This is a genomic window from Exiguobacterium sp. UBA1053 (genome assembly GCF_002316465.1).
In the GTDB taxonomy this organism is placed as follows: Bacteria; Bacillota; Bacilli; order Exiguobacteriales; family Exiguobacteriaceae; genus Exiguobacterium_A; species Exiguobacterium_A abrahamii.
The window spans coordinates 749,730-865,072 of record NZ_DCDO01000013.1 but is presented as its reverse complement, the minus strand read 5'-3'; the positions used below and the strand labels follow the sequence as shown (position 1 = coordinate 865,072).

Genomic DNA, 115,343 nt, shown 5'->3' with positions numbered 1-115,343 from the left:
GTGCTGAATGGAGTAAGCAAAAGCGTGTTGAAATGATAAGAAATCGAATGAATTTCTAATTTTTACTGAAGAAATGAGACCGAGCAGACGATAGTTAGGAGAATGACAGTCTATTAAGGAGAGGCCTCATACAATGAATGAATGGATCATCTTAACGAAACATTATGAAGTGACACTCGTCGTAGTGTCAGTGCTCGTTGCCATCATCGGATCATATGGTTCACTAGAGTTAAATCGGCGTCTAGCGAAGGCGACTTCCTTGAAGAAGCGTGCCTTGTTCCTCTCATCATTGACGATGGGATTATCAATCTGGGGAATGCATTTCGTCGGGATGGGGGCATTCGCCCTGTCGGTTACGATTCGCTATGATTGGTTTTTAATGTTCTTATCCGTCATTCCTGCCATTTTAGCTGCTTTCATTGCCTTCCATCTCTTGTACTCGTCGACGATTACGAGAAATAAGGTGATTTTAGCGGGGGCACTGATGGGGGGCGGAATCGCCACGATGCATTATCTCGGAATGATGGCGATGCAGTTCGGTGGAACCGTTCGGTATGAGACAGGATTATTCCTCTTATCGGTTCTGATTGCCGTTACCGTCGCTTATATCGCTTTGCTACTGCTCCATCGCTTAAGACATGTCGATCAGAAACAGATCTTGATTCCCATCGCGGTCGTGATGGGGTTTGCCATCTCTTCGATGCATTATGTCGGAATGCTTGGTACATCGTTTTGTATCCCAGCTTCTAATGCCGAGATCATCGGCGACGCTCCAATCACGTCGAATATCTTAAACGAAGTCGCGATCCCCGTCTTCTTGATTGTCATCTTGATTGCTGGGCTCTATATTCACTTGGAACGACGTGCTCTACAAATGATGGCGTATACGGACCATTTGACCGGACTGCATAATCGGAGATGGCTTGACCATCACATGACGAAGGTCGATGCCCATTACGGTCGAGCGAAACAAGAGATGGCGATGGCTTTACTTGATCTTGATGGATACAAGTGGGTCAATGACACATTCGGTTTTGATAAGGGCGATGCGGTCATCCGGCAGTTCGCAGAACGGATGCTAGGGACGTTGAAGGAAGATGAAGCGTGCATTCGCTATAACGGCACCCAGTTCTTCCTCATCAAACGTGTTTCACAAGAAGACATGACAGAGGTCTTCGAACAGATTTTAGAGGACGTGCGTCAACCGATTGCGCTCGAGGATCAGCCGGTTCATTTGACGGCAACGATGGGCGTCATTTTACCGAACACAAAGGAATCGCTTGAAATGCGAATCGGTCAGATGGAAAGTGCGCTACGTGCTGGTAAGAACGAGGGACGTGATCGATTCATCGTGTACGATGATGCGCTACACTCCGATCGCAGGGAGCAATTGATCGTCGGTTCCTTACGCCGGGCGATGACGGATTTCAAGGAGTTCGCTCTCGTCTACCAACCGAAGATCGCACTCGCTACAGGAAAGGTCGATCAGGCGGAAGTCTTGATTCGCTGGAATCATCCGAAGTTTGGTTTCATCTCACCGGCGGAGTTCATCCCGCTTGCTGAAAAATACAGTTTAATTCACCGTTTGACCGAGTGGGTGTTGAAGGAGACCGTCGCACAGATGGAGATTTGGAAGAAGGAAGATTATTTCATTCGTCAAGTCTCTGTCAACTTATCCGCGATGCACTTCCGGTCCGAGTCACATAACGTGATGATTAAAGAGATCGTTCACCATTCCTTAAAGAGTGGAAGCGAGTTACAACTACAGCTCGAAATCACAGAAACATCCGTCATGGAGAATCTCGACCGAGCGATGATGATGCTCGGTGAACTGAAGCAACTCAGTCTGACGATTGCACTCGATGACTTCGGAACGGGTCTATCTTCACTGACACACTTAAAGCATCTCCCGATTGATATCCTGAAGATCGACAAGTCGTTCATCGATGAAGTCCCACATGACGAACGGGGAACAGCGATCACGGAAATGATCATTCAGCTTGCGAAGAGTCTTGGAATCGAAGTCGTCGCGGAAGGTGTCGAGACACTCGAACAGCATCTTTTCTTAAAGCGTCTCGGTTGCGATTATGGTCAAGGTTACTATTACAGTAAGCCGATGCACGTGAAGGATCTAAACCAGCGGACGATCGAAGAAACGGTTCTAAATGTCGGATAAGGCAATCCAAACGTGACTTCCGTTCGTATACTAGATAAGCATGCGAGGATGATGCATGCGACGTCTGGGGGGACGCAAAGCGCTGGAGGTTTTCACCAGCTCGTGCACGATGCAGACAGACATCCAGTACATTCGACTATACTCGATCAACTCAGCTTTCGACGCAGCACCTGTCTGTTCGAACACAAACAAAGGCAACTTCCACGATGGAAGTTGCCTTTTTCATTTTCGCTTATGAACGAACCGTTAGGACGCAGCCTGTTTGATCCGTCACGAGCACATTCGTATTAAAGTATTGTCCATCACTTTTTAGGATGAGCGCTTTTTTCTCCGCGTTGTAATCGAGTGTCATTTCTTGATCGAGGAAATGACTCGACCACCGCTTGACGAGAACGGGACCGACGTTTGAATCAATCGTCATGTCTTCCGGTGTCGCTTCATCGACGATGCGAATACTGAAAATACCAGAGTTTCCGCAACCACAACCCTCTGTATCGTAATAGAGGTGCAGTTGACCGGATACTTCACCGCGTAATTGGCGGATCCGCTCCTGAGCAGACGATGTAAATGTGATATTCATGGTCATTCACTCCTTTCCTTTAGTATACGCCGTTTGAACAAGAAAGGAACGTCACTTGCTCACGCTGACTTGGCGGCGCATCCGGACGAGAAGGAAGATATAACCGGCTAACAATAAGACGACGCTACCGAGAACCGTCGTATCGACGAGACCGTTATCGGACTCGAAATTGATCGCGATATACGCCCAGACGAAGACGAGCGGATAAATCGGATCACGGTTCGCAAACATGAAGAGAAGAGCGACGACGACTCCGACGACGAGCATGATCATCGTCCAGCCTGCATCTCCAATTCCAAGCCAAGATGTCACACCTTCTGCGTTGATCGTCAGGAAGATGTCAGCGATCGTCGCGACCGATACCCAGCCGAGATAAAGCGAGAACGGTAGCTTGAAGCGTAATCCTTTCGTCTCACGATCAATTTTTGAGTAGATGACGATCAATGACAGCAAAAGACCGACGATGACGACGACGGAAACGACGAACAGTTCAAACGTGAAGGAGACGATCCAGCCAGCGTTGAACAGACAGCTGATCAAGAACCACGGTCCGATTTTCTTCGCCAGTTCGTGTTCCTTGAATTTCGGAATCGATTGCAAAATCAACCAGATGAGTAAAATTGTATAAATCAATCCCCAAATCGAAAACGCATACCCAGCCGGTTTGAACAATGTGATGATCGAATCGGAAATTCGTCCTGTCTTTCCACCATCGAGGGCGTTCACGGCAATCGTGAAGATGAAGCCGACCCAGTTGAGCCAAATCCATTTATTAGTTTTCAAACAAAAAACCTCCTTTATTCTCTAAAGAAGGTTTACCCAAAAATCATTTTCATTAGTCATCACGGTCGGCGTGTCGGGTTCAAAAAGGACATACCGATTGCTGGATTCCCTGTATGCGAACCGAGAACCGGCGTTAAGTCATCGATGCGGACACGCACATCGTATTGCGATTCGAGTCGTTGTTTCCACTCGAGTGCCAGTTCATACGCTGTCGCGTGGAATAGTGAAATATCCGTGACCTGCCCCCGTTCAATGATTGCGACAAGATGATCAAAAATCTTTGAATGCGCTTTTTTAAACGTTCGGACGGTTTGGTAAGGCACGATTTTTCCTTCTTCGAAGTGGAACAACGGGCGAAGTTGCAACAAGTTACCGACGAATGCCTTCGTCGAAGAGATGCGTCCGCCCGCTTGTAATTGATCGAGGTTCGCGACCGTGAATTCAATGTGATGGTCGAAACGACGCTCGAGAATGATCTGTTCGACGGATTCGATCGAGTGCCCGGCTTCGACGAGTTCGATCGCTTCTGCTAGAAGTTGACCAGCTGGGTAGATACCGCAACGGGAATCAATCGCAATCAGACGAAAGCCAGCAATCTCTGCCCCTTGAACGGAAGCGTTGTACGTTCCGCTCAGTTCACTCGATAAGTGAACAGCGAAGCCGACATCGTAATCCTCTTTCAACCGTTCATAGTGCTCAGTGAAACTCCCGATCGAAGGTTGGCTCGTCGTTACCTTGTGTTTTGAGTCAATCCAGCTATAGACGGTCTCTGCATCAACGTCGACACCATCGACGAAACTTTCTCCATCCTTCATGACAAGTAAAGGGACGACCGAAAGATCATCGCGCTGAGCGATCGTATCCGGTAAAATCGTTGTACTATCAGTGACCCAAGCGATCCGCATAACAAGTTCCTCCTTAAATTAGTACCTGATATTAATTGTAGGTGTAAGCGTTCTCGCTGTCAAATGAACATTAAAAAAATATTGAACGTTTTAGTTGATTAAATAATGAAATACGCTATAATCGGTACGTGATTAGTAAACTTTTAGTCATCTTATACTAAACTAAGCCGCTGAGAGGAGGACGTCGATTGTACTCAATCGGTCAAAAAATCAAGAACCTCCGTCTTCAAAAGGGATTGACGCAAGAGGAACTAGGGGAAAGAACAGACCTGAGTAAAGGGTACATCTCGCAACTCGAACGGGAACTCAGTTCACCGTCGATCGAGACGCTGTTTCATCTCCTCGAAGTCCTCGGCATCTCACCGAAGGATTTCTTTGATGAGGATACACTCAATCAAAAAGTCATCTACGGTGAAGAGGATGTCACGACGTATGCCGATGAGGAACAGGGGTATCATGTCACATGGCTTATTCCGGAATCGAACGAGAAAGAGATGGAACCAGTCCTATTGACACTCGCGCCAGGGGGAGCATTCAAGACGTATGAGCCATCGGGTGCCGAGACGTTCGTCTATGTGCTCGCAGGAAACGTCACATTGACGCTCGGACGTCAGTCTTTTGTAGCAAAACAAGGAGAGACACTTTACTATAAGGCTTCAGAAATCCATCAACTACGCAATGAGTCAACACAAGAGACGAAGGTCCTCGTGACCGCGACTGACTCATACTTATAAAGGAGGAACTAGATTGGCAGATACTACGATTATTCAATTCAAGGACGTCACGAAACGATACGACGATCAGACCGTCCTCGACCAAGTCAGCTTTGAAATCGAACGCGGAAAGTTCTATACGTTACTCGGACCATCGGGTTGTGGGAAAACGACGATCTTACGACTGATTGCCGGCTTTTCGGAAGCGACAGAAGGGGACATCATCTTCAACGGAAAACGGATCAACGATGTACCGGCGAACAAACGTCAAGTCAATACTGTTTTCCAAGACTATGCACTCTTCCCGCACTTGAACGTCTTCGAAAATATCGCCTTCGGTCTTCGCATCAAGAAGGTGAAAGAAGCAGAAATCGCAAAACGTGTGACGGATGCGTTGAAGTTCGTCAACTTGTCCGGTTATGAAAAACGAGAAATCACCGAGATGTCAGGTGGGCAGCGGCAACGTGTCGCGATTGCCCGGGCAATCGTCAATGAGCCGGAAGTCATCTTGCTCGATGAGCCATTATCAGCGCTCGACTTGAAATTGCGAACAGAGATGCAGTATGAGCTCCGCGACTTGCAACGTCGTCTTGGCATCACGTTCATCTTCGTCACGCACGACCAAGAAGAAGCACTGGCGATGTCAGATGAAATCTTCGTCCTCAATCACGGTGTTATTCAACAATCGGGCACACCGACGGATATCTATGATGAACCGATCAACCGCTTCGTCGCTGACTTCATCGGTGAGTCGAACATCATTCCAGGGCGCATGGTGGAAGACTACCGAGTCTGGTTCGCCGAGAAGGAATTCGAATGTGTCGACCGTGGTCTTGAATTGAACGAACCGGTCGAGATCGTCATCCGTCCCGAGGATCTTGAAATCACGAACGTGACACAGGGGAAACTACAAGTCACCGTCGATTCGCAACTCTTCCGTGGCGTGCACTACGAGATTGCTTGTATGGATGAAGTCGGTAACGAATGGCTCGTCCACAGTACGAAAAAGGCGACGGTTGGTGAGCAGATCGGACTGACATTTGATCCGGAAGCCATTCACGTCATGCGACTGAACGAGACGGAAGAAGAATTCGATAAGCGTCTGGAATCCTACGACGGGGTGTTATGATGCAAAAATCACGTAACTGGTATCTCATCCCGTATCTATTCTGGATTGCTTTGTTCGTCATCGCACCGATCGTACTCGTCGTCTACTATTCATTCCTTGATTTGGACGGCAACTTCTCATTTGAGAACTACCAGAACTTCTTTACGTCGACGTATTTGACGATGACACTCAGCTCGTTCTGGTATGCGTTTTTGATTACGGTGTTTTCGCTCTTGATCGGTTATCCGACCGCTTACTTGTTGACGAAAACGAAGCATAAACAGCTGTGGCTACTTTTGATCATCTTACCGACGTGGATCAACTTGTTGTTGAAAGCTTATGCCTTCATCGGGTTGTTCAGTACGTATGGTCTTGCGAACCAAACGCTTGAAGCGATCGGGATTGGACGACAACAGATTCTCTTTACCGATTTCAGTTTCGTCTTCGTCTCGGTGTACATCTTCATTCCGTTCATGATCCTGCCGATCTTCAACGCGATTGAAAAACTGAGCCCGTCACTCGTCTTCGCTGCACGTGATCTTGGGGCGTCGAACTTCACGACGTTCCGGCGTGTCGTCTTCCCGTTGACGCTCGATGGTGTGAAGTCAGGCTGTCAGCTCGTCTTCATTCCGGCATTATCGCTGTTCATGATTACGCGTCTGATTGCCGGAAACCGCGTCATCACGCTCGGTACAGCGATTGAACAGCAGTTTCTCGTGACACAAAACTGGGGCATGGGAGCGACGATCGCAGTCTTCCTCATCATCGCAATGGCGATCATCCTTGCCTTGACGAGTACGAAACGGAAGAAAGGAGCGACGACTTGATGAAACGTCTGAAACTAGCAAATCTTTATCTGATCGGAGTCTTCATCATTTTGTATGCTCCGATACTCTACTTGGCATTCTATTCGTTCAATAGCGCTGACAATATGACGAATTTCGATTCGTTCACGTGGGATTGGTACAAGGAAGTCTTCCAAGATTCACGCTTGTTGATCATCGTCTTAAACACACTCGTCATCGCCTTGTTGTCAGCTGCGATCTCGACGATCCTTGGCGTATTCGGAGCGATCGGGATTCAAGCCGTCCGCAAGAAACGGGTCGAGACGTCGTTGTTGACGCTAAATAGCATCTTGATCGTCAGTCCGGATGTCATCATCGGGGCATCGTTCTTGATTTTCTTCACGCTACTTGGCATCCAGCTCGGCTTTACGTCGGTCTTACTGTCCCACATCGCATTTTCGGTACCGATCGTCGTCATTCTCGTCTTACCGAAGTTGCAGGAGATGAGCCCAACACTTGTTGATGCAGCGCGTGACTTAGGCGCAAGTCGTTGGGATGTTTTGACGAAAGTTATCTTGCCGTACATTACACCAGGTATCTTTGCTGGATTCTTCACGGCATTGACGTACTCATTGGATGATTTTGCGGTGACGTTCTTCGTGACAGGAAATGGCTTCACAACGTTGTCCGTTGAGATCTACTCACTCGCCCGTCAAGGGATTTCGATGAAGATCAACGCCCTGTCGACTGTCATTTTCTTGTTTACGTTCTTACTCGTCATCGGCTACTACTTCTTGAACCAACGAGCTGCTACGAAGCTTTCGCGACCGGAGGTGAAATGATCGTTGAAAAAATTGATTCAATTGTTCGCCGCGATTTTCTTGATTTCAGGTGTCATCCTGTTCACCTTGAATCAGTTAAATGAGACACAGGGATATTCGGGTAAAAATGTCTTGAACATCTACAACTGGGGCGATTATATCGACCCTGCACTGATCAAACAGTTTGAAAAAGAGAGCGGTATCAAGGTCGTCTATCAAACGTTCGATTCGAACGAAGCGATGCTGACGAAAATCGAGCAGGGAGGAACGACATACGATATCGCCGTTCCGTCCGACTATGCGATTGCGAAGATGATCGATGAGAAGCTCGTCGTTCCGATTGATCATCAAAAAATTCCGAATCTCAAGAACATCGATTCACGCTTTTTAGATTTATCATTCGATCCGAACAATAAGTACTCGATTCCGTATTTCTGGGGAACGGTCGGTATCGTCTACAATAAAGACTTAATTGGTGGGAAGAAACCGACGAGCTGGAAGGATCTCTGGGATCCGAAGCTAAAGAATCAGATTCTACTCGCTGACGGTGCCCGTGAAGTCATGGGGATGAGCTTGAATAGTCTCGGTTATTCGCTGAACGAAACGGACGAGTCGAAACTACAGGAAGCAAAAGCGAACTTGATGCGCCTGACACCAAACGTCAAGGCAATCGTCGGGGACGAGATCAAGTTATTGCTTGCGAACGAAGAAGCAGGGCTCGGTGTCGTCTGGTCGGGTGATGCAAACGAGATCATGAGTGAAAACGAAAATCTCGACTACGTCATTCCAAAAGAAGGATCAAACGTCTGGTTCGATAATATCGTCATTCCAAAGACGGCTAAAAACGTCGAGGGGGCACACAAGTTCATCAACTTCATGCTGCGTCCTGATATTTCAGCGAAAAATGCGGACTACGTCGGCTATTCGACACCAAACAAAGAAGGCTTGAAATTGCTCGACAAATCGGTTCGGACCGATGAGCGATTCTATCCTGATAAACAAGTTACCGATACGCTTGAAGTCTATGAGAACCTCGGAAAAAAGATGCTCGCGCATTACAATGAGTTGTTCTTAGAGTTTAAGATGCATAAGAAATGAGGAAGAACCTAGTGTCAGGCTGAACTGAACCAAAAAAGTTAGACAATAAATAATTTGTCAGGCGACCTTGAGGACCTGAGTCCGGTATTCCACCGGGCTCAGGTTTTTTAGTTGTCTCTTGATACGACGATGGTTATAGTACTCGATGTAACGCCCAAGCTCATATTTGAAGTGATCCATGTCATCGAACTCCTTGAGATACAGGAGCTCTGACTTGAGCACGGCGAAGAAGCTTTCGATGGCTGCGTTGTCGAGACAGTTGCCCTTACGGGACATACTTTGCGTGATGCCATGTTCGTGGAGCGTACCAGTGAACGCTCTGTATTGATAATGCCACCCCTGATCGGAATGAAGGATTGGGCGTGCCTCTCCGTCGAGCTTCGCGATTGCCTGGTCCAACATTTCGCCAACGAATCGATATGTAGGGCGGTCCGATAGGGTATAGGCAATGATTTCACGGTTTCCCAAGTCCATCATCGGCGAGAGGTAGATCTTCTCCCCGAACAGGTGAAATTCAGTGACGTCAGTCACCCATTTCTGGTTCAGACCGGTGGCCTTGAAGTCACGTTTGAGAAGATTCGGTGCGACCTCTCCGACCCGTCCTTTATAGGAACGGTATCGCTTCATGCGGACGAGACATTTAAGACCGAGCTCGTTCATGAGACGGCGCACGGTCTTCGGATCGTGCCGGAAGCCCTGGCGTTCGAGAAGTGCGTGGATGCGACGATAGCCACATCGTCCCTCGTGTTCGTGGAAGAGGGTATGGATGGCCGACTTCACCTCCGCGTACTTGTCTTCGCCCGTCAGGCGCGTCCGCCAATAGTAGTAGACACTCCGAGCCATCTCGAGCACGCGGAGGAGTCCCGGGACGGGATAGACCGCCCGCAACTCATCGATTACTTGCGCCTTGATCCGGTTCGTCGCGCATTCTCTTCTTGAACCAAGGCTCTCAATTTTTTTAGCGCAGCGTTCTCCATCTCGAGATACTCGACCCGCTCCTTGAGTTTCTCGACTTCTGTCATCTCTTCAAAATCTTTCTTCTTGCGTCTCGCCATCGGGGCACGTCCTTTCGGTCTAGCGACCAGACCTGCGGTCCCTTCCCGTTCATACGTCGATCGCCAGTTCGAGATCATCCCCGGGGAGGAAATTCGATATTTTACGGCTACCTCTATGTAGGACAGTCCGTTGGTCGCCATGTCGTTTAATACCTCCAGTTTAAATGCCGGCGAGTGTGTTGTATAGGAAGGATCGAAGATCGTCTCTCCCCAACGCTTATAAAGACGCGACCACTCACGGACTCGTTCAGGTCGTATCCCGAATTCCTCCGCCATAATCTGGTATCCGTCTCGTCCCGTCAGATAACGTTCAACGACCTTGATCTTAAATGCCTTCGTATATTTGACCATAAAAAACACCCCATAAAAGTTGGATTTTTATGTCCAACTTTTATGGGGCAGTTCAAGGCGACACTAGGTTCTTTTTTTATTTCTCATCAAAAAAATAAATATAAGTTCCCAGAAAAAAACTATAAAAACTGAATAATTTTTTGAAATAGGGGAATGAGTTTATTATCAACGCCATTTATAGGCGCAGAGGAGGATATCATCATGAAACAAGTCTTAGGAATCATCTTAACTGCCGCACTCACTGTCAGCATCGTGTCAGGCACTTCATATAACCAACCGGTCGAAGCAACAAAACAGACAGACGTCAAATGGCTGCAAGAAATTCAAACACAAGCGAAACAAGCACGTTCACTCGATGGAAAAGTTGTTCTTGAAAAAACAACACTTGCCCAAGTACATAAAGCCTATAAGGGGGAAAAGAACTCGAATTGGTGTCAAAGCGGAAATGGTCTTGCCTCAGCGGATCGCGCTCTTCATTACTGCTCCACGTATGGGGTGAAGGACACAAAAGCAAAAGTTAGTGCAATCGTCTATGATCCGAAGCAGGTCAAGCGGACTGTGACGGTCAAGGAAGTCAAAAAAGCGTATCCGACAGCGAAACTCGATAAAACATTCAACGTCATGACTGTTTCCTCAAAACAGGTCAACATTTATCTAAATTTGAATTCCGACCGTACACAAGTCATGTCAATTCTAGTAAAATATAACTAATGAAAAAGGATGACCGATTCGGCCATCCTTTTTATTTAATCGTTTTATAGAGTGGTACGAGATGCGAATAGGTATTTCGAATCATATCGAGTAATTCTTCGCGTGACAGGTGATGCACTTGTTCTGCCGGAATATGACGACCAACAAGGAATTCTGCCTTTTTGACGTCGTGGAAACGTTGTAATCCTTTTTCGATATCCGTCTCATGAACGGAGACGGCGTCTTTTTTCATATGATCGTATGAGACGACGAAATCATCCGGAAGGGATGTCAGCAGTTCTGTATGCTGTAACAGTTTCGATGCGTATTGTTGTTTATTCGGTAACTCGTAGATATAGGCAAGCCAAATGAACAGATGATCATCAAACAGACCGACTTGGAAATGCGGATGTTTTTTGTATCCACGTTTATCGGGTGAGAATGCCATCCATGTATCCTTCGGAGGGTTGACCTTCCGACGTGCATGTTGCGCGATGTGAACATGGACATCTTCTGCTGTTGCGACCGTTAAGTCAGGTGCGACTTCCTGACCAATGTCTCGAAAGACCGGCTGGATGCGTTCGCGAATCGCTTCCATCCGTGGTTCTAGTCCATCGATCTGAAATGTATCAAATGCGTGTTGCGTGAATGTATTTGTCATAAAAAAATCACCTCGCGTCAATTGTATCAAAGGAGACCATCGAAGTTCGACTTTTTGCTCGAAAAGTAGAATAATGGGCATATCGATTTCCAGTAATATACAACTACATAACTTAAAGGAAGGGGAATGTTTTGTGCGTCGTTTTCAACAATATCTCCTTCGAAGCTGGGTCGTTTTTTTCGTAATCGTCATAGGCATCGATCTTTTTGCGAAGTCGAGGGATTATAGTCTCAGCGTCGATTTGTTTACGTTCTTATTGATTGCCGCCTTATCGACGATTTTCGTCGTCGATCCTGTCCGTCGTCGTCATATGAGTTTTACTTTCCATTTTGGATTCGTCCTCTTTACATTCTTGACGTATGGATTATTATCAGCGATTTGTGTCGGGCAATTGACGATGCTCATCTATCAGTTGCGAACGATTCATACACCAATCGGACGTCGGCGGATGTTACATAACTATCCCTTCAACGTCGCACTCGAATTGTTTTTAATCGTTCCAGCAGGTCTTGCCTATAATGCACTCGGCGGAACACATGGCGAAGCATTCGTGCTGACAGAAAACATCGTACCGTTACTGGCGATGGTTGCGATTCTCTGGATCGTCCTCTTATTGCAATACCAGTTATCCCGATTTCTTCTTGGAGAAAACATTCCAAGTGACGTCATGTTCCAACTGCTACGTTTCGAAGCGGTCGTCATCACAGCAGAATTGTTATACGGAATCTTCAGCACACTCGTCGTTCAAGGGAACGGGAATAGCGGACTCGTCATGGCGGCGTTTGCCTTATTCATCATCAAGCGTGCACTGGGAAGTTCCGTTGAAGCAACAGACCGGATCGAACATTGGGAGCAGATCGAGCGATTGAAAGAGGCGGCTTGGAAAGACGGTGATGCCCAGTTCATCATCGAGCGGTATTTACGACAGCTCAATCAATTCGTCAAACCGGATATCGCTTGGATTAAGTTTGATTTCAAAGAAGGAAAGCAAAGCGTGTACTATTCGTTGAAGGACGGACGAAAGTTAAAAGCCGATCATGTCGAAGGGCGAATCATTGAAGACATCATCGAAAAAGAAGAAGTCCTTCTTTACGGGATGCAACAGGAGTGGGATATTCGTCTTTACGATAGCTTGCCGGAAGAGACACAGTCGGTCCTCTTCATTCAACCGGAAGCGACGGAGACGATCAACTGCTCGTTGCTCCTTGCCTCGAACGCAAGTGGTGAATTCACGCAGGATTTTGGATATGAGCTATACCGTGCCCTTCGTGTCCTGTCGTGGGCAGTGGAACGGGCACACGAGCGAGAACGCTTGTTGACCGATAGCAGGACGGATGCGATGACGAAATTACCGAACTATCGTGCCCTTCAAGAGTGGGGCGATCGTCGTATTAAACAACGCGACCTTTATCCGTTCTCAGCCTTAATGATCGACTTAGATCACTTCAAACAAATCAATGATACGTATGGTCATGAAGTCGGAGACGTCGTCTTATTTGAAGTGGCGAAGTTATTGATGCAAGCAACACGCATCACGGATCTTGTCGCGCGTTACGGGGGAGAGGAGTTCGTCATCTTACTACCGAATACGGATCTTGATTCAGCCCAAATCGTCGCAGAACGAATCCGCGAGACGTTGCATGCGAATCCGATCTTAGTCGAAGGGCATACGCTCCGGATCACGGCTAGCATCGGCATCGATACATTAAAGGAACTTGGTGATCTCGCGAGTTTGATTCGAAATGCCGACCGTGCGATGTACGTCGGAGCGAAGTTCCAAGGGCGCGACCGTGTCGCATCGTATCAGGAGTGGAAAGAGAAGGTCATTTAAATCAAGTAGAAGAAGGTAGCAGAGACGCTATCTTCTTTTTTGATGTAAAAAATCCTCCCAGTTCGGATGAACGAGAAGGATCGAAAAAGAATAAGTTCATTGTGCTTGTTGTTTGCTGAGACGAATCTCGTTTTCGATTGCATGGATCGCGGCTGACCAAGAACCATAGCGATGAAGTAAGGCTTTCGTCGATGGTTTGTTGTTCCGTTTCGCCCATTCCCGGTATGCTTCAAAAGAGAGGGCAAAGCCAACTTCCTCGATTGCTTGACGCAGAGAAGCAGCAAGTTCAGCTTTCGAATAAGTGACGCTTGCTTCAAGTCCTGCAGCGGTACACGCATCGTGCCACGAACCGAACATCTTGACGATGTGATAGTGACTCGGTGCATGATGGACAGATTTACGCCACATCTGGTACTTCTTAAGTGTGATCGTAGAGCCGACGTCTTGTGCGTACCGTTCGAATGACTTTAAGATTTCGTCTTTCGTATATTTCGGTGCCCGCTCAAGCTCCTCTGGCTGTTGATCGACATTCCACTCGTATCCAGCGGCAGACAAGGCTTCTGGCCACGAACCAAATTGACGGATGATGTTTTCTGGCTGAGGCCAGTCATTCACTAAAGCATAACGGCGATAGACAGTACGGCGTGGACGGTCCTGGATGAGTTCACCGACCGCACGGATGGCTTCAATCATCTCAAGCTGCTCTTCTGTATAACTCTGTTGACTCGTAAGTACACGTTGCTTCATGAGTGAGTCCTCCTTCCTAGTTCGATGTAGTATTGAGGCAAAAGTCCTCTGTATTAGATATATCGGTACATTTCCATTAATTATGAATAATTCCCGCAAAATATTGTAAATAAAGTGAATCGGATTCTTTGCTTAGTATAAATGGAAGTCATGGAAATGAAAACAGAATGACACGAAATTTTAATTCTATTCAGAAAAATAGGACAAACGGCTCATATGGAAAAAAAGACCAGACACGCTCGTCAGCGAATCTGGTCTTGAGGTATGACTTATTTTCCTTCGATGTAAGCCCATTTGTACGAAGTATCGGCACCGACTTTGTGGTTAACGATTCCTTTGACGTACGGTTTACGAAGAAGCGAAACACCTTTTTGGTACATAACTGAGATCGCTTGATCCTCTTCAAGGAGTGTTTTTTCAGCATCCTTGAGAGCCTGCCAACGTTTCTCAGCATCTACTTCTTTTTGAGCTGACTTGATGAGTGAATCATATTTATCGCTTGAGTACTTACCACGGTTGTATGGTCCACCAGTTACCCACATATCGAGGAATGTCATCGGATCCTGGTAGTCAGGTCCCCATCCTGCGAACGATAGCTCGAACTCACCTTTAGACTCGAGATCCAACTTGTTCTTGAATGGTTGTTGTTTGATTGTAACTTCAAGACCTGGAAGGTTTTTCTCCCACTCGCCTTTGAGGTACTCCGAGATTTTTTTCGAGTTGTCATCATCATATGAAAGAAGTTCGAGTTTGAGAGACTTCTTGCCGACGGCTTTCAGTCCTTTTTCGAATGATGCTTTTGCAGATGATGCGTCATATGAACCGAAACCTTCGTTGCCATCACGGAAATCTTTACCGTCTGGACCTTTTGCGAAGTCTTTTGGTACGTAGTAGTAAGCAGGGATCGAACCGTTGTTCAAGAGAACTTCAGCCATCTGCTTCTTATCGTATCCTGAGTCGATCGCTTTACGGATATCCTTGTTTTTCAAGAGGTCATTCTTGAAGTTCATTTGGATATAGTACATTGCTGCATCAAGACGTGTATCAAAGTCTTCTTTGTCTTTGTATTGATCAACGAACTCACTCGTTAAGCCAGCTAGATCGATGTCACCTTTTTCGTACAAGTTGACGCCTGTCGAGACTTCTTTAACGATTTTCGTGTTGATTTCTTCAAGTTTGACATTATCTTTATCCCAGTACTGATCATTCTTTTTGTATGTCCAGCCGACATCTGTCTTCCATTCTGAGAGAACGAATGGACCGTTGTAAAGGAATGTATCCGGCTTCGATGCGAAGTTTTTGCCTTGTTCTTCGACGAATTCTTGTTTCAGTGGCATGAATGAACCGAAACCAGTTAGTGATTTGAAGTATTCAGCCGGTTGAGTCAGCTTGACTTCAAGCGTTTTGTCATCGACTGCCTTGACTGCGACATCGTCTGCTTTTCCTTTGCTTGTGTTGTATGCTTCAGCGCCATCGATGATATACATGATGTACGCATACTGCGAACCACTCTTCGGATCAAGGACGCGTTTCCATGCATATTCAAAGTCTTTTGCTGTGACATCGCTACCATCCGACCATTTCGAATCACGAAGTTTGAACGTGTATGTAAGTCCATCTTCAGAAACATCAACACTCTCCGCAACACCCGGTGTTGCTTCTTGATTCTCGTCAAGACGGAATAGTCCTTCTTGAACGTTGTTCAAGACTGTGAAGGATACAGAGTCCGTCGCGACGGTTGGGCTAAGCGCTGGAATATCCGAACCGCTGATGATGTTCAAGACTTGTTTGTCTGAAGATTTTTCTCCAGATGTCGAACCGCCTTCTTTTGAACCTTCATCTGTCGTCGAACATGCAGCAAGACTTGATCCAGCGATTGTCAGTGCTCCGACGAGTGCAAGTGCCTTTTTCTTTTCCATAAAGTAAATCCCTCCCAAAAGAAATAGATATATCTGGTGAAACGATAAGAACCGATAGGATAGCGATCCGGTGTCCGACTAAAAATAAGAGGGGTCATCGCCTTTTATTCTTAAGCTGTGGAAAGCACCGGATCAACTTGTTATCAATAATAAATACAATATTCAGAAAAATCAATAGAATATTTTCAGATTATTTCAAAATTATTAAATTTATGTGTAATACCAACGTTTTTTTACGGAAAATTATTTTTATGTAAGGATAAAATTAGGAATTTTTAGAAGAATTGAATACAAAAAGAACCAGTTGTATAAAACAACTGGTTCTTGAACTCATTTCTGCTCTTGGACGTACTGAAGTGCTTCTGCAACGTGATCTTTTACTTTTACACTGCGCCATTCTTTGACGATTTCGCCAGATTCATCAATTAAAAACGTCGAACGAACAATTCCAAAATATTCCTTACCGTAGTTCTTTTTCAGTTGCCAGACACCATATTGCTCACACACTTCGTGATCGACATCTGATAACAATTGGAACGGTAATTCATATTTTGCGATAAAGTTTTGATGCCGTTTCTGACTATCGGCAGAAACACCGAGAATGACGGTGTTGTTCTCTTCGAACGCTTGCGTCGCATCGCGGAAATCACATGCCTCGGTCGTACAGCCAGGCGTTGAATCCTTCGGATAGAAATAGAGTACGACTTTTTTTCCACGATAATCCTCGAGGGAAATCGGTTCTCCTTGTGCATTCGGAAGGGTGAATGTAGGTGCTTGCATGAAAAATTCCTCCTTATCCTAATTCCATGTTTAATTGATCCGCATATTTCTCAAGCTTCTTTTGAAGACTCTCTTTTAATGGATCGAGGGCGATCAAGTACTTCTCATAATCCGTCCCGGCTTTCGCCGTCTTCATGAGGAGTGGCTGTTCTTCTTCATACCAGTCTGCGTAGTCTTGATAGTAATCAACGAGCGTCTCAGGGTTTCCTTCGTTCTTGAGCGCCTCACCGTAAATCATCAGGATGTTACTGTTCATCTCGAGCGCCATATAATCGGTTTGCGCATTGACACGAGAGAAGACGGCATCCTGCTCTTTTTCATCGGTTTTTCCGATCTCATCAGCCGCCTTCGCATTGACACCATATTCATCAGCGTTAAATCCAGTGAACATGTCGCCAAGCGTCGAGAAGACGGACGGATCGAATGTCGTCGGTGTCAGGACGATTTTCCACTCGTCGTCTTTCTTCAATAACAGTTTCGATCCCCGGTTTGGGAGTATCGATCCTTTCGCATCCTTGAATTCGTGGATGATATAGGCAACGTCGCCCTTTTGGAACGACTTGACGACCTTACCGGGAACAACATTCAAGTTTTTCGCACCGACGGCAAGCGGTTCAAGTTGTTTTTCGTCACCCGTATATTCAATCGATGCAAGGTCTTTTGTATCTGCTCGTCCGGATTGACCGAGCGTTTTTTCGTATGTTTGATAGACGTCAAGAACGGCTTGTTCAGCCTTCTGTTGTTTTGTTTCCGTCGTCTTCGGGGATTTGGTATCTGTAGAAGACGGGGAATCGTTTCCGCAACCGACGAGTACGAGACTGGTCGCAAGCAGCACTACGAGCGATCGTTTCATTCGAATTCCTCCTAAGATGAATGTTTCATGGTGCTTCCATAGCTAATCTTGTCTCTACCATACAGGAAATTCGCTTTTTTGAGTAGGATATCGGTACACTAAACGAAAGGGGAGTGATAGATATGAAAATTCATATTACAGATGAGGCATTGCAATACTTTAAAGATGAGATGGAAGCAAAATCAGGCGATACGATTCGCTTCTTCGCAAAATATGGTGGCTCAACGGATTTAACACAAGGTTTCTCGGTTGGTGTTCATATGGAAGAAGTCGAACGGGCAGCAGTCGAAGAAGTCGTCGATGGCATTCACTTCGTCGTCTCGGATCAAGATGATTGGTTATTCCAAGGGCAAGACGTCAAAGTTTCAATTGAACACGAAGAGATCGTCTTTTCACAAGCGAAGGAATAATTGATAACGGAGGAGCGACCAAATCGGTCGCTCCTTTATTTTTTTGACTAGAATAATTGTAAGCGGACTCATGCTTCTGTACAATGGAGAATGTAAGCGATTTAAAGTAGAGATTAAAGGGGGAATAGAGATGATTCCGTACAAACACGAACCATTCACGGACTTCTCACAAGAAGCAAACAAGAAAGCGTTCGAAGAGGCACTTGCACTCGTCACGCAAGAACTCGGCAAAGATTATCCGCTCGTCATCGGTGGAAAACATGTGACGACGGAAGATAAAATCGTCTCCGTCAATCCGGCTAACAAAGAAGAAATCGTCGGACGTGTCTCGAAAGCGACACAGGAACATGCAGAAGAAGCGATGCAAGCAGCAGTCACAGCCTTCGAAACATGGAAATTCGTCAATCCGTCTGTACGTGCGGACGTCCTATTCAAAGCAGCGAACATCATCCGTAAGCGGAAGCATGAGTTCTCTGCCTACCTCGTCAAAGAAGCAGGGAAGCCTTGGAACGAAGCAGATGCCGATACAGCAGAAGCGATCGACTTCCTCGAGTACTACGCACGTCAGATGCTCGTCTTAAAAGACGGCAAAAAAGTCGAGAGTCGTCCAGGCGAATACAACCGTTACGATTACATTCCACTCGGTATTGGTGTCATCATCTCACCATGGAACTTCCCACTCGCGATCATGGCTGGAACAGCTGTTGCAGCAATCGTGGCAGGGAACCCGATCCTCTTGAAACCCGCATCAACGACACCGGTCGTCGCAGCGAAATTCGTCGAAGTGATGGAGCAGGCTGGTCTTCCGGCAGGCGTCTTGAACTTCGTACCAGGTTCAGGGGCAGAAGTCGGTGACTACCTCGTCGATCACCCGAAAACACGTTTCATCAGCTTCACGGGATCACGTGATGTTGGACTTCGCATCAACGAGCGGGCATCGAAACTAAACGAAGGTCAAATCTGGCTCAAACGCGTCATCGCGGAAATGGGCGGAAAAGATACGATGGTCATCGATGAGTCGGCCGACCTCGATTACGCAGCGGACATGATCACGAAAGCGGCATTCGGATTCTCGGGTCAAAAATGTTCAGCTTGTTCACGTGTCGTCGCACTCGACTCTGTCTATGACGAGTTGCTCGAAAAAGTCGTCGCGAACACGAACAAACTGAGCATCGGTAACCCGACAGATGTCTCAAACAATGTCGGACCGGTCATCGATGCAGCAGCATTCAAGAAAATCACGTCGTACTTCGACGTCGCAAAAGAAGAAGGACGTATCGTCGCAGGTGGTACGGCAGATGATTCAACAGGATTCTTCGTCTCACCGACAGTCGTCGCTGACGTTCAACCAACGGATCGTTTGATGCAAGAAGAGATCTTTGGACCAGTCGTCGCGTTCACGAAAGCGAAAGATTTCAAAGAAGCAATCGACATCGCGAACAACACGGAATACGGATTGACAGGTGCTGTCATCACGCAAGACCGGACGAACCAAGAGTACGCGCGTGCGAACTTCCACGTCGGTAACCTCTACTTCAACCGTGGGTGCACAGGCGCAATCGTTGGCTACCAACCATTCGGTGGATTCAACATGTCTGGAACGGATTCGAAAGCAGGCGGACCGGATTACTTGACTTTACATCTTCAAGCAAAAACAACTTCAGAAATGTTCTGAAATGGTGTTTAATAGATGAAACGGGTGTGCGACCTGCATGCCCGTTTTTCTTATATCACGAAAAAAAGGGGGAGCAAGGATGAACGGAATGTGGTTTGCGATTTTGCTGTATCTCGGACTGATGGTCGCACTAGGCGTCATTGCGTATTATCGGACGAAGAACATGAATGACTACATGCTTGGGGGACGTACGATTGGTCCCGTCGTCACGGCGCTCTCTGCTGGAGCAAGTGACATGAGTGGCTGGCTGTTGATGGGATTACCGGGTGCGATGTATGCAACTGGTCTGTCCAGTGGATGGATCGTCGTTGGTTTATTGCTTGGCGCTTATGCCAACTGGTTACTCGTCGCGCCGCGTCTGCGTGCGTATACGGCACATGCAGGGGATGCAATCACGATTCCCGATTACTTTGAAAAACGATTCCACGATAAAAGTGGCGTCTTGCGTACTGTTTCAGCTGGAGTTATCTTAATATTCTTTATAATGTACGCATCAAGTGGTTTTGTCGCGGGTGGTCGTTTGTTCGAAGCAGTCTTTGGTCTCGAGTACACGACGGGTCTTTGGATTCTAGCGGGCGTCGTCATCGCATACGTCTTCCTCGGTGGTTTCCTTGCTGTCAGTTGGACGGACGTCGTCCAAGGGATGATCATGGTCATCGCGTTGTTGATCGTACCTGCTGTTGCACTGACTTTAAGTGGTGGAATCAACGATACACTCGAGACGATCCGGTCAACGGATGGCTCGAAACTGGAACTCTTCAAAGGGACGACAACGATTGGTATCGTCTCGCTCCTCGCCTGGGGACTCGGGTATTTCGGTCAACCGCATATCATCGTTCGTTTTATGGCGATTCGGAACTTACACGAGATGAAGTCAGCACGTCGCGTCGGAATGATCTGGATGACATTCTCGATCGTTGGTGCGATGGTGACAGGTTTGATTGGTTATGCTTACTTCACGCAACAAAGTGCTGGACTAAAAAATCCAGAGAATGTCTTCATTCAATTATCACGTGATCTCTTCCCAGGATTCATTACGGGACTATTGCTGGCAGCATTACTCGCTGCGATCATGTCGACGATTTCGACGCAACTGCTCGTCTCTTCGAGTGCGGCGACGAATGATTTCTATCATCGATTCTTTAAACGCAGTGCCTCAGACCGCGAACTGATGATCATGGGTCGCGTCATGGTTCTCGTCGTAGCGGTTCTCGCGATTCTCTTATCGTTCGGCGCGCAGAAGTCGATCCTGACGCTCGTCGGATATGCGTGGGCTGGTTTTGGTTCAGCGTTCGGACCAGTCGTGCTGTTCAGCTTACTGTGGCGCCGGATGAACAAGACCGGAGCACTCGCTTCGATGATCACGGGATCCGTCGTCGTCATCGCATGGATCCTCATCAATCAGAACGTCGCCGGATTACCATCCTACATTTCAGAAATGTATGAGATGATTCCAGCATTCATCGCTTCGACGATCGCGCTCGTCATCGGTAGTCTCGTGACGAAGGAACCGAGTCAAGCCATCTATGACGAATTTGATCAGGTACAAGCGCAACTAAAAGGTGCAGAACCTGAGCGGAAGATCGTCTAATTAACAAAAAGGGATGTTTCCTGATTACAGGAGACATCCCTTTTTAATTCACTTCATACGTTGTTATTTACCATAAACATATTTGTTGTACTTGTGCAAAATGAGCGTATAATGAAAACAAAAAGTGAGGTGAACGAGATGGCGACACAGCCACTTACACAAGATTTACCGAAAAAACGGACATATATTGGACCAGCGTTCGTCGCTGCCGTCGCGTATCTTGATCCGGGAAACTTCGCGACGAATATGACGGCAGGCGCTCAGTATGGCTATTTGCTGCTTTGGGTCATCGTTGCATCGAACTTGATGGCCGTCGTCATTCAGTTCCTATCAGCCAAGCTTGGAATCGTCAGTAATCTCAGTTTAGCGGAAGTGATCCGGGAGGAGTTATCGCCGGTCTCTCGCTTCTTCTACTGGGTACAAGCGGAGCTCGTCGCGATGGCAACCGATCTCGCAGAGTTCGTCGGGGCCGCACTCGGATTTCATTTACTGTTCGCAATCGATTTACGGATGGCGACGCTGTTGACGGCAATCCTATCATTCGTCATCCTCGGCTTCGAGCAAAAAGGACTCCGGCATTTCGAAGCTGTCATCGCCGTACTCGTCTTAATCATCGCCGCTGCTTTTGCGATTGAAGTATTTGAAGTCCATCCGGTCTTTCGTGATCTATCGGCAGGGTTGTTACCGGGATTCGAAGGTACGTCGAGCATCGTCCTCGCTGCCGGGATGCTCGGAGCGACCGTCATGCCGCATGCGATCTATCTCCATTCCGATTTAACGAAACGACGGATGGGGCACGTTGCGAATAAATTGTCGATGTTACGGATTCAGCGTTTCGATATTTGGGGAGCGATGTTGATTGCCGGAGCGGTCAATGGAGCGATGCTCGTCATTGCTGCCAGTGTGTTTTACGGCACGACGTATCAAGCGGGTTCGCTTGAAGCGATCTACGAGGGACTTCATGTCACGCTCGGTGGCATTGCGCCATATCTGTTTGCGATTGCTTTACTCGTCTCGGGTCTCGCTTCTTCAAGTGTCGGGACGATGTCAGGTGACGCGATCATGCGCGGCTTTCTTCATCTTCAACTGCCATTGTTCGTTCGACGGACCGTGACGATGTTGCCTGCGATTTTGTTACTGTTCTCCGGTTTTGATCCGACACGAGCACTTGTCCTTAGTCAGGTCGCCTTATCGTTCGGGATTCCGTTCGCCTTGATTCCCTTGATTCGGGCGACTGCGAGTGAGCGGTACATGGGAGAACATCGGAACAGTCGGTTCATGAACGCGTTGGCATGGGTGATCGTCTCGATCGTCATCGTCTTCAATATCTATCTGCTCGTCGATGTATTAGTATGAATATTCAGTATTTTTGTTTCGTCTGATTTAAAGCGGGTATTTCATAACTAGAAGCTTTCCGCCCGGAAGCTTTGCTACCCCTATAGGACGATGGTGCGGACCTCCCCCCGATGCACCATCGTCTTTTTTGTCTGGACGAAAAGTGCTATGATTAGAAATAGTGTAAAATATATCGCAAAAGTTCCGGAGGTGGAATGACATGGCAAAGATTAATGAGGAGCAAGTCCGCCACGTGGCGCATTTGGCACGCCTTGCCGTGACAGATGAAGAAGTAGCACAATTCACAGGACAACTCGAGAAGATTCTTGGGTTCGCTGAACAATTAAATGAACTCGATACGACAGGCGTCGAACCGACGACTCATGTCCTCGATTTAAAGAACGTCCTACGTAAGGACAAAGTACGTCCATCACTTCCTCGTACGGAAGTAGAACGACTCGCACCGGATTGGGAAGACGGACAAGTCCGCGTCCCAGCGGTGTTCGAATAAGGAGGAAATGACCCGATGTCACTTTTTGAACATGGTGTCAAAACACTACACACACTCATTCAGGATGGCGAAGTCAAAGTTTCTGAACTCGTCCAAGAATCCTTTGATCAAATCGACCGCGTCGATGGAAAAATCGGTGCGTTTCTTTCATTGAACGAAGAAGCATTCGAGCAAGCAAAACGAATGGATGATGTCGCGAAACATGAAGCAAATCCATTGTTTGGTCTTCCAATCGGCGTCAAGGATAACATCGTCACGAAAGGGATGACGACGACATGTGGTTCGAAATTCCTCGAGAACTTCGTACCAGCGCATGACGCGACGGTCGTCGAGCGTCTGCATGAAGCAGGGACGATCACGATCGGGAAATTGAACATGGATGAGTTCGCGATGGGTTCTTCAAACGAGAACTCAGCGTACAAACCGGTTCGCAACCCATGGAATACGAAACACGTTCCAGGTGGTTCTTCAGGTGGTTCAGCAGCAGCTGTCGCAGCAGGCGAAGTCTTGTTCAGCCTTGGTTCGGATACAGGTGGTTCGATTCGTCAACCGGCTGCCTATTGTGGTGTCGTCGGGTTGAAACCGACATACGGTCTCGTCTCACGCTTCGGTCTCGTGGCGTTCGCGTCATCGCTTGACCAAATCGGTCCGTTGACACGAACAGTCGAAGACAACGCGTATCTCTTGAGCGCGATCGCAGGACACTGTGAGATGGATTCGACGTCTGCGAACGTCGCAGCAACGGATTACACACAAGCGTTGACAGGTGATATCAAAGGTCTGAAGATTGCTGTTCCGAAAGAATACTTCGGTGAAGGTGTCAGTGAAGGTGTCAAAGCTAACATCCGTGAAGCAATCAAAAAACTCGAAGCACTCGGTGCGACAGTCGATGAGGTGTCACTCCCGAACTCGAAATATGCGCTTGCGACGTACTACTTACTCGCTTCATCAGAAGCATCATCGAATCTCGCGCGCTTTGACGGTATTCGTTACGGAGTCCGTGCGGAAGCGGACGCACTTGAAGATGTCTTCAAGTATTCCCGCTCACAAGGATTCGGAGACGAAGTCAAACGCCGGATCATGCTCGGAACGTATGCGCTCAGCTCAGGTTACTACGATGCCTACTATAAAAAAGCACAACAAGCGCGAACGTTGATCAAAAAGGATTTCGACGATGTCCTCGCGAACTATGACGTCATCATCGGACCAACAGCGCCGACACCAGCATTCGAACTCGGTGCACAACTCGATGATCCCGTCACGATGTATGCGAATGACATCTTGACGATTCCAATCAACTTAGCGGGTGTCCCAGCAATCTCGGTTCCAGCTGGATTCGTCGACGGTCTTCCGGTCGGCTTACAAATCATTGGAAAACATTTCGATGAGGCGACGATCTATCGCGCTGCGCATGCGTTTGAGCTTGCGACAGGTGGATTCGCGCTTCCGAAGTTATAAGGAGCGAATGTATCATGAACTTTGAAACGATCATCGGGATAGAGGTCCACGCCGAGCTGAGCACGAACACGAAGATGTTCTGTGGTTGTGCGCGGGAATACGGCGCGGAGACGAACACGAAAACGTGCCCGATTTGTCTTGGACATCCGGGCGTCTTGCCGAAAATCAACGAAAAAGCCGTTGAACTCGCTGTTCGTGCAGCAATGGCACTTAACTGCCAAGTTGCCGATCAAACGAAATTCGACCGAAAGAACTATTTCTACCCAGATACGCCAAAAGCGTATCAAATCTCACAGTTCGATCAACCGATTGGCTTCGATGGCTACATTGATGCGGAAGTTGATGGCGAAACGAAACGCTTCCGAATCGAACGTGTCCATCTGGAAGAAGATGCTGGTAAGATGAACCACACGGGTGCGAATCACTCAGTCGTCGACTTCAACCGGACAGGTGCGCCGCTCATCGAGATCGTCAGTGAAGCGGACATGCGTTCACCGAAAGATGCAGTCGCCTACCTCGAACGTCTCAAGGAAGTCTTGCAATATGCAGGCGTCTCGGACGTCAAGATGGAAGAAGGATCACTTCGTTGTGACTGTAACATCTCCGTTCGCCCATACGGACAAGAGAAGTTCGGTACAAAAACAGAACTTAAAAACTTGAACTCATTCGGAAACGTCTTAAAAGGTCTTGAGTTCGAAGAAGATCGTCACCGTAAGTTGTTGCTTGCAGGTGGTGTGATGCGTCAAGAAACACTTCGCTTCGATGAGACGAAAAAACAAACGGTCCTCATGCGTGTCAAAGAAGGGGCGTCGGATTACCGTTACTTCCCAGAGCCTGACCTCGTCAAGCTCGTACTTGATCACGATTGGAAAGAAGCGATTCGTGCCGGTATCCCGGAACTTCCAGATGCACGTCGCGTTCGTTACCAAGAAGAACTCGGTCTTTCGGCGTATGATGCGAAGCAATTGACAGTTACACGTGAGATGGCAGAGTACTTCGAAGCGACACTGGCAGCAGGCGCAGAGCCAAAAGCAGCAGCCAACTGGACGATCGGTGAGATCCAAGGTCACTTGAATAAATCGACGGAAACGTTCGAAACAGTCAAGATGACACCAGCTCGTCTGGCAGAGATGATCGACTTGATCGCAAGTGGCACGATTTCTTCGAAAATCGCCAAACAAGTCTTCACAGCCGTCATCGAAGAAGGTGTCGAGCCACGTGCATACGTCGAAGAAAACGGTCTTGCACAAATTTCAGACGAAGGATTGCTACGTGGTCTCATCGTCGAGATGTTCGAAGCGAACCCAGCCGTCGTCGAGGAATTACTCGGTGGACGTGACCGGAAGAAAGGCTTCGTCATCGGTCAAATCATGAAGAAAACAAAAGGAATGGCGAACCCTGCCCTCCTTGATCAACTCTTCTATGAAGAGCTTGAAAAATTAAAATAAGTACCTGATCAAACAGCGTTCGTTCCTCCTTTACTTCTGCGAGGAAACGGACGCTGTCTTTTTTGGCTTTGTAATGTCTCGAGAGTTCATGTAAAATAAAACAGTTATGTATCAAATGAACGGTTGAGTCAAAAAGGAGAAAATCTTATGAGACCTAGAGCGCGCGTGATTTATAACCCGACTTCCGGGAAAGAGATGGTTAAACGAAATTTACCGTATATCCTCGACCGACTTGAAGCAGCGGGTTATGAGACATCTGTCTACTCGACGAAAGCGGTCGGCGATGCGACGTATGAAGCAGCACGAGCATGCGAAGCAGACTTTGATCTCGTCGTCGCAGCAGGCGGCGATGGTACGTTGAACGAAGTGATCAGCGGAATGGCTGCCTACAACAAACGTCCGAAGCTTGGTGTACTACCTGTTGGAACAACGAATGACTTTGGTCGGGCAATGCGTATTCCATTGACGATCGAAGGAGCGATGGATGTCATTTGCACAGGACATACGATGCCGGTCGATATCGGTAAGATTGAAGGATCGGCAGGCGTCCATTACTTCATCAATATCGCTGGTGGTGGCATCATGACAGAACTGTCGTACGAAGTGCCTTCGAAGCTGAAGACGGCACTCGGACAGCTCGCGTACTACGTCAAAGGGATGGAGAAACTTCCGCAAATCCGACCGACATATGTCGAACTGGAGCATGAAAAGGGTATATTCAAAGGAGAAGTCATGCTGTTCTTGACATCCAATACGAACTCTGTCGGCGGATTCGAGAAATTGTCACCGAACGCGTCACTCAATGACGGTCGGTTCGATCTCTTCATTCTCAAGAAATGTAACCTCGTCGAACTGATTCGTGTCATGCGTCTTGCCTTAAAAGGGGATCATTTCTCGGACCCTTGCATCGAGCATGTCACGACCTCATTCGTCCGCATGAAGAATACATCAGAGATGAGCTTGAACATCGATGGTGAGTTTGGCGGCATTTGCGAAGGCGAGATGACGAATCTTCGCTCTCATTTCGAAGTCATGACACCAAAGTTCCGGATCGAAGAGATGGAACAAATCAATACACAACTACAAGAAGCAGAAACGAACCTCGCGTGAAGCGAGGTTTTTAAGGAGGATATTCATGATTCCAGTACAAAAGAACGATGAACACGTCGTCGAGATCGTCGACCTGACGCATGAAGGATCAGGGGTCGCGCGCATCGATGGATATACGGTCTTCATCCCGGGCGCATTGCCGACGGAGCAGGTCAAGATCAAAATCACGAAAACGACGAAGTCTTACGGATTCGGTCGTATCATTCGTCAAAAGACGAAGAGTGTCGATCGTGTCGAGCCGCCTTGTCCGGTTTACAACCAGTGTGGCGGTTGCCAATTGCAACACTTGTCATACGATGCAGAACTCAAGTTCAAGCACAACCGTGTCCGTGACGCTTTCGCGCGTCTAGCAGGTCTTGAAATTCCGGTCCACGAGACGATCGGGATGGAAGATCCATGGGGTTACCGTAACAAAGCACAAGTTCCGGTCGCATTCCAATCAAACAAATTGATGGCTGGCTTCTACCAAAAACGGAGTCACCGGATCATCGATATGGACTACTGCTTAATTCAAAACAAAGAAAACGACGAAGCTGTTCAAGCGGTTCGTAAAGTCCTTGCTGACTTAAAAGTCCCAGCGTACGACGAGAAGAAAAAAGCAGGTGTCATCCGTCATATCATGGCACGTCATGGTTATCACACGAACGAGTTGATGGTCGTGCTTGTCACGAAGGTCAAACAACTTCGTGGTATCGATAAGATCGTTGAAGGAATCTTAAAGGCGTTACCAAACGTTACATCGATCCAGCACAACATCAACCCGGATGATACGAACGTCATCCTTGGGAAAAAGAACGTCGTCTTGTACGGACCGTCCGTCATCCGCGATCAAATCGCTGGATTGACGTATGAAATCTCACCGCATTCGTTCTTCCAAGTCAACCCGCTGCAAACAGAGAAACTCTACGCGAAAGCGCTCGAGTATGCTCAGTTGACAGGCGATGAGACAGTCGTTGATGCTTACTGTGGTATTGGTTCGATTTCCTTGTCACTCGCTAAACAAGCGAAGCACGTCTACGGCATCGAAATCGTACCGCAAGCAATCGATGATGCACGCCGGAACGCACAAGCGAACGGGATCGAGAACGTGACATTCGAGTACGGTGCAGCTGAGAAGGTCATGCCGGATCTCGTTAAAGCCGGTATTCAACCGGACGTCATCGTCGTCGACCCACCACGTAAAGGCTGTGACGAAGAATTCTTGCGTGCAGCAGCAGATGTCGCACCGAAGCGGATCGTTTACGTCTCATGTAACGCGTCGACACAAGCGCGCGACGCGAAGCTATTGACAGAGCTCGGGTATACACTCGTCGAAGTGACGCCAGTCGATATGTTCCCGCATACGACACACGTCGAGAGCGTTGCCTTGTTCGTCCGTAACTAAATTGTTTGAAGTGCCTCTTTCCGTTAAGGAAGGAGGCATTTTTTGATATCTTTGCTACGAGAAATTAAAAATGAGAAATGGCTTATTTAGCCATTTCTCATTTTTAATAATTATCATTCAGTTTCTGCTACTTCTTCCTCAATCATCGACTGTGATGTACTTGGGAACAACTCAGCAAGAACACGTTCACTTGCCGTACCATCGTCAAGACTGCAGAACCGCTCGAGGAAGCGATCATACTTTTCTTGGTAAGCGACGGATTTCGTATCGATCTGTTCGATATAATCGATGACTTGATCCGTTTCCTTCAAGAGTGGTCCTGGAACGACTTCTTCGAAATCGAAATAGAATCCACGTAACGTCGACGCATATTTCTCCAAGTCGTACGTAAAGAAGATCATCGGGCGTTGTAAGTGGGCGTAATCGAAGAAGACAGACGAGTAGTCAGTGATCAAGACATCACTGATCAAATACAACTCTGCGATATCGCCGTACGAAGAGACGTCATAGGCGAAGCCTTCGTGTCCACTGATATCCATGTTTTGCGCAATCAAGTAATGCATCCGGAGCAAGACGACATAATCGTCACCGAGTCGGGCCTGCATCTCATTCAAGTCAAGTTGGAGATCGAAGCGGTATTTTCCGCGCGCGATAAACTCGTCATCTCGCCATGTTGGTGCGTACAAGACGACTTTCTTGTCAGCTGGGATATCAAGACGTGCTTTGATTTCGCTGATGAGACCAGCTTGATCGTCCGCATACAAGAGATCGTTTCGCGGATAACCTGTCTCAAGCATCGTATTTTGGAACCCGAACGCACTCTTGAAGATTTCGCTCGAATAGGCATTCGGAGAAATCAAGTAATTCCATTCCTGTGCTTGATTGTAGAAGTTCCGTTTGTAGCGCGTCGCGTTCGTTCCTGCCATGTGTACTTCTTCCATATCGAGACCTAGTCGTTTTAATGGTGTGCCGTGCCATGTTTGAAGGTAGATCGTTTCTTCGCGTTTCGTTAAGCTGAGCGGTTGACGTGTATTGAAAATCCAGTACTTCGCACGTGCCATCGCTTGGTAATACGCGAAGCTGTTTTTGAGCACCCAGTTTGGGCAAGCTTCCTTGACGTCATCTGAAGGCTCATTCGCGAAAATCCAGACGAGCTCAAGTTCAGGGCGTTGTTCTTTTAATTTCAGATAAAGGGCCTTCGGATTATCGGAATAGCTTCGTCCAAGGAAACTCTCGAATAAGACAAGGTTCTCTTTAACCGGCATCTTTTGGAGCAGACGATAGAGCATGAGACCGTTCTTGATTTTTTTACGTCGTGCCGTCCGTAATGTCTGCTTTGTCTTAACAGCAGTGATATATGAACGGAACATGATATACGAACCCGTCGACCATGCCTGCAGATACTTGCTTTGTGTCTTCGCCCGTCTCAAGTCGTAAGCGACATGACGGAAGACGTCGGTTTGCTGGCTTTTTGATGTACTGCGCTCAAGCAATGCTCGACCACGTTTTGAGATGAAACGTTTGTACCACGTATTTAAGAATTTTTGAACGTCGTTATCCTTCGTATGGGCAGATAACATACCGTAGATCCGTGAGATATCGGATAATGTCGTGATATCACGCGCTTGGTAGAGCGATTGTCCTTCAAGTGGCGTACTACGTGAGTTTCGACCATAGACGACATAACTGACCGATGTCAGGTTCGTCAGTTTCGAAATGATGGTATGGGCGATAATCGTATCGGCGAACCATCGTGTCTCAAGAACAGGTAGATCATTGAGCAAGTCCTTTTTAATCATCCAGCCGTGAATCGTCGTCAAATGACGCGAATTGAACTTCGTACGAGTATAGAAGAAATAACGATCATCATCGATCGGCATGAGCCATTTTTTCTTGTTGTAGACAGGTGAGACCTTACCGATGATGACTTCACCGCGTGATTTCTCATAGGCTTTGATATACGTATAGAGTGCACGTGGTGCGAGGATATCATCACTATCGAGGAAGGTAACGTAGTCACCTGTCGCGACTTCAAGACCACGTCGACGTGCTGCATACGTCCCTTGATGCGCCTGTTCCACGATCGTACATGTCGGATAGAGAGAACGGAGCTCATCGATGTATGTGCTGGGTCCGTCAAAGACGACGACGATTTCCACCGGGATCGACACCTTCTGGTCGAGAACGGATTGAATGGCTGCCTTCGTTTGTGATTCAGTTTGATAGACAGGAATGATGACACTAATTGAGTTCATGTTGATTCTCCTTTTTGATGAAAGAATCCGTCAAAAACGGATTCACGAAAATAGTTCCTGTTGAATAGGATATCACAAAACGAAAAAAAGGCACGACTCTCTTAAAATTCACTTCGTTGCCGGTAATGTGTCGGTGTCTCGCCAGTCGTCTGTTTGAAGGCTTGACTGAAATGACTTTGGCTTGAGAAGTGCAACTTATTTGAGATCGTCAGCAACGAGTCGTCGGACGAGCGCAGGAGACGCTTCGCTTCCCGAATGCGTTCCCGGATGACATACCGGGCGAGTGGCAGACCGGTCTCATCCTTAAACAGAACGGACAAGTAATTGGACGAGACATGAATGGCTTGGCTGATTGATGAGACGGACAACGGTTCATACAGGTGTTGCTGAATATAGCGAATCGCAGCGAGTACATGAGGCGAGTGCCGCAGCGCTTGGAGTTCCTTGACGGCTTCTGCGAACGAAACTGTAATCCGGACATGACGATTCCGGAGTTCGGCAATGCTCGTCGCGGCTTCGATTGTCTCAATCATCCGGTCGCTTAGGGAGAACGCTTCGTCCGGTTCTAGTCCACCGCGAATCGCAGCGCGTGCGCTCAATAGGACGGTTCCGAGCAACAGGTTCTTTTCTGCGCGTAACGGTTGATGCCGTGCGAGTGTGCCGAATTCACCATAAGCAGGTAACGAATAAGTCGTTGCGAGTCGCTCGCTTTGACCCGTCGCGATCCAGTCGATGATTTGTTGCTCCCGTTGCCATGCTTTTCGGTACGCGGTCACCCCTGTATGGGACGGTGCATCCGCAACGAGTGGGATTTCAGCTTCCTGAATATCAGACAGTTGTTCGATTTCTCGCTTCGGCAATGGTTCCCCGTGCAACAAGCGATACATCAGGTGAGCACAGTCAATCAATCGGTTCTCCGTCGTACGCGGCAAGACCTTATAAAACTGGTGATAGGCTTCATCTTGGATATGCGCCCGAAAGAGAGCAGATTGTAATAGAACAGGACCGATTCGATACATACCTTGTTCCGGAACGTCCAAAAAGAGGTAGGCTGTACCGTCTTTCAGGGTATAGAGTAAAGGAGTCTTTTTAAGGACGGGCCATTCATTCTCAATCGGCAAGGTTCCCGGATGAGGTGGAGCTTCTGGACGTAGAGCAAGCGGAGTACCATTACGATCTCGGTACGTGACGAAAAAACCGGTCATTCCGTAAAGGTGCTCTGCGATTTGCGTCAAGTCGGATGTCGACAAGCGATTCATGACACGACTCCTTTCGAAATAAAGTGGATTGCTTCTAGTGTATGTCCTCTTTCGCGGATAGTCGAGAACGAACCAAGAAAAACCGAAGTCTTCCGAAAAAGGCTTCGCTACAAAATCAACCAGATGGAACTAAGGAGTCTTTTGAATTAAAATCGTATCGTTCAACGATCAGTTCTTTTCTCTACTTGGAATAGCGGGATATAGCATGACTAAATATGAAGGAATTATGTAGAGATTTTCATCATTTGAGAAATGAATCAACGCGGGGTTCATGATAAAATGAAAAGGGTGTCACAGAGTGGCTAGGGAGGAACAGAAATGAATATTGCTTTTTTCTTATTACCTAAAGATGAGGTGAAATATTTGGATCCTGAGTCAACGGTCAGACAAGCACTAGAAAAGATGAAACATCATCGTTTTACGTCGGTCCCACTCGTTGACAATAAAGGGAAATACGCAGGAACGCTGACAGAAGGCGATATCTTGTGGGCACTCGAAGCAAATCTCGAGCATGCCGATTACGACCATGTCTTGCAGACACGATTAACTGATATTAAACAACGTGTCCGTTATAAACCAGTTTCAATTACAGCGCAGATGGAAGAGATGATTGAAGTCATTACGGATCAAAACTTCGTGCCCGTCATTGATGATGGCAAACATTTTATCGGCATCATCCGACGGCGTGATATCATCGATTATTTTGCTAAAAAAGTAGCGCGGGAGAACGTCAGTTATTAAAAATGAATAAAACTAGTAAAAAAAGCACTGATTTTCACAGAAATGTGGGAAGAAGTGCTTTTTATTGACCCAAAACGACTTCACGAAATGGGAGGAGGCGACGATATAGAAGCATAATGACAATTTAGGGAGGACGATGTGTTGCGACGTTTATCACCAGTCTTCATCGTAGAAGCTTTTCGAAGACGCTCCTACTATAAAACGTTCTCATGGATGATTGCGATCATCGGTCTGGTAGCGTTGATCGTCGCGTGTCAGCATTTGACGAAAACGTTAGATGAAGGGTATCGCTTCAAGGCATCGGGGAAAACGATTGCCGAAGTGACACCTTTTAATCATGCCGAACAGGAAGTGACGCGCTACTATCTATCGTCTTTGAATGACGATGCCGATTTGACGCAAGCTTCAGAGCGGGCGAATCGATCGCTTGAACAATTGACGGACCGGCTTCCGGATATGAAAGCGACCGAGTCGACACGCGAAGAAGTCCTGACAGAAATCAAAAAACTACAACGCCAAGGATACGAATCGAATCATCGTTTTTTCACGACGATGACGAATTTCAAAAGTGAAATCATATTCAATCAGCTCGTGCTGAGTAAAGAAACAGGGTCTTATTATAATGTGTTCTCCAATCTGATTTTAATGGAAGAACAACTGGGTAAATCCGCTGAAATCTTGAAGAATGCTCGACAAAAAGAAGAACCTAGTTCCATTGATCAGTTACGGATTCAACAGATGCGGATTGATTTACCTTTGCGACAAGACTCGCTCATCAAATCCTTGTATGACGTGATTTCGCTTCAAAATGACGCAGGACGTCAGGATATCGCAATCATGCGGGAACAGATGGATGCCTACACACAAACGCTCGATGATCTATTACGTGCTCCGAAAGATTCGACGTACGTTGCGTTAGCGAATCAAGCCGAACAATATGAATCCAGTATGTATCGTCTATACGATCAAGAACTTAAGCAAGTCGCACAAGAAATGCAAGATCGAGGTAATCAAATCATTCGTAATGCCTGGCTTCTGTTTGGCGCAACCGGTGTCTTGATTCTTGGATTATTGATGTTGACCTTATCGTTATTACGCGCGTTTCGCCAAGATCTTTCTTTATTGAAGGGAGAAGCGAATACCTTCGCGGAAGACCGCCGACAATCCGGTTATGACGTACCGGCGCGAAATGATTTCCAGCCCGTCGTCCAAGCTTTTCGGACGATGACAGCCATCATCGCCGGGTTGCTCGATTACAATGACGCGAAGACGAAAGAAATCAAACAGAAAAAAGCGGAAATCGAATCGCTCTTTTCCCAAAATACCGATCCGATCCTTGCGATGTCATCGGATTACACGATCGTGAACGGAAATGAACGTTTTCGACAATTAACGAACGCGACAGCGGGGTGGACGATTGAAGAACTGATTCATCCGGCTGATTTGAATCGGATGCGCCGAGCGTTGAGACGATCGCTGGAAGGGCAGAGTCAGACGATTCGTTGTAAGATGCTCTTTGATGAAAAGATTTTGAACATGTTCGTCAATATCATCCATGTCGCCAATAAAGAGGACGATACAGGTGTTGCCCTTTACTTATCCTGTCATGATGAGACGGATCAGTTCCGACGGGAAGAACGAATCACACAACTAGCACTCTTCGATATGTTGACGGGCTTGTTGAACCGGAATGGTTTCGAGCAAAAGATGGCAGATGCTCTAAAAGCACCTCAACCGGGAGAACTCGTCACGATCAGCGTCCGGCAATTCCGACGAATCAATGACATCTACGGACATGGGGCGGGAGATCAGATTCTAAAAGATCTCGCAAATCGCCTCAAGCATCATTTCATCGGAACCGGACAAGCGGCGCGGATTGGTGGAGATGAATTCGCCGTGCTGGTCGCACAACAGGATATCGTCGATTACCAGAAGTTAAAGCAGGTCATCGAACATGTCTATGAGATCAACGGAGAATACGTCAATGTCAGCATCAGTATGAGCATGGTCCGCTACCCGGATGATGCGGTGGCCGTCACCTCCTTATTATCCTCAGTCGACATCGCGATGCAGCATGCGAAACAACAGACAGAGGGTGGACCGGTCTGGTTCGAGTCCTGGATGAGTGCGGAGTATCTTGAATCGGTCGCCCTCGAAGCAGAATTACGAGAAGCGATCGAGAAGAACGAGCTACAACTGTTCTATCAACCACAGATTAATCTCGCAACAGGTCAGGTCGATGGCTGTGAAGCACTCTTGCGTTGGTTCCATCCTGAACGAGGAATGATTAGTCCGGCAATCTTCATTCCGATTGCTGAACGATCGATGTTGATTGAAGAGATCGGGATGTGGGTCGTTGCCGAGACGGTCCGACAAGTCGAAGAGTGGAAGGATACGGAACTCGGAGTACTACGTGTCTCCGCGAACTTATCCGTCAAAGAACTCGTCTCTGGTCGGATCGTCGATTATCTGACCGATGTCCGAGAGATTCATCCAGGGATTGAACAACGGATGGAACTTGAAATTACGGAATCGTTTGGTGTCTTTTCAGACACACGCGTATTTGATGCGTTACAGACGTTGCACCAGATGGGATATCGTCTTGCGATCGACGACTTTGGTACGGGGTATTCTTCGTTGTCGTACTTAAGTCGATTACCGATCCAGCGGTTGAAAATTGATCGTTCGTTCATCAGTGGTCCGGATGCCTGTTCAAACGCACCGCTCATCGAGACGATCATCAAGCTTGCTCATACGTTGAAGTATGACGTCGTCGCTGAAGGAATCGAGGAACTTGAACAAGCGGATCATTTACGAGTGCTTGACTGTGAGTATGCGCAAGGATTCTATTATTCAAGACCGATTCCAGCCGACGAGTTTCGGGTCTGGTACGGGAAGTATCATGAAAAGCTTTTATCTGAATGACATGAGTCCTGTCGTCGTTTTACGAACGTTTTTGTCATCCTTGCTTTCCACAGGCGGGAGGTAAGCCGCGGCACCACGCACTTCATGCGGTGTGCCGGGTCTTACCTAACCCTGACGAAAGCGGAAGTCATGCTTTCTTTTCCTGTAGGAGTCAAGGATGAACAGATACGTTCTATAATTATGTAGCAAAAAAGAAGAGGCGTTTTCCAGATGATATTCTGGAAAATGCCTCTTCTTTTATTGATGTTGCTCGAGATGTTCTGACTTTTAGTCAGTACGACCTTGCACGCGAAGAATTAAACGCGATCGAGCACGAGATCGTCTGCTTGTTCAAGATACGCTTTGACCGGTGCGACTGCTGCCTCGACCGTACCTGGAGCGAACGGAGACTTCAATCCAGCACGTTCGACGAGCGTAAGGAAGCTTTCCGATCCACCGGCACGACAGAGATCGAGATACGACTTCCAAGCCGCTTCCCGGTCTTGTTCCATCCAAGCATAGAACTGGAAGGCACAGACTTGAGCGAGCGTGTAATCGATATAGTAGAACGGACTGCCGAAGACGTGTCCCTGCTGATGCCACCATGCGCCAGAGTCGAGATAATCATTCGCTTCGTAATCACGATGCGGCAGGTATTTCTTTTCAATCGTCCGCCATGCTTCGCGACGCTCAGCTGGTGTCAATTCCGGTTGATTGTAGATGACGTGTTGGAACTCGTCAATCGCAACGCCGTACGGAAGGAATGTGACGCTTCCTGCGAGGTGATTGAACTTGTATTTCGCTGTCTCTTCACCGAAGAACTCTTCCATCCACGGATAAGCGAAGAATTCCATCGACATCGAGTGAATCTCACACGCTTCATACGTTGGGAAAGCACTCTCTGGAGCTGTCAGGTGGCGGCTCTCATAAACCTGGAACGCATGACCGACTTCGTGAGTCAGGACATCGATGTCGCCTGCCGTTCCATTGAAGTTCGAGAAGATGAACGGGAGTTTTTCGTCTGCGATGTAGGTACAATACCCACCGCCGGCTTTCCCAGGCTTCGCCGTCAAATCGAGTGCTTCCCGGTCGAGCATGTAGTTGAAGAACTCGTTCGTCTCCGGTGACATCTCTGCGTACATCTTTTTGCCACCTTCAATGATGAACGACTCTTCGCCTTTAGGTGTCGCATTACCAGACTTGAAGGCAAATCCTTCATCGTAGTAGTACAAGTGATCGACACCGATGCGTCGTTGCTGGCGTTCTTTAAGTTGTGTCGCGAGCGGAACGATCGTCTCACGGATTTGTTCGCGGTACTGTTCGACCATCGATTGGTTATAATCGACGCGGAGCATCCGTGCGTATCCGAGCTCGACGAACGATGGAAAACCAAGTGTCTTCGCGATGTCTGTCCGGATGCGAACGAGTTTGTCGTAGATCGTATCGATTGCTTCACCATGCTCGTTTAAGTAGCCATAGCGTGCTTCAGAAGCTGCTTTACGGACATCACGATCAGGTGATTGAAGATATGGACCGAACTGCGATAAGTTAAGCGTCTTGCCATCGAACTCGATTTGAGCAGAAGACATCAGTTTCGTATATTCACTCGAGAGACGGTTCTCTTCTTGGAGTTTCGGAATGATCTCTTCCGAGAACGTCTTCAGGCTCGCTTCCGCAATCAGGAATAACTGTTTGCCTTGCGTCTGTTCGAGTTCGCTGCGGAGTGGATGCGTCGTCAACGCTTGATAATAGCTTGAGACATATCCTTGATAGATCGCACTCGCTTCATCAAAGAATCCTTGTTCCGTTTCGTAGAACGTATCGCGTGTATCGATCGTGTGACGGATCTCGACGAGCTGGCTTGCCGTTTCAAATTGATTTCTGAGGGTATTAATCTCAGTGATGGCTGCGTTTGCTTCATCTACCTGTTTGGCTTCTGTCAGTCGAGCGATCGCTTGATTCATGGATGTTTCAAGCAAGGCAAGGTCAGGACGGACATATGTAATTTCTGAAAATGGTAACATGTAAGCGCCTCCTTATGATTTCTAACTATTATCACACAAAAATACTTGCAAAACCAGAGGGACAAACGTATGCTTTTTGTGAGAACGTGAGCGAGCTGTCTGACAGCTTACTCCTATAAAAAATCGAAACTTCCATTCGGAAGAAAAACGATCGAGAAAGTAGAGGGATAGTATCATGGGATTCTTAAAAAAATTGTTTGGTGGTAACGACGCAGGAAACGCGAAAATCGCTTCTGCACTTACAGGTAAAATCGTCAACATCGAGAACGTACCCGATCAAGTTTTCTCTCAAAAAATGATGGGCGACGGTGTCGCGATCGAGCCGACAGAAGGTAAAGTTGTTTCGCCGATCAACGCAACGGTTGAAACGATCTTCCCAACAAAACACGCAATCGGTCTAAAAGGTGAAGATGGTCTTGAACTGTTGATCCACGTTGGTCTTGATACAGTTAACCTTAAAGGTGAAGGCTTCACGGCTCACGTCCAGTCAGGTGACAAAGTCAAAGCAGGAGACGTCCTCGTCGAGTTCGACCTTGACTACATCCGTGCGAACGCACCATCGACGATCACACCGATCATCGTGACGAACCACGATCAATTCACGCTTTCAGCTGTACCAGCTGAAGGAACTTCTGTTGTCGCAGGCGACACAGAGCTCTTCAAAGCAACACATAAATAAGATACGATACGCCTCCATTCCTTGCGGATGGGGGCTTTTTTTGTCGTCTCCTCCCGTGCCTTACCGTTTTGTAAGAGAAGTGAAAGCAAAGTCCATTTTGAGAAAAGCAGGGAAGGACTAGACTGAGTGTAACGAATCAAACACAGGAGGCAATACAGATGAAAGCAATCTTACAAGCAGAACAGATTTCAAAAACGTATCAAACGAAAACAGCGCGCCACGAAGCACTGCGTCCGACGACGCTCCGTGTCCACGAAGGAGAGTTCGTCAGTATCATGGGGCCATCCGGTGCCGGGAAATCGACATTACTCAATCTGCTGTCGACGATCGATCAGCCGACGGACGGCTCGATTTTAATCAACGGAGCAGACGTGACAGCGATGAAGGAAAAACAATTAGCCCGTTTCCGTCGGGAGCAACTCGGCTTTATCTTCCAGGACTTCAATCTCCTCGATACGATGACGGTTCGAGAAAATATCGCCTTACCGCTATCACTCGCGAACGTCGATAAAAAGATGATCTTAGAACGTGTCGATCGTGTGGCGCGTCAACTTGGTATCCACGACTTACTCGATAAACGTCCCGTCGAACTATCAGGTGGACAAAAACAACGGACGGCTGCCGCTCGCGCCATCATTCATGATCCGTCGCTCATTTTAGCCGACGAGCCGACCGGTGCGCTTGACTCGAAGTCGGCAACAGGATTGCTCGAAGCGATGCAAGCGCTCAACGACGAAGGCGCGACGATTTTAATGGTAACGCATGACCCGATGACAGCGTCTTATGCGGAACGGATTCTGTTCGTCAAGGATGGAGAGCTGTTCAAGGAAGTTCATCGCTTCGGTTCGCAGAAGGAATTCTTCGAACAGATCATGGAAGTTCAACGCGAACTCGGAGGTGCCGTCCGTGAGCTTGTCTAAACTGGCGTTTCAAAATTTGAAGAACATCCGTCAAAACGTGATGTACCTCGGTGCCGTCACGTTTGCGATTCTTATTTATTATACGTTCCTCGCGATTCGATCGAATGAAGCGATGCTTCAGGCGAACGAATTGTACGGAAAACTGGGAACGGTCTTTACCGGAGCAAGTGTCATTCTAGCGCTTTTCTCTGCCATCTTCATCTGGTATTCAAGTGACTTCTTCTTACGCCGCCGTAAGAAGGAAATCGGACTTTATGCATTGCTTGGTCTAGAGCGTGGGCAAATCGCCCGACTGATCTTCCTTGAGACGATGGGGTACGGAGTGATTGGTCTGATCCTCGGAATTGCGATCGGTACCGTCGCTTCGAAGTACTTCGTGCAGTTTCTGGCTTCCGTCATGGCGATGCAAGTCGATGCGACCTTTACGATCAGCGGAGCTTCCGTCATGCAGACGATCGGTGTCTTCCTGTTGATTTTCCTGATCATCGCCTTACGCTCTGCACGGACGATTTATCGTTTTACATTGATCGAATTGTTCAAGGCAGAACAACAAGCGGAATCCCTTCCGAAAGTCCACCCGATCCTAGCCGTCCTTTCCGTCGTCTTGATCGGTGTCGGTTATTATTTGACAGGACAACCGTTGATGGATCACTTTACGATCGTTGCCCCGCTCTTGATGCTCTGCGTCATTCTCGGGACATTCGGAACGATGAGTTACTTCACGATCTTCTTATTGCGCGTCTTAAGTAATCAAGCGCGACACTTCAAAGGAACGAATTTGATTCTGCACGGGCAATTGTTGTCACGAATCAAATCGAATGCCGTCATGCTGTCGACGATTACGGTCATCACTGCCGTGACATTGACGACGGTCGGTACAGCGACATCGATCTATTATTTCATCGATCAGACTGTTGAGGAGCAAGTTCCGTACAGTCTATCGATTGCGAGTAAACAAGCAGAAGCGGAACAGCTAATTGCCAAGTCCGACCAGAAAATCGACAGCCGGACGATGGTCAACGTCAAGAACGTTGACCATGAGATGACCGATCTGCCGAATCCTCTGACGTTTACACGTTACTACGCGACGTATGCGTATGAAGACCAGCCGGGACAATTCAGCTACGTCAACTATTCGGACTACGTCAAGCTCGCGAAAGCGAACGGGAAAACGGTCATCAAAGAACCGAAACAAGGTGAAGCGATCGTCCTTGAGACATTCAAAGGAAACGATTTGTTGAAGATGAAAGTCAAATCACCGGTCGGTGTTGAAATCAAGGATGTTCATGAATCCTTTCGCATCACCGCTGCGACGAATCTACCAATCGCTCAACTTTATGAGAAACAGCGGCTCGCCTTCGTCGTAAACGATGATGCGTTCGCGAAGATGCCGGAAAAAGGTTTCACGCTGACGAATTATCAGTTCTCGGATGAACGTCATGATGATGGATTGATGAAACAGTTGACACAACTATATGGAAAACAAGCAGACACGGAGATGGCGGCTTATTATCCTGTCTACGCGATGACGACGGCAACGACCGGCTTACTCGCGTTTGCTGCCGGCTTCCTGGGTCTCGTCTTCTTGCTTGCGACGGGTTCGATCATCTACTTCAAGATGCTCGCGGAAGCAGAAGAATCGAAACAACGGTTTGCAATCATCCAGAAGATCGGTGTCGATGAGAAGGAACAGACAGGCATCATTCGGCGCCTTGTCGGATTCGTCTTCTCCTTACCGTACGTGCTCGGACTCGTTCATAGTTTAGTTGCGATGCAAGTCTTGCAGAAACTGTTGAACTACAACATCGTTCGTCCGACATTACTTGCGATTGTTTGTTATACGATCGTCTATCTGATCTACTATATCGTCACGGTTCGTGCGTACCGCCGCATCGTCACGTGATGAACTAAATAGGGGTACACAGAACTGGAAACGGAATAATCGTTTCCAGTCCTTTTTGAGTTCGTTATGATAAAGGGAGAAGGAGTTGACATGAACGATGCATACGATTTTATTAGTCGAAGATGATATGAAGATTGCCACATTATTGAAAGAACTACTCGAACGCTATGATTTTAGAGTCGTCGTTGAAGATGGACGAGGAGATGTCGTCGCGGTCTATGAAGAGACGAATCCGGACGTCATTCTATTAGATGTCAATTTGCCGAAGTTTGACGGTTTTTATTGGTGCCGGCAATTGCGTATGAAGACACGGGCGCCGATCCTCTTCATCTCGGCACGGGTCGGGGAGATGGATCAAGTCATGGCGCTCGAATACGGAGCGGATGATTACATCGTCAAACCATTCCAAGGAGCGGTCGTCATCGCGAAGATTAAAAGTCAGATTCGCCGAGCATATGGCACGTTGTCGAACGAAACGGATGAGCGGACAGTGACAAAAGAAGGTGTCACGCTGTACTTGGACCGTTATATCGTCGAGTACGGGGAACAGTCGATCGAGCTGTCAAAAAAAGAGGGACTGATTCTTGAAATGCTGCTGACGGCAAGTCCACGAATCGTCAGTCGGGGCGATTTACTCGAACGGATTTGGGATGACGAAGCATTCGTCGATGAGAATACGTTGAACGTCAACATCACGCGTGTCCGCAAACGGCTTGCCGAGATCGGTGTCGCTGGACTTGAGACGGTGCGAGGCGTCGGTTATAAACTGGTCCTTGAACCATGAAGCTCTTTTTACGGCACGCGATACCAGGTATCATCTTCTTTACTGGACAAATGCTGATTTTATATGCCGTTTTATGGCTCTATGATCTTTATCGCCCAGCAGCCTTCTTTTATATCGTGCTCTTGAACAGTATCGGTCTCTTGATTTATCTCAGTTATCGTTTCTTCAGCATGCTTCCGTTGCTACGACGGATGCAACAGCCGGTTCAATCGGTCGCAGAACCGATTCGCAGTGATAGTGAAGAACCGATTTCCGTTGCCGTCGAACAATTTTTAGAGCGGCAACAGACCTTATTTCGGAACAGTTTATTCGCTGAGCGACGAAAGGAAAAGGAACGCCATCGGTATGTCGATCAATGGATTCACCAGATGAAGACACCGTTGTCCGTCATCGAGCTGATCCTCGAACATCCAGGAGAACAGTATCAGGCTGATTTACGACAAGAGGTCGATCGATTGCGCAGTGGACTCGACCAGATGCTCTATTCGTCACGTTTAGAAGCAATTGAGACAGATTTGAAGGCAGAACGATTGGCACTGAAGCCGCTCGTCACGAGCATCATCAATCAAGAAAAACGATTATTCGTCAAAAATCAGGTTTTTCCGAAACTCGATATCGCTGAAGACGTGTACGTCTACACGGATGCGAAGTGGTTTCGCTTCCTCATCCTACAGCTCGTGACGAACGCCATCAAGTACACGACGGGGCATGGTCGTGAAGTCGCTCTGACGGCAGAGGTGACAAAGGGGCAAGTCGTCCTTTCGGTTCAAGACGACGGCGTCGGGATTCCAAAACGAGACGTCCCACGTGTCTTTAATGCGTTCTTCACTGGCGAAAACGGACGACGTTACGGGGAATCGACCGGAATGGGATTGTATTTCGTCCAGCAAGTTTGCTTGAAGCTTGGGCATGAGATTGAACTCGAGAGTGAAGAAGGGGTCGGCACGACATGCCGGATTCGATTAGTAGGAGGTCGCGCACATGATTGAGGTCAAACAATTAGGGAAAGTCTATCCCGGAAAGGTGACGGAACAACCGCTGACGGATGTGAATTTCCGAGTCGAAGAGGGCGAAATGGTTGCGGTCATGGGACCGTCCGGTAGTGGGAAATCGACGCTGATTAACTTGCTTGCGACTCTCGACGAACCAAGTTGGGGATCAATTCTGATTGACAGCGTCGATACAGCGACGTTCAAACGAAAAGAGATGACACGTTTCCGACGCGAGACGCTCGGCATCATCTTTCAGGAATTCAATTTACTCGATTCGTTGACGCTCGGTGAGAACATGCTCGTGCCGTTGATGCTGTCAGGGAAAAAAGCAAAGCTCGCGCGGGAAGAGATGGAAGAGTTGGCGCGTCGTCTACAAATTGATGATCTGCTTGATAAACAGGTCGATGAGGTCAGTGGTGGACAACGGCAACGGACAGCGATCGGTCGCGCCTTGATCCATACACCACGTCTGATGCTTGCGGATGAACCGACGGGAGCACTCGACTTCCAAGCGACGAAACACGTCATGGATGTCCTAGCCGAGTTAAACGCGACGGGCATGACGATGGTCATCGTGACCCACGATCCGCAAGTCGCGTCGTATTGTAATCATGTCTTATTCCTAAAAGACGGTAGTATTCAAACGGAGTTGTTCCGCGATGAACCACGCCGTGTCTTTTTCCAACGGGTCATCGAATCGCTATCGTTGTTAGGAGGGGATGAGCATCAATTATCTGCAATACGCCCTACGTAACATCCGGCGTTATCAGCGGTTGTATTATGGCTATGCCTTGACGATCATCATCGCGATGACGATCGTGACAAGTTATTGGAACTTGTTGACGAATGGATCATTCCAAAACGTCGCTAAAATCCTCAGTCAATTGAACCAAGTCATCGAGATGACGATCTTCTTCGTCTTCATCGCGGAGCTGATCATCCTTTTCTTTAGTGTCTTGTTCATTTATTCGACGACATATACGATGCTTGAGCACCGTAAGAACGATTTACGGACGATGCGCACGCTCGGCAGTGGACTGTCACACTTCTTAAAGTATTTCTTAATTGAAGTCTTGATCGTTGGTGGTTTAGCCATCACTGCGGGAATGATTTTAGGTAATGTCTTGACGAAGATGCTGTTGCTGTCCGTTGTCAAAGTCATGTTCTTACCAGCAATCGAATTCGAATTATCCTTTTATGCGATTCTTGCTTTAATCGGTGGCGCCTTCCTTGTTTTGCTGACGGCAACGGTCCTTGCGATCTACCGATTTCGTCCCGATCGACCGACTCGTTCCCGTTCGCTATTTCGAAAACGAGTCTGGATTCTGACGCAAATCGGAGCGTTACTTCTGTTGATCTATGGTTATGCCTTAGCATTTGTTCGGACGGAAGGATTTTATATATTTTTCCCACTTGTCATCTTCATCGGATCGTTTTTTATTTGTCGATATGTCTTACCATGGTTGACCAAGTTATATCGACCATGTCGCTTGTCGCTGCGGAAACTGATCGTCTCGGAAATCGCCAATCAATTGCGAACGAATAGTACGCTCATTGCCCTCGGAACGATTCTGACATCGTGTGCGCTAACGGCAGTCGGACTCGTCTTCTTGTTTCAATTGATCGGACTCGACTTATCATCCCAAAATCAATTCGGTCTCGTCTATTACGAAGAATCCGCTCAACCGACGAAACGATTGAAGGATATCAAGCAGACGATGACGGAGGCATTCCCGGATCGCTATCAGCAGGATATCCAAGTGAAGGCAGAAGGAACACGCGTCCTCCTACCGATCTCGTCGTACAACAAGATGATGCGGCAACTGGATCTTAAGGAGCGGACAGCGACGGGACGACAAAGTTTCTTTGTACCAGCACGTCCGGTACAACTCGAAGAGAACACACCGACGATGAAAAAAGCGAAACAGGCGATGGAGAAAGCCGACTTTGAATTACTTCCCGCTGCTTCTCACGATTTAATATTTGGTTACAATTATCAAATCGAGACGATCTTCGTCGTCAGTGATGCCGTCTTTCAGACACTCAAGCAACCCGTCCGGCAAATCGTCGTCTTCGATACGCCAGCCTACCATGATTACGGAACGAAGGACTGGAAACAGTGGATGAAAATCGTCCGCAACATCCAGTCGGCAGCAAAGCTCGATGAGAAGCAACCGGTTCCCTATCAATTGATCAACGAGACGGAAGATGAGATTGACGGGATCCGAATCGTACGACTCGTCACGTTCGTCGTCGTTCTCCTGACGATCTGGTTGTTCGTCATCAATGCCAGTTTTTTGCATGTGTGGATGCAGATGACGGCGGAACAGGAACAAAAGCGGATGAAGACGTTGTTTGCACTAGGGTTCGGTTCCGGGAACATCCACTGCTACTTATTAATGAAGTATGGCGCTGTTCTGCTCATTCCGTATCTGATTTCTGTCTTTCATGCCTTTTTATTGTTCCAAGTCGTCGTCACACAAGCCGGACTACAGACGGGATCCTTTCTTAACTTAGCTGTCTTTTGGATCAGTATCGTCACGGTCGGGTACTTCTTGAGTGTCCTACCGATTTGGTTGCGTTACCCACGGCATCTGTTCCGGAATTCATCCGAAAGTTCGATGTATCCGACACCGGATTCAAGGGTATGATGATACCATAGGAATAAGGGAGGGAATCGTATGCTAGACCATTCACCATATCGGGGTTACGGTGACCGGATTCGTATTTTACGGGAGCGTGCCGGGATTACGATCGAACAGTTGGCTGAACGACTCGGCGTCGCACCATACTTCATCCGCCGGACGGAGCTCAGCGAAGTCTATCCAACCAAACCCTACATCGAAGCATTGGCGGACGTCTTGAACATCGACGCTAGTTATTTGGCACGGCATATCTGGACGGGGGAGTCATTGAAGTTCATCATGCAGCAAAACACACCGCTCGAAGAGATGAAGCTTGCTTATGAACAGACGCTCGGACAAGATGGAACGTGGGTCGAGGAACAGCTCGAAGAGCGAATGCGCCTGTTTGATTTAATGTATGATGAGGACGTTAAACGGATCGAGCAGACGATGAGTGCGACCGAGCAACGGATCTTCCATGAGCTCGTCGAAGCCGTGATGGAAGCAGGGGAATTGCAACGCGATCAAGCGGAAGAGACGTATGAGTTGTTCGAGGATAAATTACCATCGATGATGCAACTCGATGAATATCTCGATCGCATGACGGACGGTGTTTCTTTATCCAGTTCGACCTATTATGCGGATTACAGCGACCGGAAAAGTCGTTCCCGCTACCATCGTAAATAAAAAAAAGTCGCTGTCTTCTGATTGACGTTCAGAAGACAGCGACTTTTTATTAACGTTGTGGCATCGGGCGTGGACGACGCGTCTTTTGACGGATCCGACCGATGATGAAACCAATGATCGCATTTGCAATGACGAGTACCCAACCGACATAGCCGAAATTGAGAGTTAAGCTACCGAGCATCGCTTGCCATTTGAAAATCATCATCACATCACCACGCAAGACGAATCGCGCGATACAGACGAGTAAGACAGTCAATCCGGCGATGAAGACACCGACCCAGCTTCCGTATAAACGAGAAGAATGGCGGCGCACCGCAACGAAGGACCAGCAAAAGAGGCTAGAGACGAACGCCATGCCTCCATAGGCAAGGACGAGTTCCCATGTCGCACTCGCTTGCGGGAATTTCGTGAACATGACAAGTGACGAGACCATGGCAGCAGCTGTGAAAAGGATCGCTGCCCAAAAACGAGACCGCATAACGTAGTTCCTCCTAAAGGCTTTTTCTCACCTAACGATAGCGGAAACGATTCGTCTTGTAAACTGTTACCGGCGACCGCTTAAGATCCGGCGCAACTGTTTGAGTGGATTCGATCCATAGAACAGAACACCACCCCGATAGAATTTTGTTCCGACGAATAAGGCAAGCGAGATGCTGATCAGCATCAAGATGAGCGAAATTGACACTTGCCATAGCGGTACATCGGTCAACATGACGCGCAGGAACATGACCATCGGTGTGAAGAACGGCACGAATGACAGGACGACGACAGCTTGGTTCGTCGGTGCATTCAGACTAAACATCGAAATCATGAAGGCAGCAACGATCAACAAGATGACCGGTAACGTCACTTGCTGCGCATCCTCGACCCGACTGACGAGCGAACCGAGTGCCGCGAGGAGCGTCGCGTACAGGAAGTATCCGAGTAGGAAGAAGACGAACAGATAAATGATCGTCCGAGCACTCAAGGAATCGAGTGATAACTGATCGAATAAACTGCTGTTTTGAGCACTGTAGTAGCCGACACCGACGAGGATCGATAATTGTACGAGACTGACCGTCGCGATCGAGAGGATCTTCGCTAGCATATGTTGAATCGGACTCGCTGCTGAAATCAGCAATTCCATGACGCGGGATGACTTTTCGTTCGCGATTTCCGTGACGATCATCCCACCGTAAATCGCAATCGTGAAGTACATCAAGAACAGCAACACATAGACGAGCGCCGAGGCAGCAAAGAGTTCATCCTCACTTTTCCCACCTGTCGACGTCAACTCCTGTTTGACAGGAACAGGTTCAGCGAGCGAAGCAAGGACGTTCGGATCGATTTCAGCATCCGTGATGACGGCTTGATCACGGACTTGTTTGACGACCGTTGTGACCTGTGTCTGTAATTCAGACTCAGGACTAGCACTGACGAGTGTCACGTCATACGAATCCTGAACGATTGCCACAGCATCGAATGTTCCGCGGTCGACTGCCTTTCGTGCTTGTGCGACCGTATATTCCTTCGTGGTGATGTCTGAAGTGACACCAGCCTTCTTCAAGGCCGGGCGAAGATCGGTCGACAATTCACTGACGAGAGCAACTTTCGGATCGTCACCAGAAAACCAGTCGAGAATCCGTTCGATGTTGCCGAAGCCGACGAGGAACAGGACCATCAGGACCGTCGAGATCAAAAAACTTTTAGCACGCAGTTTCTGTAGTAGATTGAAGCGATATAAAGTCAGAAATTTACGGTTCATAACGTTTGCCGACCTCCTCGATGAAGATATCCTGCAGGGATAACTGATCCCAGACGAAACGATCGACATGGTGTCCTTGACTGACGATATGTTGGAGAAGTTGATCAGCCGCTTCTTTTGAAGAGACTTGGACGATATGCCCATTGTTGTCTGACTCGACTTGTAGGACACCTGGCAAGCTATCCCACAGGAGTGGTGGAGCATCTGTCGTCAAGAGGACACGTGTTTTTCCGTATCCCGCCTTGATGTCAGGGAGATAGCCAGCAACGACGGGTTTTCCGTGATCGAGGATCGCGACGTGTTCGCAGAGTTCTTCGACATGATCCATCCGGTGACTTGAGAAGACGATCGTCGTTCCGTCGACGGTTAACTTTTTGACAGCACGTTTTAATTGTTCGGCGTTGACCGGATCGAGTCCACTGAATGGTTCATCTAAAATCAGCAGTTCAGGTTTATGTAGGACGGCAGAGATCAACTGAATTTTTTGTTGATTTCCTTTTGAGAGTTGTTCGACGCGCATTTTTTCATACTGCGGAATTTGGAAATAGTCGAGCCATTCCGTCAAGGCTCGTTTCGCATCCTTCCGTTTCATATCCCGGAGTTCTGCGAGGAACAAAAGTTGTTCATCGACGCGGACTTTTGGATACAGCCCTCGTTCTTCCGGAAGGTATCCAATCTTTGAAGTCGGGATGCGCTCTCCGTTCCAAGTGATCGATCCTTCAGTCGGTTGCAGTAGACCGAGCAGCATTCGGAACGTCGTCGTCTTCCCGGCACCGTTCGCACCAAGCAAACCAAAGATTTGCCCGCGTGGCACCTCGATCGTCAAAGCATCTACGGCCGTAAAATCGCCGAAACGCTTCGTGATGTGTTTGATTTCTAACATAAGAACCTCCTTTAAAGACGTCTGTTGCACGACAAGTGTATCATTGTTACCTAGTGTCCTACGGTTTGAATTGGATAAAGGTTCCAGAAAAGAACGAGGAAAGGCTTATTAGTTTACTTTTTGTTCTTTAGTTACTATTATTGTGTTAATAGATACGACTGAAGGAGGAACGCATCATATGAAAACGCAAGGCATTCATCATATCTCAGCAATGGTCGGCGATCCACAAGAAAATCTCGATTTTTACGGTACTATTCTCGGACTACGATTCGTCAAAAAAACGGTCAACTTCGATGATCCAGGAACATACCACTTCTATTTTGGGAACGAATCCGGAGCACCGGGAACGATCATCACGTTCTTTCCGTTTAAAGGCATGGCAAAAGGACAGGTCGGTGCCGGACAAGTCGGAACGACAGCTTACGCGATTCCGGTCGGTGCAGCAGATTTTTGGAAAGCGCGGCTGACAGAAAAAAACGTCTCGTTTGTAGAGACGGTTCGATTCGGAGAGCAGCAGATCGCCTTCGAAGATCCACATGGTCTTCAAATTGAACTCGTCGAACGCGAGGCAGGACCTGACAGTCGCTATGAAATCGACGGCATCACACGTGAGGTCGCGATCAAAGGGTTCGCGGGAGCGACGTTACTATCACGGGATCCATCAGACACAGCAAAATTACTGACAGACACATTCGGACTGACACTCAGCAAACGGACTGAAACCGTTGACCGATATATCGCAGAAGGCGAGTTCGGGAATGTCGTTGACGTCGTTCATGGTCAAATGCCAGTCGGTCGTCCGGGAACTGGAACGGTTCACCATATCGCGTGGCGGGCAACGAATCAAAAGGAACAACTCGACTGGATGAACGCCATCAACGCGTTCGGTTTGCTGACGACTGAAGTGAAGGACCGCAATTACTTCACATCGATCTATTTCCATGACCGCGGTCGGATCCTCCATGAAATTGCGACCGATAATCCAGGATTCGCAATCGATGAAGCGTTCGAGATGCTCGGAGAAGACTTGAAGTTACCGGAACAATTCGAAGCACATCGTACGGCGATCACAAATCATGTAACACCTATTACTGTACCGAAGGGGAGACTCGTATGATTCATTTATACCAAGCACCAAAAACAGCAGACGCACCGATCTTTTTATTCTTACATGGCACAGGCGGAACGGAACAAGATCTCGTCGGACTCGTCTCGTTGCTCGATTCGGAAGCAGGCTACTTGTCCGTCCGCGGGGAGGTCTCGGAAAACGGGATGCCACGATTCTTCAAACGACTTGCGGAAGGCGTCTTCGATGAAGAAGACCTCGCTTTACGGACAGCGCGTTTAATTCAGTTTTTACGTGATCAGGCAGCGGAGCGTGACTTTGCGCTCGATCGTCTGATTCCAGTCGGATACTCGAACGGGGCGAACATCGCGGCGAATATGTTGTTCGAAGAAGCCTTGTTCAAACAAGCGATTCTGTTGCATCCGATGGTACCACGTCGTGGTGTGACGTTACCTGACTTATCAGACGTGCGCGTCTTCATCGGCGCTGGAAGCAATGACCCAATCTGTCCGGCTCAGGAAACGGAAGAATTATCAGCACTCTTGAAGCAAGCCGGTGCATCAGTCGACGTCACGTGGTCGAATCATGGTCACCAACTGGTCATGCCAACGATTGAAACGGCAACGGATTGGCTGAAATATTAAAAAAAGGGCTGTCCCATCTCCTTCTTTCATAGAAGATGATGGGGCAGTCCTCTTTTCGTTTCAAGCAGGATGATCACTTTTTGGTCGAGAATAGACGATGAGCACACCACGCTCGACGAGCTGGAGGGCGAGCGTCTGTTTCACTTCTTCCGATGCTTTCGTCTGCGCAAGCTGCCGGTAGAGCAGGCGAAGTTCACGGCGCATCGTCTTACGGATCAGCCACATGCTATCAATCGTGGTACACCAACCGGTCACGGTTTCGTGTCCGATGTAATACTGGGTCTGACGTTCAAGATAACGAATCCACCACTCGTCACGCGCCATTTTTAGTACGACACCTGTGAGGGCAAGTACAAGGATGGCGAGGGGAATGCTTTCATATAAAGGAAGACGACTAATAATAGTACCAACATTCGTGACGAGGGCAAGCATCCCCCATCCTATGCATCCGATGACAAGCCAATATCCAAAGTTGAGAGTACTTCGATGTCGTAACGTCACTTTCGGCGTAAGCAATGAAGTGGCCATCAGAAACACCTCCTTGTTAAATAATCGAATTTTCTGACAATTTGTAGTTGTCCTTCTACTATAGTTACTTTTTCCCGAATCGTCTAGTCATTAGACATGGAAAATGTGTTTCTTTCTTGACGAAATTCGTGTACGCTAAATGTAGAAGTGAACGGTTACATAAAGGGGGATATAAAGAAATGATGGATCAAGTGATTTGGATTGCTGTCGGTATCGTTGCCGTTGCAGTTTTCTCAGCATCGAGCGTCGCAGCGTACATGGGTGTCAAAAACCAAGAAGACTAATAATCGAAAGCGGCTCATCCCGGAAATCGGGATGAGCCGCTTTTTCGTTTAGTTATTTGCTGTCAAATCGGTTTTCAGCGCATAGGGTTTCAGCGCATCACTCCAGCGCAGGTAACCGCCACCGACGAGATGGAGTCCATCGTACGTCATCCGATTTTGCAGGTATCCCTGTTTATTCGTCAAGACAGGTCGTAGATCAACAAATGGAACATCCACCGATTGAGCAAGGTTTTGTAAATTTCGGTTCAACGCTTCGACGTCCCGATTGATTCGGACGGAATCCGAATACTTCGGTGCGACAGGAACGGTTGACTGAATGACGACGTCGATGTTATTTTTTCGAAGTGTCGTCACAATCGTCGTCATGTTCTCAGTGATTTGCGGAATCGGTGTATAGTGACGAATATCATTGATACCACCCATCAGGAAGACGCGTTTTGGTTTCATCTCGATGATCAAGTCGAGTCGGGTCAAAAAGCCTTCTGTCGTATCACCAGGAATCCCGAAATTCACGATCGTCGGGTCTTCCATCAAGATACGCCAATCAGCAAAATTCGTCATCGAGTCGCCTAACATGACAGCGTTCGCTGATTTTGGGTATTGATAAGTATGGAATAGACTATTCAGACGGACATAGTTCGGGTTCTTATCGTATTGGAAGGTCGTGACTGGAGTCGTACTCGTTGCAGGTAAGACGCTTTCGAATAGTTCGAGCGGTTTACGTCCCAGTAACAATGCAAGGAGAACGACGTTCAAGACGACAGATAGAATCAGAAGTGTCTTTTTCATAAACATTCGTTCCTTTCGAGGGAGTATAAGGGGTAGTGTAACATGAATCGGAATCCGTGGTTTGATAATATCAAAGGTTTTCTTGTCATTTTCGTCGTCATTGGTCACATGCTGACGGATTTACGGTTTGATTATGACGGAAAGTTGCTTGAGACGGTTTATCTGTTGATTTACTCGTTTCATATGCCATTATTCATTATTTTAAGCGGTTATTTCTTCCGCGAAAACAAGTATCTACGTGTCATCCAACTATTTGCCGTCTACTGTGTCTGGCAAATCTTAATTGGATCTTGGGCGACGCTTGGAGAAGGAATGCCGCTCTTTTCTGGTGAAAACATCGGTACGCATCTCCTACGTCCCTACTGGGCACTTTGGTATCTGTTCGTCATGGTCGTCTGGTATATCGTGACGCCGTATGTCGTTCACTTGCGTGGATATGTCTGGTTCGGTCTTGCCTTCGCCTTGCTGTATGGATTTGAACTCGAGAACACGGGATTCTTGGCACTTCGGAAGTTGATCATGTTCTATCCGTATTTCTTGCTCGGGAACTATCTATCGGAACACGAATTCATCCGCATCTTCGAGATGCCGAAGAACTTCAAGCGTCGAATGAACGTCCGCTTGATTGGTGGTGTGACGTTCGCAGCCGTCATGGGCTTCTTATTGTTCGAGGCGTGGCGTGACACACCGCAAGAGATCGTCGATTTCGCGAATGCCTTCAAGCATCGTTTCCCGTACGCTGAACAGTATGACAGTGACACGTGGATTGGTGTACTCAAGCATAGCGTCATCTATGTCTTGTCGATCGCGGCCTCGCTCGGTTTCATGATGTTGATCCCGATGCGTCGTCTTCCGCTCATCACACGAGCTGGGGAACTCAGCCTCTACGTCTATCTACTCCATGTCTTCTTCGTCATGGCGTGGCGTCAATATGTGACGGATGCATTCGTACCGCAACCGTGGCTCGCTTTACTGATCATGATTGGCGTCGCCTTGTTGATCGTTGGTATCATCATACACCCACTCGTCGTCCGTGTCCTCCGTCCTTTGATTGAGATTGACATTCGCCCGATCGTCGAGAAACGGGAAGACCTTTCAAAATAAGGCGGAATGCATTACACTTTAAGATAGATGGATTACTAGACGAAGGGCGTGGAAGGTATGTCATATAATTTAAATAATGCGGACGGTGTCGTGAACGTCTCGCAACAAGTCATCGAGGTCATCGCAGGGGTAGCTGTTCAAGAAACGGAAGGCATCGCCTTTACAGCAGATGATTCGAAACTGCAGGAAAAACAGATGGTCAAACTCGTAAAAGTCGAAGATGTCGGCGGCGACATCACGGTCAGTCTGTCCGTGCATATCAAATACGGCATGTCGATCATCAAGACAGCTGGAAAAGTCCAAGAACGGATTGCGCAAGACATGGAAAACATGCTTGCGTTCCAACCAAAAGCGATCAACGTCCGCGTCATCGGACTTTTAAAAGGATAAGTAAAACGTCTCGGCATCTTGTGTGCCGAGACGTTTTTTTAGGAAGAGGGAGGAAGATAACGGAGACCGAATGCAGGGACGTCTGTTGCGGTGCAGGTGAAACAGAGACGAATCGCATGTTGGCTATGAGCGGGTAAGGACAATCCAGGATGGATGACGTCTGCGAGTGGCGTCTCGTCATCCATCAATTCGAACGCCAGCGCCTCAAGCGTCAGTGTCTGATCGCTGGCATTACGGACGAGGACGGTCGCGGTCACAGTATCCGGCTCGCGCATGATTGAGACCGGTAATAACGACCAGCCATCTGCTGGAGGTGTCGGGTGCGAATAAGCGACTTGACGGATGATGCGTCGTTCCGATTCCGTGAAGTCGTCTTCGATGAACAGCTCAGTCAGTGTCTCACTTGAGAAGACAAGCTGCAATGGCTCCGTCAACTGCTCGAGGTCGACGAAACAGTCGTCTTCTTCAAACGTCAACCAGAGCGGCAACGTCGCCATCGGGAGTATGACGGGAACTTCTTCGATACTGAGGACTTTCCGAGCGACGAGTTCGTCACCGGAGAGTGCAAGGACGACGAGATCATTCAGGTGGAACGACCGAGACAACGTATTTTGGAACAAGGCGATGACTTGAAGCGGACGGCGCGATAAGACTTGAAACAGATGGATCGCCATCTGATTGACCTGTAACTCAGGTAGTTGTTTCGCGACGTGACGAAAGACGTATTCGTCTTCCTTGACGATCGGCATGTCCTCCGTGAAGTAGAGTGGGGGACGAAACACTTCATTCGACGTGTGCATGATGCAGTTCTCCTTCGCTATCGTATGTCTGTTCGGCGCGGCAGATGCCAGAAAGAACCTGCTTTTCAAAACTCGCAATGGCATATTCGAAGTAGTCCATGCCTTCTCGCTCAAAGATGCGGACCGGTTGCTCTTGTCCGTAACTCCGGAGGTGGATTCCTTCTTTTAAGCTGTTCATGGCTGTTAAGTGGCGCGTCCATTGCTCATCGAGTGCAAGGAGGATGAAGCGTTTGACGGTCTCTTTTTCAGCTGCAACATGGGCAACGAGTAAGGCTTCGGTGTCAGCAATCAGCGGTTCAAGTTGGCGTTTCATCTCGTCGATCGTTTCCAATCGTTCTAACGTGACCGGTTGATGCAACAGTTGCTCGATTTCCGTCGTGACGAGAGCCAGCGGCCATTCTTCCGGGACGAGATCGTCAGAAAGCGTTTGGTCGATGATCGACGGCAAGACACGTCCGGCAAACGGTTGGACGATGTCTTCGAGTGACGTCGCATCAACGATTCTGTTGCGGAGATGATAGATTGCTTGCCGTTGTTCGCTGATGACTTCTTCGAGCTGGACGAGTTCATCTCGAACACTCCGATTGACGGATTCACACGTCGACTGAGCGAACTGCAATAAATCCCGAACGTCACGTGAAGCCAATGGACCGGAAGCATCCCGTACTTTTTGTTGCACGCGTGCGAGACGGTCGCGCGCGAAACGACGAGGCAGTTCATCTTCGAGTGAGAGATAAAATTGCGTCAATCCGGGATCGCCTTGGCGACCTGCCCGACCACGGAGTTGGTTATCGATCCGGATCGATTCATGGCGTTCGGTTCCGATGACGAACAAACCGCCTTGTTGTTGTGCCGTTTCATCAAGTAAGATATCCGTTCCGCGACCTGCCATGTTCGTGGCGATCGTGATTCGACCGGCTTGTCCGGCTGAAGCGATGATCCGGACTTCCTGATCGACGGTTTTTGCGTTCAGGATCTCGTAGGTGAGTTCATGTGTATCAAGTGTCTTCGCGACGCGTAAGGATTGTTCAATCGACGAAGTACCGATCAGAACTGGTCGTCCCGTGACGTGTGCCGATTTCGTCGCCAGCGCGATCGCTTCTAATTTTTTGTCACGCGTCGCAAAGATGACGTCCTCCGCATCGATCCGGATTTTCGGACGGTTCGATGGAATCGTCACGACATCCATCCCGTACGTCTTTTGAAACTCCTCCCGTGACGTCGCCGCTGTACCCGTCATTCCTGCCACCTGATGATAAAGACGGAAATAATGCTGAATCGTGATTTGTGCCGTCGTCCGGTTCTCTTCCGTGACGGGAACACCTTCTTTTGCTTCAAGTGCCTGATGTAACCCGTCGGATAGACTGCGTCCTTCCATCAGACGACCCGTGAAGAGGTCGACGAGCGCGATTTTTTGATCCTTGACGATATAGTCGACATCTCGCTTGAGAACGACATGAGCACGTAAGGCTTGAATGACGTAATGGAAAAGGACGGAGTGCTCAGCAGCAAACAGATGATCGATCGCAAACGCCTCTTCAATCGTCTCGATCCCCTGGTCAGTCAAGGCGACAGCTTTGATCTCTTCGTCGAACGTATAATCCCGCTCGTCTTCGAACGTCTGGACGACATGACGGACGAGTTGTTGTAACCCTTCGTGGACACTGTCTCGTTCCGCCATAATGAGTGGCGTTTTCGCTTCATCGATTAAAATGCTATCGATTTCGTCGATCAAGGCGAAATGAAGCGGACGTTGCAGACGTTCCGTCGGCTCCATGATCAGATGATCACGCAGGTAATCGAATCCGAATTCAGTTCCGACACCGTATGTAATATCCGCTGCGTAGGCAATCCGTTTTTCCTCAAACGTAGCTTCAGCTGAATTGATTCCGACCTGCAACCCTAAAAAGCGGTGAATCTGACCGATTTGCTCAGCATCGCGCTGTGCCAGATACTCATTGACGGTAATGACGTGAACACCTTTTCCATGAAGCGCCTGAGTGAAGCTCGCGAGTGAAGCAACGAGCGTCTTTCCTTCACCGGTCGCCATCTCAGCGATTTGTCCTTCAAGTAATGCCAGACCGCCCATGAGCTGCACGTCGTAATGCCGTAAGCCAATCGTTCGTTTACTCGCTTCTCGGACAAGGGCGAATGCCATTGGTGTGATCGCATCGATTCGTTCCCCGGCTTGTAGCCGCTCACGTAATGAGGCGGTCAATTCACGTAACGCTTGGTCGGATGTTTGTTCCATTTCTCGTTCTAGGCTATTGATCGTCGTTACGATTTTCTCATAACGATGAATTCTTCGACTTTGATCATTCAACAACTGTTTAACACGTTGAAACATCTTCGTCACTCCCTCATATGCTATGAGATTCATTATAGCAGTTAAAAAATGTAAAACGAATAGTAAAGAACGAAATAAGTAAAACATTCCCTTAAAATTGAAAGCGTTATCAAAATAAACATGTTTCACGCTTAAAAATAGAAAATCAGAAATATTTGATAACGCTTGCAAAGATTCGGAAGAACCAGTAAAATTATTCATAAGGCAAGTGCAATCGTTTGCGCAAAGTCATTCGATTTCTTGCCTTTCATGGACGATGGAAGAAAGGATGGATGTCGGATGGCACCAACGATCGAAGCGGTCATTTTTGATTTAGACGGCGTAATTACCGATACAGCAGAGTATCATTACTTAGCGTGGAAACAACTTGGAGAGGATTTGGATATCCCGTTCGACCGGGAATTCAATGAGACATTAAAAGGTGTCAGCCGGATGGATTCACTCGAGCGTATCCTTGCGCTCGGTGGAAAACAGAACGCTTTTTCGGAGGAAGAGAAGCTAGCACTTGCTGCGAAGAAAAATGAACACTACGTCACATTGATCCAACATATTTCTGAACAGGATCTTCTTCCTGGAATCACTGCATTCCTCGATGAAATCCGAAACGCTGGGCTGAAGATCGGAATGGCGTCCGCCTCTAAAAATGCGCTGATGGTCGTCGAGGCACTAAAGGTCCGACACTATTTCGATGACATCGTAGACGCTGCGACCGTTGCACAATCGAAACCACACCCTGAAGTGTTTCTCCGTGCTGCAGAAGCACTCGACGTCGAACCGAGTCGTTGCATCGGTGTAGAAGATGCGACAGCTGGCATCACTGCCATCCACGCTGCCGGCATGTATGCCGTCGGAGTTGGACCGGAGTCGGCGCTCCATGAGGCAGACTATCGTGTCGATTCGACAGATTTGCTATCCCTTGAGCAAATCCTCGCTAGTCGCTCCCTTGTCTGAACCATTCCCTGATGGTGAAGGACATTCCTTGAAAGTTATGTGTATGCAAAAAGGATCGCTTCCCTGAGCGATCCTTTTTGATATGGCGTTGATTTAAAGTGAGGCAAGAATGCCGTCCGCGATTGCTTGCGCGTAACGTGACTGATACGATGCGTTCGTCAGTTTCGCCCGATCCGCGCTGTTCGAGAGGAAACCGAGTTCCGCTAGAATCGACGGTGCTTTCGTACCACGAATGACGGCATAGTTCGCATAGTGGACGCTTCGGTCGCGCATGCCAGCGTATGAGACGAGGCGTTGCTGGACGTTACGAGCGAGGTTGATCGAAGAGGCGCCTTTATAGTAGAAGGTCTCTGCTCCGTATGCTTGCGTACTCGTTGAAGCATTGATATGAACACTGACGAAAGCAGTCGTCGCATGACTGTTCGCAAGGGCACTTCGCTCTCCAAGTGACGGATAGTAGTCGTTCGTATAGCGTGACATCGTCACATCGACTTTTCCGGCAAGACGCTCGGCGACTTGTTTCGTGACAGCAAGGACGATGTCGCGTTCAGCAACGCCGTAACGAACTGCACCTGCGTCGTGTCCGCCGTGACCCGGATCAAGGACGAGAAGTGGACGGTTCGATGGTGCCGGTTGGAACAACGTCAGATATGTCGCATCGACATAACCGCTTTGACCACTTGCTGTCCTGACAGCAACGAACCCTTTCGTTTGATGACGCGCATTCGTGACGACGACAGGAGTACCGCGTCCAAGACGAGCGATTTGACCACTGAGCGTCGACGCGCTCGCACGAAGCGCGACACTATTGCCTGACGGGATCAACACATACATCTTTGATCCACTATAATCAACGTTTCCAGTCGTCGAGGCAGGAACGGAAGTCCCTTTTTTCAGGTACGTTCCCATGACATACCCCGTTTTCCCTTGGTACTGGACCGTGTGCCAGTTTGCTTTAACGGCGAGGGAATTGACGGCAGTCCCGCTCGGAATCGTCGTCAGGACTTTTCCGGATGTCGAAGGAGACGAACGGAAATTCAAGCGATCCGTCGTCGTATAGACCGTCGTTTTGGCTGGTGTAGTCACTTTCTTTAAATAAGAACCAGAAACATAACCCGTCTTATTTGCATAGGTCACTTTGTACCAATTCCCGCTTTTGAAACTCGATTGTACACCGGCTCCTTTAGGGATTGTCAGTAATCGAGTGGAAGATGTCGTTGCCGCACTGCGTAAGGATAGCGCATCCGTCGTCTTATAAGACGTCTTTGAAAAAGAAGTGCCACTCTCGATTTTTTTCAGATAAGATCCGGTCACATATCCCGTCTTTCCTTTATATGACAACTTATACCAAGAGCCTTTTCGATAGCTCGACGTGACTTTCGTCGTCTTCGGGATCGTCAGCAATTTTTTAGAAGACGTCGAGTTCGAACTACGTAGATTCAAAGCATCCGTCGTCTGATACGAAGTTTTCGTAAAGGTTGTACCAGAAGCAGCCGATACAGTAGAAGTAGAGGCGAAGCAACCGGATACCAACGAAAGTACTAGAGCGGTCCGAAGTGTTTTAGGTAATTTGCCCATTAAATTTCCAGTCTCCTTTTCGGTAAAATAAGAAAGATATATATTGAATTAGTAGAACTTAAGTATTATTAAAATAGTTAAATGTCGAAATTATATGTTCCGTTTTCATTCCTTTCTGTTAATATGAGGTGTAGCCAATTTATCGGTAAGGATATGAAAATATTACAGGATAATTAAATAATTAAAGAAATTATATATTATCAAGACAAATTATAGTTTAAGATATTTCAAAATACATACAAATGAAACACGATTGAAACATTAATGTATAAAAAAGGAAAGAGGGGCAAGGAATGGGTAACAGTGAACATATCTACCGCGAACTAATGGAAATCGAAGAGGAATACCGTCGTTTACAGCGGCGTGCCGAGTATTTGATCTCGGAATTAAGCCGTGGAATGGGAGAACATTCGCAAGAAGTCGCCGTCACACATGAGCGTCCGTTAAAGCAACGTCGCGTCAATCAGCGTTATCCACTAGAAGTCTATGTGCACCAAATCAGCGATTTGATGCGCGAGCGTGAATCGATGACAGCACGTGACATCCAAATGGAGCTTGAATTGCGTTACCGTCACCAAATTAGTAACATCTACCAATTGATGGCGAAAGTCGAACAGGCAAACCCTGCCATTAAAAAAGTCGGGCGCGGTATCTATACATATGATCCAGCTGCTGAAGTACCGATCTTCATGTAAGAGCCGCTCGTCGGCTCTTTTTTTTTATGATATAATTCGCGCAGGAGCGTGATGTTACTATGTTATGGACTGCGTCCATCGTCTGTTTTATCGCCGCCTTACTGATCACACCCGTCGTGAAACGCTTTGCGATTGCAGTCGGTGCCGTTGACAGTCCGGACGCGCGAAAAGTACACGTCCGAATCATGCCGCGACTTGGCGGATTAGCGATCTATATCGCTTTCATGATCGGTTATTTTATCTTACAACCTTCGAGTCCGTACGCGACGCACATTTTAGTCGGTGGGTTCGTTATTATTTTGACCGGTGCACTGGATGATCGATTCCAACTCAATGCCCGTTTGAAGCTGATGGGGCAAATCGTTGCTGCCGTCATCGTCCTAAACGGTGGGATTCGGATCGAGTTCATCAATCTACCGTTCGACCAGCAGTTATATCTCGGATGGTGGAGTGTTCCGCTGACGTTCCTTTGGGTCATCGGGATCACGAATGCCGTCAACTTAATTGATGGATTAGACGGACTAGCAGCGGGTGTCTCGAGTATCGTCTTGTTGACATTGATTAGTCTTGCCGTCATTCAAGGAAACGTATACGTGACGATCGTCGCGATTCTCTTATTAATGAGTACGTTCGGTTTTCTGTTTCATAACTTCTACCCAGCGAAGATTTTCATGGGTGATACTGGTGCCTTGTTCCTCGGCTATATGCTTGGTGTGTTATCACTCCTTGGATTCAAGAACGTGACGTTGTTCTCGCTTGCCGTTCCGGTCATTTTGCTTGGGATCCCGATTTCCGACACGTTGTTTGCGATCGTTCGACGGGTATTGCAAGGAAAACCACCATTTGCGCCGGATAAGGCCCATCTGCATCACCGATTGCTTGATCTCGGCTTTACGATGCGCCAAGCTGTGCTCGTCATCTATGGACTCTGTGCCATCTTCGGCATGACGGCAATTCTGTTCTCGCAGACGAATTCGATCGGTGCCCTCGTCTCACTCGTCATGTTATTGCTCGTTCTTGACATTCTCGTCGAGTCGCTCGGTTTGCTTGGCGAACGTTATCGACCATTGTTGAATTTGTTGGAACGTTTTACATCGAAATAACGTATATCAAAAAAGACCGCTCATCCGTGTGAGCGGTCTTTTTTCAGAAAGGGAGTGTTGGAATGAATCAATCATTGAATCAACGCATCGTCTATTTAGATGTGTTACGTGGTTTTGCACTATGCGGAATTTTATTCGTCAACATGCCGAGTTTTCTCGGTGATCGACCGAATGCGATGATGGGGGAGGTGGATCAATCGATTCGTCTCATTTTTGATCTCTTCATCCAGACGAAATTCTATACCCTGTTTAGTGTCTTGTTCGGAGCCAGTTTTTATCTGTTCATCAATCGGTTGCGACAACGTGGTCTACCGATGACGATCTTCGCAAGGCGACTTGGAATTCTGCTCATCATTGGTCTTTTGCACCTGCTTGTCTGGCAGGGAGATATCTTACATACGTATGCGTTGACGGGCTTTATTTTGTTATTGTTCGCCAAAACAAAGCCGGTCACGAAACTCTTGTTTGCGATAGCATTTCAAATCTATGCCATTCTGCTCTATCTACTTATTTTTTTGGGGGCTCGTCAATTTGGTGACACTCCCGTCGTCGAGCTGGATAAGTCACTTCAGTCGTTCGTTGCATCGCGCGATCTTCTCGGATTTTTATCACATCACGCGACAGTTCAATTACCGGAAGCCCTCATGAATTCCGGTGTCATTTGGCCAGAAATTCTATCACTGTTCTTGATCGGAGCCTATTTGATGGAACGCTTCAGCGTAGCGCCCCCAACAAATCGTTTCTTGTGGTGGACGCTTGGAATTAGCTTACTACTGACACTTCCATCGTTCGCTGGAATCATGCAGGCGCATGCTGACGTACCAGACGGATCAATCAATCTATTTTACGTCTGGCTCTCAGGACGAACGCTTGCAATCACCTATGCTTGTGCCGTTGCGTTACTCGTTCGTGCTGGACGCATGCAATGGTTTGCTGGACTGGGGCGGATGGCATTGACGAATTATTTGATGCATACACTTGTCTTTACTGTGTTCGTCTTCTTCAGTGGACAACATGGAACGACACCGTTATGGCAAGGACTGTTACTCGTTTTCCTGCTTTTGATCGCACAAGGTGTTGCTTCAAACAGATATCTCCAGTCTCATCCACAAGGTCCCATGGAGAAATTGTGGCGAAAAGGGACTTATGGGAAGAAAAACCGTTGAAGTTCACAGGAACTTAACATCTTTTATGTAGAATGAAGGATGGAGGTGAAACATGCATCGTTTAATTGAAATCTTTCTTGTATCGTTTAAGCTCGGATTGACATCATTCGGCGGTCCGGTCGCCCATCTCGGATATTTTTATGAGGAGTATGTCAAACGGAAAAAATGGATTGATGAGAAAGCCTATGCTGACTTAGTTGCACTCTGTCAATTCCTCCCGGGTCCCGCTTCGAGTCAGGTCGGAATGGGAATCGGTCTGATCCGTGGAGGCGTAGCAGGGGCGATCATTTCCTTCGTCGGCTTCACGTTGCCGTCGAGTATCGCTTTGATTCTATTCGCGATTCTTGCGACACAATTCGATGTTGCGGAAGCCGGATTCATTCATGGTTTGAAACTCGTCGCGGTCGCAATCGTTGCTGACGCTGTCCTTGGCATGGGAATGAAACTTGCGACAGGAGTCAAACGGATGACGTTGATGCTACTAGCGCTAGCAGGCGTACTCTTGATCGCACATCCATTGGCGCAAGTCGGTGTCTTGTTGCTCGCAGGTCTTCTTGCGTTCTTCTGGTTCAAAGAAGAGACGGAGACGGGTGGATCCTTGTCGATTCGCGTACCACGTTTACTTAGCATCACAGCACTCGTCTTATTCTTCGTCTTACTTGCCGTCACACCGTTTCTTGCTCAATCTGCGACAGGAACCGTCCAACTGACGAGTATCATTTACAGTGCTGGTGCCCTCGTTTTTGGTGGCGGACATGTCGTCTTGCCATTCCTTGAGCAGACACTCGTACCTGGGCTGATGAACACGGATACGTTCCTTGCTGGTTACGCTGCTGCACAAGCGGTACCGGGTCCACTCTTCACGTTTGCAACGTATCTTGGTACGATCGTCTCTGGTGTTTCTGGAGGAATTCTTGCGACGCTCGCGATCTTCCTACCAGGTTTTCTACTCGTCATCGGTGTTTTACCGTATTGGGATCGAATTCGGAAGAATCAAGCTGTCGGACGCATGTTGATTGGCGTCAATGCTGCCGTCGTCGGTATCTTGCTTGCCGCTCTTTATGATCCAATCTTTACGTCAAGCATCAAGAGTGGTCTTGATTTCTTGATTGCCTTCGGTTTGTTCTGTTTACTTCGTTTTTATAAACAGTCGCCGTTACGAATCGTGTTAATCGGAGCCGCTCTCGGATTCCTTTTCTTCTAAACAACAACAAAGAAGCAGTAGACTCGGTGTCTACTGCTTCTTTGTTGTTCCTAAAAGTCAGGTGCGCATCAAAAAGACAAGTTCGATCCCACTACGCCACTCGCGCTGGACTTCTGAAAAGCCGAAACGAGTATAGAGCGAAAGCGCTGGCAGATTACGTGCACCGGTCATGACATGTCTGGCCTGATGTCGCTTTATCACGTGATGCAGTAAGGACTGTGCAATTCCTTGACGGAAGTATGCCGGATCAACGACAAGTCGAGTGATCGTTCCATCAGCAATCGTGACAGCACCAACGATGTCGTCATCAATGACGTAAACGAAACCGATCGGCGCTTCAACATCGATCTCATCAATCGTTTCGCGTAATGGCGGGAAATCAGTCGCATTGAGTAATGCGGCTTCTATCTGATAAGCGCGACGTTGTACTTCCAGCAGTGCTGCATGATCAGTTGCTTGGAGTGAGCGAATCATCTGCAGCCTCCGACGTGATGCTGTCTGTCGTCTCATCGATTGGCAAATTGAGTTGTTCCTTCAATGTCTTCTTCGCGTCAGCCAATGAAGTTTGATCAAGCTGGTAGTAATAGACACCGTTAATTTTCGTGTCCGTTCCCTTAAGATCGATCCGGTTGATGGAACCGATTTTTTTGATGAACGGTTGCAGTTGGAACGCTTCCGTCAACGACATGTTCGTCCGGAAGTTGTCTCCAGTCGCATCCATCAGTGTGTTTAGTTTGGTGATTGAACCGAACGATGTCGACTGATCGATGATAGCTTCGACGATCTGTTGTTGACGTTTTGTCCGACCAATATCTCCTTCAGGATCTTGATAACGCATTCGGGCATAGGCGAGTGCTTCCTCTCCGTTCAACGTCTGTTGACCCGGTTCCAATTTAACGCCATTGCGCTTATCGGATGAGTCGAGTGTATCGATTGGTAACTTGACGTCGACATCGATGCCACCTAATGCGTCGACGATCGCGACGACACCATTGAAGTTGATCGATGCATAATAATCGATTGGAATATCGAGCAACGTCTCGACCGTTTCAATCGTTGAATCGATGCCCCCAAAGGCATAAGAGTGGTTGATTTTATCCTCGTAACCGACAGAAGGAATCTCGACGAGTGAATCACGGGGAATGCTGACCATATCAACGGTCTGATCGTCCTTGTTGAATGTTGCGACGATCATCGTATCAGCACGGGATGAGGTGTCACCAGGTCGTTCATCCGTTCCGACGAGCAGAACGGAAAAGTGATCTTTCGTCAAATCAATGGCTGCTTCTCGTTTCTCGGACTTGTCACCGCGCGCTAAATCGACGTTTGCATCGTTTGCGGTCTGGAACGTCTTATACGCGACGTAAGCGAAGGTCGCACCTCCACCGACGAGCACGACCAGAAAACTGATCACGAACACCTTGAACCACGAACGTTTTTTCTTTATCTTTTTTTTATTACTGCGGGTTCGCTCTTCCACCTTTATTAACTCCTAACTTTAACTGAATTTTTAAAAAACTTTAAAATTCTTTACAATCAGTATATCAGTTCAGGAAATAATGTCACGTTCGAGGTAACGAGTAGAGCCGCTTGACAAATTGGCTTGACCGTTCGTCATGTTCGTCATCCAGTCGAGAAAATTGGGAACATCGGCTGTCTTGACGAGGACGTCGATCTGGACTTGATCGAGGTAATGAATCTGATCAATCGGATGGACGCTTGCCCGTAGTTCGTTCTCGAGCTTTCCAAGCCATGTATAGTCGACGTTGACGGAAACAACGGTATGTTCGATCCGTTCGACGACACCGACTGCGTTCAGTGCTTCAGATACACTCGAACCATACGCGCGAATCAATCCACCACCACCGAGCTTGATGCCGCCGAAATACCGTGTCACGACGACGACTGTATCGCGCAAGTCACGCTTCTTCAATACTTCAAGCATCGGAACACCAGCCGTTCCACTTGGTTCACCGTCATCATTCGCTTTTTGGATCTCATTACGCTCACCGATGACGTAGGCAGAGCAGTTATGGTTCGCATCGTGATGTTTTTTTTTCAACTCGGAAATGAACGCCTGGGCTTGTTCTTCCGTCGTCGCGCGAGCTAAATAAGTGATGAATCGTGACTTTTGGATAATGATTTCGTGGAAACCGTTTTCTTTTACTGTATAATAATTAGATAATGTCATAATCAAAAATGTCCTCCTCGTTAACTAGTTCTTTCTAGCATAACGACGTTCCAAGAGAGAGACAACCGTAGACGACTGGCAAGGAATGGAGGGAGTACCATGACGAATGAGATGAGGGAGCGGCTATCCTTGAATGATATCGTACAGAACATCATCGGCGTCGTAGAAGAGAGTCGGGAAGAAATCGTCCGGATCACGGAAAGTTCTCGCGAACAATATGCCGAAATCCAGCAAGAACTGCGCGACCTGAAGATTCGGGTGCACGACTATATAAAAGAAGCAGAACGACTCGAACGCCATATCAAGGATGCGAAGGCGCGACTCGTCGTCGTCAGTAAGAACTTCGACAGCTACTCGGAACAGGATGTCCGGTCGGCCTATGAGACAGCGAACGCGTTGCAACTCGAATCGTTCATCAATCAACGAGACGAGATGAATTGCCGAAAGCGTCGCGATGAGCTCGAACGCCGACTGATTCAGCTCGATGAGACGATTGAACGGGCAGATCAATTGATTGGACGTGTCTCGGTCGTCCTCAACTTCTTGACGGACGATATGCAGATGATGAATGAAAAATATGAAAAGGCGATGCAAAAACAGGAGATGGGTCTAAAAGTCTTCCAGTCCGCCGAAAATGAACGCCGCCGCTTGTCGCGCGACATGCACGATGGTCCGGCGCAGACGCTTGCCCACGTCTTGATCCGGGCGGATTTGATTGAAAAGATTCACCAGCATAATGGGGCAGAGGCAGCTTTTGAAGAGATTCACCGTTTGCGGACGTTGATTCGGGATGGACTTGCCGATATCCGCCGTATCATATACGATTTACGTCCGATGACGCTTGACGATCTCGGATTCGTTCCAACGCTCGAGCGTTATCTTCGCCATATTCAAGAAATTTCGAATATTCCGGTTCACTTCAATTATCTAGGAGGCGGTGAACGGATCGATTCGACGTATGAAGTTGCCGTCTTCCGAATCGTCCAAGAAGCCGTCCAAAATGCAGTAAAGCATTCCAAAGCGAGTGACATTCGTATTATCATAGAACAATATCAACATTCCGTACGAATCCACGTGAAGGATAATGGCGTTGGATTTGATTTCGATTCCATCGTCGCATCGTGCGACGAGTCATTCGGACTCGTTGGTATGCGTGAACGGATCGAATTGATCGATGGTGAATTCGATATCGAGACGCAGCCCGGAAAAGGTACAGTCATCAAGGTCAAGATTCCAATCGAGGAATCCGAAGCGAGAGGGGAAACACTGTGAACAATGAGCAAGTGAAAGTAGTCATCGTCGACGATCATCAGTTATTCCGCGAAGGCGTTAAACGAATTCTTGATTTCGAAGAAGAGTTCGTCGTCGTAGCGGAAGGGGAAAGCGGAGCAGAAGTCATCTCGCTCGTCGAAACCCATCAACCGGATATCGTCTTAATGGATATCAACATGCCGCAAGTCAACGGTGTTGAAGCAACAAAACGTCTGATGGAAGTCTATCCGGACGTACGTGTCATCATCTTATCGATTCATGATGATGAGACATATGTCATGCACGCCTTAGGTGCAGGTGCAGTCGGTTACCTCTTAAAGGAAATGGCGACGGATGAACTCGTCAATGCGATTCGTTCCGTGTACCGCGAAGGCGGATACGTCCACCCGAAAGTCACACCGAACTTATTGCAGGAATATCGTCGTTTGATGAAGATGAAACAAACGATGGCGTCACAACCTGTTGAAAAACGAGTCGCGGAAGCACCACTCCACGTCTTGACGCGTCGCGAATGTGAAGTCTTGCAATTGTTAGCGGACGGTTTCTCGAACCGTGCGATCAGTGATACGTTATACATCAGTGAGAAGACGGTCAAGAACCACGTTTCATCGATCCTCCGGAAGATGAATGTGCCGGACCGGACCGGTGCTGTCGTCGAATCAATCCGTCGTGGATGGGTCGTCGTTTAATATCTCGAAAGACAGGAGCTCCCGCTTCCGTCTTTCTTTTTTTATCCAATAAAAAATGCTACACTTAAAAGCGATTGTGGCGTGTCACATTTGGCAGCGTCACGACGGAACTATAAAAGCGAGGAAATTCACGGATGAGCCAGATTGTGATCTTAACGGATAGCACAGCCTATCTGCCAACTACCTATTGTGAAGAACATCAAGTGCACGTCGCACCACTTAGTGTCATCTTCGACGGTGACGCCTACCGGGAAGGGTTCGATATCTCGGTAGCGGAATTTTATGAACGCATCCAGACGGGCAGTCTCCCGACGACCTCACAACCAAACATCGGTGATCTCGTGTCGTCGTTCGAGCAGTTGCCAGAAGGAACGGATATCATTGGTATTACACTATCAAGTGGGATCAGCGGAACGTACCAAGCGTTACATACGATCAACATGATGGTGGATCATGTCAACGTCCATCCAGTCGATTCACGTATTTCCTGTATGCCGCAAGCGTTTCTCGTCCAAGAAGCCGTTCGTTTGCGAGATGCAGGAGCGACGGCAGAGACGATCGTCCAGCGTCTTGAGACATTGAAGGAACAGATTCGAGCTTATTTCGTCGTCGACGATCTCGAACACCTCCAGCGTGGAGGACGTTTGAGTGTCGCGCAAGCATTCGTCGGCTCGTTCCTGAAAATCAAGCCGGTCCTTCATTTCGTTGATGGAAAAATCGTTCCGTTTGAAAAGATTCGAACGTTTAAGCGGGCAGTCAATCGGATTGAGGAAATGATGAAGGAAGATATTCGCGGTGACGGTACCGGTTATGTCATCGGTGTCATCCATGCCGAGGATTCTGCGAAAGCAGAAGCAGAGATTGCTGAACTGAAGGCACTTTTCCCGCAGGCACGCATCGAGATGAGTGTTTTTGGACCCGTCATCGGTACACACCTCGGACCAGGGGCAATCGGTGTCACATGGTATCACGCAGCAGAATAAGATAAGAGCGGAAGCAGTAGGGATTCTCTTCATGAGGATACCTGCTGCTTTTGTTTTGTCAAAATCCTCAAAAATCATGGATGACTATATGGAAACGCCTGTTGAAACCGTAACGTATGACGTTACCTCGAATTCTGCGAGTCAAAAGCTCAAGTTGAGTAGTGGAACGCTCACAAGGAGATGACGGACGTCCGCGAGAAAGAGACGAAACAGAAAAGGAGAGATGACGATGGATCTTCGAGGACGACTCGTGCCTGTTGAATGGATCGACACACCACAAGTGACATACCGATTCAGACCAGCCGTGACATGGCGTTGCCAACGATGTGGCGCGCTTCCAGTGCGAGGGGACTGTACATGTGGTAAAGCCTGTTATTATTGTCGGAAATGTCTTGCTTACGGCAAACTGAGAAGCTGTGGACGACTCGTGACGGATCAGCGGGCACTTGATCCGGTGACACCGGCACAACATGGACCATTGACGTTGACGCCGGCGCAACTACGCGTTGCTCAAGCAATCCAACGAACGGTTCTAACTAACAAACGGCTTCTCGTTCATGCCGTGTGTGGTGCCGGGAAGACACCGATGCTTTTCCCGGGGATCGCAGACGCTCTCGCTAGCGGACGCCGTGTGCTTGTCGCGGCACCACGGGCAGACGTCGTCCGGGAATTGACGGGACATTTGAAGCGGGCATTCGCCAACGCTTCCATCGTCTCCTTGTATGGTGGTTCATCGGATCGTCTTGAACTGGGGGACATCACGGTCAGTACGACACATCAATTGATTCATTACCGGGATTGTTTCGACGTCGTCTTTTTGGATGAGGTCGATGCGTTTCCGTACCGGCTCGACCGGACGTTACATCGATACGTCAAGCGCGCGATGACGAAAGATGCCGCGCTGATTTTATTAAGTGCAACCCCTTCGTTTTGGCATCGACGGTTTCCGACGATTCGGCTGATGCGACGCTATCATGGCTATCCGTTACCGGTCCCAAAGCTTGTCGTACCGTATAGCGAACAAATCGTGTTCGATTGGTTGGCGCGTCATAGCGCTGTACCACGGCTCGTCTTCGTCTCACGAATCGCGGAGCTCGAGCGATGGCAAAACCGATTCGCGACAGCAGGCTATGACGTCGAGACCGTCCATGCCGCAGACTCGGAACGAGTCGAGAAGGTACAGCGTTTTCGACAGTCGACAGGAATCTTACTGACGACAACGATTCTTGAGCGGGGTGTGACGATCGAAAACGTTCAAGTCGCGATTCTTGATGCTGATCAAGGGTTCAGTACGGCAGCTCTGATTCAAATCAGCGGACGAGTCGGACGATCGTCGGCATACCCGGATGGTGACATTTTATTTTGCGCCAATGACCGGAGTGATGCGATGTACGAAACGATCCATCACATCAAGAAAGCAAATGCTGTGCAACCATGAATCGATGTCTATTCTGTCAAGAGGTCTATCTACCTAGTTGGGAACTCGGAAATCTCTGGACTAGGCAAGTGACCTGTCCGACCTGTAAAATAAAGTTTGTAAAAAGAGGGGAATGCGTCGATTGTGGAAAGCCGGGTCAAGTGCGCTGTTCAGACTGTGCAGAATGGCGAAGACAAGGGTTGACGCTCCAAACAGCACCTCTTTATTTATACAATGATGCAGCGAAGAATTTCATGCATCGCTTCAAGTTTCTCGGTGATACTGCGTTGCTTGAGATGTTTACCGATGACTTGAAGAAGGTAAAAATCAAGCAAGCAATTCTTGTGCCGATTCCGTTGAGTGCGGAACGTCTCTCAGACCGCCGTTTCAATCAAGCGGAGCTGATTGCACGTCGGATGCGCGGAAAGATCGTTCCGTGCTTAAGTCGTCTGGATGGTCCAGAACAAAGTAAGGCAGGACGACAAGCGCGACTTGCGCGTAGCAATCCGTTTTGCGTAACCAATGACGTCAAGGGGAAGAACATCGTACTTGTCGATGATGTCTATACGACAGGTGCGACGCTTCGCCAAGCGATGTTTCGACTCAAGGAAGCGGGAGCGAAAGAAATTTCTGCTGTAACTTTATTTCGAAGTGTTTAAGAAAGTAACATTCCTGCCGATACTCTATGTGAGGTGAAGGAAATGGATGTCATCAATTGTAAATCTTGCGGGAAGTTAGTCGTGCGTCAATCTTCAGAACTGTGTATTGATTGCATACGAAAGGATCATACGGATTTTGAGAAGGTACGCGAATTTTTGCGAGAACGACGAAAAATCCGGACTTCACCTAAAGATGTCGAGATCGGAACGGGCGTTAGTCGAGATACCGTCTTCCGTTACATCAAGGAAGGGCGCTTATTGATCTCTGAGATTTCCCAAATGGAAATCATGTGTGAGAGTTGCGGGAAGCCCTCCCGTGAAGGCACGATTTGTGCCGCATGTCGTGATCGTTTACGACACGACCTCGCCCAGGCGATGCTTGACTCTTCTGACTCTTCGAAACCAAGGACGTATCGGACTTGAACTAAGAATCTTGTAGTCTAGAAAGCAGGTGTTCACATGCGAATTGATTCTACGAAATGGGTGAACATGCCCAAAACGTACGAAAGAACTCAATCAGTAGAAGGAACAAAAAACCAACGTACGAATCGTCCTGACGAAGTCAGTATCTCGACGGAAGCGCGTGCGCGTTTCAATGAGACACAGTCGTCACGGACTGAAAAGATTGAATCCCTCAAACAGGCGATCCAGGATGGAACCTATAAACCGGATGCGAATAAAATCGCAGAACGTTTCTTGAACCTGTAAGCGGGACATCGTAGACAATGGAGGCGACTCGGGGCACGGATGCGCGGGTCGTTTTTTATATGAATGGAACCTTTTCAATTCGGAAGGAGAAACCGAATGCAACTCATCAATCAGCTTAACGAAGCGCATGCTCATTTACTTGCGCTCGCAGAAGAAAAGAAGCAAGTCTTGATTGCAAATGACATGCGTCGTTTGTCTGAAATCGTTAAAGAAGAACCCGTACATATCAAACGGATCGAAGGACTAGAACAAGAGCGGCTCGCACTGATGGGGAGCGTGACGATGACGGAATGGATCGCGACGCATCCGGAAGATGTCGACTCACTCCGAACGTTGTTGCAGACGATCGGTCAACTGCGGCAGCTCAACACACTAAACGCGGAGTTGCTGGAGCAATCCCTATATTATTTGGATTGGCATCTCCAACTCTTGATTCCAGAAGCGGACGACTTCACATACGGACAGTCCGCACTGAACCAGACACACTTCAATCGAAACGCGTAAGGAGGAATACGGATGGGATCGACTTTCATGGGGCTTGAGACAGGACGTCGGGCATTAACGACGAACCAGTGGGCTCTGCAATCGACTGGAAATAACATTGCGAACGCCGGAACGGAAGGATTCTCTCGTCAGCGTCTCGTCATGGGAACGACGGAACAACTTTCGATTTCACTTGGATCTGGACGAAATGGACAAGTCGGAACTGGGGTCCGCGGAGAAATGCTCGAGCGAATTCGAGACGTCATGCTCGATAAACAGTACCGGGATGAAGTGACGAAGGTCTCTTATTACGGTACGAAACAAGCGGCATTCGGGCGGATGGAAGATATCATCAACGAACCGTCTGACACCGGTCTTGCAAAAGCATTCGATGGATTCTGGGAATCACTCCAGACCTTGTCGACGAATCCGCAAGATTCAGGTGCACGCAGTGTCGTCCGACAAAAGGCGGAGACTCTCACGCAGACCTTCAATTACATGGCAAAAGCGATCAATCAAGTCAAAACAGACTTAAAAAGTGAAATTGAGGTCTCGACGAAAAAAGTCAACGACCTCTTACAAAAAATCCATAACATCAATACGGAAATCCACGTTGTCGAGCCGCTTGGTGCTTTACCAAACGCACTCTACGATGAGCGAGATCGTTACTTCGATGAGCTTGCTCAATATGTCGATTTCGAAAAAGTGACAGTAGATGCTCAGGCGATCGAAACAGGACAAATGGGGAATGCGTTGCGTAATGCGGAAGGGCGCATTGACGTCAACATCAAGTTTCCGAACGGGGACAAGCTGCTTGCTGTCGACTCCGATTTACCGAAAGCGGGCACACTGACGTTCACGACGAACGAACAGGGACTGTACACCGGCTTTAAGTCTGAGACACAAACCTATACGTTTGATCAGCTTGGTGGCTTCTCAACAGGACGTTTATCAGGACTAATCGAGATGTACGGGCAAGAGCGAGACGGAAAAGCCGTCGGGGAATACGTCAAGATGGAAAGTCAACTCAATGAGATGGCAAAGACATTCGCGAATGCTTTTAACGCTGCGCATGCGACGAACTTGAAGAAAGATGGTACAGCGGGATCAAACGCTTTCTTCGCATCAACAAGCGGTGACATCACGGCAGCAACGATCTCCGTCGGTTCGGACATCAAGGCGAGTCTTGATAACATCGCGACGTCGACGGACGGCAACATCGGGGATAGTCAAGGGGCATTGAAACTGGCGAAGATGAAGACAGCGAGCATCGAATTCACGGAGTCGAAAACGACGACGACGATCGGCTCGTTCTATCAAAACGTCATCGGCGATATGGCGGTCTCGACCGATCAGGTCGGACGCCTTGGTAAGAGTGCTGCTGTCTTGATGGAAAGTGCGGATCAGCGCCGCATGTCGATGTCTGCCGTCTCGATCGATGAAGAGATGACGATGATGATTCAGTATCAACACGCTTATAATGCAGCAGCACGAAATATTACGACCGTCGATGAGATGCTTGATAAAATCATCAACGGTATGGGACTCGTAGGACGGTGATGAATAGATGAGAGTAACACAAACGATGTTGACGAAAACGAATATCGGGCACTTATCCTCAAGCTATCAGCGCTTGAGCACGCTTCAGGAACAATTGATCAGTGGGAAGAAGATTCAACGTCCGTCTGAGGATCCAGTCGTTGCGATGCAAGGCGTGCGTTACCGGACGGAAGTACGAGAAGTCGAACAGTTCAAGAAAAATGCCAGCGAAGCAACGGGCTGGATGGACTTGACGGATTCTGCCCTTAATGAAGTCACATCAGCGATGAGTCGGATTCGTGAGTTGACGACACAAGCGGCGACAGATACGTATGATGCAACACAACGTAAAGCGATCCAAAGCGAAGTCGGTCAATTGATTGAACACATCGGAACGCTCGCGAATACGAAATACAATGAAAAAGGCATCTTCAACGGAACGAAGACGGATACGGCATTCGTCTCGATGGACGGATTGCGTGATTACTTAGCGAGTACAACTGGTCCTGTTGACGGTGTCTTCACGGATGGGGATCCGACAGGTAAGGAGACGGAATCCATCAATTATGAAGTTTCTTCTGGTATCGAAGTCCAAGTTAACATTTCACCACTCAGCGTCTTTGGACCGGAAACGTTCCAAACGTTGAAAAAAGTCTATGATGCACTCGGTACGAACGCTGATAACAACGGGGCTACCTTATCCGGGATGTTGAAAGATATCGATGAGATGGTCAATGGAACGGTCGAGACACGTGCAGATCTCGGAGCACGGGTCAACCGGATGGATTTGAACACATCACGGCTCGAGGACCAAGAAATCATCGCGAAGACGGTCATGTCGGATAACGAAGACATCGAGGCAGAAAAAGTCATCATGGAGCTGAAGTCATACGAGACGTTACACCGCGCAGCACTCAGCGCCGGGGCACGAATCATTCAGCCGACATTACTCGATTTCCTACGATAAGGGGTGAAGGCAGATGAATCTTCCGCATCTTGAAATGCGTCAGACGGCAGCACGAATCGGGATGAACATCACGCGTCCGCAAATCGAGCAGAAGCAGACACCTGCCTCTCTGTCGATCGAACAACCACGTGGGGAACTATCGATTGAAACCGTCGCAGCGCGTCTTGAGATCGATTCGACGCAAGCCTGGATCGAGATGGGGCGTGTTCCTGCGCTCGAATCCGTTCGGCAGTATGCTACTTATGGACGACAAAAAGGGCAAGAAGCTGTCGCGAAACGAGCCTCTGAAGGCGATCAACTGATGCGGATCGAGCAGGGCGGGGGAACTGTCGCGCGGATTGCGAAAGCCAATGATACACCGCCTGCTGAAGTAACGGCCCTCGGATTCATTCCGCGGAGCCTTGATCGAGTCAAGACGACCTATACACCGGCTGAGGTGCGACTAAGTTATACCGCGAATCGTCCGAAAATCGATGTTGAAACGCATCGACCGGAACTGACTGTGAAAGAAGGTCAGGTCGACATTTATCTACAAGAACAAAATCAACTGAATATGTGGCCGGTTGGCGGCATATTCGATGGGGAAGGATAACGACATGCAGATCGAAACGGATTTTTTTGGAACCATTACGATTGACGAGACGGAAATCATCACCTTCGCGTCCGAATTACCAGGTTTTCCGGAAGCAAAACGCTTCATCTTGCTTCCGTTCGGAGAAGGGGTCCCGTTCTGGTCGTTTCAATCGATTGATCAGCCGGAGTGTGCCTTCGTCGTGACGAACCCGTTCTGGATTGATCCGGAATATGTCTTCGAGTTACCGGAGGCAGCAAAAGAGCAACTCGGAATCGAGGATACGGCGCAAGTCGCTGTCTATACGACGGTCACATTACGGGATCCGTTCACGACGTCAACGACGAACTTACGAGCACCTTTCGTCATGGAGACGAAACAACGACTCGCAAAACAAATCATCCTAGACGATACATACACGAATCGTCATCTGATCGGTAGTCTAACGGAAGTAGGTGGTCGCTGATGCTCGTACTCAAACGAAAGACGGGAGAAGCGATTCAAATCGGTGACGACATCGAACTGACGATTCTTGCAATCGAGGGTGATCAAATCAAGATTGGTATCAAGGCGCCACGACAAGTTGATATCCACCGGAAGGAAGTCTACTTATCGATCCAAGAAGAGAACACGGAAGCGTCCCGTAGTACTGGATTGATTGGACAACTCTTGAAACAACAGGAAAAATGATTCCATTTGAATGTCATCGGAACGTATCTTTTTAATGAACGATGCGCTTCGAACGAGGACGAAAAGACTCCCTTTGCCCGAATGTGCTGCAAAGGGAGTCTTTCTTATCATGAAACAAATGCTGAAACGCGTTGAATCGTGTATAGTAATGAAGAGAAAAGAAACCTTTTGAGCCAAAGAGGGAGTTGTCAGGAATGAATGAGACGAAGCAGCTGAAAAAAGACGCGAACCGTGTATTAAAAGCGACGAGTCGCACCTTCTATATCCCGATTAGTCGACTATCGCAAGACTTACAGGAAGCGGTCGGTGCTGCTTATCTATGCATGCGTGCCATCGATGAAATCGAAGACCATGAGGACTTGGCGACGGACGTCAAGACGATGTTGCTTCGCGAGACAGCGTTATTGATGCGGGGGACGTTCTCCGCTACGACCTATCTTGAGTTGATTGCGCCCTATACGGCGCATCTACCGGAAGTGACACTCCGTCTACCGGAGTGGATCGCCTATTGTCCGGCCGCAATTCGTCCGAAGGTCCTCGATTCGACGGCGGAGATGGCAGAAGGGATGGCGGTTTGGGCAGAGCGTGACTGGACGGTCGAGACGGAAGCGGATCTTGACGAGTACACGTATTATGTCGCTGGACTCGTCGGTGTCATGTTATCCGACATCTGGTACTGGAAGGCTGGTATCGTCACTGATAAACAGCAAGCGATCGGATTTGGTCGTGGTTTACAAGCCGTCAACATCCTGCGTAACCAACAGGAGGATGCGGAGCGTGGTGTCGGTTACTTCCCACCTGGTTGGACGACGGATACGATGTTTGCTTATGCGCGCGAGAATCTCGCAGAAGCCGATGCTTACCTTGCGTCCATTCCGAAGGAGACGACGATTTATGAATTCTGTCACATTCCACTTGCACTCGCACATGGAACGCTGGATGCCCTTGCAAAAGGGAAAGAAAAACTCAGTCGTCCGGAAGTCTTGAAGATTGTCGGCGCTGCCGTACTAAAACGATAAGCACAAACAACAGCCGCTCGTTTCCGTCAAGGAAGCGGGCGGCTGTTCGTTTAACGTAATAAGTAAAGGACTAGTCCGATTAGGGCAGAGCCGGTCCAAATCAAGGCAATCGTTCGTCCGTACGGTAAACGATAGCCGGCACGGCGGGATACGAGCAGTCCGATCGTCATGACTGTCAGAGCGACGAAAAAGGTCAGGAACAACGATAACTGTTGCATGTCAATCTCCTTTCATCAGTGCAGATCTGACAAGTACGTCATGACTTTCTCTTCATACGCCTTCCGGTCATGCGCGTATGACTGGACGTGTCCGCCGTTTTCCGTCACGTAGAGTTCGGAGCGCGGTGCAGCTTTTTGGATCTTCATGCTTTCCGTGACGGGAATCGCATCATCATCCTTCCCGTGAATCAACAGAATCGGGTACTCGATGCGCCGGACCGCTTCGACCGGTTTGACTCGTTCTGGATTAAGACCTGTCAACGGTGGCGTGATTTCAAGGATGATCGGTGTGAACGGGAAGTTCGGTAACCCGCTCCAGACGGGCAGGTTCGTTGCGAGATAATTCTCGAGATCGCTGAACGGGCTGTCGGCGATAACACCGACGACATCCGCTTTCGGTGCCGTTACGAGTGATGTCGCTGCGCCCATCGAGATACCATAGAGGACGACCGGTTTTGAAGAACGTGACTTCGCGTAACGAACAGCTGTCAGTAGATCATCTTGTTCCTTGGCACCAACCGTAACGCGTTTCCCGTCCGATTCACCCGATCCTCGGAAATCGAACGTCAAGACGTTGTATCCGGCATCGTGAAACTTCTTAAATAGCGAGAAGACAGGAACATCATCTTGTTCCCGGTTCTTGCCATAGCCGTGAGCGAAAACGATCGTCAACTTCGCATCTTCGCTTGGCATCCACCAGCCAGACAAACGTGTCCGGTCTTTATAAGAACGGAAGGTGACATCTTCATAGTCAAGTCCTTCTGCTTTTTTGGGTGTCGTCGTCAAGGCTTCGCGTTCCGGTTGCGTCAACGATGATCCGACATAACCGGAAATCCCGATGACAACGATGACAGCGAGCGTCACGATGACGATCACGCCGCCGATGATTTTCTTACGATGTTTTTTCCACACCCGCGTTCCTTCCCTTCGTTCGGTTAATGGATATCTTTTTTCTTGAAGCGACCGCCATGGACATCATGGATGTTGCCGATCGCAATAAAAGCTTGTTCATCGAAGTCACGAACGATATCCTTCAGTTTAGATTCTTCGAGCCGGCTGATGACACAAAAAATGACTTTTTTGCCGTCACCGGTAAAGGCACCTTCTCCGTTTAAGTACGTCATGCTGCGTCCAAGTCGGTCCATGATCGCAAGACCGATCTCTTCGTAATTCTCTGAAATGATCCAGACACTCTTCGATTGATCGAGTCCGTCGATGACGACGTCAATCGTCTTGAAGGCGACGAAATAGGTGATCAATGAGTACATCGCTCGGTCCCAACCGAAAACAAATCCAGCGGCACCGAGAATGAAGACGTTGAAGAACATGACGATCTCACCGACTGAAAACGGTGTCGAGCGGCTGAAAGAGACAGCAAGAATCTCAGTTCCGTCGAGTGATCCACTCGAACGGATGACGATCCCGACGCCGATTCCGAGAATTAAGCCACCGAAAACGGTCGCGAGCAGATCAACACTCGTCAATGGACCGATGTGTTCGAGGAGTTTCGTTGCGATTGCCATGACGAAGATTGCATATAACGTCGATAGGGCGAACGTCTTTCCGATTTGTTTGTAGCCAAAAAAGATGAACGGAATGTTCAAGAAGAACAGCCATAAGGCGAGCGTTGTATCGGTCACTTTTGAGCCAATGATTGAGATTCCGACAATCCCGCCATCGATGATGTTATTTGGAACAAGGAATCCTTTCAGTCCAAGTGCGAAGATGATGGCACCGATCGTCAGCATCAGTAATCGTCGAAAAAGCTGACCTTTCGTAGAGCGGCGATGATGTTTCGTAGGTAGTGGTGACTGCATGCCATTCCTCCCTTCTATAGTAAAACGCTTTAGGATTACTATAACAAAAAAGCACGAAGACGTGTGTGAACGTCTTCGTGGAGAGGTCAAGGGCGATAACGTAACGACTGGAAGAAACGCATGATCTGTTCTGCTTCGATCGGATTCGTATATTCACCGATGTATTGATGATGTTGTTGTCCGGTGATCGCCACCGTACAGGAGACGAGTTGAACTCCTTCACTCAAGCGAATCTCAAACGTTGCGTCCGACAACGGTAACAATGTCTTCGACGAAAAATAGAGTGCCCGCGTACTCGTTTGATGCGCTTCAATGTCTGAGAAGGGCAGTTCGAACGACTGGGCATGATGTGTCAGCATGCGAACTTTCCCAGAGACGGAAAAACGGGGAATGGTATCGCTCGACAAGGAACAGGCTTCGATTGGATACAAAATCTCCCGCAGGAGGAACGATACCATGACATCCGCTGGAACCGGGCGACTGAATAGATAGCCTTGGATACTCGGACAATTGAGCGTCCGAAACGTATCGAGCTGACGGAGCGTCTCGATGCCCTCTGCGACGACGGTCAGATTGAACTCACCTGCCATATAGAGAATGCTTTTGACGATCGCTTGGGCTTTGGCGTCATCCGTGATATGGGTCGCGAACTGCCGATCGATCTTGATGACGTCGATTGGATACCGTTGCAGGTAAACCATTGAAGAATAGCCTTTCCCGAAGTCGTCGAGTGCGATCCGAACACCGATCCGGCTGACGTATTCGAGCGTCCGACTCGTCATCGGATCATCCATGATTAAAGCCGCTTCCGTGATCTCAAGCTCGAGTAACTCAGGCGCAAGATCGTACGTCGACAGCATCCGCTCGATATGGTGTTCGAAGCCGGGGATCAAGAATCGTTTCGGTGAGACGTTGACGGAAATCGGAACGAGCTCTGCGCCTGTTGCTTTCCAGTGCTGCATCGAACGACACGCCGTCTCGACGACCCAGTCCCCGATCGCGACATGTAAGGCACTCTCTTCGGCAAGCGGAATGAAGTCGTTCGGTGGAATCCGTCCCCATTCCGGGTGTTGCCAGCGAATCAACGCTTCTAAACCGACAATCTTTCCCGTCCAGCTGTCGACTTTCGGTTGATATTCGAGGAACAGTTGATCACGTTCGATCGCGTAATGTAAGTCCTGCTCGAGCCGGTAGCGCCGGTAATAATCGATATCGAGATTCGATGCGTAGTGGTGTATCGTACTGTGATTTTCACGACGCGATCGTCGTAAGGCGGTATAGGAATGCTTTAACAATTCGACGGCGTCCGTACTGTCTTCCGGATACCGGCTGACCCCGACCGAGATTCGCGCGAACAAAGCATATGGTTCGATCGAGATCGGTGTTTCCGATAAGTCGAGTAGTGCCTCAGCACATGTCGTCACGTCTTGTTTATAGCTCGTCGGTACGAGCAAGGCGTACTCATCGCCGCCAAGGTGCCCAAGAAACGTCTCGTCCGGTTTTGTTTGTTGTAATAAAGCTGCCGTTCCTTGTAGCCACTGATCACCGGAACCGTGTCCAAAGGCGTTGTTAATCTCAGCGATCCGGTTGAAGGAGACGGTGAGGACGAAGAACGATTGATTCTTCTCTTGCCACGCGTCAATCGTTTCGATGAGTGCTTGCCGGTTCGGCAGATGTGTCACGGCGTCACGCAAAGCAAGCTGCCGTAATTGTTCCTCATAGGCTTTTTGAAGCGTGATGTCATGCATGATGCTATTCGTGTAAGCAATCGTGCCATCGAGTTGGAAGACCGGAATCTGTTGGTCCTCGATCCATTTGACGCGACCATCCGGGAAGTGAAGACGATACTGGATCGTGCCAGCCTGACCGTCGACCAACCGTCTAATGAACTGTTTCATCGCTGCATGATCGCGCGCGTCTAGTCGTTCGTACAACCACTCGCGACTAAGGATTAAATTCTCTGGCAATTCTTCGAAGATATGGAGGAATCCTTGCGAATGAAACAGGATCCGACCCGAGAATAAGTCAATTTGTGAAATCGCGGCGTTGACGGCTTCATAGATTTCACGTGCCTGCGCCCGTTCCGTGACGAGTTGCCGGCGTGCCTCGTCGACTTCCGATAAGTCATAGAGAACGATCGACAGGTGGTCCGGATGATGGGGACGGTGAAAAGCTTTCAAGCGTAACAGCTGATACGTTCCGTCAGCGGTCAGAAAAGAGACTTCCATTTCAAATCGTCCTTTTTCACCAGCAATCAGCCGTTCCATCTCGAACCGGAGCGGATCGAAGTCGCGAGGATGAATCCGACTGAATAATTGTGCTTGATCTAGCGTCGTTGCATCGGTTTCCGACAACCCTAAAAAATGGAGGAGTGCGGGGGAGAACTCGATCATTTGTGTGTGGATATCAAAGTGGAAGATGACGAGTTCAGGAATCTGTTCCGTCAGTTCAAGTTGAGAGCGAATGGACGAGACATCTTCTTCGAGTTGTTTCTCACGTGTGATATCACGTGCGATCCCGTAAACGCCGATGACGTGTTCGTCTTGTTCGATCGGCATGTTCGTAATTTTTAACGTAACCCGGTGTTGATCGGCATGGAGTCCTTGTGCCGTATAATGAACGGTCTCACCATGTAACGCACGATTGAAAAAGGATGTCACCGCTTCGACTTGATCAGGTGGATTGAAGACGGCAAAGTGCTCATAGAGCGTCTCAGCGGAATAGCCGAGCATGTCTGGCAATTGTTCGTTGAAATAGATGATCGTGCCAGAGGCATCAAATAAAAAGATTGCATCTGTCTGTTGCTGAAAGAAGGCTTCCGCCGTTTCCGGACGGGACACTTCCAGTCCACCGATATAGAGTGGGGCTGTGTCGGATTGACGAATCCGATTCATCGCTTCATGAAAAGCCATCCACGTCACCTCCTTACGATACTAAGGTTCTCTCTACTAGTATCGGGTGTAGGAAATGGAAATTGCAACATTCGTTCAAGGAATAGACTTATTTTTCAAAAAAGTGAACCAGTATATGAAATTCATGATTAAAAGACAATTGTCCTAACGTGAACAAAAAAAGCCGAAGCTCTGATGAAAGAGCCTCGGTTTAATCTTTAAATCGCTAAATCGACGGATGTAGCACTCGCATTCGGATCTGCATCCGGTCCTTGATCCGGTGCGCCCGGCATGTCACCATCCGGACCAGGTCCGTGTCCGCGACCATGACCATCGCGCTCTGGTTCTTTTTTCAAATCAGCGTAGCTTGAAACCGCATCCGCTCGTGACTGGATGTGTTCCTTTATCTGCTTCGCTTGTTTTTTTGTTAGCTTGCCATCTTTGACTTGTTGATCAATCGCAGCAGTTTGTGCTGTCAGGACGGCTTTCTCGAAATCGGCATAAGCGATCTTGTTCGCTTCCGCGAATTCAGGTAATGATTGCTCTGCAGCTTCGAATTTCGCTTTATCGAGTCCAAGTGCTTTTAAAATTGCGGATGTTGAATCACCGAAGACACCACCCGGTCCATGGTCACCACGCTTATCGTGTTCGCCGCGATCCGGAAGATCGTCGTAGCTCTTCGCGTCCTTATATTCTTCGGTCAGACGAGACTTGATTTCCGTTGCTTGTTTTTTCGTCATTTTCCCGTCTTTGACGAGTTGATTGAGTTCGCTCGTCTGCGCCGCAAGCAATGCTTTTTTATAGTCGGCGAACTTGATAGACTGTGCCTTCGCATAAGCAGCAAGCGATTGATTCGCTGCGTCGAACTTCGACTGGCTCAGTCCGAGTGCCTTCAGGACGTCAGCGATCAATGATTCATTGAAGAAACCTGGTCCACCGTGGCGACCCATCGGCATCTTGTCTTTGAATTCAGCGTAACTCTTGACGCCACTGAACCGTTCCGTTTGACGCTTCAACATGTCGTCTGCTTGCGTTTGCGTTAAGTCGCCTGATTTAACGAGACTAGCGAGCTGTTCCTTCGCTGCTGCGAGTTCCGCTTTTTTGTAATCAGCGAACGAGATGCCTTTTGCTTTTGCAAGATCGGCGATCGATTGTCCTTTCTCCCGGGCAGCATCTGCCTCAGCTTGTGTCAGGTTCAATTTTTTCAAGAGTAGCGTCATGTCGTGTTTTTTCATACCTTCGAAGTGGTGCCCGGGTTTCGCTTGTTTTGTCGTGCTCGAGTCGTCGTTCGTCGCAGCGTATGCTGATGCGCCTCCGACCGTTAATGCGCTAATTGTCAATGCAGTGATCCATTGTTTTTTGAATGTCATGGGATGATCACTCCTTTCACCTTTTATGGTAGAGGGTCACGAAAGAGAAGTTGTGAGGAAGTTGCAAAGAAACTGCGAAGAAAGGCAAATCTGGACAAAAAGGCGCTACACTAAGAGTGGAGGGATGACCATGAACGTACTATTGATTGAAGATGAACAAAAATTAGCGCAGGTGACGGCACGCTTCCTCCGTCATCATGCATATGACGTAACGATTGCTGGTTCGTTAGCAGAGGCGAAACAGTGCCTGACGACAGCGTTTGATGCCGTTTTGATCGACGTCCGCTTACCGGACGGTGACGGTTGGTCACTCGTACCAAGTATCAAATCACAAGTTCAGCCACCGGTCGTCTTCATGATGACATCACGCGGAGAGGCCGATGATCGCGTCTTCGGACTTGAACTCGGTGCCGATGATTATCTCGTCAAACCGGTCGTCCTGAAGGAGTTGACGATCCGGCTTGAACGGGCACTTAAAGTCCGTCCGGTCGCTCGCCATGCGTTCGGTGACTTGACGATCGATGAGAAGGGACGCCAAGTCAAAACAGGTGAGCGGGCGGTCAGTCTCGCGAAGATGGAATTCGAACTATTGCTTTACTTTATTGAACATCTCGGGGAAGCACTCAGTCGGGATCAGATTCTCGACGACGTCTGGGGATATGCATTTGGTGGCGATACCCGGACGGTCGACACGCATGTCAAACAATTGCGGGATAAGTTACCCGTCATTAAACAACAATTGAAGACGGTCCACCGGGTCGGCTATCGATTGGAGGCGATTTAATGAAACGACGTCCTTTGATGCGGAAGTTTTTATACGCTGTCGTCGGTCCGCTGCTCGTGATGGGAGTCCTTAGTTTCGTCTTGACGGCGTTTCTCGTCAATCGATTCGCAGAAGGCGAACGGTACGATCAACTCGCCCGGGAAGCGAACATCATTAAACAAGCGCTTGAAGCCGACACGCCGATACCGCGTGATATCCAAGGATTTTTGACGACCGACGGGTTGACGCAACGGATTGGCGCACGCGGACCGGCGGGGCGGTTGCCGCTTCTTGATAATCTCAAGAAGGAAGATGTCATTGAAGTGCAAGACGAACGGTTGCTGACGTATCAGTTGACCGTCGACGCAACGCGGATCACGACGGTCCGACAAGCACCACTGGCGAGTAGTGCACTGAGTGGTGTTTATCTCGCAATCGGACTCGCGTTACTCGTGACGCTGTTGCTCGCATCGTTACTCGCTTACTACATGGGACGACACCTGACACGACCGATCGTCACGCTTCGATCCGTTGCTCAAAAGATTGGTGCTGGCGAAACGGACGTCGTCCTGCCCGCGCGACCGAAGGATGAAGTCGGCGAGTTGATTGACGCGGTCGACGAGATGCAGACGCAACTGAAACAAAAGGATCATCTACAGAAGACGTTCATTGCCGGCATCACCCATGACTTGCGGACGCCGCTCGCGATTATTCGAAACGAGACCGAAGCACTTGCGGCAGGTGTCATTCCCGTTGCTGAACTGCCCGACGTGACGACGAGCATCATCGAGGAGACGGATCGACTCGGTCATCTGATTGATGAGACGTTGCTTTATTCGAAGCTTGCTGGTGGGCGGATGCCACTTGAAAGAACGGATGTGGCACTCGACGAACTCGTGTCGATGACGGTTGAACGACTCCGCGGGACTTTCACGCAATCAGGACTGACACTGGTGACCGATCTCCAACCGGTTAGGCAGTCACTTGATCCGCGCATGTTCGAACGCGTCTTGATCAACTTCCTGATGAACGCCCGTTTTGCTTCACCAGTCGACGGGACGGTCACGGTTCGCTTAACGCATGACGAATTGACAGTTGAAGATGAAGGAGCGGGAGTTCAGGCAGAAGACCGAGCGACGATCTGGGACGTCTACGTCAAACAAGAAGGCAGTGCCGGACATGGACTCGGTCTTGCGATCAGTCGGATGATCCTTGATAGTCATCAATTCGACTATGGCGTTCGAGACCGGAGTGGTGGCGGAGCGGTGTTCTACGTTCGGTTTTGATGGGGTAGAATGATAGAGGATTCTGACGAACGATTCCGTCATCCTTGCTTTCCACAGGCGGGAGTAAGCCGCGGCATCTTGCACTCCGTGCCACCTGCCGGGTCTTACTAATCCCTGACGAAAGTGCTATTGGCACTTTCTTTTCCTGTAGGAGTCGCGGATGAGCTACTTCGTTCTGGAATAGGCACACGAAAAAGGAGAATAGCTTCCGTATCACACAGAAGCTATTCTCCTATTAATGCTGGTAGAAGTTAAAGATCATTTGCCTTCGTTCGCATGAACGAGACTTGGTTTAACGAGGGTATAGAACTCATCGCTCATCCCGACACGGCTGCCCATCTGGCAAGCGAGTTCGAGTGTTTCCTTATAGAAGTTCGCAACGAGATCGTGGTTCTTGATGTGCTCATCTTGCATCGCCTTTTTAACCCCAAGGACGACCTTGTCGATTTGCTCATCGGCATCATTGCGGACCGGCACGACGTTTTCCGGAAGATCGACTTCCTTATCATGTCCGTTGAAGCGGAACGATGCCCCGAATCCGAGGTGCTCGAGGAAGAAGTGCGGTAACAGTTTACTAGCGAAGAACTGATGCCATTCCGTCTCTTTCATTGCTTCCATGTCACGCTTGAACGACGTCGTTGCGAGTGCATAACGATCGTGTGTATCCTTCATGAACTTCTCGAGGATCGGAACCTGCATTGCAAACGCATTCTTGAGCAAGTTATCGAGCTGTTCTTGCGTTAATTGTTCTTGTTCAGTCATCGCTTTAACCCCATTTCGTTTCGTTATCCCTATCGTAAGAAATTTAGACAATTCCGTCAAATCTTTTTCGAGAATAGAGTTTACCTATTTCACAAAAGGGAATCCATAACTATCGATCATTTTAAGGGGGAGTCAGCATGAAACGAATCGCAATGACAGGAGTCTTACTCGGAGCATGTCTGACTCCGGTGACGGGCTTTGCTGCAAGCAACGTGACATATAGTAAAGGGGTCGTCGCGAACGAATCGTTAGGCTATACAGTCAAGACGACGGACGCGTTAAAAAAGGCGATCCAACAAGATAAAGTCGAACTTGTCAAGAACAAGACGGTCAAATCGAAATACGGTGTTGTCACGCGAAGCGGTACGTTCGCGTTGTATTATAAAGTCAAAGGCGCGGATCAGCTGCTCGTCAATTTGAACTACGAGCCGAAGAAGCTCTCGAAAAAACAGTTCGACCGTGAAATCGGATATGGTACATATCTCGGGACGAAAGGTAGCAAAACGTACTACTACGTCTTACCGACGGAAGCCGTCAAAGGCGCTGTCGGCAAGAAAGCGATCGAGAACTTTATCGTCAAGGACGTCCCGCAGATGATGAAGACATTTAAACTGCAATGAGCACTAGCTTTTGCTAGTGCTTCTTTTGTTCGTTCGGTATAGTTGAAAATGAGGTGAATGAATATGGAATGGAACGTCACAGACGTCAAACAAACAACAGATGTATTACAACTCGAAAAATGTGTTAACGATCACGATGGCATTGAATTAAAAGTCGCAGCCGATTGGGTTGGCGAGAACGATTTCGCAATCTATGATGGCGAGCAATTGATTGGATATTTACAAGCATTCGCGTACTTACCGACGGAGTGGGAATTGAATGTCTTCGTTGATCCGGATTACCGGAAACAAGGCATCTTCACGGCACTTGTTGAAGCAGCACGGGCGCGGGCAACGGAAGCGGGCGTTGAAGCATTCACGTTCGTCATTGACGACGCAAGTGAATCAGGTCAAGCCGTCCTTGAAGGGTTAGGGGCAGAGTACCGAATGACCGAGTATAACATGGTCTTGAAAAAGGCGCAGTTGTTCTTGAAAGCAGATCCGGATTTCGAATTACGCGAAGCGACAGCGGACGACCGTCCGTTCATCGTCGAGACGCTCGGCAAATCGTTCGGGAATACGGATGAAGAAGCAGAGTCGATCTATCAAGCGATCGAATCCGACGACCGGATTACGTTCATCGGTGTCGCAAGCGGCAAACCGGTCGGTGTCATCCGTGCCTATCTCGCTTCCGATACACAAGCGAGCATCCATGCGTTCGCGGTTCGTCCGGAAGCCCAAGGTAATGGTTACGGGAAGAAGATGCTGAAGCTGATGGTTCAAGCATTGTTCCGGACAGGTCGGACACAACTTGAGCTCGACGTCGAGACGAATAACGACCGGGCACTTGATCTTTATAAAGAGGCAGGATTCGTCGTCCATCGTGGCTATCAGTTCCACGTGTTGGCAGTTTAAAATAATGAGCGATTGACGGATATTCCAGTGCATGCTGGATGCTCAAGGTGCTCCACTCCTACAGGAAAAAGCGCAGTTGCGCTGTCAGAGACAAACAAGACCCGGCTCTTCGCTTGAAGCGAAAGAGTCGCGGCTTGTGTCTCGCCTGAGGAAAGGGAGCAAGACATGAGTACATTCGCCGATCGTTTTTTATTTGTTATTTTACAAACTAAACAAAAACGTTGGAACCTTTTCTGCAATCCGTCGTATACTAGACATATGGAAAAAAAGAGGAGGCGGCGTCATGGAGAGTCGACAGGATTCATTGCGGACGTTGAAGTGGGTATCAGGTGGAATGGAAGCGGTGCTCGGGATTCCGCTTCTAGGTGGTTCAATCGTTATTTTTTCAGGTTACAATGCCCTGTGGTTGATGCTCGCGTTTCACATCGTCGTCGTCGTATTGACGGCACGTGCCGGAAATGTCTCAAAAGGGAACATCGTCGGGATTGTCGCATCAACGGTCGGTGTCATTCCGGTCGTCGGGATGTTCTTACACATGGCAGCAGCGATTACAATCTTACTTGACGCAGCGTTCAGCAATCGAATCGTTACACGAACGCATGTCAAACACGTCGAACCGATTCGACCACGTCCGGTCCGTCGGGAGCAAGAAAAACAAGAAGACCATCCGTTCTGAGTTTTTTTCGTTGACAGCGAAAAACAAGCCGTGTAAAGTAAACAACAAGTTAAGCCATATCAATTACATCGACGACGCGGAGTAAGTATCGTCAACACTGCCGACCAAGCGAGTCAGGAATGGTGAGAGCCTGACACGGTAAGCTGAACGAGAATGGACCGCTGAGAGCCTGTTGAACCTTCGAGTAGACAGGACGGTTGCCCCCGTTACCGGGCTAGCTGGTTGTTGGACCAGCGACAAGTGGAGACGATTCTTCGTCTCAATCAGAGGTGGCACCGCGCGGATACAGGCGTCCTCTATGCATTAGCTGTTAGCTATGCGTAGAGGGCGCCTTTTGTTGTACGTCAAATGCCGAATCATCCAACGCTCATCACATTTCTCAGGAGGCACTACACATGAAAAAGACATTGATCGCAGCGGCGAGCACGGCAGTTTTACTCGCAGGATGTGCAACGACAGAACCAGCAGAAGACAAACAAGTGGACAAAAAGGTTCTGCATACGATGGAAAGTTACGACCTCCTGTCGGTTGACCCGGCAGATGCCATCACATCAAACATCTTCAACCAAATCTACGAAGGACTCTATCGCTTCGACGCGAACAACGAACTTGTTCCAGCGGCAGCGAAATCACATAGCGTGTCTGAAGACGGAAAAGTCTATACGTTCAAGCTTGACCCGAATGCAAAATGGTCGGACGGAAAGCCCGTCACAGCGGAGAACTTCCGCTATGCATTCGAGCGTGTCATCAAAACGAACTCACCGTTCGCTTACTTGCTCGAGCCAGTCGAAAAAACGACAGCGGTCGACGACGAGACGCTCCGAATTGAACTGAAACGCCCGACACCATACTTCCTCAGCATGACGACGTTTGGCACATATATGCCGGTCCGGGAAGATATCGTCAAAGCAGAAGGCGACCAGTTCGGAACGGATCCAAAGACGAACGTCTACAACGGACCATTCACGTTCAAGAAATATCAAGCCGAGCAAGGCTATACGCTCGCGAAAAACGCTGAGTACGCAGACCGGAAGAACGTCAAAATCGACGAAGTCGACGTGAAAATCATCAAGGATCCGATGCTTGCGATCAACTTGTTCGAGTCAGGTGAACTGGATGTCGCGCCACTCAACTCGGAGAACGTCGTGACGTACAAGGATCAAAAAGAGTACAACACGTTCAGTGATTCGCGGATGTTCTTCATCCGGATGAACGAAAAGACGGATGCCTTAAAAGATAAACAGACACGCCAAGCAATCGATACGGCATATGATAAAAAAGCGATGACGGAAACGTTGCTCGGAAACGGATCACTTCCTGCGGATTACATCGTACCGAAAGAACTTGATCCGAAATACGATAGTACGCGTCAAATCGAATCATCATATGATGTAGCAGCTGCAAACAAAGTGCTGGCGAAGCAAAATCTTGAGTTGACGATGTTAATCGAAGATGACGACGTCTCGAAAAAAATTGGTGAGTACATTCAAGGGGCGTTGAAGAAACAGAATGTCGACGTGAAACTGTTGTCACTTCCGAAGAAAGAACGTCTCGCCCGTGAAGGACGAGGGGACTACGACCTGTCACTCGCGAGCTGGGCTCCGGACTATCAGGATGCAACGACATACCTGAACTTGTTCACGACGGGTAACCCGTTCAACATGATGGACTACTCGAACAAACAGTATGACCGTCTCTTGAAACAGGCTGAAAGTGAACTCGATCAAGACAAACGTCTTGCCTTACTCAGTAAAGCGGAAAGTGTATTGCTCGACGATCAAGCGATCTCACCTGTCTACCAACGGAAAAATGCCTTCCTGCAAAACACGGAAGTGAAGAATCTCGCCCGTCATAATGTCGGAACGGATATTTCGTATAAGTATGTCGAAATCGAGCGGAAATAAGAAAGAGAGAGTGATGGAAGATTTGATCCATCACTCTTTTTGATGTGTTTTTGTCATATCACTGGGAATCGTTTTTGAAAATCGGGTCAACTGACTTAAAACGGTTACAAAAGAAACCGATAGAGAGGACGGTGAAAGAAGATACAGGAAAGGGAGTTTCGGTTATGCGTAAATTACGAAGCAACTTGAAGGTACGGTTATTCTTTTGGGTCTTGGCCATCTCAGTCATCACGAGTGGTATCTCAGCCCAGCTTGTGCTTTATCTCCACCGGGGACTTGATGTCGCGGATACGAACGCGATTTGGATTGGAGCAGGGATTGGCTTACTATTATCGTTGATTGGGACGTCGTTGACGCAATTGATTCTACGTCAACCGATCAAAGCAATCGAAAAGGCGACAGAGACGGCACGCGAAGTCGCGAACGGCAACTTCAACGTCGATTTTGAAGAAGCGAAGCGCGGGGATGAAGTCGACCAACTGATGCACGAACTAGAAGTGATGGTCTTACATATCCGTAAACAAGCGACACAGATGGGAAGTTCAAGCGATAAGCTGACAGCGTCCGCGCAAGAGATTGCAGCAGCAGTCCAGGAAGGCAATGCATCAGGTGAGAGTATTCGTTCAGCGATGGCAGAGCTATCAGCGAAGATGAACGAAAACGTCGATCAAGCGTACTTATCGATGGATGCGCTCGGTGCCGTTAAACGGACGATGGATGAAGTCGCAAAAGAGATGAACGAAGCATTGAAATCAGCGACGGTCATGCAGACGGAAGCCCAGAACGGGAAGACACTTGCGACCGATTCTGTCGAGGCGATGCATATGATTTCGAAAAAAATGGAACAGTCAGCAACACTGAACGGCCGTCTGACGGATATGACAGGTGAGATTTCACGAATTACGGATGTCATCAGTGACATTTCGGCACAAACGAACTTACTCAGTTTGAATGCATCGATTGAAGCGGCACGAGCAGGAGAAGCAGGACGTGGATTTGCGGTCGTTGCAGCAGAAGTTAAAAAACTCGCTGAACAGACGGCGACATCAGCGAAAGAAATCACCGATTTGATTTCTGGTGTTAAACGTCTCGTTAACGATACGGCGAACGCGATGACCGATGTTCAGAGTGAAGTCGCGACGGGTGTCGGACTCGTTGAGCAAGCAGGTTCGTCATTTGAAGAGATTCACCATTCGACAGAGAACGTCTACTCACGTGTGAAATCGGTTGACCAGCTCGTCGTTAAATCGGATCAAGAGATTGATCAAGTCGGTCTGACGACAGCAAACATCCTCGCAATGGTCGAGGAAGCGTCGAAGCATGCGGAGCAAGTCTTACAGGCGTCGAGTCATCAAGCAGCATCACTCGGTGAAGTCAACGGGGCGATGGAAGAACTTGTGGCGGTAGCGGAGCAATTACAAGAAGAGACAGGCGCGACGCGTCTTTAAATCATGAGAAAATCGTACATCCAAAATCGGATGTGCGATTTTTTTTGCATTTTTTTGAAGAAAGTTGTTAAACATTTCGAGCGGACGACGATATATAAGGTGGAAGCAGTCATCGACTAATTCTATCGTGTCACCCTTGGGCCGGCCAGGGGGCACATCTCGGAGAAGACGGATCTTCAAAGAGACAAAAAACTTATCCTATGGAGGGAAATTACAATGATTATCAATCACAACATTACAGCTCTTAACACGCACAACAAGTTGTCTGCAGCTTCTGCAGCACAAAGCAAGTCAATGGAGAAACTTGCTTCAGGTCTTCGTATCAACAAAGCGGGTGACGATGCAGCTGGTCTTGCAATCTCTGAAAAAATGCGTGCTCAAGTTCGTGGACTTGATCAAGCTTCACGAAATGCACAAGATGGTATTTCAATGATTCAAACAGCTGAAGGTGCATTGAATGAAACACACGTTATTCTTCAACGGATGCGTGAACTTGCAGTTCAAGGTGCCAACGACACTAACGTTGCTCAAGACCGCGATGCTATCCAAGAAGAACTCACTGCTTTGAAGAGTGAAATCGATCGCATCGGCGATACAACAGAATTCAACAAACAAACATTATTAAACGGTGGTCTTGGTGGAACTGTTGATCAAGATGCTGCTACTACTACAGTACTTGCTGTTACAGGTGTAGCTGGTGCTTCAACTAACGGAGCAGTAGCAGGTACTTATACAATCACTAGTGGTACTGCTGGTGAGTTAACTATGACTTTCGGTACTAAAACTCAAACAATCAGCAATGCCAATGGAGCTCAAGATTTGAACTTCTCTGAATTCGGCATCTCGATTAAAACAAATGCAGGTTACACAGCTGATGCTGCTGTAGGTAACGTTGTAGTTGATGCTGGATCAGTTACTTTCCAAATCGGAGCTAACGAAGATCAAAACTTAAGTCTTAACATTCGTAACATGAAAACGGATGGTGTCTTAAACCTTGCTACGGCTGGTCGTGTTGATGTTTCTACACATGCTACAGCTAAAGCTTCTGTAACAAACATCGAGAGCGCAATCACTGAAGTTTCGAAAGAACGTTCGAAATTAGGTGCTTATCAAAACCGTCTCGACCACACAATCAACAACCTCAAAACATCTTCTGAAAACCTAACAGCGGCTGAATCACGTGTTCGTGACGTTGACATGGCGAAAGAAATGATGAACCAAACAAAGAACTCGATTCTTGCGCAAGCTGCACAAGCAATGTTGGCTCAAGCGAACCAACAGCCGCAAGGCGTTCTCCAATTACTCCGTTAATCGTAATTGGCACATACCGATTGATCAGGTCACGGGCATGTTCCGTGACCTTTTTTGTTTTGTTCTCTTCGAACTCTAACAAATCAGATGAATTGGTCGATATACTACATAGAGAACAAAAAGGAGTGACCGACTATGAATTCCATCAATACGGAAATTCGCCTTCATCTGCCTTCGAACGTCCTGCCGTACGAAGCGACACGTAATGTGTTTGTGGAAGCGAATCAGGAAGCACTAGCAGAAGAAGGAGTCGTTGTCCTACCGACACCGCAACATATTACGAAGCTTGAAACCGCAATGGAACAGGCGAATATCAAACTTGAACTTCAACGAACAGGGTTAAAGTTTGTCAAGCATGAACAGTTAAATGAGTATTATATTCAAGTCGTCGATACGAATAATAACGTCGTGCAAGAAATTCCAAGTAAAAAGGAACTCGATTTTTTTGCGGCATTCATGGAATTTAATCAATTGATCGATAAACGGGTTTAAGAGAAAGGACTGATTGGATGGCAGGAATTCGACTGAGTGGTCTTGCGAGTGGGATTGATACGGAAACAATGATTAAACAATTGATGCAGGCGGAGCGAGCGCCGGTTGATCGGTTATCGCAAAAGAAGCAGACATTGACATGGCAACGCGATGCGTATCGAGAGATAAACCGAGCACTGCTTGATTTCCGAGCAGCTGCAAGTGATATGCTTTTAACCAAGAACTATCAAGCAAAGACAGTCACGAGCTCGAATCCAACAGCTTTGACGGTAACGGCGAGTACAGCAGCGCCAGCTGGCAGTGTGACGATTGATAGTATTAGTCAACTCGCTAGTGCCGCATCTGTGACATTAGTCGCAGTAAGCGGAAAGAAGAGCGATGCAACACTTGAAGAGAGTGGATTGTTCACGAAAGATGCTAATGGCAAAATCAATGTTCAAATCAATACCTTCGATGCAGCAGGTGTAGCGGTGACGGAGACATTACAACTGGACGCAACACAGAAGATATCGGATTTGACGGCGGCGATTAACGGTAAAACCAGTCTCGGGATGAACGCAGTTTTCAATGATTTAACAGGCAAACTTGTCTTAACGAAAACGAGTACCGGTAACTTAAATACGGCAGGTGCCGACATCTCGATCGTTGATGCCTCGACTAATACCGCAAAGGTTAATTCGGAGGATACAACATTCGGTCGTGAAGGGCAGAACGCCAAGTACACGATTGGTGGACAACAACTCGAACAGACAACGAATACGTTTACGCAAAACGGTCTGACAATCACCTTGAACAATGTCTCGACGACAGCGACGACAATCAATACGACGCTCGATACGCAAAAAAACTTTGATTCGATCAAGAACTTCGTTGATAAATACAACGACGTCATCGATAAGATGAACAAAAAGGTTCGTGAAGAGAAGTATCGTGATTTCCAGCCATTGACGGATGCTCAGCGCAAAGAATTGAGTGAGGACGAAGTCAAGAAGTGGGAAGAAAAAGCAATCAGTGGTGTGTTGAAGAATGATAGCTACTTACAGGATGGCTTGAGTCAGTTTCGGAGTGCGATTTCGTCGAAAATCGATACGGGTTACTCGTATACGTCAGGTACGGATACGATCCAACTCCAGTACATGTCACAAATCGGAATTACTTCAACGAGTGATTTCCGTGACGGTGGAAAACTGATGATTGATGAAACAAAACTTAAGAAAATGCTTGAAGAACAGCCGGAAGGTGTTTTTAAATTATTTACAGTAGATGCTCCTGAGCCACCAAAAGATGTGCAAGGTAATCCGATACCAAGTCAAAATGGGATTGACGGTTTTGTCCGCCAGATTCAAGGGTTTGCGACTACACTCCGTGATAAGATTTCAGGTGTCGCTGGACGAGACGGTGCAGTTTCAACGACATATCGGCTCGGAAAATCACTCGCTGATCTCGATAAGAGTATGCTGTCGTGGGAAGACAAGTTGAAACGAAAAGAAGACAGTTACTATCGCCGATTCGCGGCAATGGAACAAGCGATGAACCAAGCGAATAGTCAGTCGGCAACGCTTGCCGGTTATCTCGGACAAGGACAATAAAAAGGAGGAAACGCGATGAACCCTTATGCGACGTATCAGACGAACTCGGTAACGACGGCGTTACCTCAAGATTTAACGTTGATGTTATACGAAGGCTTGATCAAATTCTCAATGCTCGCAAAACGAGCGATCGAACAGAAGATGATTGAACAAAAAAATACGAATATCCAAAAAGCACAGGCAATTATTACCGAATTGCAATTGACGCTCAATCAATCGATCGCCTTATCAAAGGATTTGAACAGTCTGTATGACTACATGCAAACGCGCTTAATTGATGCGAATGTCAAAAACGACCTCGTCGCAATCGACGAAGTGATTGGCTTTGCTGAAGAATTCCGTGAGACGTGGAAAGAAGCGATGAAACTCGCACGGCAACGATGAGTCCGCTCGATCCGCTTCGCCTGAAGACAAAACGACTAATTGAACTGCTTGATCAAACGCCGAATGAAGAGACGTATGACGAATGGATCGAGAAGATTCAAGGTCTGCTGAACGAACGAGAAGCATTCATCGCGGCACACTCGAATCTGCTCGCTGGCGCCAATCAAGCCGTCATCCAGGAACTCGTCGCTGATAGTCGAAAAATCGACTTGAAATTATCAGCAGAAACGGCTAAATTAGGGGTACAAATCAGTCAGTTGCGTCAGACGCAAACGAGTCGTAAATCGTACGTTGATCCGTATGAGGAAGTCGATCATAGTTTTTCACCGTATTTTGATTCTCGTCAGTAACTTTCTTGTGTGAGGGAGGGATCTTTCGTGACCAAGCGGGAAGACAAGAAACGTTCGGTACCGCAGCCGTATTTCCAATCGGATGGCTCGTACGATCAGTTCATTGAACCGGACGTTGAATCGGAATCATGGGAAGAGTTCGAACGCCCTGTCTCCGATGCGCCAGATGCCTATGAAGAAGAAAAATATCGTCGTGAGTCGTAAGCTCACGAAAAAATGCCCTGTCCATTTGTTTGGACGGGGCATTTTGCCTTTCATTTAAAGCGGTAGGCGTTCTTCTCTTCCTGTTTGACGGTGTACATCGCTTCGTCGGCGCGAATCAAGAGTAGACTCGTCGTCCGACCATCGTCTGGATAACGGGCGATGCCGATTGACGGCGTAATCTGCATCGCCGTTGCGTCAAAGAAGAAGGGATCATTCAAGCGAAGGAGGACATTCTCAGCATAGGTGATCGTCTCCGCGCGACTGCGGGCAAGAAAAACGATGAACTCATCACCCCCGAGCCGCGCTGCTACATCATCCTGCGTTAAATCAAGCTGTAAGCGACGTGCTGTCTCTTGCAAGACATAGTCTCCAGCGTCATGTCCGTAGCGGTCATTGATCTGTTTAAAGCCATCGAGGTCGATGAAAAGCAGCGACCCTTCGTTCAGCGTTGCGAGCTGCGGTCCAAGGTGATCCTCGAAATACCGGCGATTCGGAAGTGCCGTCAAGGCATCGTGATAGCCGAGTTCCTGGAGCCATTTTTCTTGCGATAAGGCTTCCGTCAAATCGGACAGAATGACGTACAAATCAACTTCACCCGGAATCGGAATCAACGTCACTTCGAACGTCCGTCCGTCGACGGGCCGCATTAAGAGTTGCTTTTCACCAGTCTCGAGTTTCAGAAATGCCGCAATCAATTGATCGACCAGGGCATCAGGAACATACCCGTGCGGGAAGTAACGTTCTGCTGCCGGGTTCATCGCTTTCTCATGCCCATTGCCGTCGAAACGAATGATCGGTTGTGGGTGGGCGAGGAACAGGCGGCGATACTCTTCCTTCCGGAGTTCAAGTTGCGTTGTATGGCGGTCGATCCGGTGTGTCAGATCGACTTCGAACGTCTCGAGTTCCGTTAGTAACTGACGATTGAGACGTTCGGAGAAAAATTGCCGGAACATAAACAATGAAAACAAGATGATCAGCGTCGGGAAGTAGACATCCTGCGCCATCGGGAGGAACGTGATGCCCGTCAACAGAACGAGCAGACTGATATACGGCAAATACGGTCGTCCGAGTCGGTCGCGTGCCGGTTGTTTCGGTGGCACGTCCTTAAAGTAGAGAGCTAGCTCAAACAAACTAACCGCATAGAGCGGGAAGAAGCAAGCGGCAAACGTTAATTGATCGCGAATGAAGAATGTGTAATAACCGAAGTTCGCCAAGATGAATACCATCATCGCCCGAATCAGTCGTCTGTGTGCTGGTCCACGAAGTCCTGTCGCATATAAGACCAGAAAGAAGAACAACTGCGCAATGAAACTAATCGCGTAGCCGAGCATGGCAACGAACTCGATGTCGGAGCGAGCGAACGTCGGTACATGTTGCAATATGACCGTGTAACCGAAGACGAAGACCATCCCGAATAAGAGGATACCGTCGACGTAGAGAAGCCGCGCATGACGGATCGATGACCAGTCGATCAATCGGGAAAAGGCGATGGCCGTCAACATTAAAAAGGCGGTCAATGTCAGGTTCGCAGCAGAGTCGACTTCCGGTGGGTGCGGAAAGAAGGTCAAGATGAAGTTGATCCAGAGACCACTTGCGAACAAGAGAATCGCGATGCCGACCGAACGTTCCGGGTGTTTCGGAAAGAACCAACGCCTTGCTTTAACAGCGACGAACGTCACAGCAAGTAGCGTCGCAAGAACGGCAATTATTGGAACGAATGGTGTTCTGCTAACGAGTAACATCACCCCATAGGTGATGAGTAAATAAAGAAGCGGTAACGTCGGTCGCATCGCGGACCTCCTTTCCTGAAGCGGTGTGTTGGCTCCTTTCGACGAGTGGTGAAAAAAATCCTTGTTGCGTCTATTGACGAACAAGGATCAATCCTGCTCTTGCACCCATTCCCAGTGGGTTCGTGCGTCTTTTTTAACTTTGTCGGTCGCCGTTTCACTTTGGAACAAACGGCTGTACCATAAACGGGCATGTTCTTTGTCTTTTGTCACAGCATATAAATCAGCAATCCGAAGCCATAGAACATCTTCTGGAATACCACTTTCCTTAACGGATGTGTAATTTTCGTAAAGCGAGACATACTTCTCGATTGCTCGGTTGGCCCAGAGTTGTTCTTCCGCTGATTGACCGGTCAAACGATGCAACCAGGATAGACGAACTCCGAGCATCGCTTGGATTGCTGGTTTTTGCTCTGTCACTTGAGCCGTATAAAGACAAAGCTTATAGAGCTGGATCGCCTGCTCGATTGTCCGCTCCGTCCCGGCAAATGGTAAGACAGGAAGCGTCGGCAGGATGTGATCTTGTAAGGTCGTCCGAACGTCTGGTGATAACTTTCCGAACGATTCGTGGAAGAAGAACCGACAATGACTACACTGAACCGGTTCATAGAGATAGACGTTGACGCCTTGATGACGGATGAAACCATCAAAGTCCGTCGAGGCAACACGGATATGGCGTGACAGGACACGTTTCGTCTCCGTCGTTTTCAAACAGTAGGGGCAGGTGCATTTTTTAAGATATAAGTCTGGCATGTAGGGGAACTCCTCTAATTCTAGATTACACGAAGACGTTGACGAGCATGCCTTTGATCTCGCCGACTTGGTCGAGGATATCGAGACGGCGCGACTCACCAGAGATGACCGTATCCGTCAACTGAAGGAGCTTTGCATCAACTTGCTCGACGACTTTATAGATCTTTGTCCGACCGCGGCGGTTGAAGCCACGCTTCTCTTCGAGTTGTTGCGATTGGTCGAGGGCATCTTTTAAGAAGTCCTTGATCTTTTCTTTATAGCTTTCGAGGTGCTCAATTGTCTGACTTTCAGCGAGCAGTTGCCCGTGTTCTTCGACTAGGGCGAGCTTTTGTTGTAAACGCTCGTAGCCTTTATGGTCCCGTTTCTCCTGCATCAAGGCAGAGAAGGTCGTCGACGCTTCGACTTCACGGGGACCACCTTTTAAGGACTGGAGTCGTTGCGTTTCTTGGATGCGGCGGATATCCATCGGGTCTGCCTCCTTAGTTGAGTAATTGTAAGATGCCTTGCGGTAGGGCGTTCGCTTGAGCGATCATCGCCATCCCCGATTGGTTAAGGATGTTGTATTTCGCATATTCCATCATCTCACGCGCCATATCAGTATCGCGAATCCGTGATTCCGATGCCGTCAAGTTTTCGACGCTGACACTGAGGACGGATGACGTCGCTTCAAATCGATTCTGGATCGCCCCGAGCTGTGCCCGTTGCTGGGAGATCGTATCGATTGCTTTCGTATAATGGCTGATCGCGTCATTTGCGTCCGTTGCTGTCATGACGCTAAGGGCATACTCAGGTGCATCACCACTCGGGAAATCAAGCGGACGAATCGAGGAATCGGCTTGTGTCGTTGAACTGACGCCAATCGCAAGGGCTTGCATGTCGTTAATCGTGATCGAGATGCCTTCGTTTGCTCCCGCATTCGTTTGGATGAACAGGGCACTGTCGGAATCGTTGAACTTGCCGCTCAACAATTCTTTCCCGTTGAACTGGGTCGTCTTCGCGATCCGCGAGACTTCATTCGTCAGCTGGTTGATCTCTTCTTGAATTGCTGTCCGGTCTTCGGTTGCTAACGTGCTGTTACCAGCTTGGACGGCGAGTTCGCGCATCCGTTGCAACAGATTATGCGTTTCACTCAAGCCGCCTTCAGCCGTCTGAATCATCGAGACACCATCGAGGACATTCTGTTCCGCTTTATCAAGTGCCTTCAAGCGATTACGCATCTTCTCCGAGATCGCCAGACCAGCTGCATCATCCGCACCTCGGTTGATCTTCTGACCGCTCGATAGTTTATCCATCGTCGTCTTGACGTTCGTCTGGTTGATGCTGAGGTTGCGATAAGCCTTTAAGGCTTGGACGTTATTCGTGATTCTCATTCGTATTCCATCCCTTCATATCGTTGATGATGTGCGGCGCGCACGAGCGGTCGATCGACGGTCTGTGCCGCTTGCCAAGTGACGCGTAAGTCTTCTGTCAGTTCGAGTAGTTCGTCTAAGGTAGTTGGTGTCTTATAGACTTGTAACGTCTGCTCGGCAAGATAGTGATAGAGCGCGTCGAGTTGGACGGTGATGATGCCACCATCGTCATGCAGTCCCGCCTGCAGTTTGTCGAGTAACTGATAGGCTTTTTGTAAACGTTCGTTGACTTCGTCAAAGCGATTCGCGTCACGCGCAATCGTGGCGCGATCATATTGTAGGACGAGCCCCGTCAGCATCACTTCCGTCAGCTGTTGCGGGGTCATCGCGTAGAGTTCTTGTTCTGTCATGTTTGCCGTCCTTTCGCGTTGTCGAGTTCTTCGATCAATAAGAGCAGTTCTGCCATCACGTCGTATAATTGCGGCGGAATCGCCGTCCCGAGGTCGAGATCAAGTAAGTGACCGAGCAGAGACGTATCGTGTTCGATCGCGACGCCGTTCGCCCGTGCTTCTTGGAGGATTCGGTCGGCAGCTTGTCCGCTAGCCCGAGCGACGACGACCGGTGCTTGACCGGATGCTTCATCGTAGCGGAGGACAGCAGCCGTCTTGCGTCCAATTAAATCGATTTTCTGATACATAACGGTCTCTCCTTTTTAGATACGATAGTCGTAGCCACGTAGTGTCTCGTCTTGCTTGACGGTCTCTGTTACTTGCTCGCGTGTGAACGGACGGAACTGGATCCGGACGTCTTGGTAACCGGTCGCTTGCAAGGCGTCCGTCGTTCGGTCGAGGAACGGGGTCGCCAGTTGTTCAAGAACTGGGAAATCATTTTCAATCGTGATCTGCACCTTTCGGTTGACGGTCTCAACGCGGACACCGATTTCACCAAGGCGCGGCGTATTGAGTTGGACATACAACATATTGTTTTCCCAGTCGATCACTTCGTCCGGACGTTTATTTTGCAAGTGAACGTGGAGTCCTGCCGTCGCTTCGACGAGTTGGACCGGTAACGCCAGGAGAATCTGGTTCAACTGTTGCTGGCTATCCGGTTTATTGACTTGCTGCTGTGTTGCAAGGAACGTCTGCAATTTGGCGGCTTCGGGGTTCGCTGCCGGTGTACTCAGTTTCAGTTCTGCCGTCTGAAGCTGAAGCGTCTTTTGGACGGTTTCTTGCAAAAGTCGTGGGCTGTTCTGCTGCGGCTCATATGGAACGGCTTTTGTTGCGACTTGCGCTGGTAGCGTTGGCGCTTGCGGCGGCAGTCCTTGCATCTCCGGTAAGTAGGTCGGGCGGACGTTCGCCGGCGCATAACGGAAGGCTTCGAATGCGATCCGGACTTCTTGTAAGACGGCTTTTGCCTCTGTTCCGCGTCCGAGTAATGCCAGTTCCGCGCCCCGTTCGAGTTTCGATAAGAAATGAATCAGCTGTTTTTCATCTTTCATCGGGGTATGCAGTAAAGCATCTGTTTGCTGGAAGACTTGTTTTAAGCGTTGCGCCGTGCTCTCGATGACGGCGACCATCTGGACCGGACGTGTCTCGACGAGCGGTTCGATCTGGCGGAGTTGCGAGACGATTGTTCGCTGTTGGCTCTTGAAATCGTTCGTGATCTCAGCGAGGCGCGGCGTCACTTCGCGAACAAGCGTCAAGGCAGAGTGGACCGGTGCCGTTTGCCCTGTTGGTTCCGGTTGACTGGCCCGTGCCGTCAGACCAATTAATTGCTCGCGGACGCTCGTCTTCGGCTCAAGCGGCGCTTGCGGGAAGTAGGGCGTCAGTTGTTTACGAACTGTTTCGACATCGCCTCGTTCGAGCGTAGCGACGAGTGCTGGGCGTTTCTCTGCTGGTAGGTGTTCGATGTATTGCCGGATATGGAGTGGCGATGCTGTCTCGATCTCGCGTTGCGTTGGCAGGGTGACGCGGGCGACATCAAGCGCGACAGCTTTTTCGAACGTCGGCTGCTCCTTTAACGCGTCGCGTTCTGGCAGGACGTCTGGATAGTCTTCCGTCGTCGCAAGGAGACTCGCGATCAAGACGTCGGCATCAGCTGGCAGTGTCGTGTCTGATCGCGACACGAGTTCGAGCGCTAAGTCCTTATAGGTCCCTTGCAGTGCTGTCACGAGCTGGGCGACGATTTCTGGTGTTTGTGGCAACTGTCCGCTCGCCAGTAACTTTGCGACGGCCTGTTTCAGTTCCGCTGGTACGCCTTCAAGTAAGGCAGGATCGACGTTTGAGGGAACGGACAGGACAGGTGGCGTCTCTGCGTCCGGTGTCGCTGGAGTCAGCTGTTCGATCAGGTAGCCTTCGGCGGTCTGTCCTTTGACCTTGAACTGGAAATCACCTGTCGGGACGTCGCCCGTGAAGGTCATCTCGATCTTATCCCGACCGACCTGGACAAGAGCCGTATGCGGACCGGTCTGCTCAAGGACCGTTCCTTTATAGGTCTTCGTGTCCGAAAGCGGCGTCTGACCAGGGGATTGCGCCGGACGTGCCGGGTTCAATTGGATGTTCATCGAGAAGCCTCCTTGTTTTTTAAAACTGTCATCTCATTATATATCGGCAGAAACCAAAAAGGATTGAGCGATTTCATCGCCCAACCCTGATTTTTTTGCGTTCATTGCTTAAGATTTGATTGCATTAAAGCGTTCCTCTAATGTCATCGCGTTCAATTGTTGATAACGAGCCATCAGCTCGCCAGTTGCTTTCATTTGGTTGCGGACGATGTAAGGAGAGGCGTTTACGGGAAGGATCATGCCATTACGAGTCTTGAGCTTCGTCTGTCCGTCTTCCTCGATGACTTCGGACATGTGGCTCCAAGCGTACCACTCGCAATCATCACGTTTCGGTGATTTCGTTGGGAAAAACACGAGGCCAAGTGTCGGTTCAATGACGACTGGGACTTTTCCTTTTACGGATGCGACACGTTTTGCTGTCACGATGCGTTCCTCGATGGAACTGTTGTATTGCCTGCAGGAAAGCTGCAGTAGTTGATACGGCCGAAGCGGTGTCATGATGGTCGAGCCATCCTCGAGTACGATGATGGATTGCTTCATCATGTCGTAGCACGGGAGAATCGCCACCGTCCGTTTCGTGATTCGATACTTTTCGTCATTATGGAATGGTCGCATTCGACTACATCCTCCTTAAGATAGGACAATGGATAAAATAGGTAATTACTAACGATATAATACAATAATACAACTGTAATGACAACGTAATTTTTTGAAATATAGACCAATAAGTAGGGAATATTATTCATTTTTCGGAATGAATTCAAATTAATCAGAATTTTTAATTGTCAATAATTCCTTCTTTTGATAGACTAAGCCGTAGAGAGCTTGCTCTCGAACTCTGGTTTGCGAAGGGAACGTGAATTTGAATGGAACAAGGTAAAGTAAAATGGTTTAATGCTGAAAAGGGTTATGGTTTCATCGAGACGTCTGACGCGAAAGACGTATTCGTACACTTCTCAGCAATTCAAGTCGATGGCTACAAATCACTTGAAGAAGGCGAAGAAGTGGAATTTGAAATCGTTGAAGGCGATCGTGGTCCACAAGCTGCGAACGTTTCAAAGATCTAATCCAATAGCAGCCGCCACCGTTTTTAGGCTATTCGCCTAAAAGCGGTTTTTGTTTTGAGTTCGAATAAAACGGGTATATACGTTAACATCAACATGCTTCAATATTATCGTACGCTAAGAACAGATGGGAATGTTCATGAGAATGTCATCGTTTTCATGGTCTTCCTTCACTTATCGTGCTATAATAAAAACGAACCAAAGAATTTCGAATATTCAGAAGGAAACGACTGAAGCATCTCGAATTCATAGGTTCAACCGGTTACTTAAGGAGGAGTTTACATGATCTACAACATTCGCGGTGAAAACTTGGACGTCACAGATGCTCTCAAGGATTACGTCGAGAAAAAGCTTGAAAAGTTAACTCGTTATTTTACAACTCCTACGGAAGCGCAAACGGCTTATGTCAATCTCAAAGTCAACAATGAGAAGCAAAAAGTCGAAGTGACGATTCCAATGCCAAACCTCTTGCTCCGTGCAGAGGATATCAATGGCGATATGTATGCAGCAATCGACCTCGTCGTCGATAAGCTCGAACGTCAGATCCGGAAACACAAAACGAAGTTGAACCGGAGAGGACGCGCTAAAGAAGGCGGCATCGGAGAGTACTTCAAAACGCTCGAAGGACCGGAAGCGGAAGCGCCAGTCTATGAAGAGGACGAGGCAGAACTCGAACTCGTTCGGACGAAGCGTTTCACACTCAAACCAATGGACACGGAAGAAGCGATTCTTCAGATGGACATGCTCGGACACGCATTCTTCGTCTTCTCAGACGCAGAAACGGGCAACACGAACGTCGTCTACCGTCGTAAGGATGGTCGTTACGGTTTGATTGAACCAGAATAATGAATGCAACAGGGACTCGCTCTTACGGGCGAGTCCCTTTTTGATATGATGGAAAACTATTTTTAAACAAGGTACGTTTGCTCTATGACGAAAGACGAAGACCGCTACTCGGTCCGCTTGTTGAAATTTGACGTCGTATTCGGTACACTGAATAAAGGAAAAATCTCGGAATTCTGTTCGTTCAAAGAATCGTTCGAAGTAAGGGGACTGTAAGGCATGGCTAATTTTCTAAAAGAATTATTTGCACCAACGAAACGTGTCCTGAAGAAAGCCGAAAAAGCAGCAGACGCTGTGGAAGCATTCGAGGCACAAATCGGTGCGTTATCGGATCAAGAACTCGAAGGAAAAGTCGTTGAATTCCGTGAGCGTCTCGCTAACGGAGAAGACTTAGATGATATTTTACCGGAAGCTTTCGCGGTCTGTCGCGAAGTGTCAACACGCGTTCTCGGCATGCGCCACTATCGCGTTCAGTTGATCGGTGGATATGTCCTGCACAACGGGGACATCGCTGAAATGAAGACCGGGGAAGGTAAAACGCTTGTTGCAACACTCCCTGTGTATTTGAATGCCCTCGCTGGCAACGGCGTTCACGTCGTTACCGTCAACGAATATCTCGCAAAACGTGACCGTGACATCATGGAGCCTCTTTATGCGGCTCTTGGTCTATCAGTCGGCTTGAATCTCTCAAGCATGTCACGTCAGGAAAAACAAGCAGCCTACAGCTGTGACATCACGTACGGAACGAACAACGAGTTCGGTTTCGACTACTTGCGTGACAACATGGTCCTCTATAAAGAAGACCGTGTCCAACGACCGCTCCATTACGCTGTCGTCGATGAAGTCGACTCCATCCTCGTCGATGAAGCGCGGACACCACTCATCATTTCAGGGTCTGCCGAGAAATCGACAGCGCTCTATTCGCAAGCAGATGCATTCGCGAAAATCATGAAAGCAGATGAAGACTACACAGTCGACATCAAGACCAAGAGTGTCCTGTTGACGGAGCAAGGGATCGACCGCGCTGAGAAATATTTCGGCATCGATAACCTGTTCGGTCTCGAGCACGTCTCACTCAACCATCACTTGAGCCTCGCACTGCGGGCGAATGCCGTCATGCATCGCGACGTCGACTATATGGTTCGTGAAGACGAAGTCATGATCATCGACCAGTTCACAGGTCGTGTCATGGAAGGACGTCGTTACTCAGAAGGTCTGCACCAAGCGATCGAAGCGAAGGAAGGCGTCGAGATTCAACGCGAATCGATGACGCTTGCGACGATCACGTACCAAAACTTCTTCCGGATGTATACGAAGCTTGCCGGGATGACGGGTACAGCGAAGACGGAGGAAGAAGAATTCCGTAACATCTACAACATGCACGTCGTACCGGTTCCGACGAACAAACCAGTCGTCCGAAATGATATGCCGGACTTAATCTTCAAGACGATGAACGGGAAGTTCGCTGCCGTCGCAGACGAAATCGAACGTGCCCACCGCGAAGGACAGCCTGTCCTCGTCGGTACGGTTGCCGTTGAGACGTCGGAGTTGCTCAGCAATATCCTCAAGAAACGTGGCATCCGTCACGAAGTCTTGAACGCGAAGAACCATGCGCGTGAAGCGGAAATCATCGAGAACGCCGGTCAAGCGAACTCGGTCACGATCGCAACGAACATGGCCGGTCGTGGTACCGACATCAAGCTCGGTCAAGGTGTATTGGAAAAAGGCGGTCTCTACATCCTCGGAACAGAGCGTCATGAATCACGTCGGATCGATAACCAGCTCCGTGGTCGTGCCGGTCGTCAAGGGGACCCAGGGGCATCACAATTCTATCTGTCACTTGAAGATGAATTGATGCGTCGTTTCGGTTCTGATTCGCTGCAATCGATGATGGATCGTCTCGGAATGGATGATTCACAACCAATCGAGAGCCGGATGGTGTCTCGTGCCGTTGAATCGGCTCAAAAACGCGTCGAGGGCAACAACTTTGATGCGCGGAAACAAGTCCTCGGCTACGATAACGTCATGGCAGACCAACGGAAAGTCATGTACGCGGACCGGGCAGCGATTCTTGATGCGGGTTCCGTGTCAGATATCGTCCGTCCGATGATCGAGCAGACGATCGAAGCAGGCGTCCATCAGTACACGCCGGTCGAGTTCGTTCCGGAAGAGTGGAGCATCGGTGCGCTTGCAGAATGGGCGAACCAGACGCTTGCGATCGAAGAGAAGGTCACGGAAAGCGACATCTTCGGAAAAGAACGCGAAGAAATCATCGAGTTGCTCAAAGAGCGGACATTCGCACACTACGAGCACAAACGGTCAGAAGTACCAGCCGAAGCATTCGATGAGTTCGAAAAAGTCATCGTTCTTCGTGCCGTTGACCAACACTGGATGAACCATATCGATCAAATGGATCAACTCCGTGAAGGGATTCACCTCCGGGCATACGGTCAAAACGACCCGCTCCGTGAATACCAATCGGAAGGTTCGATGATGTTTGATGCGATGAACGCTGCGATCGCTGAAGAAGTGACGCAATTCGTCCTTCGGGCAGATCTCGATCCAAACCTCAAACGCGAAAAAGTCGTTCAAGACGAAGTCGCCGTTTCGGGTAAGGAAGATAAAGCGGTCAAGAAAAAGCCGGTCCGGAAAAATCCAAACGATCAAATCGGACGCAACGATCCGTGCTGGTGTGGATCCGGTAAGAAATATAAGAACTGTCACGGCCGTCAGGCATAAGTGATGAATCGACTGAAAGAGAGGCAGGAGATTCCTGCCTCTTTTCACGGAAAGAGAAGGTGGAACACATGGAATTAGCAGAAATTCGCAACACCGCCGAGTGGATGGAAAAGAAACTCGACGAATATAAGGCATCACTCGACCTCGAGTCGAAGATTGCCCGGATCGAAGAACTTGAAAACGAGATGACGTACCCAGATTTCTGGAACAACCAGGAATCGGCACAAAAAGTCATCGATGAGTCGAACGGCTTAAAAGCGATGGTCGACAAATACAAAGAACTCGAAGCAGGTCACGAGAACGTCGCTTTGACGTACGAATTGATTAAGGAAGAGCCGGATGCGGATCTTCAAGAAGAGCTCGAGTCAGAACTTGGCGACCTCAAGAAGAAGTTCGAAGACTTCGAACTACAAATCCTCTTGAACGGCGAGTATGACGCAAACAACGCAATCCTCGAGTTACACCCAGGTGCGGGTGGTACCGAGTCGCAAGACTGGGCATCGATGCTTCTCCGGATGTACCAACGTTTCTGCGACAAGCAAGGCTGGAAAGTCGAAACGATGGACTACCAACCGGGTGATGAAGCGGGTGTCAAATCGGTCACGCTCCGTATTCAAGGGCACAATGCCTATGGATACTTAAAAGCCGAAAAAGGGATCCATCGTTTAGTCCGGATCTCACCGTTTGACTCGTCAGGTCGCCGTCATACATCGTTCGTTTCGTGTGACGTCATGCCGGAATTCAACGATGACATCGACATCGAAGTCCGTACGGAAGATTTACGGATCGATACGTACCGTGCCTCTGGTGCCGGTGGTCAGCACATCAATACGACGGACTCGGCTGTCCGGATCACCCACGTTCCAACAGGCGTCGTCGTCTCATGTCAACAAGAACGGTCGCAGATCAAAAACCGTGAAGCGGCAATGAAGATGTTGAAAGCGAAACTCTACCAACGCGAAATCGAAGAGCAACAAAAGAAACTCGACGAAATCCGTGGTGAAAAATCGGATATCGCATGGGGTAGCCAAATCCGTTCGTACGTCTTCCACCCATACAGCATGGTCAAGGATCACCGGACGAACTATGAAGTCGGGAACACGCAAGGAGCAATGGATGGAGACATCATGGGCTTCATCGATGCGTACCTCCGTCTCATGAATATGTAAGACAATCAACCAGTCGGACGATGTTCGACTGGTTTTTTGACCGTCAAAGGGGGAACAGTGATGCAGGAGCAAAGTCGGGTCAACAAACAGGGGTGGGAGTACCGGGCGTATGAATTTTGGGAGAAACGTGACGGAACACCAGCAGAATATGCTGCAATCATCAAACAAGATCCAGTAGCAAGCCTGAAGAAACACAGGCATCATCTCGAAGACGTCGCCGGGAAGACGATCGCGAACATCTGTGGTTCGAACGGACGCAAGGCGGTGCCGTTAGCGTTACTCGGGGCGGACGTCACGGTGTTTGATATTTCAGAGGAGAATGCCAAGTATGCGCTTGAACTGGCGCACCATGCTGAGACATCAATTCAATATGTCGTCGGCGATCTTTATGCGATCGATCTTGAACGATATCGTGATACGTTTGATCTCCTCTACTTAGAAGGCGGGATTTTGCATTATTTTGCTGATCTCGAGTGTTTTCTGCAGATTCTGTTTACAATGTTGAAGCCCGGTGGACAGTTGATCCTTAGTGACTTCCATCCGGTCGGACGCTGGATCGATGCGGATTTGACGTATCGACCGCGTTATTTCGATCAAGCGTTGCAATCAGGCGATTTGGCGTATAAGACGCACTTTACGGACGCGGAACAAACCGATTTTCCGGACGTCTCCGTCCGTTATTTTACGCTGAGCGAGATCTTAAACGGCGTCATCGCGACACGTTTCACATTAGAACGATTCGACGAGCATCGTGGCTGGAACGATGAGAATATCCCGTCCGAGTTCACGCTACTCGCATCGAAACCACTCGAAGGGAGCAATAGCTGATGATTATTCGGAAAGAAGGCTTTAAGGATGCAGCAGGAATCCGGCTTGTCCATGAAGCAGCGTTCGAACAACCGAACGAAGCGAACCTCGTTGATGCGTTACGCGAGGACGAAGCGGCGCAACCGGTCTTTGGTCGCGTCGCCGTGACCGACAAAGGGGAAATCGTCGGTCATGTTCTCTTAAGCCGGATCCATATCGATGACATCCCGTCACTTGCCTTAGCACCAGTCGGCGTCCTGCCGGTCTGGCAACGAAAGGGCATCGGCTCTGAATTGATCCGTCAAGTGATTGAGGATGCGCGGGATGCTGGCGAATCACACATTGTCGTGCTTGGTCACGACAGCTATTATCCACAGTTCGGTTTCGAACGGGCGATCGACTATGATATTCAGCCGCCGTTCCCCGTTCCGCCAGAGGTCTTTCTCGTTCTTGCGCTTGAACGAAATGGATTGCGTGGCGTTAGCGGCATCGTCCGCTACAGTCCGCCCTTTAGTGCGGTATAAAGGGAACACTGTGAGTTGTTCCGCCTCTCTAGTCGTTGTCTGACTTTTCCGCTAAAATGAAACACGAGAATCAATCGATAAGGGGAAATGGAATGTCATGACATCGACGCGTCAGGAAGTCGTGCGCGATTATGCGTATTTGTTAATCGGGTCCTTGTTCGTCGCAAGTGCCTTTAGTTTGTTTTTAGCACCGAATCAACTCGCCTCAGGAGGCGTTAGTGGCTTATCAATCGTCTTGAACGATTTGTTCGGGATCTCGCCAGGCTTGTTCCAGCTCGTCGCGAACGTCGTCTTGCTCGCGATCGGGTGGATGATCCTCGGGATGGGCTTTGGTGTCAAATCACTCGTCGGTTCAATCTTTTTACCGGTCGTCATCCTCGTCTACGAACGGTTCGATGTTCCGGCTGCGACGATGAATCCGATGCTTGCCGCGATCTTCGGCGGTGCCGGTGTCGGGATCGGGCTCGGTCTGATCTTCCGGGGACGGGCGTCGACTGGGGGAATGGATTTGATCGCGCAAATCCTGCATCGCTTCACGAAATTGCCGCTTCATCTCTGTATCGCCTTGCTCGACGGAACGATCGTCATCAGTGCGGCGACGATCTTCTCGCTCGAGATCGGATTGTATGCGCTCGTCGCCTTGTTCATCACGATCAAGATGATCGACGTCGTCCAGCTCGGGATCACGAACGACAAGCTCGCCTATATCATCTCTGATCAGCGGGAAGCGTTAGTGAAGGAAATCTTCGAGACGCTTGATCGTGGGGCGACGGAAATCGAGGCGGCAGGTGCGTTCACACGGACACGGAAACCGATGCTGATGGTCGTAGTCCGTCAAGGGGAAATCACAACGCTTAAAGAAATCGTCAAACACATTGATCCATCGGCATTCCTCGTCGTCAGTGAAGCGCATGAAGTACTGGGACTTGGCTTTACGGACGACAAACGCTACCGGAATGTGCCGTAATTGTTCCGAACTCGTGAAGTTTTTGTGAAATCACGATTAACTCTTCCGGATAACGGTTATACTCTAACTAGGTCAGAAGCGTTTACTTAGATACTTATAGAGGGGGATATCCGGATGAAGCTGAAAAACTTGTTACTCGCGTTAGGGTTAGGAACGACACTTGCGCTCGCAGCATGTGGCGGTAGTGACGACTCAAGCTCTAGCGATTCGTCAAGCACGAAGGAAGAGTCGACGATGAACGATGATTCGTCAAAGACGGAAACAGCTGTTGATGCGGAAAAAATCTTCGCGAACAACTGTGCATCGTGTCACGGGAACAACCTTGAAGGAAATGTCGGACCGAACCTGACGAAGGTCGGCTCGAAGTATTCTTCAGAAGAAATCCAGGAAATCATCAAGAACGGGAAAGGGCAAATGCCTGCTGGAATCCTCAAAGAGGATGAAGAAATCGTTGCCGTTGCTGACTGGCTCGCGGATAAAAAGTAATTATGGGATATGATGGGGTACGAGATGACACACACGACATGTGTTCGTCATTCGTGCCTCTTTTTTGTGGTATAATCGCCTGAAATGACATTTGATTGTAATGTGCGTTCAATTTCGTCCCTGTTATAATGGTGGTCGGTAGGTTTTTGGACCTATCCATTCAGCATCAGTAAATAAGTAAGGATGTGAAGTACGTGATCAAGATGCAACGAATCAGTAAGATTTATCCGAACGGCGTCACGGCACTCCGTGAGGTCGATTTGACGATCAATCAAGGCGAATTCGTCTATATCGTCGGTCCGTCGGGTGCGGGTAAATCAACATTCATGAAAATGATGTACCGCGAAGAGAAACCAACGAGCGGTTCATTTTTATTTAAAGGAATCGAAGTCGGTAAGCTGAAGAACCGTCAAATCCCCGAACTTCGTCGCCAAATCGGCGTCATCTTCCAAGATTTCAAACTACTCCCGTCATTGACGGTTTATGAAAATGTCGCCTTCGCGCTAGAAGTCGTAGGAGAAGACAAATCACAAATCCGGAAGAAAGTCCTTGAGGTCCTCGATCTCGTGAAGCTCAAGCATAAAGAGCGCAACTATCCGGATGAATTATCTGGGGGCGAACAACAACGGATCTCGATCGCGAGAGCCATCGTCAATCGTCCGTCACTCGTCATCGCCGATGAGCCGACTGGGAACCTGGACCCGGATACAGCATGGGAGATCATGGAAGTATTCGAAGAAATTTATCGCCGTGGGACAACGGTCGTAATGGCGACACACAACCGAGACATCGTTAACAAGATGCGTCATCGTGTCTTAGCGATCGACGGAGGAAAAATCGTCCGAGACGAAGAGAAAGGAATGTACGGCTATGAAGTTTAATGGATTCCGTCATTTACGGGAAGGGGCAAAAGGTCTCGTCCGGAACGGCTGGATGACATTCGCTTCTGTCAGTGCTGTTACCGTCACTTTACTTCTCGTAGGAATATTCGCAATGCTCATGTTCAACGTCAACAAGATTTCCGATAACGTCGAAAAAGACGTTGAAATCCAAGTGTTCGTCGAACGAGAAGCAGACCAGTCGAAGATTGATGCAGTGGGTGACTCCCTCAAGCAGATGCCGGGTGTCAACTCTGTTCGTTATAGTTCGAAAGAAGAAGAACTGGACCGCTTCAAGGAGCAACTTGGCGAAGGCTCACAAGCTTATCAGTCGGTTGAAAAGGATAATCCACTTCACGACCGATATATCGTCAAAGCTACCTCACCAAAAGAGACAGAAACACTTGCAAATTCCATCAAAAAAATGGAAAATGTAGATAGTGTCGAATATGGTAAGGACTATGTTAAAAAGATGTTTAACTTCCTTGAAGGAGTTCGGATCGGTGGAATCATCCTGATCGTCGGCTTGACATTCATGGCAATGTTCCTCATTTCGAACACAATCAAAGTCACGATCTTCTCCCGTCGCCGGGAAATCGAGATCATGCGCCTCGTCGGAGCGAAAAACGGATTCATTCGTGCACCGTTCTTCGTCGAAGGATTATTGATGGGCATATTAGGTGCCATCATCCCGATCGTCGTCGTCTACTTCGGTTACGAAGTCTCATACAACGCGATCCAACCGCAACTTGCTACCGTGAATGCGGGAATCTTCTCGCTGATTCCGCCAGGTGAACTGTCGGCACAAGTCGTCTTGATTCTACTCGGACTCGGTGCATTCATCGGTGTATGGGGATCAACGACATCACTCGGTCGTTTCTTGAAGATTTAAGGGATTCACTCAAAAATAAAATAGAGGAGAGATGCTTCTCATGAAAGTCCGATTCTATTCTGCCGTCCTGAGCTTAGCTTTGATTGGAACTAGTGTGTCCGTTGATGCCACGTCGAAAGAAGATTTGCTGAAGGAACAACAGGAGGTCGAAAGCCGTCTGAAAGAGACGGAACGATCACAGAATCAGACATCAGAGAAGTTAATCTTGACGAAACAGGAGCGCAAGGAAGCCCGTGCGCAACTGGATGAAGTCAACAGCCGTTTGGATGATTTAGCGCTTAAAATAGCCGATCAACAAGCGGCTGTTGCTGCATCTAAGGAACAATTGCGTCTGACGGAAGAAGCGATTTCCGAGACGTTGAAGGAACTGCATCAGCAAGAAGATTTGCTCGGAAGCCGATTGCGTGCCGTTCAGCAAAAAGGAGACGTCAAATACATCGAGGTCTTGCTCGACGCGAAGGATTTCGGTGATTTGATTTCGCGTTTCAGTACGGTCAGTGAGATCATCAAGCAAGACGATAACGTCTTGCAAGCCTATAAGGCGAACGTCAAGCAGCTGAACGAACAGCGCTCGGAACAAGCGTTATTACTGGAGAGCATGAAACAGGAACAACGGAAGTTACTCGTGCTTCAGACGCGGATCATCGCGGAGTCTGATTTGAAGCGAAAGCTCGTCGTCCAGTTGAACACAAAGGTCAAGGAACTACAACAAGAGCAGTTCTCGAAAGCCGAGGAGGCGGAAATCCTCGCGGATCAGCGTCGTCTGATCCAAAACGAATTGATTGCTCTGCAAGAAGCCGAACGGAAAGCAAAAGAAGAAGCGAAACGTAAAGCCGAAGAAGCGGCACGGGCAGCAGAAGCCAAGCGTCAAGCGGAAGCCGCAGAAGCTGCCGAAGCTGCACGAGAGGCAGCGGCGCAGGAACAGAAACAAGGAGAAGCACCGAAAGCAGAGACACCAAAAACAGAGACGTCGGTTCCTGAGACCGAGACGCCAAGTGCAACACCGGATACGAGTGCTGATGTCGACGTCAGTCGCCCGTTCCACTTACCAGTCAAAGGTTATGTATCGTCACCATTTGGTCCGCGGAACAATCCATTGACAGGGAAACCGGAGTTGCATACGGGCATCGATCTCGTCAACGCGAAAGGAACGCCGATTCACGCGGCAGCTGGAGGGATTGTCCTCCGTGCCGGTAGTGCGACCGGTTACGGGAATGTCGTCATGGTGACGCATTTGATTGACAGACAGGTCTATACGACCGTCTATGCGCATCTTGACTCAATCAGTGTGTCGGCGGGGCAAACGGTCATGCCTGGTCAAACGGTCGGGACGCTTGGCTCAACCGGCTGGTCGACAGGACCGCATCTGCATTTCGAATTGCATAAGGGAGAGTGGGCGGTCGGACAACCGAATGCAGTGGATCCGGCACCGTACATCTTTTGACATCCCACAGAATACCGAAAAGATAGGGTAACCTATCTTTTTTTGCTATACTGAAAAAAATACTGCGTTTTTTAACGGAAGTGGGGAATCAAGCGTGAAAAAATCTACAACAGCAGTCATCGCGGTCAGTACCTTCGGGCTTGGTTTAGGGGCAGGCGCTGTCGGGATGCTAGCGGCTGGCGGAACGGATTCTGTCTCGACGTCATCGTCGTCTGCGAATGCGACGGGTGATTGGAAAAAAGTTGATCAGGTCCGTCAAATGATCGAACAGAACTATCTAGAGGACGTAACGGATAAGGAACTGCTGGACGGTGCGCTATCCGGTATGGCGGAAGTGCTTGACGATCCGTATTCCGTCTATATGGACGAGTCGGAGACAGCATCGTTCAATACGAATCTATCGTCTTCGTTTGAAGGGATTGGTGCGACGCTTGAACAAAAAGGCGAATCGATCGTCATCGTCTCACCGATTAAGGGATCACCCGCTGAAAAAGCCGGGATCAAACCGGGTGACGTCATCTTAGAAATCGACGGCAAGTCGACGAAAGGGCAAAAGACGGATCAGGCGGTCAAGAAAATCCGTGGTGAAAAAGGAACAAATGTCGTCCTGACGATTCAACGTAGTGGACAAGATGCGATGGACATCACGATTAAACGGGATACGATTCCGATCGAGACGGTCTATACGTCGACTGAGGACGTCAACGGGAAGAAGATTGGTGTCTTGCAAGTGACACAGTTCTCAGAACCGACGGCTAAAGAGTTCGAGGAAGGGCTTGCGAAACTCGAGAGTCAGAACATCGATGGACTCGTCATCGACGTCCGTGGGAATCCGGGTGGTCTCTTAACGGCTGTCTCGAGCATGATTGCACCGTTCATTCCGAAGGACGTTCCGATTTATCAAGTCGAGAACAATAAAGGGGAGCGACAGCAGGAATTCGGGAAGGCAGACGAGAAGAAACCTTATAACATCGTCGTGCTCGAAGACGGCGGATCCGCGTCTGCGTCTGAGATTCTGGCAGCCGGTCTGAAGGAAGGTGCCGGGGCTGAGGTCGTTGGTACGAAATCGTTCGGTAAAGGCATCG

General features: G+C 48.5%; 113 protein-coding genes and 1 other annotated feature (1 of these 114 only partly in view). Of the genes, 75 read left to right on the top strand and 38 right to left on the bottom strand.

The window, feature by feature from the left end; genetic code table 11:
* Window positions 1-133 precede the first annotated feature (133 nt).
* Window positions 134-2,176 carry a bifunctional diguanylate cyclase/phosphodiesterase gene (locus tag B3G15_RS12095; protein WP_290721329.1) on the top strand — a complete coding sequence of 681 codons (2,043 nt, stop codon included), beginning with the start codon at window positions 134-136 and terminating at the stop codon, window positions 2,174-2,176.
* Between the two features lie 232 nt (window positions 2,177-2,408).
* On the opposite strand, the gene B3G15_RS12090 is transcribed toward B3G15_RS12095, so the two are convergent.
* From B3G15_RS12090 to B3G15_RS12080, 3 genes are read right to left on the bottom strand one after another with little or no spacing between them, the layout of a single operon-like run.
* Window positions 2,409-2,756, bottom strand: a complete 348-nt coding sequence (locus tag B3G15_RS12090; protein ID WP_290721326.1) for an iron-sulfur cluster biosynthesis family protein — start codon at window positions 2,754-2,756, stop codon at window positions 2,409-2,411.
* Window positions 2,757-2,807: 51 nt separating this feature from the next.
* Window positions 2,808-3,539 carry a hypothetical protein gene (locus tag B3G15_RS12085; protein ID WP_050678116.1) on the bottom strand — a complete coding sequence of 244 codons (732 nt, stop codon included), beginning with the start codon at window positions 3,537-3,539 and terminating at the stop codon, window positions 2,808-2,810.
* Window positions 3,540-3,598: 59 nt separating this feature from the next.
* Window positions 3,599-4,444: a DegV family protein gene (locus B3G15_RS12080; protein WP_290721323.1), complete on the bottom strand. Its 846-nt coding sequence runs from the start codon at window positions 4,442-4,444 to the stop codon at window positions 3,599-3,601.
* Between the two features lie 188 nt (window positions 4,445-4,632).
* Between B3G15_RS12080 and B3G15_RS12075 the strand changes: the two genes are divergently transcribed.
* The 5 genes from B3G15_RS12075 to B3G15_RS12055 are packed head-to-tail and all read left to right on the top strand — an operon-like array spanning window position 4,633 to window position 8,969.
* Entirely contained in the window at window positions 4,633-5,178 is a 546-nt protein-coding gene (locus B3G15_RS12075) for a helix-turn-helix domain-containing protein (protein WP_064299356.1), read from the top strand.
* Window positions 5,179-5,191: 13 nt separating this feature from the next.
* A complete protein-coding gene (locus B3G15_RS12070; RefSeq protein ID WP_023469351.1) occupies window positions 5,192-6,286 on the top strand; it encodes an ABC transporter ATP-binding protein in 1,095 nt (364 codons plus the stop codon).
* A complete protein-coding gene (locus tag B3G15_RS12065; RefSeq protein WP_029342588.1) occupies window positions 6,283-7,092 on the top strand; it encodes an ABC transporter permease in 810 nt (269 codons plus the stop codon). Before B3G15_RS12070 ends, B3G15_RS12065 begins: the two co-directional genes overlap by 4 nt.
* Complete coding sequence (locus B3G15_RS12060; protein WP_290721317.1) at window positions 7,092-7,892, top strand: ABC transporter permease; 801 nt, start codon at window positions 7,092-7,094, stop codon at window positions 7,890-7,892. The genes B3G15_RS12065 and B3G15_RS12060 overlap by 1 nt, the downstream gene beginning before the upstream one ends.
* 3 nt (window positions 7,893-7,895) lie before the next feature.
* A complete protein-coding gene (locus tag B3G15_RS12055; RefSeq protein ID WP_290721314.1) occupies window positions 7,896-8,969 on the top strand; it encodes an ABC transporter substrate-binding protein in 1,074 nt (357 codons plus the stop codon).
* Window positions 8,970-9,026: 57 nt separating this feature from the next.
* Here B3G15_RS12055 and B3G15_RS16005 read toward each other — a convergent pair whose 3' ends face one another.
* Complete coding sequence (locus B3G15_RS16005; RefSeq protein ID WP_414651121.1) at window positions 9,027-9,857, bottom strand: IS3 family transposase; 831 nt, start codon at window positions 9,855-9,857, stop codon at window positions 9,027-9,029.
* 8 nt (window positions 9,858-9,865) lie between these two features.
* The gene (locus tag B3G15_RS16000) at window positions 9,866-10,375 is read right to left on the bottom strand and encodes a helix-turn-helix domain-containing protein (RefSeq protein WP_414651120.1); all 510 of its coding nucleotides are present in this window, start codon (window positions 10,373-10,375) and stop codon (window positions 9,866-9,868) included.
* Between the two features lie 201 nt (window positions 10,376-10,576).
* Here B3G15_RS16000 and B3G15_RS12045 point away from each other — a divergent pair, with 201 nt between their 5' ends.
* Window positions 10,577-11,086 carry a hypothetical protein gene (locus B3G15_RS12045; protein WP_064299358.1) on the top strand — a complete coding sequence of 170 codons (510 nt, stop codon included), beginning with the start codon at window positions 10,577-10,579 and terminating at the stop codon, window positions 11,084-11,086.
* A gap of 31 nt (window positions 11,087-11,117) precedes the next feature.
* Here the strand turns inward: B3G15_RS12045 and B3G15_RS12040 are convergent, their stop codons facing one another.
* Entirely contained in the window at window positions 11,118-11,726 is a 609-nt protein-coding gene (locus B3G15_RS12040) for a YktB family protein (RefSeq protein WP_064299359.1), read from the bottom strand.
* Window positions 11,727-11,859: 133 nt separating this feature from the next.
* Here B3G15_RS12040 and B3G15_RS12035 point away from each other — a divergent pair, with 133 nt between their 5' ends.
* On the top strand, window positions 11,860-13,557 hold the full coding sequence (locus tag B3G15_RS12035) for a GGDEF domain-containing protein (RefSeq protein ID WP_064299360.1): 1,698 nt from the start codon (window positions 11,860-11,862) through the stop codon (window positions 13,555-13,557).
* Window positions 13,558-13,653: 96 nt separating this feature from the next.
* Here the strand turns inward: B3G15_RS12035 and B3G15_RS12030 are convergent, their stop codons facing one another.
* From B3G15_RS12030 to B3G15_RS12015, 4 genes are all read right to left on the bottom strand, one after another.
* The gene (locus B3G15_RS12030; RefSeq protein ID WP_047393045.1) at window positions 13,654-14,304 is read right to left on the bottom strand and encodes a homing endonuclease associated repeat-containing protein; all 651 of its coding nucleotides are present in this window, start codon (window positions 14,302-14,304) and stop codon (window positions 13,654-13,656) included.
* Window positions 14,305-14,573: 269 nt separating this feature from the next.
* Entirely contained in the window at window positions 14,574-16,223 is a 1,650-nt protein-coding gene (locus B3G15_RS12025; RefSeq protein ID WP_290721303.1) for a peptide ABC transporter substrate-binding protein, read from the bottom strand.
* A gap of 330 nt (window positions 16,224-16,553) precedes the next feature.
* Window positions 16,554-17,003 (bottom strand): thioredoxin-dependent thiol peroxidase, encoded by a 450-nt coding sequence (gene bcp / locus B3G15_RS12020; protein ID WP_290721300.1) that lies wholly within the window; start codon window positions 17,001-17,003, stop codon window positions 16,554-16,556.
* Window positions 17,004-17,016: 13 nt separating this feature from the next.
* Window positions 17,017-17,856, bottom strand: coding sequence for a hypothetical protein (locus B3G15_RS12015; RefSeq protein WP_290721297.1), 840 nt, complete (start codon window positions 17,854-17,856; stop codon window positions 17,017-17,019).
* Window positions 17,857-17,978: 122 nt separating this feature from the next.
* Between B3G15_RS12015 and B3G15_RS12010 the strand changes: the two genes are divergently transcribed.
* The 9 genes from B3G15_RS12010 (at window position 17,979) to rlmD (ending at window position 28,778) form a co-directional block, all read left to right on the top strand.
* A complete protein-coding gene (locus B3G15_RS12010) occupies window positions 17,979-18,266 on the top strand; it encodes a HesB/YadR/YfhF family protein (RefSeq protein WP_023469340.1) in 288 nt (95 codons plus the stop codon).
* Between the two features lie 130 nt (window positions 18,267-18,396).
* Complete coding sequence (pruA, locus tag B3G15_RS12005) at window positions 18,397-19,941, top strand: L-glutamate gamma-semialdehyde dehydrogenase (protein ID WP_290721294.1); 1,545 nt, start codon at window positions 18,397-18,399, stop codon at window positions 19,939-19,941.
* Window positions 19,942-20,020: 79 nt separating this feature from the next.
* A complete protein-coding gene (gene putP, locus B3G15_RS12000; protein WP_064299364.1) occupies window positions 20,021-21,532 on the top strand; it encodes a sodium/proline symporter PutP in 1,512 nt (503 codons plus the stop codon).
* A gap of 111 nt (window positions 21,533-21,643) precedes the next feature.
* A complete protein-coding gene (locus B3G15_RS11995) occupies window positions 21,644-22,888 on the top strand; it encodes an Nramp family divalent metal transporter (protein ID WP_290721289.1) in 1,245 nt (414 codons plus the stop codon).
* Between the two features lie 199 nt (window positions 22,889-23,087).
* Window positions 23,088-23,378: an Asp-tRNA(Asn)/Glu-tRNA(Gln) amidotransferase subunit GatC gene (gatC, locus tag B3G15_RS11990; RefSeq protein ID WP_268023104.1), complete on the top strand. Its 291-nt coding sequence runs from the start codon at window positions 23,088-23,090 to the stop codon at window positions 23,376-23,378.
* 15 nt (window positions 23,379-23,393) lie between these two features.
* Complete coding sequence (gene gatA / locus B3G15_RS11985; protein ID WP_214858289.1) at window positions 23,394-24,836, top strand: Asp-tRNA(Asn)/Glu-tRNA(Gln) amidotransferase subunit GatA; 1,443 nt, start codon at window positions 23,394-23,396, stop codon at window positions 24,834-24,836.
* 14 nt (window positions 24,837-24,850) lie between these two features.
* Complete coding sequence (gene gatB, locus B3G15_RS11980; RefSeq protein ID WP_023469334.1) at window positions 24,851-26,284, top strand: Asp-tRNA(Asn)/Glu-tRNA(Gln) amidotransferase subunit GatB; 1,434 nt, start codon at window positions 24,851-24,853, stop codon at window positions 26,282-26,284.
* 147 nt (window positions 26,285-26,431) lie between these two features.
* Window positions 26,432-27,394 (top strand): diacylglycerol kinase, encoded by a 963-nt coding sequence (locus B3G15_RS11975; RefSeq protein WP_023469333.1) that lies wholly within the window; start codon window positions 26,432-26,434, stop codon window positions 27,392-27,394.
* 25 nt (window positions 27,395-27,419) lie between these two features.
* Window positions 27,420-28,778 carry a 23S rRNA (uracil(1939)-C(5))-methyltransferase RlmD gene (rlmD, locus tag B3G15_RS11970; protein ID WP_035396153.1) on the top strand — a complete coding sequence of 453 codons (1,359 nt, stop codon included), beginning with the start codon at window positions 27,420-27,422 and terminating at the stop codon, window positions 28,776-28,778.
* Between the two features lie 113 nt (window positions 28,779-28,891).
* Here the strand turns inward: rlmD and B3G15_RS11965 are convergent, their stop codons facing one another.
* Both B3G15_RS11965 and B3G15_RS11960 read right to left on the bottom strand, forming a co-directional pair.
* Window positions 28,892-31,033, bottom strand: coding sequence for a bifunctional glycosyltransferase/CDP-glycerol:glycerophosphate glycerophosphotransferase (locus tag B3G15_RS11965; RefSeq protein ID WP_290721279.1), 2,142 nt, complete (start codon window positions 31,031-31,033; stop codon window positions 28,892-28,894).
* A 101-nt stretch (window positions 31,034-31,134) separates the two neighbouring features.
* On the bottom strand, window positions 31,135-32,292 hold the full coding sequence (locus B3G15_RS11960; protein WP_214858285.1) for a helix-turn-helix domain-containing protein: 1,158 nt from the start codon (window positions 32,290-32,292) through the stop codon (window positions 31,135-31,137).
* Window positions 32,293-32,610: 318 nt separating this feature from the next.
* Here B3G15_RS11960 and B3G15_RS11955 point away from each other — a divergent pair, with 318 nt between their 5' ends.
* A complete protein-coding gene (locus B3G15_RS11955) occupies window positions 32,611-33,033 on the top strand; it encodes a CBS domain-containing protein (RefSeq protein WP_195864475.1) in 423 nt (140 codons plus the stop codon).
* Window positions 33,034-33,171: 138 nt separating this feature from the next.
* Complete coding sequence (locus B3G15_RS11950) at window positions 33,172-35,958, top strand: putative bifunctional diguanylate cyclase/phosphodiesterase (protein ID WP_290721272.1); 2,787 nt, start codon at window positions 33,172-33,174, stop codon at window positions 35,956-35,958.
* A 296-nt stretch (window positions 35,959-36,254) separates the two neighbouring features.
* On the opposite strand, the gene B3G15_RS11945 is transcribed toward B3G15_RS11950, so the two are convergent.
* Entirely contained in the window at window positions 36,255-37,961 is a 1,707-nt protein-coding gene (locus B3G15_RS11945; RefSeq protein WP_290721269.1) for a M3 family oligoendopeptidase, read from the bottom strand.
* Window positions 37,962-38,136: 175 nt separating this feature from the next.
* Between B3G15_RS11945 and B3G15_RS11940 the strand changes: the two genes are divergently transcribed.
* The 8 genes from B3G15_RS11940 (at window position 38,137) to B3G15_RS11905 (ending at window position 46,550) form a co-directional block, all read left to right on the top strand.
* A complete protein-coding gene (locus B3G15_RS11940) occupies window positions 38,137-38,640 on the top strand; it encodes a PTS sugar transporter subunit IIA (protein WP_035396161.1) in 504 nt (167 codons plus the stop codon).
* A gap of 158 nt (window positions 38,641-38,798) precedes the next feature.
* Window positions 38,799-39,560 carry an ABC transporter ATP-binding protein gene (locus B3G15_RS11935; protein WP_214723972.1) on the top strand — a complete coding sequence of 254 codons (762 nt, stop codon included), beginning with the start codon at window positions 38,799-38,801 and terminating at the stop codon, window positions 39,558-39,560.
* Window positions 39,547-41,463: an ABC transporter permease gene (locus B3G15_RS11930; RefSeq protein WP_290721261.1), complete on the top strand. Its 1,917-nt coding sequence runs from the start codon at window positions 39,547-39,549 to the stop codon at window positions 41,461-41,463. Before B3G15_RS11935 ends, B3G15_RS11930 begins: the two co-directional genes overlap by 14 nt.
* Before the next feature lie 97 nt (window positions 41,464-41,560).
* Complete coding sequence (locus B3G15_RS11925) at window positions 41,561-42,247, top strand: response regulator transcription factor (RefSeq protein ID WP_047393119.1); 687 nt, start codon at window positions 41,561-41,563, stop codon at window positions 42,245-42,247.
* Window positions 42,244-43,236 (top strand): sensor histidine kinase, encoded by a 993-nt coding sequence (locus B3G15_RS11920; RefSeq protein ID WP_064299372.1) that lies wholly within the window; start codon window positions 42,244-42,246, stop codon window positions 43,234-43,236. The genes B3G15_RS11925 and B3G15_RS11920 overlap by 4 nt, the downstream gene beginning before the upstream one ends.
* Window positions 43,229-43,993: an ABC transporter ATP-binding protein gene (locus tag B3G15_RS11915; RefSeq protein ID WP_290721253.1), complete on the top strand. Its 765-nt coding sequence runs from the start codon at window positions 43,229-43,231 to the stop codon at window positions 43,991-43,993. The genes B3G15_RS11920 and B3G15_RS11915 overlap by 8 nt, the downstream gene beginning before the upstream one ends.
* Window positions 43,959-45,890 (top strand): ABC transporter permease, encoded by a 1,932-nt coding sequence (locus tag B3G15_RS11910; protein ID WP_290721250.1) that lies wholly within the window; start codon window positions 43,959-43,961, stop codon window positions 45,888-45,890. Before B3G15_RS11915 ends, B3G15_RS11910 begins: the two co-directional genes overlap by 35 nt.
* 30 nt (window positions 45,891-45,920) lie before the next feature.
* A complete protein-coding gene (locus B3G15_RS11905) occupies window positions 45,921-46,550 on the top strand; it encodes a helix-turn-helix domain-containing protein (protein WP_029342558.1) in 630 nt (209 codons plus the stop codon).
* A 49-nt stretch (window positions 46,551-46,599) separates the two neighbouring features.
* Here the strand turns inward: B3G15_RS11905 and B3G15_RS11900 are convergent, their stop codons facing one another.
* The 3 genes from B3G15_RS11900 to B3G15_RS11890 all read right to left on the bottom strand — a co-directional run bounded on the left by B3G15_RS11900 (window position 46,600) and on the right by B3G15_RS11890 (window position 49,177).
* Window positions 46,600-47,028, bottom strand: coding sequence for a hypothetical protein (locus tag B3G15_RS11900; RefSeq protein ID WP_029342557.1), 429 nt, complete (start codon window positions 47,026-47,028; stop codon window positions 46,600-46,602).
* Between the two features lie 66 nt (window positions 47,029-47,094).
* The gene (locus B3G15_RS11895) at window positions 47,095-48,294 is read right to left on the bottom strand and encodes an ABC transporter permease (protein WP_290721242.1); all 1,200 of its coding nucleotides are present in this window, start codon (window positions 48,292-48,294) and stop codon (window positions 47,095-47,097) included.
* Window positions 48,284-49,177, bottom strand: coding sequence for an ABC transporter ATP-binding protein (locus B3G15_RS11890; protein WP_064299374.1), 894 nt, complete (start codon window positions 49,175-49,177; stop codon window positions 48,284-48,286). Before B3G15_RS11890 ends, B3G15_RS11895 begins: the two co-directional genes overlap by 11 nt.
* 178 nt (window positions 49,178-49,355) lie before the next feature.
* Here B3G15_RS11890 and B3G15_RS11885 point away from each other — a divergent pair, with 178 nt between their 5' ends.
* Window positions 49,356-50,294, top strand: coding sequence for a VOC family protein (locus tag B3G15_RS11885; protein WP_290721237.1), 939 nt, complete (start codon window positions 49,356-49,358; stop codon window positions 50,292-50,294).
* Window positions 50,291-50,887, top strand: a complete 597-nt coding sequence (locus B3G15_RS11880) for an alpha/beta hydrolase (protein WP_290721235.1) — start codon at window positions 50,291-50,293, stop codon at window positions 50,885-50,887. Before B3G15_RS11885 ends, B3G15_RS11880 begins: the two co-directional genes overlap by 4 nt.
* A gap of 60 nt (window positions 50,888-50,947) precedes the next feature.
* Here the strand turns inward: B3G15_RS11880 and B3G15_RS11875 are convergent, their stop codons facing one another.
* A complete protein-coding gene (locus tag B3G15_RS11875) occupies window positions 50,948-51,415 on the bottom strand; it encodes a hypothetical protein (protein WP_290721232.1) in 468 nt (155 codons plus the stop codon).
* 332 nt (window positions 51,416-51,747) lie between these two features.
* Window positions 51,748-52,488: an SGNH/GDSL hydrolase family protein gene (locus B3G15_RS11870; RefSeq protein ID WP_050678748.1), complete on the bottom strand. Its 741-nt coding sequence runs from the start codon at window positions 52,486-52,488 to the stop codon at window positions 51,748-51,750.
* 42 nt (window positions 52,489-52,530) lie between these two features.
* Here B3G15_RS11870 and B3G15_RS11865 point away from each other — a divergent pair, with 42 nt between their 5' ends.
* Both B3G15_RS11865 and B3G15_RS11860 read left to right on the top strand, forming a co-directional pair.
* Window positions 52,531-53,592, top strand: a complete 1,062-nt coding sequence (locus tag B3G15_RS11865; protein WP_069940948.1) for an acyltransferase family protein — start codon at window positions 52,531-52,533, stop codon at window positions 53,590-53,592.
* A gap of 57 nt (window positions 53,593-53,649) precedes the next feature.
* On the top strand, window positions 53,650-53,982 hold the full coding sequence (locus B3G15_RS11860; RefSeq protein ID WP_029342549.1) for an Asp23/Gls24 family envelope stress response protein: 333 nt from the start codon (window positions 53,650-53,652) through the stop codon (window positions 53,980-53,982).
* A gap of 38 nt (window positions 53,983-54,020) precedes the next feature.
* Here B3G15_RS11860 and B3G15_RS11855 read toward each other — a convergent pair whose 3' ends face one another.
* Together B3G15_RS11855 and secA2 are read right to left on the bottom strand one after the other, a co-directional pair.
* Window positions 54,021-54,782 carry an SLAP domain-containing protein gene (locus B3G15_RS11855; RefSeq protein ID WP_290721221.1) on the bottom strand — a complete coding sequence of 254 codons (762 nt, stop codon included), beginning with the start codon at window positions 54,780-54,782 and terminating at the stop codon, window positions 54,021-54,023.
* On the bottom strand, window positions 54,766-57,129 hold the full coding sequence (gene secA2, locus B3G15_RS11850; RefSeq protein WP_290721218.1) for an accessory Sec system translocase SecA2: 2,364 nt from the start codon (window positions 57,127-57,129) through the stop codon (window positions 54,766-54,768). The genes B3G15_RS11855 and secA2 overlap by 17 nt, the downstream gene beginning before the upstream one ends.
* Before the next feature lie 279 nt (window positions 57,130-57,408).
* On the opposite strand from secA2, the gene pgmB reads away from it, so the two are divergent.
* Window positions 57,409-58,080: a beta-phosphoglucomutase gene (gene pgmB, locus B3G15_RS11845; RefSeq protein ID WP_029342546.1), complete on the top strand. Its 672-nt coding sequence runs from the start codon at window positions 57,409-57,411 to the stop codon at window positions 58,078-58,080.
* Window positions 58,081-58,173: 93 nt separating this feature from the next.
* Here pgmB and B3G15_RS11840 read toward each other — a convergent pair whose 3' ends face one another.
* Complete coding sequence (locus tag B3G15_RS11840) at window positions 58,174-59,658, bottom strand: N-acetylmuramoyl-L-alanine amidase (RefSeq protein ID WP_290721212.1); 1,485 nt, start codon at window positions 59,656-59,658, stop codon at window positions 58,174-58,176.
* A gap of 293 nt (window positions 59,659-59,951) precedes the next feature.
* Between B3G15_RS11840 and B3G15_RS11835 the strand changes: the two genes are divergently transcribed.
* From B3G15_RS11835 to chrA, 4 genes are all read left to right on the top strand, one after another.
* Window positions 59,952-60,353 (top strand): hypothetical protein, encoded by a 402-nt coding sequence (locus tag B3G15_RS11835; protein ID WP_290721209.1) that lies wholly within the window; start codon window positions 59,952-59,954, stop codon window positions 60,351-60,353.
* Between the two features lie 59 nt (window positions 60,354-60,412).
* On the top strand, window positions 60,413-61,456 hold the full coding sequence (locus B3G15_RS11830; RefSeq protein ID WP_029342543.1) for a glycosyltransferase family 4 protein: 1,044 nt from the start codon (window positions 60,413-60,415) through the stop codon (window positions 61,454-61,456).
* Between the two features lie 62 nt (window positions 61,457-61,518).
* On the top strand, window positions 61,519-62,622 hold the full coding sequence (locus B3G15_RS11825) for a DUF418 domain-containing protein (RefSeq protein WP_290721205.1): 1,104 nt from the start codon (window positions 61,519-61,521) through the stop codon (window positions 62,620-62,622).
* Between the two features lie 52 nt (window positions 62,623-62,674).
* Window positions 62,675-63,826 (top strand): chromate efflux transporter, encoded by a 1,152-nt coding sequence (gene chrA / locus B3G15_RS11820; RefSeq protein ID WP_290721202.1) that lies wholly within the window; start codon window positions 62,675-62,677, stop codon window positions 63,824-63,826.
* A gap of 57 nt (window positions 63,827-63,883) precedes the next feature.
* On the opposite strand, the gene B3G15_RS11815 is transcribed toward chrA, so the two are convergent.
* From B3G15_RS11815 to B3G15_RS11805, 3 genes are all read right to left on the bottom strand, one after another.
* Window positions 63,884-64,300: a GNAT family N-acetyltransferase gene (locus tag B3G15_RS11815; protein ID WP_290721199.1), complete on the bottom strand. Its 417-nt coding sequence runs from the start codon at window positions 64,298-64,300 to the stop codon at window positions 63,884-63,886.
* Entirely contained in the window at window positions 64,275-65,306 is a 1,032-nt protein-coding gene (locus B3G15_RS11810; protein ID WP_050678739.1) for an LCP family protein, read from the bottom strand. Before B3G15_RS11810 ends, B3G15_RS11815 begins: the two co-directional genes overlap by 26 nt.
* 69 nt (window positions 65,307-65,375) lie before the next feature.
* Entirely contained in the window at window positions 65,376-66,017 is a 642-nt protein-coding gene (locus tag B3G15_RS11805; protein WP_290721195.1) for a YigZ family protein, read from the bottom strand.
* 99 nt (window positions 66,018-66,116) lie between these two features.
* Between B3G15_RS11805 and B3G15_RS11800 the strand changes: the two genes are divergently transcribed.
* The 14 genes from B3G15_RS11800 (at window position 66,117) to B3G15_RS11735 (ending at window position 77,014) form a co-directional block, all read left to right on the top strand.
* A complete protein-coding gene (locus B3G15_RS11800; protein ID WP_029342538.1) occupies window positions 66,117-67,289 on the top strand; it encodes a sensor histidine kinase in 1,173 nt (390 codons plus the stop codon).
* Entirely contained in the window at window positions 67,286-67,978 is a 693-nt protein-coding gene (locus tag B3G15_RS11795; RefSeq protein WP_029342537.1) for a response regulator, read from the top strand. Before B3G15_RS11800 ends, B3G15_RS11795 begins: the two co-directional genes overlap by 4 nt.
* A 134-nt stretch (window positions 67,979-68,112) precedes the next feature.
* Window positions 68,113-68,961 carry a DegV family protein gene (locus B3G15_RS11790; RefSeq protein ID WP_047393177.1) on the top strand — a complete coding sequence of 283 codons (849 nt, stop codon included), beginning with the start codon at window positions 68,113-68,115 and terminating at the stop codon, window positions 68,959-68,961.
* A gap of 229 nt (window positions 68,962-69,190) precedes the next feature.
* Window positions 69,191-70,399 carry a helicase-related protein gene (locus B3G15_RS11785; RefSeq protein ID WP_290721189.1) on the top strand — a complete coding sequence of 403 codons (1,209 nt, stop codon included), beginning with the start codon at window positions 69,191-69,193 and terminating at the stop codon, window positions 70,397-70,399.
* Between the two features lie 140 nt (window positions 70,400-70,539).
* Window positions 70,540-71,037, top strand: a complete 498-nt coding sequence (locus tag B3G15_RS11780) for a ComF family protein (protein WP_290721186.1) — start codon at window positions 70,540-70,542, stop codon at window positions 71,035-71,037.
* Between the two features lie 156 nt (window positions 71,038-71,193).
* Entirely contained in the window at window positions 71,194-71,460 is a 267-nt protein-coding gene (locus tag B3G15_RS11775) for a hypothetical protein (RefSeq protein ID WP_290721184.1), read from the top strand.
* A gap of 36 nt (window positions 71,461-71,496) precedes the next feature.
* A complete protein-coding gene (gene flgM, locus B3G15_RS11770) occupies window positions 71,497-71,745 on the top strand; it encodes a flagellar biosynthesis anti-sigma factor FlgM (RefSeq protein WP_290721181.1) in 249 nt (82 codons plus the stop codon).
* A 96-nt stretch (window positions 71,746-71,841) separates the two neighbouring features.
* A complete protein-coding gene (locus B3G15_RS11765; RefSeq protein WP_050678734.1) occupies window positions 71,842-72,249 on the top strand; it encodes a flagellar protein FlgN in 408 nt (135 codons plus the stop codon).
* A 12-nt stretch (window positions 72,250-72,261) separates the two neighbouring features.
* Window positions 72,262-73,788 carry a flagellar hook-associated protein FlgK gene (flgK, locus tag B3G15_RS11760; protein ID WP_029342531.1) on the top strand — a complete coding sequence of 509 codons (1,527 nt, stop codon included), beginning with the start codon at window positions 72,262-72,264 and terminating at the stop codon, window positions 73,786-73,788.
* 7 nt (window positions 73,789-73,795) lie between these two features.
* Window positions 73,796-74,734 (top strand): flagellar hook-associated protein FlgL, encoded by a 939-nt coding sequence (flgL, locus tag B3G15_RS11755; protein WP_029342530.1) that lies wholly within the window; start codon window positions 73,796-73,798, stop codon window positions 74,732-74,734.
* Between the two features lie 13 nt (window positions 74,735-74,747).
* A complete protein-coding gene (locus B3G15_RS11750) occupies window positions 74,748-75,326 on the top strand; it encodes a DUF6470 family protein (RefSeq protein ID WP_290721174.1) in 579 nt (192 codons plus the stop codon).
* A gap of 4 nt (window positions 75,327-75,330) precedes the next feature.
* Window positions 75,331-75,771 carry a flagellar assembly protein FliW gene (fliW, locus tag B3G15_RS11745; RefSeq protein WP_029342528.1) on the top strand — a complete coding sequence of 147 codons (441 nt, stop codon included), beginning with the start codon at window positions 75,331-75,333 and terminating at the stop codon, window positions 75,769-75,771.
* Window positions 75,771-75,995 carry a carbon storage regulator CsrA gene (gene csrA, locus B3G15_RS11740; protein ID WP_029342527.1) on the top strand — a complete coding sequence of 75 codons (225 nt, stop codon included), beginning with the start codon at window positions 75,771-75,773 and terminating at the stop codon, window positions 75,993-75,995. Before fliW ends, csrA begins: the two co-directional genes overlap by 1 nt.
* 194 nt (window positions 75,996-76,189) lie before the next feature.
* A complete protein-coding gene (locus B3G15_RS11735; protein ID WP_029342526.1) occupies window positions 76,190-77,014 on the top strand; it encodes a squalene/phytoene synthase family protein in 825 nt (274 codons plus the stop codon).
* 50 nt (window positions 77,015-77,064) lie between these two features.
* Here the strand turns inward: B3G15_RS11735 and B3G15_RS11730 are convergent, their stop codons facing one another.
* The 5 genes from B3G15_RS11730 to B3G15_RS11710 form a co-directional block, all read right to left on the bottom strand.
* Window positions 77,065-77,232 (bottom strand): hypothetical protein, encoded by a 168-nt coding sequence (locus B3G15_RS11730; protein ID WP_290721168.1) that lies wholly within the window; start codon window positions 77,230-77,232, stop codon window positions 77,065-77,067.
* Between the two features lie 15 nt (window positions 77,233-77,247).
* Window positions 77,248-78,144: an alpha/beta hydrolase gene (locus tag B3G15_RS11725; RefSeq protein ID WP_290721165.1), complete on the bottom strand. Its 897-nt coding sequence runs from the start codon at window positions 78,142-78,144 to the stop codon at window positions 77,248-77,250.
* 23 nt (window positions 78,145-78,167) lie between these two features.
* Window positions 78,168-79,049 carry a YitT family protein gene (locus tag B3G15_RS11720; protein WP_035410093.1) on the bottom strand — a complete coding sequence of 294 codons (882 nt, stop codon included), beginning with the start codon at window positions 79,047-79,049 and terminating at the stop codon, window positions 78,168-78,170.
* A gap of 86 nt (window positions 79,050-79,135) precedes the next feature.
* Complete coding sequence (locus tag B3G15_RS11715) at window positions 79,136-81,961, bottom strand: sensor domain-containing protein (RefSeq protein WP_290721161.1); 2,826 nt, start codon at window positions 81,959-81,961, stop codon at window positions 79,136-79,138.
* Window positions 81,962-82,158: 197 nt separating this feature from the next.
* On the bottom strand, window positions 82,159-83,310 hold the full coding sequence (locus tag B3G15_RS11710) for a hypothetical protein (RefSeq protein WP_290721159.1): 1,152 nt from the start codon (window positions 83,308-83,310) through the stop codon (window positions 82,159-82,161).
* A gap of 130 nt (window positions 83,311-83,440) precedes the next feature.
* Between B3G15_RS11710 and B3G15_RS11705 the strand changes: the two genes are divergently transcribed.
* Window positions 83,441-84,094 carry a response regulator transcription factor gene (locus B3G15_RS11705; RefSeq protein WP_290721157.1) on the top strand — a complete coding sequence of 218 codons (654 nt, stop codon included), beginning with the start codon at window positions 83,441-83,443 and terminating at the stop codon, window positions 84,092-84,094.
* Window positions 84,094-85,359, top strand: a complete 1,266-nt coding sequence (locus B3G15_RS11700) for a HAMP domain-containing sensor histidine kinase (protein ID WP_290721154.1) — start codon at window positions 84,094-84,096, stop codon at window positions 85,357-85,359. The genes B3G15_RS11705 and B3G15_RS11700 overlap by 1 nt, the downstream gene beginning before the upstream one ends.
* 258 nt (window positions 85,360-85,617) lie before the next feature.
* On the opposite strand, the gene B3G15_RS11695 is transcribed toward B3G15_RS11700, so the two are convergent.
* On the bottom strand, window positions 85,618-86,121 hold the full coding sequence (locus B3G15_RS11695) for a hypothetical protein (protein ID WP_290721152.1): 504 nt from the start codon (window positions 86,119-86,121) through the stop codon (window positions 85,618-85,620).
* 137 nt (window positions 86,122-86,258) lie between these two features.
* On the opposite strand from B3G15_RS11695, the gene B3G15_RS11690 reads away from it, so the two are divergent.
* The 11 genes from B3G15_RS11690 (at window position 86,259) to B3G15_RS11640 (ending at window position 95,993) form a co-directional block, all read left to right on the top strand.
* Entirely contained in the window at window positions 86,259-86,741 is a 483-nt protein-coding gene (locus B3G15_RS11690) for a hypothetical protein (protein WP_290721149.1), read from the top strand.
* A 63-nt stretch (window positions 86,742-86,804) separates the two neighbouring features.
* On the top strand, window positions 86,805-87,635 hold the full coding sequence (locus B3G15_RS11685) for a GNAT family N-acetyltransferase (RefSeq protein ID WP_290721147.1): 831 nt from the start codon (window positions 86,805-86,807) through the stop codon (window positions 87,633-87,635).
* Between the two features lie 283 nt (window positions 87,636-87,918).
* Window positions 87,919-88,311, top strand: coding sequence for a hypothetical protein (locus B3G15_RS11680; protein ID WP_214858246.1), 393 nt, complete (start codon window positions 87,919-87,921; stop codon window positions 88,309-88,311).
* Between the two features lie 62 nt (window positions 88,312-88,373).
* Window positions 88,374-88,611: a binding site (T-box leader), on the top strand.
* 95 nt (window positions 88,612-88,706) lie between these two features.
* Complete coding sequence (locus B3G15_RS11675) at window positions 88,707-90,215, top strand: peptide ABC transporter substrate-binding protein (RefSeq protein WP_290721144.1); 1,509 nt, start codon at window positions 88,707-88,709, stop codon at window positions 90,213-90,215.
* 164 nt (window positions 90,216-90,379) lie between these two features.
* Window positions 90,380-91,663, top strand: coding sequence for a methyl-accepting chemotaxis protein (locus tag B3G15_RS11670; RefSeq protein ID WP_050678723.1), 1,284 nt, complete (start codon window positions 90,380-90,382; stop codon window positions 91,661-91,663).
* A gap of 216 nt (window positions 91,664-91,879) precedes the next feature.
* Window positions 91,880-92,974, top strand: coding sequence for a flagellin (locus tag B3G15_RS11665; RefSeq protein ID WP_290721141.1), 1,095 nt, complete (start codon window positions 91,880-91,882; stop codon window positions 92,972-92,974).
* Between the two features lie 135 nt (window positions 92,975-93,109).
* The gene (locus B3G15_RS11660) at window positions 93,110-93,466 is read left to right on the top strand and encodes a flagellar protein FlaG (protein WP_290721139.1); all 357 of its coding nucleotides are present in this window, start codon (window positions 93,110-93,112) and stop codon (window positions 93,464-93,466) included.
* Window positions 93,467-93,483: 17 nt separating this feature from the next.
* On the top strand, window positions 93,484-95,055 hold the full coding sequence (fliD, locus tag B3G15_RS11655; RefSeq protein ID WP_290721136.1) for a flagellar filament capping protein FliD: 1,572 nt from the start codon (window positions 93,484-93,486) through the stop codon (window positions 95,053-95,055).
* A gap of 15 nt (window positions 95,056-95,070) precedes the next feature.
* Window positions 95,071-95,439, top strand: a complete 369-nt coding sequence (gene fliS, locus B3G15_RS11650; RefSeq protein ID WP_056063022.1) for a flagellar export chaperone FliS — start codon at window positions 95,071-95,073, stop codon at window positions 95,437-95,439.
* Entirely contained in the window at window positions 95,403-95,789 is a 387-nt protein-coding gene (locus tag B3G15_RS11645; protein ID WP_231496899.1) for a hypothetical protein, read from the top strand. Before fliS (B3G15_RS11650) ends, B3G15_RS11645 begins: the two co-directional genes overlap by 37 nt.
* A gap of 27 nt (window positions 95,790-95,816) precedes the next feature.
* A complete protein-coding gene (locus B3G15_RS11640; protein WP_167507588.1) occupies window positions 95,817-95,993 on the top strand; it encodes a hypothetical protein in 177 nt (58 codons plus the stop codon).
* Between the two features lie 50 nt (window positions 95,994-96,043).
* Here the strand turns inward: B3G15_RS11640 and B3G15_RS11635 are convergent, their stop codons facing one another.
* The 8 genes from B3G15_RS11635 to B3G15_RS11600 all read right to left on the bottom strand — a co-directional run bounded on the left by B3G15_RS11635 (window position 96,044) and on the right by B3G15_RS11600 (window position 103,060).
* Complete coding sequence (locus tag B3G15_RS11635) at window positions 96,044-97,783, bottom strand: sensor domain-containing diguanylate cyclase (RefSeq protein WP_290721125.1); 1,740 nt, start codon at window positions 97,781-97,783, stop codon at window positions 96,044-96,046.
* A gap of 87 nt (window positions 97,784-97,870) precedes the next feature.
* Entirely contained in the window at window positions 97,871-98,533 is a 663-nt protein-coding gene (locus B3G15_RS11630) for a DUF2225 domain-containing protein (RefSeq protein WP_290721122.1), read from the bottom strand.
* Window positions 98,534-98,558: 25 nt separating this feature from the next.
* Window positions 98,559-98,999 (bottom strand): YaaR family protein, encoded by a 441-nt coding sequence (locus B3G15_RS11625; protein ID WP_058705025.1) that lies wholly within the window; start codon window positions 98,997-98,999, stop codon window positions 98,559-98,561.
* 13 nt (window positions 99,000-99,012) lie between these two features.
* On the bottom strand, window positions 99,013-99,903 hold the full coding sequence (locus B3G15_RS11620; protein ID WP_290721118.1) for a flagellin: 891 nt from the start codon (window positions 99,901-99,903) through the stop codon (window positions 99,013-99,015).
* Window positions 99,900-100,292: a flagellar export chaperone FliS gene (gene fliS, locus B3G15_RS11615; protein WP_290721114.1), complete on the bottom strand. Its 393-nt coding sequence runs from the start codon at window positions 100,290-100,292 to the stop codon at window positions 99,900-99,902. The genes B3G15_RS11620 and fliS (B3G15_RS11615) overlap by 4 nt, the downstream gene beginning before the upstream one ends.
* Window positions 100,289-100,579, bottom strand: a complete 291-nt coding sequence (locus B3G15_RS11610; RefSeq protein WP_290721112.1) for an EscU/YscU/HrcU family type III secretion system export apparatus switch protein — start codon at window positions 100,577-100,579, stop codon at window positions 100,289-100,291. Before B3G15_RS11610 ends, fliS (B3G15_RS11615) begins: the two co-directional genes overlap by 4 nt.
* A gap of 15 nt (window positions 100,580-100,594) precedes the next feature.
* Window positions 100,595-102,445 (bottom strand): hypothetical protein, encoded by a 1,851-nt coding sequence (locus tag B3G15_RS11605; RefSeq protein WP_290721109.1) that lies wholly within the window; start codon window positions 102,443-102,445, stop codon window positions 100,595-100,597.
* A 108-nt stretch (window positions 102,446-102,553) separates the two neighbouring features.
* A complete protein-coding gene (locus B3G15_RS11600) occupies window positions 102,554-103,060 on the bottom strand; it encodes a competence protein ComK (RefSeq protein WP_029342501.1) in 507 nt (168 codons plus the stop codon).
* 251 nt (window positions 103,061-103,311) lie between these two features.
* Here B3G15_RS11600 and B3G15_RS11595 point away from each other — a divergent pair, with 251 nt between their 5' ends.
* The 12 genes from B3G15_RS11595 to B3G15_RS11540 all read left to right on the top strand — a co-directional run.
* A complete protein-coding gene (locus B3G15_RS11595; RefSeq protein ID WP_023469248.1) occupies window positions 103,312-103,512 on the top strand; it encodes a cold shock domain-containing protein in 201 nt (66 codons plus the stop codon).
* A gap of 279 nt (window positions 103,513-103,791) precedes the next feature.
* Window positions 103,792-104,355, top strand: coding sequence for a ribosome hibernation-promoting factor, HPF/YfiA family (gene hpf, locus B3G15_RS11590; protein ID WP_023469247.1), 564 nt, complete (start codon window positions 103,792-103,794; stop codon window positions 104,353-104,355).
* 216 nt (window positions 104,356-104,571) lie between these two features.
* The gene (gene secA, locus B3G15_RS11585; RefSeq protein ID WP_214746716.1) at window positions 104,572-107,091 is read left to right on the top strand and encodes a preprotein translocase subunit SecA; all 2,520 of its coding nucleotides are present in this window, start codon (window positions 104,572-104,574) and stop codon (window positions 107,089-107,091) included.
* Between the two features lie 68 nt (window positions 107,092-107,159).
* Window positions 107,160-108,260, top strand: coding sequence for a peptide chain release factor 2 (gene prfB / locus B3G15_RS11580; protein ID WP_023469245.1), 1,101 nt, complete (start codon window positions 107,160-107,162; stop codon window positions 108,258-108,260).
* 60 nt (window positions 108,261-108,320) lie between these two features.
* Entirely contained in the window at window positions 108,321-109,088 is a 768-nt protein-coding gene (locus B3G15_RS11575; protein WP_290721098.1) for a class I SAM-dependent methyltransferase, read from the top strand.
* On the top strand, window positions 109,088-109,591 hold the full coding sequence (locus tag B3G15_RS11570) for a GNAT family N-acetyltransferase (RefSeq protein ID WP_064299411.1): 504 nt from the start codon (window positions 109,088-109,090) through the stop codon (window positions 109,589-109,591). Before B3G15_RS11575 ends, B3G15_RS11570 begins: the two co-directional genes overlap by 1 nt.
* 97 nt (window positions 109,592-109,688) lie before the next feature.
* Entirely contained in the window at window positions 109,689-110,558 is an 870-nt protein-coding gene (locus tag B3G15_RS11565) for a YitT family protein (protein WP_023469242.1), read from the top strand.
* A 114-nt stretch (window positions 110,559-110,672) separates the two neighbouring features.
* On the top strand, window positions 110,673-111,044 hold the full coding sequence (gene cccB, locus B3G15_RS11560) for a cytochrome c551 (RefSeq protein ID WP_023469241.1): 372 nt from the start codon (window positions 110,673-110,675) through the stop codon (window positions 111,042-111,044).
* 194 nt (window positions 111,045-111,238) lie between these two features.
* A complete protein-coding gene (ftsE, locus tag B3G15_RS11555) occupies window positions 111,239-111,925 on the top strand; it encodes a cell division ATP-binding protein FtsE (protein WP_029342495.1) in 687 nt (228 codons plus the stop codon).
* Window positions 111,915-112,814: a permease-like cell division protein FtsX gene (ftsX, locus tag B3G15_RS11550; RefSeq protein ID WP_058704575.1), complete on the top strand. Its 900-nt coding sequence runs from the start codon at window positions 111,915-111,917 to the stop codon at window positions 112,812-112,814. Before ftsE ends, ftsX begins: the two co-directional genes overlap by 11 nt.
* A gap of 40 nt (window positions 112,815-112,854) precedes the next feature.
* Window positions 112,855-114,258 carry a M23 family metallopeptidase gene (locus tag B3G15_RS11545; RefSeq protein ID WP_290721088.1) on the top strand — a complete coding sequence of 468 codons (1,404 nt, stop codon included), beginning with the start codon at window positions 112,855-112,857 and terminating at the stop codon, window positions 114,256-114,258.
* Window positions 114,259-114,352: 94 nt separating this feature from the next.
* Window positions 114,353-115,343, top strand: partial view of a S41 family peptidase gene (locus B3G15_RS11540; RefSeq protein WP_290721085.1) — the 5' portion only. 434 nt of this gene lie beyond the right edge of the window; the window shows 991 of its 1,425 coding nt (coding positions 1-991); it begins with the start codon at window positions 114,353-114,355; its stop codon lies beyond the right edge, outside the window.

Bases quoted from the DNA above. Each gene is read 5' to 3' on its own strand.
- B3G15_RS12095 (WP_290721329.1), top strand. From the start codon at position 134: ATGAATGAATGGATCATCTTAACGAAACATTATGAAGTGACACTCGTC.
- B3G15_RS12090 (WP_290721326.1), bottom strand. From the start codon at position 2,756: ATGAATATCACATTTACATCGTCTGCTCAGGAGCGGATCCGCCAATTA.
- B3G15_RS12080 (WP_290721323.1), bottom strand. From the start codon at position 4,444: ATGCGGATCGCTTGGGTCACTGATAGTACAACGATTTTACCGGATACG.
- B3G15_RS12065 (WP_029342588.1), top strand. From the start codon at position 6,283: ATGATGCAAAAATCACGTAACTGGTATCTCATCCCGTATCTATTCTGG.
- B3G15_RS12060 (WP_290721317.1), top strand. From the start codon at position 7,092: ATGAAACGTCTGAAACTAGCAAATCTTTATCTGATCGGAGTCTTCATC.
- B3G15_RS16000 (WP_414651120.1), bottom strand. From the start codon at position 10,375: ATGGTCAAATATACGAAGGCATTTAAGATCAAGGTCGTTGAACGTTAT.
- B3G15_RS12045 (WP_064299358.1), top strand. From the start codon at position 10,577: ATGAAACAAGTCTTAGGAATCATCTTAACTGCCGCACTCACTGTCAGC.
- B3G15_RS12040 (WP_064299359.1), bottom strand. From the start codon at position 11,726: ATGACAAATACATTCACGCAACACGCATTTGATACATTTCAGATCGAT.
- B3G15_RS12030 (WP_047393045.1), bottom strand. From the start codon at position 14,304: ATGAAGCAACGTGTACTTACGAGTCAACAGAGTTATACAGAAGAGCAG.
- B3G15_RS12025 (WP_290721303.1), bottom strand. From the start codon at position 16,223: ATGGAAAAGAAAAAGGCACTTGCACTCGTCGGAGCACTGACAATCGCT.
- bcp (WP_290721300.1), bottom strand. From the start codon at position 17,003: ATGCAAGCACCTACATTCACCCTTCCGAATGCACAAGGAGAACCGATT.
- B3G15_RS12015 (WP_290721297.1), bottom strand. From the start codon at position 17,856: ATGAAACGATCGCTCGTAGTGCTGCTTGCGACCAGTCTCGTACTCGTC.
- B3G15_RS12010 (WP_023469340.1), top strand. From the start codon at position 17,979: ATGAAAATTCATATTACAGATGAGGCATTGCAATACTTTAAAGATGAG.
- pruA (WP_290721294.1), top strand. From the start codon at position 18,397: ATGATTCCGTACAAACACGAACCATTCACGGACTTCTCACAAGAAGCA.
- putP (WP_064299364.1), top strand. From the start codon at position 20,021: ATGAACGGAATGTGGTTTGCGATTTTGCTGTATCTCGGACTGATGGTC.
- B3G15_RS11995 (WP_290721289.1), top strand. From the start codon at position 21,644: ATGAAAACAAAAAGTGAGGTGAACGAGATGGCGACACAGCCACTTACA.
- gatC (WP_268023104.1), top strand. From the start codon at position 23,088: ATGGCAAAGATTAATGAGGAGCAAGTCCGCCACGTGGCGCATTTGGCA.
- gatA (WP_214858289.1), top strand. From the start codon at position 23,394: ATGTCACTTTTTGAACATGGTGTCAAAACACTACACACACTCATTCAG.
- gatB (WP_023469334.1), top strand. From the start codon at position 24,851: ATGAACTTTGAAACGATCATCGGGATAGAGGTCCACGCCGAGCTGAGC.
- B3G15_RS11975 (WP_023469333.1), top strand. From the start codon at position 26,432: ATGAGACCTAGAGCGCGCGTGATTTATAACCCGACTTCCGGGAAAGAG.
- rlmD (WP_035396153.1), top strand. From the start codon at position 27,420: ATGATTCCAGTACAAAAGAACGATGAACACGTCGTCGAGATCGTCGAC.
- B3G15_RS11965 (WP_290721279.1), bottom strand. From the start codon at position 31,033: ATGAACTCAATTAGTGTCATCATTCCTGTCTATCAAACTGAATCACAA.
- B3G15_RS11960 (WP_214858285.1), bottom strand. From the start codon at position 32,292: ATGAATCGCTTGTCGACATCCGACTTGACGCAAATCGCAGAGCACCTT.
- B3G15_RS11955 (WP_195864475.1), top strand. From the start codon at position 32,611: ATGAATATTGCTTTTTTCTTATTACCTAAAGATGAGGTGAAATATTTG.
- B3G15_RS11945 (WP_290721269.1), bottom strand. From the start codon at position 37,961: ATGTTACCATTTTCAGAAATTACATATGTCCGTCCTGACCTTGCCTTG.
- B3G15_RS11940 (WP_035396161.1), top strand. From the start codon at position 38,137: ATGGGATTCTTAAAAAAATTGTTTGGTGGTAACGACGCAGGAAACGCG.
- B3G15_RS11935 (WP_214723972.1), top strand. From the start codon at position 38,799: ATGAAAGCAATCTTACAAGCAGAACAGATTTCAAAAACGTATCAAACG.
- B3G15_RS11925 (WP_047393119.1), top strand. From the start codon at position 41,561: ATGCATACGATTTTATTAGTCGAAGATGATATGAAGATTGCCACATTA.
- B3G15_RS11920 (WP_064299372.1), top strand. From the start codon at position 42,244: ATGAAGCTCTTTTTACGGCACGCGATACCAGGTATCATCTTCTTTACT.
- B3G15_RS11915 (WP_290721253.1), top strand. From the start codon at position 43,229: ATGATTGAGGTCAAACAATTAGGGAAAGTCTATCCCGGAAAGGTGACG.
- B3G15_RS11910 (WP_290721250.1), top strand. From the start codon at position 43,959: ATGAGCATCAATTATCTGCAATACGCCCTACGTAACATCCGGCGTTAT.
- B3G15_RS11905 (WP_029342558.1), top strand. From the start codon at position 45,921: ATGCTAGACCATTCACCATATCGGGGTTACGGTGACCGGATTCGTATT.
- B3G15_RS11900 (WP_029342557.1), bottom strand. From the start codon at position 47,028: ATGCGGTCTCGTTTTTGGGCAGCGATCCTTTTCACAGCTGCTGCCATG.
- B3G15_RS11895 (WP_290721242.1), bottom strand. From the start codon at position 48,294: ATGAACCGTAAATTTCTGACTTTATATCGCTTCAATCTACTACAGAAA.
- B3G15_RS11890 (WP_064299374.1), bottom strand. From the start codon at position 49,177: ATGTTAGAAATCAAACACATCACGAAGCGTTTCGGCGATTTTACGGCC.
- B3G15_RS11885 (WP_290721237.1), top strand. From the start codon at position 49,356: ATGAAAACGCAAGGCATTCATCATATCTCAGCAATGGTCGGCGATCCA.
- B3G15_RS11880 (WP_290721235.1), top strand. From the start codon at position 50,291: ATGATTCATTTATACCAAGCACCAAAAACAGCAGACGCACCGATCTTT.
- B3G15_RS11875 (WP_290721232.1), bottom strand. From the start codon at position 51,415: ATGGCCACTTCATTGCTTACGCCGAAAGTGACGTTACGACATCGAAGT.
- B3G15_RS11870 (WP_050678748.1), bottom strand. From the start codon at position 52,488: ATGAAAAAGACACTTCTGATTCTATCTGTCGTCTTGAACGTCGTTCTC.
- B3G15_RS11865 (WP_069940948.1), top strand. From the start codon at position 52,531: ATGAATCGGAATCCGTGGTTTGATAATATCAAAGGTTTTCTTGTCATT.
- B3G15_RS11860 (WP_029342549.1), top strand. From the start codon at position 53,650: ATGTCATATAATTTAAATAATGCGGACGGTGTCGTGAACGTCTCGCAA.
- B3G15_RS11855 (WP_290721221.1), bottom strand. From the start codon at position 54,782: ATGCACACGTCGAATGAAGTGTTTCGTCCCCCACTCTACTTCACGGAG.
- secA2 (WP_290721218.1), bottom strand. From the start codon at position 57,129: ATGTTTCAACGTGTTAAACAGTTGTTGAATGATCAAAGTCGAAGAATT.
- pgmB (WP_029342546.1), top strand. From the start codon at position 57,409: ATGGCACCAACGATCGAAGCGGTCATTTTTGATTTAGACGGCGTAATT.
- B3G15_RS11840 (WP_290721212.1), bottom strand. From the start codon at position 59,658: ATGGGCAAATTACCTAAAACACTTCGGACCGCTCTAGTACTTTCGTTG.
- B3G15_RS11835 (WP_290721209.1), top strand. From the start codon at position 59,952: ATGGGTAACAGTGAACATATCTACCGCGAACTAATGGAAATCGAAGAG.
- B3G15_RS11830 (WP_029342543.1), top strand. From the start codon at position 60,413: ATGTTATGGACTGCGTCCATCGTCTGTTTTATCGCCGCCTTACTGATC.
- B3G15_RS11825 (WP_290721205.1), top strand. From the start codon at position 61,519: ATGAATCAATCATTGAATCAACGCATCGTCTATTTAGATGTGTTACGT.
- chrA (WP_290721202.1), top strand. From the start codon at position 62,675: ATGCATCGTTTAATTGAAATCTTTCTTGTATCGTTTAAGCTCGGATTG.
- B3G15_RS11815 (WP_290721199.1), bottom strand. From the start codon at position 64,300: ATGATTCGCTCACTCCAAGCAACTGATCATGCAGCACTGCTGGAAGTA.
- B3G15_RS11805 (WP_290721195.1), bottom strand. From the start codon at position 66,017: ATGACATTATCTAATTATTATACAGTAAAAGAAAACGGTTTCCACGAA.
- B3G15_RS11800 (WP_029342538.1), top strand. From the start codon at position 66,117: ATGACGAATGAGATGAGGGAGCGGCTATCCTTGAATGATATCGTACAG.
- B3G15_RS11790 (WP_047393177.1), top strand. From the start codon at position 68,113: ATGAGCCAGATTGTGATCTTAACGGATAGCACAGCCTATCTGCCAACT.
- B3G15_RS11785 (WP_290721189.1), top strand. From the start codon at position 69,191: ATGGATCTTCGAGGACGACTCGTGCCTGTTGAATGGATCGACACACCA.
- flgM (WP_290721181.1), top strand. From the start codon at position 71,497: ATGCGAATTGATTCTACGAAATGGGTGAACATGCCCAAAACGTACGAA.
- B3G15_RS11765 (WP_050678734.1), top strand. From the start codon at position 71,842: ATGCAACTCATCAATCAGCTTAACGAAGCGCATGCTCATTTACTTGCG.
- flgK (WP_029342531.1), top strand. From the start codon at position 72,262: ATGGGATCGACTTTCATGGGGCTTGAGACAGGACGTCGGGCATTAACG.
- flgL (WP_029342530.1), top strand. From the start codon at position 73,796: ATGAGAGTAACACAAACGATGTTGACGAAAACGAATATCGGGCACTTA.
- B3G15_RS11750 (WP_290721174.1), top strand. From the start codon at position 74,748: ATGAATCTTCCGCATCTTGAAATGCGTCAGACGGCAGCACGAATCGGG.
- fliW (WP_029342528.1), top strand. From the start codon at position 75,331: ATGCAGATCGAAACGGATTTTTTTGGAACCATTACGATTGACGAGACG.
- csrA (WP_029342527.1), top strand. From the start codon at position 75,771: ATGCTCGTACTCAAACGAAAGACGGGAGAAGCGATTCAAATCGGTGAC.
- B3G15_RS11735 (WP_029342526.1), top strand. From the start codon at position 76,190: ATGAATGAGACGAAGCAGCTGAAAAAAGACGCGAACCGTGTATTAAAA.
- B3G15_RS11730 (WP_290721168.1), bottom strand. From the start codon at position 77,232: ATGCAACAGTTATCGTTGTTCCTGACCTTTTTCGTCGCTCTGACAGTC.
- B3G15_RS11720 (WP_035410093.1), bottom strand. From the start codon at position 79,049: ATGCAGTCACCACTACCTACGAAACATCATCGCCGCTCTACGAAAGGT.
- B3G15_RS11715 (WP_290721161.1), bottom strand. From the start codon at position 81,961: ATGGCTTTTCATGAAGCGATGAATCGGATTCGTCAATCCGACACAGCC.
- B3G15_RS11710 (WP_290721159.1), bottom strand. From the start codon at position 83,310: ATGACATTCAAAAAACAATGGATCACTGCATTGACAATTAGCGCATTA.
- B3G15_RS11705 (WP_290721157.1), top strand. From the start codon at position 83,441: ATGAACGTACTATTGATTGAAGATGAACAAAAATTAGCGCAGGTGACG.
- B3G15_RS11700 (WP_290721154.1), top strand. From the start codon at position 84,094: ATGAAACGACGTCCTTTGATGCGGAAGTTTTTATACGCTGTCGTCGGT.
- B3G15_RS11695 (WP_290721152.1), bottom strand. From the start codon at position 86,121: ATGACTGAACAAGAACAATTAACGCAAGAACAGCTCGATAACTTGCTC.
- B3G15_RS11690 (WP_290721149.1), top strand. From the start codon at position 86,259: ATGAAACGAATCGCAATGACAGGAGTCTTACTCGGAGCATGTCTGACT.
- B3G15_RS11685 (WP_290721147.1), top strand. From the start codon at position 86,805: ATGGAATGGAACGTCACAGACGTCAAACAAACAACAGATGTATTACAA.
- B3G15_RS11680 (WP_214858246.1), top strand. From the start codon at position 87,919: ATGGAGAGTCGACAGGATTCATTGCGGACGTTGAAGTGGGTATCAGGT.
- B3G15_RS11675 (WP_290721144.1), top strand. From the start codon at position 88,707: ATGAAAAAGACATTGATCGCAGCGGCGAGCACGGCAGTTTTACTCGCA.
- B3G15_RS11670 (WP_050678723.1), top strand. From the start codon at position 90,380: ATGCGTAAATTACGAAGCAACTTGAAGGTACGGTTATTCTTTTGGGTC.
- B3G15_RS11665 (WP_290721141.1), top strand. From the start codon at position 91,880: ATGATTATCAATCACAACATTACAGCTCTTAACACGCACAACAAGTTG.
- B3G15_RS11660 (WP_290721139.1), top strand. From the start codon at position 93,110: ATGAATTCCATCAATACGGAAATTCGCCTTCATCTGCCTTCGAACGTC.
- fliD (WP_290721136.1), top strand. From the start codon at position 93,484: ATGGCAGGAATTCGACTGAGTGGTCTTGCGAGTGGGATTGATACGGAA.
- fliS (WP_056063022.1), top strand. From the start codon at position 95,071: ATGAACCCTTATGCGACGTATCAGACGAACTCGGTAACGACGGCGTTA.
- B3G15_RS11635 (WP_290721125.1), bottom strand. From the start codon at position 97,783: ATGCGACCGACGTTACCGCTTCTTTATTTACTCATCACCTATGGGGTG.
- B3G15_RS11630 (WP_290721122.1), bottom strand. From the start codon at position 98,533: ATGCCAGACTTATATCTTAAAAAATGCACCTGCCCCTACTGTTTGAAA.
- B3G15_RS11625 (WP_058705025.1), bottom strand. From the start codon at position 98,999: ATGGATATCCGCCGCATCCAAGAAACGCAACGACTCCAGTCCTTAAAA.
- B3G15_RS11620 (WP_290721118.1), bottom strand. From the start codon at position 99,903: ATGAGAATCACGAATAACGTCCAAGCCTTAAAGGCTTATCGCAACCTC.
- fliS (WP_290721114.1), bottom strand. From the start codon at position 100,292: ATGACAGAACAAGAACTCTACGCGATGACCCCGCAACAGCTGACGGAA.
- B3G15_RS11610 (WP_290721112.1), bottom strand. From the start codon at position 100,579: ATGTATCAGAAAATCGATTTAATTGGACGCAAGACGGCTGCTGTCCTC.
- B3G15_RS11605 (WP_290721109.1), bottom strand. From the start codon at position 102,445: ATGAACATCCAATTGAACCCGGCACGTCCGGCGCAATCCCCTGGTCAG.
- B3G15_RS11600 (WP_029342501.1), bottom strand. From the start codon at position 103,060: ATGCGACCATTCCATAATGACGAAAAGTATCGAATCACGAAACGGACG.
- B3G15_RS11595 (WP_023469248.1), top strand. From the start codon at position 103,312: ATGGAACAAGGTAAAGTAAAATGGTTTAATGCTGAAAAGGGTTATGGT.
- hpf (WP_023469247.1), top strand. From the start codon at position 103,792: ATGATCTACAACATTCGCGGTGAAAACTTGGACGTCACAGATGCTCTC.
- secA (WP_214746716.1), top strand. From the start codon at position 104,572: ATGGCTAATTTTCTAAAAGAATTATTTGCACCAACGAAACGTGTCCTG.
- prfB (WP_023469245.1), top strand. From the start codon at position 107,160: ATGGAATTAGCAGAAATTCGCAACACCGCCGAGTGGATGGAAAAGAAA.
- B3G15_RS11575 (WP_290721098.1), top strand. From the start codon at position 108,321: ATGCAGGAGCAAAGTCGGGTCAACAAACAGGGGTGGGAGTACCGGGCG.
- B3G15_RS11570 (WP_064299411.1), top strand. From the start codon at position 109,088: ATGATTATTCGGAAAGAAGGCTTTAAGGATGCAGCAGGAATCCGGCTT.
- B3G15_RS11565 (WP_023469242.1), top strand. From the start codon at position 109,689: ATGACATCGACGCGTCAGGAAGTCGTGCGCGATTATGCGTATTTGTTA.
- cccB (WP_023469241.1), top strand. From the start codon at position 110,673: ATGAAGCTGAAAAACTTGTTACTCGCGTTAGGGTTAGGAACGACACTT.
- ftsX (WP_058704575.1), top strand. From the start codon at position 111,915: ATGAAGTTTAATGGATTCCGTCATTTACGGGAAGGGGCAAAAGGTCTC.
- B3G15_RS11545 (WP_290721088.1), top strand. From the start codon at position 112,855: ATGAAAGTCCGATTCTATTCTGCCGTCCTGAGCTTAGCTTTGATTGGA.